77 protein-coding genes, 3 tRNA genes and 3 pseudogenes (1 of these 83 running past the window's edge) are annotated in these 87,922 nt (G+C 64.6%); 44 read left to right on the top strand and 39 right to left on the bottom strand.

The features are described 5' to 3' along the window. The first annotated feature begins 387 nt into the window (after window positions 1-387). The 6 genes from uvrY to C722_RS0107875 all read left to right on the top strand — a co-directional run bounded on the left by uvrY (window position 388) and on the right by C722_RS0107875 (window position 3,893). The gene (gene uvrY / locus C722_RS0107900; protein WP_017639983.1) at window positions 388-1,032 is read left to right on the top strand and encodes a UvrY/SirA/GacA family response regulator transcription factor; all 645 of its coding nucleotides are present in this window, start codon (window positions 388-390) and stop codon (window positions 1,030-1,032) included. A 1-nt stretch (window position 1,033) separates the two neighbouring features. After that, a complete protein-coding gene (gene uvrC / locus C722_RS0107895; protein WP_026083722.1) occupies window positions 1,034-2,860 on the top strand; it encodes an excinuclease ABC subunit UvrC in 1,827 nt (608 codons plus the stop codon). A gap of 31 nt (window positions 2,861-2,891) precedes the next feature. After that, on the top strand, window positions 2,892-3,452 hold the full coding sequence (gene pgsA / locus C722_RS0107890; protein WP_017639981.1) for a CDP-diacylglycerol--glycerol-3-phosphate 3-phosphatidyltransferase: 561 nt from the start codon (window positions 2,892-2,894) through the stop codon (window positions 3,450-3,452). Window positions 3,453-3,513: 61 nt separating this feature from the next. After that, window positions 3,514-3,589, top strand: a tRNA-Gly gene (locus C722_RS0107885). 36 nt (window positions 3,590-3,625) lie between these two features. Then, window positions 3,626-3,699, top strand: a tRNA-Cys gene (locus C722_RS0107880). 107 nt (window positions 3,700-3,806) lie between these two features. After that, window positions 3,807-3,893 (top strand) — tRNA-Leu (locus tag C722_RS0107875). 43 nt (window positions 3,894-3,936) lie between these two features. Here C722_RS0107875 and C722_RS0107870 read toward each other — a convergent pair. The 6 genes from C722_RS0107870 to sseA all read right to left on the bottom strand — a co-directional run bounded on the left by C722_RS0107870 (window position 3,937) and on the right by sseA (window position 8,643). Beyond that, window positions 3,937-4,197, bottom strand: a complete 261-nt coding sequence (locus C722_RS0107870; protein ID WP_007161858.1) for a hypothetical protein — start codon at window positions 4,195-4,197, stop codon at window positions 3,937-3,939. A 126-nt stretch (window positions 4,198-4,323) separates the two neighbouring features. Then, window positions 4,324-4,551, bottom strand: a complete 228-nt coding sequence (locus C722_RS0107865; RefSeq protein ID WP_017639980.1) for a TIGR02450 family Trp-rich protein — start codon at window positions 4,549-4,551, stop codon at window positions 4,324-4,326. Then, the gene (locus C722_RS0107860) at window positions 4,548-5,213 is read right to left on the bottom strand and encodes a gamma-glutamylcyclotransferase (protein ID WP_017639979.1); all 666 of its coding nucleotides are present in this window, start codon (window positions 5,211-5,213) and stop codon (window positions 4,548-4,550) included. The genes C722_RS0107865 and C722_RS0107860 overlap by 4 nt, the downstream gene beginning before the upstream one ends. Window positions 5,214-5,427: 214 nt before the next feature. Next, complete coding sequence (gene ahpF / locus C722_RS0107855; protein WP_017639978.1) at window positions 5,428-6,987, bottom strand: alkyl hydroperoxide reductase subunit F; 1,560 nt, start codon at window positions 6,985-6,987, stop codon at window positions 5,428-5,430. Between the two features lie 83 nt (window positions 6,988-7,070). Then, window positions 7,071-7,634 carry an alkyl hydroperoxide reductase subunit C gene (gene ahpC, locus C722_RS0107850; RefSeq protein ID WP_007161854.1) on the bottom strand — a complete coding sequence of 188 codons (564 nt, stop codon included), beginning with the start codon at window positions 7,632-7,634 and terminating at the stop codon, window positions 7,071-7,073. Window positions 7,635-7,791: 157 nt separating this feature from the next. After that, window positions 7,792-8,643 (bottom strand): 3-mercaptopyruvate sulfurtransferase, encoded by an 852-nt coding sequence (sseA, locus tag C722_RS0107845; protein WP_017639977.1) that lies wholly within the window; start codon window positions 8,641-8,643, stop codon window positions 7,792-7,794. Between the two features lie 116 nt (window positions 8,644-8,759). On the opposite strand from sseA, the gene epsC reads away from it, so the two are divergent. Then, a complete protein-coding gene (gene epsC / locus C722_RS0107840) occupies window positions 8,760-9,704 on the top strand; it encodes a serine O-acetyltransferase EpsC (protein WP_017639976.1) in 945 nt (314 codons plus the stop codon). Here epsC and tcyN read toward each other — a convergent pair. From tcyN to C722_RS24735, 5 genes are all read right to left on the bottom strand, one after another. Further along, window positions 9,695-10,459 carry an L-cystine ABC transporter ATP-binding protein TcyN gene (tcyN, locus tag C722_RS0107835; RefSeq protein ID WP_017639975.1) on the bottom strand — a complete coding sequence of 255 codons (765 nt, stop codon included), beginning with the start codon at window positions 10,457-10,459 and terminating at the stop codon, window positions 9,695-9,697. The two genes, epsC and tcyN, sit on opposite strands and share 10 nt — an antisense overlap. Next, a complete protein-coding gene (tcyL, locus tag C722_RS0107830; RefSeq protein WP_017639974.1) occupies window positions 10,456-11,130 on the bottom strand; it encodes a cystine ABC transporter permease in 675 nt (224 codons plus the stop codon). The genes tcyN and tcyL overlap by 4 nt, the downstream gene beginning before the upstream one ends. Next, a complete protein-coding gene (gene tcyJ / locus C722_RS0107825; protein ID WP_017639973.1) occupies window positions 11,127-11,924 on the bottom strand; it encodes a cystine ABC transporter substrate-binding protein in 798 nt (265 codons plus the stop codon). Before tcyJ ends, tcyL begins: the two co-directional genes overlap by 4 nt. A gap of 112 nt (window positions 11,925-12,036) precedes the next feature. Beyond that, window positions 12,037-13,029 (bottom strand): D-cysteine desulfhydrase, encoded by a 993-nt coding sequence (locus C722_RS0107820; protein ID WP_017639972.1) that lies wholly within the window; start codon window positions 13,027-13,029, stop codon window positions 12,037-12,039. A gap of 68 nt (window positions 13,030-13,097) precedes the next feature. Next, window positions 13,098-13,751 carry a 7-cyano-7-deazaguanine/7-aminomethyl-7-deazaguanine transporter gene (locus C722_RS24735; RefSeq protein WP_017639971.1) on the bottom strand — a complete coding sequence of 218 codons (654 nt, stop codon included), beginning with the start codon at window positions 13,749-13,751 and terminating at the stop codon, window positions 13,098-13,100. Between the two features lie 193 nt (window positions 13,752-13,944). Here C722_RS24735 and C722_RS0107810 point away from each other — a divergent pair, with 193 nt between their 5' ends. From C722_RS0107810 to C722_RS0107800, 3 genes are all read left to right on the top strand, one after another. Further along, on the top strand, window positions 13,945-14,982 hold the full coding sequence (locus C722_RS0107810; protein WP_017639970.1) for an NADP(H)-dependent aldo-keto reductase: 1,038 nt from the start codon (window positions 13,945-13,947) through the stop codon (window positions 14,980-14,982). Between the two features lie 176 nt (window positions 14,983-15,158). After that, the gene (locus tag C722_RS0107805) at window positions 15,159-15,863 is read left to right on the top strand and encodes a hypothetical protein (protein ID WP_017639969.1); all 705 of its coding nucleotides are present in this window, start codon (window positions 15,159-15,161) and stop codon (window positions 15,861-15,863) included. Then, complete coding sequence (locus tag C722_RS0107800) at window positions 15,860-16,216, top strand: antibiotic biosynthesis monooxygenase (RefSeq protein ID WP_017639968.1); 357 nt, start codon at window positions 15,860-15,862, stop codon at window positions 16,214-16,216. The genes C722_RS0107805 and C722_RS0107800 overlap by 4 nt, the downstream gene beginning before the upstream one ends. On the opposite strand, the gene C722_RS0107795 is transcribed toward C722_RS0107800, so the two are convergent. Continuing rightward, window positions 16,182-16,556: a hypothetical protein gene (locus C722_RS0107795; RefSeq protein WP_017639967.1), complete on the bottom strand. Its 375-nt coding sequence runs from the start codon at window positions 16,554-16,556 to the stop codon at window positions 16,182-16,184. The genes C722_RS0107800 and C722_RS0107795 overlap by 35 nt on opposite strands. A gap of 149 nt (window positions 16,557-16,705) precedes the next feature. Continuing rightward, window positions 16,706-17,188 carry a hypothetical protein gene (locus C722_RS0107790; RefSeq protein WP_231355378.1) on the bottom strand — a complete coding sequence of 161 codons (483 nt, stop codon included), beginning with the start codon at window positions 17,186-17,188 and terminating at the stop codon, window positions 16,706-16,708. Window positions 17,189-17,427: 239 nt separating this feature from the next. Between C722_RS0107790 and galU the strand changes: the two genes are divergently transcribed. Together galU and gorA are read left to right on the top strand one after the other, a co-directional pair. After that, complete coding sequence (galU, locus tag C722_RS0107785; RefSeq protein WP_007161840.1) at window positions 17,428-18,258, top strand: UTP--glucose-1-phosphate uridylyltransferase GalU; 831 nt, start codon at window positions 17,428-17,430, stop codon at window positions 18,256-18,258. 127 nt (window positions 18,259-18,385) lie between these two features. Continuing rightward, window positions 18,386-19,759 carry a glutathione-disulfide reductase gene (gene gorA, locus C722_RS0107780; protein ID WP_017639965.1) on the top strand — a complete coding sequence of 458 codons (1,374 nt, stop codon included), beginning with the start codon at window positions 18,386-18,388 and terminating at the stop codon, window positions 19,757-19,759. Window positions 19,760-19,783: 24 nt separating this feature from the next. Here gorA and C722_RS0107775 read toward each other — a convergent pair whose 3' ends face one another. After that, on the bottom strand, window positions 19,784-20,794 hold the full coding sequence (locus C722_RS0107775; protein WP_017639964.1) for a bile acid:sodium symporter family protein: 1,011 nt from the start codon (window positions 20,792-20,794) through the stop codon (window positions 19,784-19,786). 76 nt (window positions 20,795-20,870) lie between these two features. Between C722_RS0107775 and C722_RS0107770 the strand changes: the two genes are divergently transcribed. Continuing rightward, window positions 20,871-21,665, top strand: a complete 795-nt coding sequence (locus C722_RS0107770; RefSeq protein ID WP_017639963.1) for a helix-turn-helix domain-containing protein — start codon at window positions 20,871-20,873, stop codon at window positions 21,663-21,665. Window positions 21,666-21,668: 3 nt separating this feature from the next. Here the strand turns inward: C722_RS0107770 and C722_RS0107765 are convergent, their stop codons facing one another. From C722_RS0107765 to C722_RS0107740, 6 genes are all read right to left on the bottom strand, one after another. Further along, window positions 21,669-22,325 carry a glycosyltransferase family 2 protein gene (locus C722_RS0107765; RefSeq protein WP_017639962.1) on the bottom strand — a complete coding sequence of 219 codons (657 nt, stop codon included), beginning with the start codon at window positions 22,323-22,325 and terminating at the stop codon, window positions 21,669-21,671. Next, window positions 22,322-22,921 carry a trans-aconitate 2-methyltransferase gene (locus C722_RS0107760; RefSeq protein WP_017639961.1) on the bottom strand — a complete coding sequence of 200 codons (600 nt, stop codon included), beginning with the start codon at window positions 22,919-22,921 and terminating at the stop codon, window positions 22,322-22,324. Before C722_RS0107760 ends, C722_RS0107765 begins: the two co-directional genes overlap by 4 nt. Then, entirely contained in the window at window positions 22,918-23,679 is a 762-nt protein-coding gene (locus tag C722_RS0107755) for a PIG-L deacetylase family protein (RefSeq protein ID WP_256204528.1), read from the bottom strand. The genes C722_RS0107760 and C722_RS0107755 overlap by 4 nt, the downstream gene beginning before the upstream one ends. Beyond that, complete coding sequence (locus tag C722_RS0107750; protein WP_371099775.1) at window positions 23,667-24,680, bottom strand: acyl-CoA dehydrogenase; 1,014 nt, start codon at window positions 24,678-24,680, stop codon at window positions 23,667-23,669. The genes C722_RS0107755 and C722_RS0107750 overlap by 13 nt, the downstream gene beginning before the upstream one ends. Window positions 24,681-24,797: 117 nt before the next feature. Further along, window positions 24,798-27,356, bottom strand: coding sequence for a DNA ligase D (ligD, locus tag C722_RS0107745; protein ID WP_017639958.1), 2,559 nt, complete (start codon window positions 27,354-27,356; stop codon window positions 24,798-24,800). An 11-nt stretch (window positions 27,357-27,367) separates the two neighbouring features. Beyond that, the gene (locus tag C722_RS0107740) at window positions 27,368-28,237 is read right to left on the bottom strand and encodes a Ku protein (RefSeq protein ID WP_017639957.1); all 870 of its coding nucleotides are present in this window, start codon (window positions 28,235-28,237) and stop codon (window positions 27,368-27,370) included. 143 nt (window positions 28,238-28,380) lie between these two features. On the opposite strand from C722_RS0107740, the gene C722_RS0107735 reads away from it, so the two are divergent. From C722_RS0107735 to C722_RS0107705, 8 genes and pseudogenes are all read left to right on the top strand, one after another. Then, entirely contained in the window at window positions 28,381-29,370 is a 990-nt protein-coding gene (locus C722_RS0107735) for an XdhC family protein (protein WP_017639956.1), read from the top strand. A gap of 2 nt (window positions 29,371-29,372) precedes the next feature. Beyond that, window positions 29,373-29,858, top strand: a pseudogene (locus tag C722_RS26690) (NTP transferase domain-containing protein); the annotation flags it as partial. A 162-nt stretch (window positions 29,859-30,020) separates the two neighbouring features. Further along, entirely contained in the window at window positions 30,021-30,530 is a 510-nt protein-coding gene (locus tag C722_RS26685) for a CinA family protein (RefSeq protein ID WP_026083717.1), read from the top strand. After that, complete coding sequence (gene nadE, locus C722_RS0107725; protein ID WP_017639954.1) at window positions 30,527-31,354, top strand: ammonia-dependent NAD(+) synthetase; 828 nt, start codon at window positions 30,527-30,529, stop codon at window positions 31,352-31,354. Before C722_RS26685 ends, nadE begins: the two co-directional genes overlap by 4 nt. A 461-nt stretch (window positions 31,355-31,815) precedes the next feature. After that, window positions 31,816-33,819 (top strand): alpha-1,4-glucan--maltose-1-phosphate maltosyltransferase, encoded by a 2,004-nt coding sequence (locus C722_RS0107720; protein ID WP_017639953.1) that lies wholly within the window; start codon window positions 31,816-31,818, stop codon window positions 33,817-33,819. A gap of 133 nt (window positions 33,820-33,952) precedes the next feature. Then, complete coding sequence (treS, locus tag C722_RS0107715; RefSeq protein WP_017639952.1) at window positions 33,953-37,282, top strand: maltose alpha-D-glucosyltransferase; 3,330 nt, start codon at window positions 33,953-33,955, stop codon at window positions 37,280-37,282. Further along, entirely contained in the window at window positions 37,279-39,498 is a 2,220-nt protein-coding gene (gene glgB, locus C722_RS0107710) for a 1,4-alpha-glucan branching protein GlgB (protein ID WP_017639951.1), read from the top strand. The genes treS and glgB overlap by 4 nt, the downstream gene beginning before the upstream one ends. A gap of 89 nt (window positions 39,499-39,587) precedes the next feature. Continuing rightward, window positions 39,588-40,313 carry a polysaccharide lyase family 7 protein gene (locus tag C722_RS0107705; protein WP_017639950.1) on the top strand — a complete coding sequence of 242 codons (726 nt, stop codon included), beginning with the start codon at window positions 39,588-39,590 and terminating at the stop codon, window positions 40,311-40,313. A 7-nt stretch (window positions 40,314-40,320) separates the two neighbouring features. On the opposite strand, the gene C722_RS0107700 is transcribed toward C722_RS0107705, so the two are convergent. The 10 genes from C722_RS0107700 to C722_RS0107655 all read right to left on the bottom strand — a co-directional run bounded on the left by C722_RS0107700 (window position 40,321) and on the right by C722_RS0107655 (window position 56,188). Beyond that, entirely contained in the window at window positions 40,321-41,367 is a 1,047-nt protein-coding gene (locus C722_RS0107700; RefSeq protein ID WP_017639949.1) for a YbhN family protein, read from the bottom strand. Beyond that, window positions 41,364-42,611 (bottom strand): cardiolipin synthase ClsB, encoded by a 1,248-nt coding sequence (clsB, locus tag C722_RS0107695; RefSeq protein WP_017639948.1) that lies wholly within the window; start codon window positions 42,609-42,611, stop codon window positions 41,364-41,366. The genes C722_RS0107700 and clsB overlap by 4 nt, the downstream gene beginning before the upstream one ends. Beyond that, the gene (locus tag C722_RS0107690) at window positions 42,608-43,369 is read right to left on the bottom strand and encodes an endonuclease/exonuclease/phosphatase family protein (protein WP_017639947.1); all 762 of its coding nucleotides are present in this window, start codon (window positions 43,367-43,369) and stop codon (window positions 42,608-42,610) included. Before C722_RS0107690 ends, clsB begins: the two co-directional genes overlap by 4 nt. Then, a complete protein-coding gene (gene glgX / locus C722_RS0107685) occupies window positions 43,366-45,555 on the bottom strand; it encodes a glycogen debranching protein GlgX (protein WP_231893088.1) in 2,190 nt (729 codons plus the stop codon). Before glgX ends, C722_RS0107690 begins: the two co-directional genes overlap by 4 nt. A gap of 249 nt (window positions 45,556-45,804) precedes the next feature. After that, a complete protein-coding gene (locus C722_RS0107680) occupies window positions 45,805-46,308 on the bottom strand; it encodes a DUF2934 domain-containing protein (protein ID WP_017639945.1) in 504 nt (167 codons plus the stop codon). Then, window positions 46,305-49,112, bottom strand: coding sequence for a malto-oligosyltrehalose synthase (gene treY / locus C722_RS0107675; protein ID WP_017639944.1), 2,808 nt, complete (start codon window positions 49,110-49,112; stop codon window positions 46,305-46,307). The genes C722_RS0107680 and treY overlap by 4 nt, the downstream gene beginning before the upstream one ends. Beyond that, window positions 49,109-51,175 (bottom strand): 4-alpha-glucanotransferase, encoded by a 2,067-nt coding sequence (gene malQ, locus C722_RS0107670; protein ID WP_017639943.1) that lies wholly within the window; start codon window positions 51,173-51,175, stop codon window positions 49,109-49,111. The genes treY and malQ overlap by 4 nt, the downstream gene beginning before the upstream one ends. Beyond that, window positions 51,172-52,977: a malto-oligosyltrehalose trehalohydrolase gene (gene treZ, locus C722_RS0107665; protein ID WP_017639942.1), complete on the bottom strand. Its 1,806-nt coding sequence runs from the start codon at window positions 52,975-52,977 to the stop codon at window positions 51,172-51,174. Before treZ ends, malQ begins: the two co-directional genes overlap by 4 nt. Window positions 52,978-53,136: 159 nt before the next feature. Then, window positions 53,137-54,720 carry a glycogen synthase GlgA gene (gene glgA / locus C722_RS24730; protein WP_051226141.1) on the bottom strand — a complete coding sequence of 528 codons (1,584 nt, stop codon included), beginning with the start codon at window positions 54,718-54,720 and terminating at the stop codon, window positions 53,137-53,139. Window positions 54,721-55,066: 346 nt separating this feature from the next. Continuing rightward, window positions 55,067-56,188 carry a mechanosensitive ion channel family protein gene (locus C722_RS0107655; protein ID WP_017639940.1) on the bottom strand — a complete coding sequence of 374 codons (1,122 nt, stop codon included), beginning with the start codon at window positions 56,186-56,188 and terminating at the stop codon, window positions 55,067-55,069. A gap of 324 nt (window positions 56,189-56,512) precedes the next feature. Here C722_RS0107655 and C722_RS0107650 point away from each other — a divergent pair, with 324 nt between their 5' ends. From C722_RS0107650 to tauD, 5 genes are all read left to right on the top strand, one after another. Continuing rightward, window positions 56,513-56,884: a response regulator gene (locus C722_RS0107650; RefSeq protein ID WP_017639939.1), complete on the top strand. Its 372-nt coding sequence runs from the start codon at window positions 56,513-56,515 to the stop codon at window positions 56,882-56,884. Between the two features lie 166 nt (window positions 56,885-57,050). Further along, window positions 57,051-58,082: a taurine ABC transporter substrate-binding protein gene (tauA, locus tag C722_RS0107645; RefSeq protein WP_085984305.1), complete on the top strand. Its 1,032-nt coding sequence runs from the start codon at window positions 57,051-57,053 to the stop codon at window positions 58,080-58,082. Between the two features lie 70 nt (window positions 58,083-58,152). Then, entirely contained in the window at window positions 58,153-58,941 is a 789-nt protein-coding gene (locus tag C722_RS0107640; RefSeq protein ID WP_017639937.1) for a taurine ABC transporter ATP-binding protein, read from the top strand. Beyond that, window positions 58,931-59,746, top strand: a complete 816-nt coding sequence (gene tauC / locus C722_RS0107635) for a taurine ABC transporter permease TauC (RefSeq protein WP_026083713.1) — start codon at window positions 58,931-58,933, stop codon at window positions 59,744-59,746. Before C722_RS0107640 ends, tauC begins: the two co-directional genes overlap by 11 nt. Before the next feature lie 10 nt (window positions 59,747-59,756). Then, on the top strand, window positions 59,757-60,608 hold the full coding sequence (gene tauD / locus C722_RS0107630) for a taurine dioxygenase (RefSeq protein WP_017639935.1): 852 nt from the start codon (window positions 59,757-59,759) through the stop codon (window positions 60,606-60,608). A gap of 30 nt (window positions 60,609-60,638) precedes the next feature. Here tauD and C722_RS26680 read toward each other — a convergent pair whose 3' ends face one another. Together C722_RS26680 and C722_RS0107620 are read right to left on the bottom strand one after the other, a co-directional pair. Continuing rightward, window positions 60,639-60,773 (bottom strand): hypothetical protein, encoded by a 135-nt coding sequence (locus tag C722_RS26680; RefSeq protein WP_017639934.1) that lies wholly within the window; start codon window positions 60,771-60,773, stop codon window positions 60,639-60,641. Window positions 60,774-60,876: 103 nt separating this feature from the next. Next, complete coding sequence (locus C722_RS0107620) at window positions 60,877-62,100, bottom strand: acyl-CoA dehydrogenase family protein (protein WP_017639933.1); 1,224 nt, start codon at window positions 62,098-62,100, stop codon at window positions 60,877-60,879. Window positions 62,101-62,763: 663 nt separating this feature from the next. On the opposite strand from C722_RS0107620, the gene C722_RS0107615 reads away from it, so the two are divergent. Next, complete coding sequence (locus tag C722_RS0107615) at window positions 62,764-63,762, top strand: fatty acid desaturase (protein WP_017639932.1); 999 nt, start codon at window positions 62,764-62,766, stop codon at window positions 63,760-63,762. A 177-nt stretch (window positions 63,763-63,939) separates the two neighbouring features. Next, window positions 63,940-65,072 (top strand): annotated as a pseudogene (gene solA / locus C722_RS24725) (N-methyl-L-tryptophan oxidase). On the opposite strand, the gene C722_RS0107605 reads toward solA, so the two are convergent. Both C722_RS0107605 and C722_RS0107600 read right to left on the bottom strand, forming a co-directional pair. After that, complete coding sequence (locus C722_RS0107605; RefSeq protein ID WP_017639931.1) at window positions 65,069-65,725, bottom strand: ion channel; 657 nt, start codon at window positions 65,723-65,725, stop codon at window positions 65,069-65,071. The pseudogene solA and the gene C722_RS0107605 sit on opposite strands and share 4 nt — an antisense overlap. A gap of 89 nt (window positions 65,726-65,814) precedes the next feature. Next, on the bottom strand, window positions 65,815-67,047 hold the full coding sequence (locus tag C722_RS0107600) for an MFS transporter (RefSeq protein ID WP_026083712.1): 1,233 nt from the start codon (window positions 67,045-67,047) through the stop codon (window positions 65,815-65,817). A gap of 178 nt (window positions 67,048-67,225) precedes the next feature. Here C722_RS0107600 and C722_RS0107595 point away from each other — a divergent pair, with 178 nt between their 5' ends. Next, entirely contained in the window at window positions 67,226-67,678 is a 453-nt protein-coding gene (locus C722_RS0107595) for a MarR family winged helix-turn-helix transcriptional regulator (protein ID WP_017639929.1), read from the top strand. A 50-nt stretch (window positions 67,679-67,728) separates the two neighbouring features. After that, window positions 67,729-67,992 (top strand): hypothetical protein, encoded by a 264-nt coding sequence (locus C722_RS0107590; protein WP_017639928.1) that lies wholly within the window; start codon window positions 67,729-67,731, stop codon window positions 67,990-67,992. Here the strand turns inward: C722_RS0107590 and C722_RS0107585 are convergent. Further along, on the bottom strand, window positions 67,989-69,179 hold the full coding sequence (locus C722_RS0107585; RefSeq protein WP_017639927.1) for an MFS transporter: 1,191 nt from the start codon (window positions 69,177-69,179) through the stop codon (window positions 67,989-67,991). The two genes, C722_RS0107590 and C722_RS0107585, sit on opposite strands and share 4 nt — an antisense overlap. A gap of 159 nt (window positions 69,180-69,338) precedes the next feature. On the opposite strand from C722_RS0107585, the gene C722_RS0107580 reads away from it, so the two are divergent. Beyond that, a complete protein-coding gene (locus C722_RS0107580; protein WP_026083711.1) occupies window positions 69,339-71,009 on the top strand; it encodes a methyl-accepting chemotaxis protein in 1,671 nt (556 codons plus the stop codon). A gap of 63 nt (window positions 71,010-71,072) precedes the next feature. On the opposite strand, the gene C722_RS0107575 is transcribed toward C722_RS0107580, so the two are convergent. Together C722_RS0107575 and C722_RS0107570 are read right to left on the bottom strand one after the other, a co-directional pair. Then, on the bottom strand, window positions 71,073-72,104 hold the full coding sequence (locus C722_RS0107575; RefSeq protein WP_017639925.1) for a diguanylate cyclase: 1,032 nt from the start codon (window positions 72,102-72,104) through the stop codon (window positions 71,073-71,075). 174 nt (window positions 72,105-72,278) lie between these two features. Further along, on the bottom strand, window positions 72,279-73,052 hold the full coding sequence (locus tag C722_RS0107570) for an IclR family transcriptional regulator (RefSeq protein WP_017639924.1): 774 nt from the start codon (window positions 73,050-73,052) through the stop codon (window positions 72,279-72,281). Between the two features lie 122 nt (window positions 73,053-73,174). On the opposite strand from C722_RS0107570, the gene hmgA reads away from it, so the two are divergent. The 6 genes from hmgA (at window position 73,175) to C722_RS0107540 (ending at window position 80,176) form a co-directional block, all read left to right on the top strand. Beyond that, window positions 73,175-74,473, top strand: coding sequence for a homogentisate 1,2-dioxygenase (gene hmgA / locus C722_RS0107565; RefSeq protein ID WP_017639923.1), 1,299 nt, complete (start codon window positions 73,175-73,177; stop codon window positions 74,471-74,473). Further along, window positions 74,470-75,768, top strand: coding sequence for a fumarylacetoacetase (gene fahA, locus C722_RS0107560; RefSeq protein WP_017639922.1), 1,299 nt, complete (start codon window positions 74,470-74,472; stop codon window positions 75,766-75,768). The genes hmgA and fahA overlap by 4 nt, the downstream gene beginning before the upstream one ends. 144 nt (window positions 75,769-75,912) lie before the next feature. Beyond that, on the top strand, window positions 75,913-76,551 hold the full coding sequence (gene maiA / locus C722_RS0107555; RefSeq protein WP_017639921.1) for a maleylacetoacetate isomerase: 639 nt from the start codon (window positions 75,913-75,915) through the stop codon (window positions 76,549-76,551). Between the two features lie 136 nt (window positions 76,552-76,687). After that, on the top strand, window positions 76,688-77,767 hold the full coding sequence (gene hppD / locus C722_RS0107550) for a 4-hydroxyphenylpyruvate dioxygenase (protein WP_017639920.1): 1,080 nt from the start codon (window positions 76,688-76,690) through the stop codon (window positions 77,765-77,767). Window positions 77,768-77,861: 94 nt separating this feature from the next. After that, window positions 77,862-78,956, top strand: a complete 1,095-nt coding sequence (locus C722_RS0107545) for a sugar diacid recognition domain-containing protein (protein ID WP_017639919.1) — start codon at window positions 77,862-77,864, stop codon at window positions 78,954-78,956. Between the two features lie 83 nt (window positions 78,957-79,039). Beyond that, the gene (locus tag C722_RS0107540; RefSeq protein WP_017639918.1) at window positions 79,040-80,176 is read left to right on the top strand and encodes a glycerate kinase; all 1,137 of its coding nucleotides are present in this window, start codon (window positions 79,040-79,042) and stop codon (window positions 80,174-80,176) included. Between the two features lie 5 nt (window positions 80,177-80,181). Here the strand turns inward: C722_RS0107540 and C722_RS0107535 are convergent, their stop codons facing one another. Beyond that, window positions 80,182-81,105, bottom strand: coding sequence for a LysR family transcriptional regulator (locus tag C722_RS0107535; protein ID WP_017639917.1), 924 nt, complete (start codon window positions 81,103-81,105; stop codon window positions 80,182-80,184). A gap of 124 nt (window positions 81,106-81,229) precedes the next feature. Here C722_RS0107535 and C722_RS0107530 point away from each other — a divergent pair, with 124 nt between their 5' ends. The 7 genes and pseudogenes from C722_RS0107530 (at window position 81,230) to C722_RS0107495 (ending at window position 87,327) form a co-directional block, all read left to right on the top strand. Further along, window positions 81,230-82,288: a tartrate dehydrogenase gene (locus C722_RS0107530; protein ID WP_017639916.1), complete on the top strand. Its 1,059-nt coding sequence runs from the start codon at window positions 81,230-81,232 to the stop codon at window positions 82,286-82,288. Between the two features lie 109 nt (window positions 82,289-82,397). After that, on the top strand, window positions 82,398-83,732 hold the full coding sequence (locus C722_RS0107525) for a dicarboxylate/amino acid:cation symporter (RefSeq protein WP_017639915.1): 1,335 nt from the start codon (window positions 82,398-82,400) through the stop codon (window positions 83,730-83,732). A gap of 69 nt (window positions 83,733-83,801) precedes the next feature. Continuing rightward, window positions 83,802-84,206, top strand: a complete 405-nt coding sequence (locus C722_RS0107520) for a hypothetical protein (protein ID WP_017639914.1) — start codon at window positions 83,802-83,804, stop codon at window positions 84,204-84,206. Between the two features lie 58 nt (window positions 84,207-84,264). Beyond that, window positions 84,265-84,570 (top strand): annotated as a pseudogene (locus tag C722_RS24720) (ABC transporter permease); the annotation flags it as partial. 122 nt (window positions 84,571-84,692) lie between these two features. After that, window positions 84,693-85,730: an ABC transporter substrate-binding protein gene (locus C722_RS0107505; protein WP_017639913.1), complete on the top strand. Its 1,038-nt coding sequence runs from the start codon at window positions 84,693-84,695 to the stop codon at window positions 85,728-85,730. After that, complete coding sequence (locus C722_RS0107500) at window positions 85,730-86,551, top strand: ABC transporter ATP-binding protein (protein ID WP_017639912.1); 822 nt, start codon at window positions 85,730-85,732, stop codon at window positions 86,549-86,551. Before C722_RS0107505 ends, C722_RS0107500 begins: the two co-directional genes overlap by 1 nt. Continuing rightward, the gene (locus C722_RS0107495; RefSeq protein WP_017639911.1) at window positions 86,548-87,327 is read left to right on the top strand and encodes an ABC transporter permease; all 780 of its coding nucleotides are present in this window, start codon (window positions 86,548-86,550) and stop codon (window positions 87,325-87,327) included. Before C722_RS0107500 ends, C722_RS0107495 begins: the two co-directional genes overlap by 4 nt. A 21-nt stretch (window positions 87,328-87,348) precedes the next feature. Here the strand turns inward: C722_RS0107495 and C722_RS0107490 are convergent, their stop codons facing one another. Then, window positions 87,349-87,922: the 3' portion of a GNAT family N-acetyltransferase gene (locus C722_RS0107490; protein ID WP_017639910.1), read on the bottom strand. The gene runs 272 nt beyond the window's last position; 574 of the gene's 846 nt are visible here — the last part of the coding sequence; the start codon falls outside the window, past its right edge; the stop codon is at window positions 87,349-87,351.

The following is an 87,922-nucleotide window of genomic DNA, read 5'->3' as shown; positions in this document are numbered from 1 at the left end:
CTCAACAGGCCGCAGACCACCTAACTATGGCCGCGATCACGTTGCTGCTGCCAGGGCGCTGCCGAAGCAGATAGAGCGCATCGCCGTATGAAAGACATCGTAAGAGTGCTGCGATAGGCAGGCTTCGTCGTACCACTGGTAGGACTGTCGATACTCTAATCTGTAATGATTCTGGATCTGCTTCAATCTCATGCGTTTTTTCGGTATACAATGCCCAGTGGCCTAAGGCCGGTAGGCAAGGGGTGCGCAGCGTCGTACCCCTTTTTTCTTTGCCTGACCAATCAAATTTATAGCGTAGCCCAGGATCCTATCCCTTGAACGTTGGGATCCGCGGACTGTTGTTTAGGTGACGCAAGCGATGAAAGCGCAAGCGAAGGGGATTCGATTTTGATCAAGGTGCTGGTTGTCGACGATCATGATCTTGTTCGTACCGGCATCGTGAGGATGTTGGCGGATGTGGCAGGAATTCAGGTCGTCGGCCAGGCCGACAGTGGCGAAAATGCACTAAAGCTGGCTCGCGAGCTGGAGCCGGATGTCGTCTTGATGGATGTCCGGATGCCTGGTATGGGCGGGCTGGAAGCCACTCGCAAGCTGCTGCGCAGTCGCTCCGATCTGAAGGTGGTGGTCGTGACCGCCTGTGAAGAAGATCCCTTCCCGACCCGGCTGTTGCAGGCCGGCGCGGCAGGGTATCTGACCAAGGGGGCGGATATCGAAGAGATGATCACCGCCATCAAGCAAGCTTTCGCCGGGCGGCGTTACATCAGTGCGCAGATCGCTCAACAGCTCGCCCTGAAGCCTTTTCAGTCCAAGGCAGAGGCCTCCCCGTTCGATCAGCTGTCCGAGCGCGAGATCCAGATCGCCCTGATGATTGCCGGCTGCCAGAAGGTCCAGGTGATCTCTGACAAGCTCTGCCTGTCGCCCAAGACCGTCAACACCTACCGCTATCGGATCTTCGAGAAATTATCGATTACCAGCGATGTCGAATTGGCCATGTTGGCTGTTCGCCACGGCATGGTAGATGCAACGAGTTGATATGAGTCAATCTTTCGATGCTGCGGCCTTTCTATCCGGTTGCAGTGGACGTCCGGGTGTATACCGGATGTTCGATGGGGGCGGTAAGCTCCTCTATGTAGGCAAGGCCAAGAATCTCAAGAACCGCCTTTCGAGCTACTTCAGGAAGACTGGTTTAGCGCCGAAAACGGCGTCCATGGTGTCCAAGATCGCCCAGATCGAGATCACCATCACCGGCAACGAGACCGAAGCGCTCCTGCTGGAACAAAACCTCATCAAGCAGTGGCGCCCGCCCTACAACATCCTGTTGAGGGATGATAAGTCCTACCCCTATGTCTATCTCTCCACCGAGGATCAGTATCCTCGGCTGACCATTCATCGTGGCGAGAAGAGAGGGAAGGGGCGTTATTTCGGACCCTATCCCAGCGCCGGTGCCATTCGCGAAAGCCTCAATCTGCTGCAGAAAGCCTTCCAGGTACGGCAGTGCGACGACAACTACTTCCGCAATCGGACGCGTCCCTGCCTGCAGTACCAGATCAAGAGATGCAAGGGCCCCTGTGTCGCGCTGGTCAGCGAGCAGGAGTATGGCGAGGACGTTCGCCATTCGGCCATGTTTCTCGAAGGCCGCAGCAATGCCTTGGCAGAAGAGCTGCAAGCCAAGATGGAAACCGCCTCGATCAACTTGCAGTTCGAGCGAGCAGCGGAGTTGCGTGATCAGGTGGCCCTGGTCAGACGGGTGCAGGATCAGCAGAGCATCGAGGGTGGGACTGGGGATGTCGATGTCATAGCCGCCCTGGTCAACCCGGGTGGGGCCTGTGTGCATCTGGTCAGTGTTCGCGGCGGGCGGGTACTGGGCAGCAAGAATTTCTTTCCGGAGGTGGGGATCGAGGAAGACTCCAGCGAAGTGCTGGCCGCCTTCCTGGAACAGTACTACCTCGCCTACCTGGAGCGGGACCTGCCGGACGAGATCATCGTGAACTCCGTCCATGAGGACTTCGCCACCCTGATCGACGCCTTTGCCGAGGTTCACAAGCGCCAATTGGTCATTGCCCATCGCGTCCGGGGTACCCGGGCACGCTGGCAGCAGTTGGCGGTGACCAATGCGGAGCAGGCCTTGAATACGCGTCTCGCCAATCGTCAGCACATGGGGGTGCGTTTCGATGCCCTGGTGCAGGCGCTGGATCTGCCAGAACCTCCGCAACGGCTGGAGTGTTTCGACATCAGTCATTCCAGCGGCGAAGCGACGGTGGCGTCTTGCGTGGTCTTCGGGCCGGAAGGGCCGCTCAAGTCGGATTATCGTCGCTACAACATCGAAGGTGTGACAGCCGGTGACGACTATGCGGCCATGCACCAGGCGCTGACGCGGCGCTTCAGCCGGCTGAAGGCCGGCGAGGGCAAGTTGCCCGACATTCTGCTGGTGGATGGCGGCAAGGGCCAGTTGGCCATGGCCCGCGAGGTGCTCAGGGAGCTTGCCGTGCCGGACCTGGTCCTGCTGGGGGTCGCCAAGGGCGTTACTCGCAAGCCGGGGCTCGAAGTGCTGTATCTGGACGATCCTTCCAACGAATTCACCCTGCCGGCTCATTCCCCCGCGCTGCATCTCATTCAGCAGATTCGCGATGAGGCGCACCGTTTCGCCATCACCGGACACCGCGCACGTCGCGGCAAGGCACGCAGGACGTCCTCGTTGGAGGAGGTCGCCGGCATCGGACCCAAGCGCCGCCAGGAGCTCTTGAAGCACTTCGGCGGACTGCGTGAATTGCAGCGCGCCAGTATCGAGGAGATCGCCAAAGCGCCAAGCATTAGCAAAAAGCTGGCCGAGCAGATTTATGCGGCCTTGCACAGCGAGTAGAATCGCCTCACGTTCACCAATAGCCGCGCCAATGAATATTCCAAATCTGCTTACCGTACTGCGCGTCTTCCTCATTCCGCTCTTCGTCATCCTGTTCTACCTGCCAGTCCATTGGAGTTACTGGACCGCCAGTGCCGTCTTCGCCATCGCCTGTGCGACCGATTGGCTGGATGGCTACCTGGCCCGTCGCCTGGGGCAGAGCACGCCCTTTGGCGCCTTCCTGGATCCGGTGGCGGACAAGCTCATCGTCGCCGTGGCGCTCGTGCTGCTGGTGCAGGAGCATGCCAACGCCTGGCTGACGTTGCCTGCCGTCATCATCGTCGGTCGCGAGATCGTGGTGTCCGCACTGCGTGAGTGGATGGCCGAGCTGGGTGCGCGTGCCCAGGTGGCGGTATCCAATCTGGGTAAGTGGAAGACGGCGGCGCAGATGCTGGCCCTGGTCATTCTGCTGGCCAATCCGCCGCAGATGACTTTCTGGGTGATCAGTGGTTATGCCTTGCTCATCGTCGCGGCGGCCTTGACCCTGTGGTCCATGTGCACCTATCTGATGGCGGCCTGGCCGCACCTGATGAGCGCCGAGAAAAAGAAATAAGTTTTTTGAATCAATGGCTTGACATAAAGGGTAGCTCAGATAGAATGGCGCCCGTCACCAAGCGGGAATAGCTCAGTTGGTAGAGCACGACCTTGCCAAGGTCGGGGTCGCGAGTTCGAGTCTCGTTTCCCGCTCCATGTTTTACATGAGTGTCGCAAGACATTCAGGTTTGAGGCCGGGTGGCAGAGTGGTCATGCAGCGGATTGCAAATCCGTGTACGCCGGTTCGATTCCGACCTCGGCCTCCACTATTGAAAGCCCCGTAGATCTCAGGTCTACGGGGCTTTTCATCATCCAGGGATGTGTGAATACTGGATCAGGTTCTGCGGACTCGGAAATTGCTTGGTCCGGCTATGCCCGAGTGGTGAAACTGGTAGACACAAGGGACTTAAAATCCCTCGACTTAACGGTCGTGCCGGTTCGATTCCGGCCTCGGGCACCATCCAAAGAAAAAGGCCACTCACGCATGAGTGGCCTTTTTTCGTTTAGGAGGGAATCGTCCAGTAGGGTGTTTCATCCGCGTCGCGTTCGATGCGGGAGCGGCTGTCGAGAATGAAGGCCTCGAGCATGGCGGCGTCGAGCAATTCGGTGCGGGCGATAGGGCGGTTGAGCACCGACTGACCGCTGCGGGAAAAGACCTCGACATCGTAGGCACGCTGATCGCGCGTGGAGATCACGCAACGCAACGGCTCGAATCCGCCTTTCAGGGTGTTGAAGGCACTGGCGAGTTCGACATAGAGGGTCATCCGGAAGAGCTTCCTGTTCAAAGGTGGCACTGTGACAGCATTGGCTGCTACAGGGTTTCACCTTTGCAGAAAAGTGCCGTCATATCGCGATGCTAGTCGCAAAATCCCGGCGCTGCTTTCGGATTTTCATTGCCAGCCTTGCAGCCAGCATTCTGCATCCTGCAGCTCGTGCCAGTCCAGCGTCCAGGTGCGGCGAGTGAGAACGGCTTGTATATCTATCTGCGAGATGGGATCGGTCTCGACGTCCGGGGTGTGGACGCGGGTGACGATGAAGTGCTTTTGCCGTTCCCGCGGCTGGACGGCCGTCCATTTGCTGAGCAGCAGCTTGTTGGGGTTGATCTGACGCCGCCTCATCCCTGCATGGCCTCCAGCAGCGGGGCGCTGCGATAACGTTGCAGCAAGGCTTCGAGGTTGCGATCGGGCATGGCGTGGGCCCTGAGCGCCGTAATGGTGCGCTCGACGTACTCCAGGGTGGTGCCGAAATGGCCGCAGGCTTCGGTCAGGACGCGATTGAGGATGTCATCGGAGAGGCTGCCGGCATAGCAGGGGAGATTGCGTTTGAGCACGAAGCCGAGCGCCTGGACCTTGCTGCCGTCTTCGAGGTGACATTGCAGCCAGCGGGGGCGGTAGGAGCCATCTGGCATCTCCCGTTTCCAGAGCGCCAGCAGATGATCGTCCAGCTGATCATCGGGCAACTGGTAGGCGAAGCCCGAGCAGGAGCCGCCGCGATCCAGGCCCAGTACCAGGCCAGGTTGCTCGGGGGTGCCGCGGTGTAGCTGGGACCAGAGATAGAGGCCACGGTGATAGCCATGTACCCGAGCCCGGCGCACGGCGACGGCGGGGCACTCGGGGCGCCAGATCAGCGAGCCGTAGGCGAACAGCCACACCGGGCCGGGTTGGCGTTGGGCCAGGGTGGCCTCCAGAGAGGCTACGAGTTCAGGATGGGTGAGCGGGGTGGCGGGCGCCAGCTTGGGGGGATAGGAATCGTGGGTGCTGGAAGAAATCTGTCTATGCATATGTCGCCTGGTCCTCAACCGCTGGAGCTGCCAGGTCTAGGAACCCGGCACTAAGATCCTAACGAAAGTCCGGGAAGAACTCCTAGACCGTTCGTGCCCATCTTTATGACGCCTGGTTAGGTTGCAGCGAGAAACATGCCAGGGCGCACCGGAAAAGCGCCAGACGAAAAAAAAGCCCGGCGGTTGCCGGGCTGAGAAAAGAGCACGAGACCAATCAGACGCTGGTGCGGATCAGGTGATCGAAGGCGGCCAGGGACGCCTTGGCGCCTTCGCCCAGAGCAATGACGATCTGCTTGTAGGGCACGGTGGTGACGTCGCCTGCAGCGAAGACGCCGGGCAGGGAGGTCTGGCAACGGGCGTCGACTTCGATCTCGCCACGCGGCGACAGCTCGACGGTGCCCTTGAGCCAATCGGTGTTGGGCACCAGACCGATCTGCACGAAGACGCCTTCCAGCTCGATGTGATGGAACTCGCTGGAGTTGCGATCCTTGTAGACCAGGCCGTTGACCTTCTGGCCGTCACCCTTGACTTCACTGGTGAGGGCGCTGGTGATGACGGTCACGTTGGGCAGGCTGAACAGCTTGCGCTGCAGCACGGCGTCGGCACGCAGCTGGCCGTCGTACTCGATCAGAGTCACCTGGGCGACGATGCCGGCGAGGTCGATGGCGGCCTCGACACCCGAGTTGCCGCCACCGATCACGGCGACGCGCTTGCCCTTGAACAGGGGACCGTCGCAGTGCGGGCAGTAGGCCACGCCGCGGTTGCGGTATTCCTGCTCGCCCGGGACGTTCATTTCGCGCCAGCGGGCACCGGTGGCGAGGATCAGCGTCTTGGCCTTGAGCGAGCCGCCATCGGTGAAGCGAACCTCGTGCAGGCCGCCGGCTTCGTGGGCCGGGATCAGCTGCTCGGCGCGCTGCAGGTTCATGATGTCGACTTCGTACTGCTTGACGTGCTCTTCCAGCGCCATGGCCAGTTTCGGACCTTCGGTCTCCTTGATGGAGATGAAGTTCTCGATAGCCAGAGTGTCCAATACCTGACCGCCGAAACGCTCGGCGGCGACGCCGGTACGAATGCCCTTGCGTGCGGCATAGACGGCGGCTGCGGCACCGGCTGGGCCACCCCCGATGACCAGGACATCGAAGGCGGCCTTGGCATTGAGCTTGTCGGCGGAGCGGGCGGCGGCGCCGGTGTCGAGCTTGGCGACGATCTCTTCCAGGCCCATGCGGCCCTGGCCGAAGGGTTCGCCGTTCAGGTAGACGCTGGGCACGGCCATGATCTGGCGGCGCTCGACCTCGTCCTGGAACAGGGCACCGTCGACGGCGACGTGCTTGACCCGGGGATTGAGCACGGCCATGAGGTTCAGGGCCTGCACCACGTCCGGGCAGTTCTGGCAGGAGAGGGAGAAATAGGTTTCGAACTGGTAGTCGCCGTCGAGGGCCTTGACCTGCTCGATGACGTCCTGGCTTGCCTTGGAGGGATGACCGCCCACCTGTAGCAGGGCCAGGACCAGGGAAGTGAATTCGTGGCCCATGGGCAGGCCGGCGAAGCGCAGGTCGATGTTCTGACCAGGGGTCAGCAGGGCGAAGGAGGGACGACGCGCATCACTGCCGTCGGTGCTGAGGCTGACCTGATCGGACAGGCTGGCGATGTCCTGCAGCAGGCTGTGCATTTCACGGGACTTCGCGCCATCGTCGAGGGACGCGACGATCTCGATGGGGCGCGTGACGCGTTCGAGGTAGGTCTTGAGCTGGGCTTTCAGATTGGCGTCCAACATGGCGACGTGGCTTCCGTAAAAAATGGGCAAAAAAAGAGCGCGCGGGCAAGGCGCCCGGGCGCTCGGGCTGGATCAGGCGGGCGTTAGATCTTGCCTACCAGGTCCAGCGAGGGGGTCAGGGTAGCTTCGCCTTCTTTCCACTTGGCGGGGCAGACTTCGCCCGGATGGTTGGCGACGTACTGGGCAGCGCGGACCTTGCGCAGCAGTTCGCTGGCGTCACGGCCGATGCCGTTGTCGTGGATTTCGCACAGCTTGATCTGGCCTTCCGGGTTGATCAGGAAGGTGCCACGCAGGGCCAGGCCTTCTTCTTCGATCAGGACTTCGAAGTTGCGTGCCAGGCGAGCGGTGGGATCGCCTACCAGCGGGTAGTTGACCTTCTTGATGGCTTCCGAGGTGTCGTGCCAGGCCTTGTGCGCGAAATGGGTGTCGCAGGACACGCCGTAGATCTCGACGCCCAGCTTCTGGAACTCGGGGTACAGGTCAGCAAGGTCTTCCAGTTCGGTGGGGCACACGAAGGTGAAGTCGGCCGGGTAGAAGACGATGGCGGACCACTTGCCCTTCAGATCGGCCTCGGTCACCTGGACGAATTTGCCGTTGTGGTAGGCGGTCGCGGTGAAAGGCTTCACTTCGGTGTTGATCAGGGACATTGATGACTCCTTGATGGGTTTAAGTCAGGGTTGAAATCGATAGGACGCATACTAATCGCATTTTGACGATTCACCTCATTGTTAAAGGCGATGCCAACGATTGGGCGTCTCTATCGGATACTACAGGTATTGAGGCAAATCAGTGACTTAGCCTGCCTCAGGCCGGGCCCAGCGCCTTAGTCGTAGCAGGATGCTGACCCCATTCGCTCCAAGAGCCGTCGTAGAGTCGACCATCCGGCAGGCCGGCGACGCTGAGGGCGAGCAGCAGTACCGCGGCGGTGACGCCACTGCCGCAGCTGGTGATCACCGGATGCAGGCCATCTATACCCAGTGCCTGGAAGCGCTGGCGCAGCTCCTGGGGTGGCAGCAGGGTACCGGCCGCGGTCAGCAGGCTGTCGTAGGGCAGATTCTGGCTGCCGGGCATATGACCAGAGGCCACGCCTGGGCGTGGTTCGGGAGTTTCGCCAGTGAAGCGCTTGGCGCCGCGGGCATCGAGGACCTGGGTCTGGCCCAGGCTGAGCGCGGTCTGCACATCGCCCAGGCCACACAGCAGGCGATTGTTGAAGATGACCGGGTAGGGCGGCTGCGGGCTGGGCTGGTTTTCACCGGCCTCCAGCGGCAGGCCCTGTTCCCGCCAGAGTAGCAGGCCGCCATCGAGCACCATCACCTGGTCGTGGCCGAACAGGCGGAACAGCCACCAGGCCCGGGCAGCAGAGAAAAGGCCCTTCTGGTCGTAGACCACCAGGGTCGTCTCGGGGGTGACGCCCAATTCGCCCGCGAGGCGGGCGAAACGGCCCGCGCTGGGGACCATGTGCGGCAGCGGGGTGTCCGGATCGGAGAAGTGTTCGATATCGAAGCGCAGGGCACCCGGGATGTGCTGCTGTCGATAGGTCTCGTCGGCGATCTGGGGTTCGTTGGGCAGGTAGAGACTGGCATCGAGGATCAGCAGATCCGGGCGACCGAGTTGCTCCTGCAGCCAGGTGGCGGTGACCAGCGGGGAGGCGATCATGGGCGGCGTTCCTTGATGAACAAAGGGCGACAGCTTAGCGCGCCTGGCGCGACGTGGGCTGTCAGGGATCAGCGGATACTTTATCCTCGTCAGCCTGGCAACTGGATAGATGACTTATGAGCGAACTTAACGGGCAATCCACGGGCGGCAATGACTGGCAACTAGGACGGATCGTCGGTGAACTGCATGAGGCGCGCAGCCAATGGCGCGAGACCCATGGACGCTTCCGCGAATTCAGCGGCCGCGAATTGCCGTCGCGCAGCGTCATGGCCAGCGTGATCGAATCCCTGAGCGGTGCGCTCTTTCCGCTGCGCCTCGGTCCGGATCAGTTGCGCCAGGAAAGCGAGGACTTCTATGTCGGCTTCGAGCTGGAGCGCGCGCTCAATGCGTTGATGATCCAGGCAAAGCTGGAGCTGGACTATTTCGCCAAGCAACGTGGCGAGAATGGCGTCAATCGCGCCGACGAGGCGCGCCGGCTGGTGCAGGCCTTCGCCCTGGCGTTACCGGACCTGCGCCGTCTGCTGGATACCGACGTGATCGCCGCCTACCAGGGTGATCCCGCGGCGCGCAGCGTGGACGAGGTGCTGCTCTGCTATCCGGGCATCCATGCGATGATCCATCACCGCATCGCCCATCACTTCTATCGCAGCGGTTTGCCGTTGCTGGCGCGCATGGTCAGTGAGCGGGCGCATTCGGCGACCGGGATCGATATCCACCCGGGCGCCCAGATCGGCGAAGGCTTCTTCATCGACCATGGCACGGGCGTGGTGATTGGCGAGACTTGCATCATCGGTGACCGGGTACGCATCTATCAGGCCGTGACCCTGGGCGCCAAGCGCTTCCCGGCCGATGCCGAGGGCAACCTCAAGAAGGGGCACCCGCGCCACCCCATCGTCGAGGACGACGTGGTGATCTATGCCGGAGCGACCATCCTCGGGCGCATCACCATCGGCCAGGGCTCGACCATCGGCGGCAACGTCTGGCTGACCCATGGCGTGCCGGCCAACAGCAACGTCAGCCAGGCCAGCCTGCAGGGCTGCGCCGGTCTGGCTCAGGAGTAGTCGGCGGCGTTGTCACGAGCGAACTTGGCGAGAAAGCGCCGGGTTCGTTCCTCGCGTGGGTGATTGAACAACTCGGCCGCCGGGCCCTGCTCGACGATGCGTCCACCGTCCATGAACAGCACCCGGTGGGCGACGTCGCGGGCGAAGGCCATCTCGTGGGTGACGATGAGCAGGGTGCGACCCTCCTGGGCCAGCCCGCGGATGGTCTCCAGCACCTCGCCGACCCGTTCGGGATCCAGCGCCGAGGTGGGTTCGTCAAAGAGGATGGCCTGGGGGCGCATGGCCAGCGCCCGGGCGATGGCGACCCGCTGCTGCTGGCCACCCGATAGCTGCCCTGGATAGCTGTCGACCTTGTCGGCCAACCCGACCTTGGCCAGCAGCTCGCGACCGCGGACGAGGGCGGTGTCGCGCGGCTCGCCCTGGACGATGAGGGGACCCTCGATCACGTTCTCCAGCGCGGTGCGATGGGGAAACAGATTGAAGTTCTGGAAGACGAAGCCCATGCGCTGGCGCAACGTGCGAATGCTGCCCTGCTGGGCCTTCAGCGGCCGGTTGGCATCGATGCGCAGGTCCCCCAGGCGGATGCTCCCGGCCTCTGGTGTCTCCAGCAGATTCAGGCAACGCAGCAGGGTGGTCTTCCCCGAGCCGCTGGGACCGATGATGGCCACCACCTCGCCTTGAGCCACCTGGAGGTCGATGGCCTGGAGCACGGTCTGCTGTTGAAAGTACTTGGACAGCCCCTGCACCTCGATCATGACGGGCCTCGTTCGTTGATGTGGCGGCCGTAGTGCCGCTCCAGGCGGTTCTGCAGGGTCGACAGCAGGCTCGCCAGCACCCAGTAGAGCAGTGCTGCCGCCAGGTAGAGACTGAAGATCTCGAAGGTGCGGGCAGTGATCAGCTGGGCCTGGCGGAACAGCTCAGGCACCTGGATGGTGGCGGCCAGCGAGGTGTCCTTCACCAGCGAGATGAAGCTGTTGCCCAGTGGCGGCAGGGCGATGCGCAGGGCCTGGGGCAGGATGGCCCGCCTTAGGGTCTGCAAGGGCGTCATGCCGATGCTGGCGGCGGCTTCCCACTGGCCGCGGTCGATGGCGCCGATGGCCGAGCGGATGATTTCCGCGGTGTAGGCGGCCATGTTCAGCGAGAAGCCGATCAGCGCCGCCGGCAGCGGATCGAGCTGCAGACCCAGCTCAGGCAGGCCGTAGTAGATGACGAACAGCTGCACCAGCAGCGGCGTACCCCGGAAGAACGAGATGTACAGCCGCGCCAGGCTGCGCAGCGGCAGACTGTGCGAACGGCGCAGCAGGGCCAGGCCGAAGCCCAGCAACAGGCCGAAGAACATGCCGCCGAGGCTGAGGACCACGGTCCAGATCGCGCCCTTCAGGAGGAAGGGCAGCGAATCGAGCAGGAGCTGTAGCGTGTCGCTCATTGGGTGACGTCGGCCTTGAACCACTTCTCGGAGATCTTGGCCAGGGTGCCGTCGGCGCGCAACTTGGCGATGGCCTGGTCGACCGCGGCATGGAATTCCGGATCACCCTTGCGTTCGGCGATGCCCGACTCCTGGCGGCTGAAAGGTTCGCCGGCCAGGGCCAGACGATCCTTGGTCTTGGACAGCAATTCCAGGGCGGCCAGGCGGTCGACGAGGATGGCGTCGATGCGGCCGACGCGCAGGTCCTGGTACTTGGTGGGATCGTCTTCGTAGGTGCGCACGTCCGCCTTGGGTACGTTCTGGCGCAGCCATTGCTCGTAGTTGGTTCCCAGGCCGACACCGACCTTCTTCCCGGCGAGATCGGCGGCGGTCTTGATACTGTCGACGTCGTCCTTGCGCACCAGGGCCTGGATGCCGGAGACGGTGTAGGGGGTGGAGAAATCGTATTTCTTCTTGCGCTCGTCGCTGATGGTGACCTGGTTGATCACCACGTCCAGACGACGGGATTCCAGGGCGGCCAGCAGGCCATCCCACTTGCCGGGCTGAATCTTGGCATCGACGCCCAGTTCCTTGGCCAGGGCCTTGGCGAAGTCCACTTCGAACCCGGTCAGTTGGCCCTGTTCGTTCTGGAAGCTGAAGGGTGGGTAGGTGCCTTCCAGGCCGACGACGAGTTCGCCGCGCTGCTTGACGGTCTGCAGGAGGTCTTCCGCCTGGGCGGTGGCCTGGTGGGCCAGGCCCAGGGCCAACAGCAGGGCGGCGCTACGGAGCAGACGCTGGGGGAGAGGCTTGCGCATGAAGGAAATCCTTGAGGTTGTGAGGGTGCGCCACTATGGGGGTGTCTGATCTGACATCCCAAGTCCGAGAACTGCTGACGTTATGCCATCGTCCAGTTCGTTGGCTAGCCGATCACGCCAACCAGTCGCCATAGGCGAAGGTGCCCGGCGCGCCGCCGGTGTGCAGGAAGACCAGCGGGCCGGGTGGCAGGGCGCCGCTCGCCACCAGGTCCAGCAGGCCCGCCATGGCCTTGCCAGTGTAGACCGGGTCGAGCACCAGGCCTTCCAGCCGGCCCAGCCGGCGGATGGCCGCCAGGGTGCCGGCATTGGGTTCGCCATAGCGGGGGCCGAAGTAGCCGTCGCGCAGTTGCGGCGGATCCTGGGACAGCGCGACGCCCAGCAGCTCGGCCAATTGCTGGCGCAGCTGGGTGACCTTGGGCAACTGGTCGGCCTGGGTACGGGAGACGGTGACGCCGATCACCGGCAGGTCGGGGCGCAAATGGTGCAAGGCCAGATCCAGGCCGGCCTGGGTGCCGGCACTGCCGGAGGCCAGGATGATGGCCGCGGGTTGCAGGTCCAGGGCGTCCAACTGAGCGTCCAGTTCCAGACCCGCACGCACATAGCCGAGGGCGCCCAGGGCGCTGGAGCCGCCAATGGGGATCACCCAGGGCTTGCGTCCTTGCTGGCGCAGGCGCGCGGCTTCGGCCTCCAGCTGGCGGACCGGGTCGTCGAGTGCGGCGACCGACTTGATCTCGGCACCGAACAGTTCCAGCAGCAGGCGATTGCCGCCGTGCAGATAGCCGTGATCCGCGGTGGCGATGGGATTTTCCAGCAGGGCGACGCAGGCCAGGCCCTGTTGCGCGGCGACGGCGGCGGTCTGACGGACATGATTGGACTGGATGGCCCCGGCGGTCACCAGGGTGTCGGCGCCGGCGGCCAGCGCCTCGGCGACCAGGTATTCCAGCTTGCGCACCTTGTTGCCGCCCAGGGCCAGGCTAGTGGTGTCGTCGCGCTTGCAGTAGACCGGTCGGCCCAGCTCCGCCGAGAGCCGCGGCAGGACCTCCAGCGGGGTCGCCGAGGGTTGCAGCGTCAGGCGCGGAAAGCGGGCGAGGGCAGTGGCGAGCATGGCGGGACCCTGGGCAGTGAAGAGGGCATCACTCTAGGGCCAAGCCTCGCCCGCCAGCAATCCTGGCCTCAGGCGAGGTCCGGACGACGCGCCCAGGCCTGGGGCACCAACGAGCGCAGCAGCACGCCGTAGAGGGGGACGAAGAGCAGCAGGCTGACCGTCAGCTTGACGCCGTAGTCCACCAGAGCGATCTCCGGCCAGTGGCTGGCCATGAAGGGATTGTCGCTGTGCCAGAAGGCGATGGAAAAGAAGGCCAGGGTATCGAGGGCGTTGCCGAACAGGGTCGAGACCGTAGGCGCCAGCCACCAGTGGCGCGAACGCCGCAGCCGGTCGAACACCTGGATGTCGAGCAGCTGGCCGAGCACATAGGCGCAGAAGCTGGCCAGGGAGATGCGCAGGACGAAGACGTTGAGCGCGGCCAGCGCCGCCCAGCCCTGGAAGCTGCCGTCCTGGAACAGCACCGAGACCGCGTAGGAAACCACCAGGGCTGGGAGCATGACCCGGGCGATGACCTGGCGGGCCGGCGCCTTGCCCATCACCCGGACGGTGAGGTCGGTGGCGAGAAAGATGAAGGGAAAGCTGAAGGCGCCCCAGGTGGTGTGCCAGCCGAACAGCTGCAGCGGCAACTGCACCAGGTAGTTGCTGGCGATGATGATGAGGATATGGAAGGCGACGAGCGCGGCCACGAGGGCACGCTGCGGGGTGGCAAGCAAGGCACACATGGGCAGTCCTTTTTTGGTTACCTGGGGTGAGGGAACCCAGGGCGCTGAGGCGGGGCGACATTCTACGGATTCGCGGCTCGCCTGGCGAGGGTGCGGTGGTCGGCGCCCGATCGAAAGGCTCATCAGCGCGATGGGCAGAGCGGGCAGCCTCCTGCTAACTTGTACGACTTCCGCACCGACAGAGAGCTTCCTGATGCACTTTCGATCGCTGGGTCGTACCGATCTCAAGGTTAGCGCCATCGCGCTGGGCACCATGACCTGGGGTGAGCAGAACACCGAGGCCGAGGCCTTCGAACAACTGCGCGCCGCCAAGGCCGCTGGGGTCAATTTCATCGACACGGCGGAGATGTATCCGGTGCCGCCACGTGCCGAGACCTATACCCGCACCGAGACCATCATCGGCAACTACTTCCGTCGGCATGGCGATCGCGCCGACTGGGTGTTGGCCAGCAAAGCGGCCGGTCCGGGGCGCGACATGGACTATATCCGCGAGGGTGGTCTGGCCTTTACCAAGGCCAATCTCACCGCGGCGTTGGAGGCCAGTCTCCAGCGGCTCAACACCGACTATCTGGATCTCTACCAGCTGCACTGGCCGGATCGCCGCACCAACTACTTCGGTCAGCTGGGCTACGAGCACAGCGAGGCGGCCTTCACGCCCCTCGAAGAGACCCTGGAGGCCCTCGACGGCCTGGTGCGCGCGGGCAAGGTCCGCCATGTGGGGCTGTCCAACGAGACGCCCTGGGGCGTCCAGCAATTCCTGCACCTGAGCGAGACCCGGGGTTGGCCGCGGGTGGTCTCCATCCAGAATCCCTACAACCTGCTCAATCGCAGCTTCGAGGTGGGCCTGGCCGAGCAGGCCATCCGCGAGCAGGTGGGCCTGCTGGCCTATTCGCCGCTGGCCTTCGGCGTGCTGGCGGGCAAGTACCTGCAGGGCGCGCGCCCGGAAGGGGCGCGGCTGACCCTGTTCGAACGCTTCCAGCGCTACAGTAATCCCCAGGCGCAAAGGGCTGCCCAGGCCTATGTCGAGCTGGCACGGGAACGCGGTCTGGATCCGGCGCAGATGGCTCTGGCCTTCGTCACCAGCCGGCCCTTCGTGACCAGCAACATCATCGGCGCCACCTCGCTCGTTCAGCTGGAAAGCAACCTGGCGAGCAGCGAATTGGTACTGGACCAGGACACCCTGGCCGCCATCGAAGCCATCCACGTCGACCAGCCCAATCCGGCGCCCTGATCGCGTGGTATCCGGCGCCCGGTACATCAGCGGTACCGGGCGCTTTTTTTGGCTCGCCTGACTGGACGGTGACCAACAGGGCAGTGGCGCAAGGCCTGCTGTCCGCGACGCCTATTAAAACTGCGGCCTCGACGCCCTAGAGTCGGTCGGACCTCCTACGCCTGCAGGTATCCGTCATGACGTCGTACGAAATCGTGCTCCTGGGTGACCAGGACGCTTCCATCGTGGCTCATCAGGCCATCCCCCAGGCCCTGGCGCTGACCGCCAGGACATTGGGCATCACGTTGCGATCACGCTGGCTGCCGAGTGTGGCGGCCGATGGCGCCCTGGCTGAGTGCGATGGCCTCTGGTGCGTGCCGGGTAGTCCATACCGTAATCGAGACGGGGTGCTGGCGAGCATTCGCACCGCCCGTGAACGGCGGATTCCCTTTCTCGGTACCTGTGGCGGGCTGCAGTACGCCCTGCTGGAGTACGCTCATGCCGTGTTGGGCTGGACGGATGCGGCCCACGCCGAGGAGGATCCGCTGACGTCGCGAGCGCTGCTGGCGCCCCTGAGCTGTGCCCGCATCGAGTATCACAATGATCTCCGCCTGGAGCCTGGTTCGCGCCTGGCGGAGGGCGAGGGCGGTCTGCGGGCGCAGGCCAGCTATCACTGTCGCTTCGGCGTAAATCCCGAGTACCTGCCGGCCTTGCTCGCCGCCGGCTGGCGGGTACTGGCCTGGGATGAGGAAGAGGTGCCCGTGGCCTTCGAGCTGGCCACCCAGCCCTGCCACTTCGGCACCCTCTATCAGCCCGAGCGTGAAGCGCTGACCGGCCGGGTGCCCGCCGCGGTGCGCGCCTGGCTGGAGGCCGTGGTCGCAGCGCGGAGACTACAACCATGAGCCGGCCGGACCTGCCGCCCGATTGCGTGGTGATCGCCTTCGTCTCGCAACGGGCAGACGACGATCCGGCCTATGAGCGCATGGCGGCGCGCATGCTGGAGCTGGCGCAGGCGCAACCGGGTTTTCTCTGGGTGGAATCGGTACGCGGCGCCGATGGCCTGGGCATCACCCTGTCCTATTGGACCGACCAGGCCGCGGTCGCGGCCTGGGGTGCCCATCCGGAGCATCGCCAGGCGCAACGGTTGGGCCATGAACGCTGGTATCGCTGGCATGACACCCGGGTCCTGCGACTGCTGTCGTCGCGCACCGGGACGGGCGTCATTCCAGGCGGATCGCGCCCAGCGCCAGAGTGACGCGAATCCAGCCGATGCGACTGTCTTCGCCGATCAGCATGACCTTCTTCCAGGGGCGGAAGGGCGCGCTTTCGAGGACCAGGATGCGGTCCCCTGGTTCGAGCATGGCGAGCAGTTGGCGATTGGCGACCACGCTGCGCTCCGGCATCGAGGGATACTGCATCAGCGGAATCTGGCCGCCACGGATCTGCCAGGTCTCGCCACTGGCGGCGTTGATGAAGGTCGGCAGCCGCGTCAGCAGGATGGCCAGCGCGAAGAACCCGATCAGCAGCAGGACGAGCCGCTGCGTCACGGTGCGGGCGGCAACGATATCGGGTGACAGCTTGCCAAGCGAGGACATGGGAATGGCTCTGGGCGGCGGACGGTAGAGGCTCGATGCTACCGTCGTGCGGCCCATTGACATCATTCACATGAAGGAAAGGTCAACGGCTGCTCATTCGCCAGTGCCAGACTGTGAACGGCCGCAAAGCGGCCGGCTAGAGGGACGGCTCAGGGCGCCAGCTGGCGGGTGACTTCCACGGCCTTGTCGAAGGACGGATAGCCGCTCTTGGCCACCGCCAGCTCGCCATAGGCGCTCTTGTAGGTCTGCGCCTGGATGGGATCCGCTTCAGGAACCAGGAAGGGATCGGTGTACAGGCGATAGAGCAGGGCATAGGCCAGCGGATAACGATGATCGGCAGAGGCGTTCAGCAATTCCAGGACATCATCGGTCTGCGGGCCCTGCTTGATGGCGATCACCGCGCGATAGAACTCCACCTCGCCATCGGCACTGGTCCCGCCGTTGCGCAAGAGCAGGGCATCCGCGAGCTTGAGCTGTTCTTCGCTGCCACCCAATACCAGCAGCTTGGCCTGCAACAGGTCGTTCTGGCGCAGCAGGGTGGTCTGTTCCGCGCTGAGCGGCCGCGTTTCCGCTACCTCGTGGTGACCGCCCAGGGAGCAGCCGGCGAGGGAAACACACAGCAACGGGAGCATCCATTTCTTCATGTCGAGATCTATCCGCGGAGTCGTGACGCTGGTTCCAAACTTTGGACGATAGCAGTTCTTTGCAGCTTTGCGCAGAACCGGAAGGCAATCCTGGAGTCGTATCCGCACGTCCACAGAGCGCCCGTGCCTGGCTATTTCCAGCGTCGCGCGCTTCGGGCATTGTATGCGACAAGCGGCTGGATAGACCGCCGTTCGTTTTGCCTTCACGTACAGATCAAAGGACTCCCATGATCACCAAATGTCTGTTTCCGGCAGCCGGCTATGGCACTCGTTTTCTCCCTGCGACCAAAGCCATGCCCAAGGAAATGCTGCCCATTGTGAACAAGCCGCTGGTGCAGTACGCCGTGGAGGAAGCTCTGGAGGCGGGCCTGCATCAGATCGGGATCGTCACCGGTCGTGGCAAGCGCTCGCTGGAAGACCATTTCGACATCAGCTACGAGCTGGAAAGCCAGATCAAGAACACCGACAAGGAAAAGTACCTGGTCGGCATTCGCAAGCTGATCGACAACTGCACCTTCTCCTACACCCGTCAGGTGGAAATGAAGGGCCTGGGTCACGCCATCCTGACCGGCCGCCCGCTGATCGGTGACGAGCCTTTCGCCGTGGTCCTGGCGGACGACCTCTGCCTGAACCTGGAAGGCGACAGCGTCCTCAAGCAGATGGTCAAGCTGTACAACCAGTTCCGTTGCTCCATCGTGGCCATCCAGGAAGTCCCGGCCAACGAGACCAACAAGTACGGTGTGATCGCCGGCGAGATGATCCGTGACGACATCTACCGGGTGAACAACATGGTCGAGAAGCCCAAGCCGGAAGATGCGCCGTCCAACCTGGCGATCATCGGCCGCTACATCCTGACCCCGGACATATTCGACCTGATCGAACAGACCGAGCCGGGCAAGGGTGGCGAGATCCAGATCACCGATGCCCTGATGAAGCAGGCCCAGGACGGTTGCGTACTGGCCTACAAATTCAAGGGGCAGCGTTTCGATTGCGGTAGCGCGGAAGGCTTCGTGGAAGCCACCAACTTCTGCTTCGAGAATCTGTACAAGGCGCTGTAAGACGCCCTGTGCGATGGACGAGGCCACCTGCGGGTGGCCTCGTCGTTTCTGGCGGTTGGCCAGCCGCGCCGCTGCCCGGGGTGGCCTTGCGTTATGCTGGCGCCAGCAGCAGCAGAGAGAGAGCTCCATGACGACCTATGATTTCGACCTCTTCGTGATCGGCGCCGGTTCGGGCGGCGTGCGCGCGGCGCGTTTCGCCGCCGACTTCGGGGCCCGGGTGGCGGTAGCGGAAAGCCGTTACCTCGGCGGGACCTGTGTGAACGTGGGCTGCATGCCCAAGAAATACTTCATCTACGGCGCTTCCTTTCGCGATGAATTCCGTCAGGCCCGGGGCTATGGCTGGGACGCCGAGGTCCCGGCCTTCGACTGGAATACCCTGGTCGCCAGCAAGGATCACGAGATCCGCCGGTTGAACGGCATCTACCGCGCCCTGCTGGTCAACAGCGGAGTGACCCTGCTGGAGGCCCATGCCCGCATCCTCGATCCCCACACCGTCGAGGTGGAAGGCCAGCGCTATCGCTGCGAGCGCATCCTCATCGCCACCGGTGGCTGGCCGGACGTGCCGGATTTCCCCGGTCGCGACCATGCCATCACCTCCAACGAAGCCTTCTACCTGCCGGAGCTGCCCAAGCGGGTGGTGGTGGTGGGCGGTGGCTACATCGCCGTGGAATTCGCCTCGATCTTCCAGGGCCTGGGCGCCAAGACCACCCTGCTGTATCGCCGCGAACTGTTCCTGCGCGGCTTCGACCAGGGCGTGCGCGAGCACCTGCGCGACGAGATGCTCAAACGTGGCCATGATCTGCAGTTCAATGCCGACGTGGCGCGGATCGACAAGGCCGCCGATGGCAGCCTGCAGGTGACGCTCAAGGACGGGCGCGTCCTGGAAGCCGATTGCGTCTTCTACGCCACTGGCCGCCGGCCGATGCTGGATGACCTGGGCCTGGAAAACACCGGCGTCGCCCTGGACGAGCGCGGCTTCATCGAGGTCGGCGAGACCTTCCAGACCACGGAGCCATCGATCTACGCCATCGGCGACGTCATCGGTCGGGTGCAACTGACCCCGGTGGCGCTGGCCGAGGGCATGACCCTGGCGCGACACCTGTTCAGCCCCGACAGCTATCGCCCGCTGAACTACGACCTGATCGCCAGCGCGGTCTTCAGCCTGCCCAATCTAGCTAGCATCGGCCTGAGCGAGGAAGAGGCGCGCGAGCGTGGCCACCGGCTGAAGATCTTCCAGAGCAGCTTCCGGCCGACCAAGCTGAGCTTGACCGAGGTGCAGGAGCGCACCCTGATGAAGCTGGTGGTGGATGCCGACAGCGATCAGGTGCTGGGCTGTCACATGGTCGGACCGGACGCCGGCGAGCAGATCCAGTGCCTGGCCATCGCCCTCAAGGCGGGAGCGACCAAGGCCTGCTTCGACGACACCCTGGGCATCCATCCCACCGCCGCGGAAGAGTGGGTCACCATGCGCAAACCGGTTCGCGAGGACGAGGCGCGCTGATCGGGCGCCTCACCGCCGCGCGCATCACTTGGGTAGCGGCGCTACCGCGGGCGTGACAGGCGCTACCGCCTCACGCTTGGCGTAGCGCTGGGCCAGCACCGCGCAGACCATCAGCTGGATCTGGTGGAACAGCATGATCGGCAGCAGCACCGGCCCCATGGTGCTGCCGGCGAACAGCACCTTGGCCATGGGCACTCCCGTGGCCAGGCTCTTCTTGGAGCCGCAGAAGACCACGGTGATTTCGTCTTCCTTGCTCATGCCCAGCAGCCGCGCGCTGTAGCGGGTGGCGAGCAGCACCAGGGTCAGCAGGGTGGCGCAGATGAACACCAGGCCCACCAGCGACAGGATCGGCGTCTCCCGCCAGAGGCCTTCGATCACCGCTGCACTGAAGGCGGTATAGACCACCAGCAGGATGGAGCCCTGGTCGACGAACTTGAGCTTGCCCTTGTGGCGGTCCACCCAGTGGCCGATCACCGGGCGCAGCAGCTGGCCGGCGACGAAGGGCAGCAGCAGCTGGACGCAGATCTTGACGATGGCATCCAGGGTGCTCTGGCCATCCGAGCCGCCATGGGCGTCGAGCAGCAGCCGGACCAGCAGCGGCGTGAGGAAGATACCGAGCAGGCTGGACAACGACGCGCTGCAGACCGCCGCCGAGACATTGCCGCGGGCCATGGAAACGAAGGCGATGGAGGACTGCACCGTGGCGGGCAGGGCGCACATGAACAGCACGCCCAGATAGAGCTCGGGCGTCACCAGCGGCGCCAGCAGCGGCTGCAGCGCCCAGCCCAGCAGCGGAAAGCTGATGAAGGTGAAGGCGAACACCAGCAGGTGCAGCCGCCAATGGGTGATGCCGGCCACCAGTGCCTGGCGCGACAGCTTGGCGCCATGCAGGAAGAACAGCAGGCCGATGGCGATGTTGGTCACCACGTTGGCGATCTGGGCGGCGAGGCCCCGGCAGGGCAGCACGCTGGCAAGAATCACCGTGGCGACCAGCATTAGGGTGAAGTTATCGGGCATCAGGCGGGGACGAGCCATGGTCTCTCTCGGGTTGTCTGCGAATAGCCCCAAGGCTATCGTCTCCTGACCTAGCCGACTAACGCGAAAAGCCCCAATGATGTCGTCAAACGGACAGTCTGCGGTCGAACGTCCCGTTCCCGAACTCGCCAACCTGCCACGGCGCCTCTATGCCCGGGTCGAATCCCTGGCGCAACCGGCCTGGACGCCCTGGCACCGGCATCCCTGGGGGCAGCTGTCCTATGCCATCAAGGGCGTGCTCACGGTGACCACCGCCGAGGGCAGCTATGTGGCGCCACCGCAGCGGGCGGTGTGGATCGCCGCCGATGTCGAGCATCAGGTGCGTTCCTCGCCCAAGGCGGAGATGCGCAGTCTCTATGTCAGTGCCAAGGCGGCGCCCTATGTCGGTGAGCGCTGTCGGGTGGTGGCGGTGAGTCCCTTGATCCGTGAGCTGATCAAGACCTTCAGTGGCTTCGCCCGGGAGTATGACGAGGACGGTACCGAGGGCAGGCTGGTGTCGGTGATGCTGGATCAGTTGCAGGCGGCGCCCGAGGTGGGGCTATCGCTGCCGGCGCCCCAGGATGGCCGGCTGCGCCTGCTGTGCGAGGCCCTAGCGGCCAATCCGTCGGACGATCGTACCCTGGCGCAGTGGTCCGGGGTGCTGGGCGCCTCGGAAAAGACCCTGAGTCGGGCCTTTCTGCGGGATACCGAGCTGACCTTCAGAACCTGGCGGCAGCGGTTGCGGCTGATCAGTGCCCTGGAGCGCCTGGAGCAGGGCGCCGCGGTGACCGAGGTGGCGCTGGATTGCGGCTACAACTCGCCGTCGGCCTTTATCGCCGCCTTTCGCCGGCAGTTCGGCGCGACACCCGGGGCCTTCGCCCTGGGGGCCTAAGGGTCAGGCGGTAGCGCCAAGCAGATTCAGGTAGTCGCCGAAGCCGCCGCGCGCGCGGCAATCCAGCCGTGAGCTGGTACGGACGCGTACGCTGTTGCTCCAGGCGATGCGTGCGCCCTGGGTCTTGAGCGCGGTGACCAGGCTGACGTCTTCGTCCACGGTCATGGACGGAAAGCCGCCGGCTTGCAGATAGGCTGCGGTAGAAATGCCGAAGTTGGCGCCATGGATGTGCTGATGGCCTTCGCGGTCGTGATAGGCCGCCTCGTAGCGGGCTCTCAGACCAGGCGAATGTGGCGTCCAGTCATCCACCTCCACTACGCCACAGACGGCATCGGCGCCATAGGCGAGCTGGGCGGCGAACCAGTCCGGCGCCACCTCGGAGTCCGCATCGGTGCAGGCCAGCCAGCGAGCGCCACGCTGGATCAGGTGCGCCGCACCGGTCGCCCGGGTCAGGCCGACGTTGCAGGCCCAGACCTCCAGGGCGGTCACCGGCAAGCGGTGAACGATGTCGGCGGTGCCGTCGGTGCAGCTGTCCAGCACGATGACGATCTCGACGGCTTCACCCAGCAGCGCCGGATGTCGCGCGGCGCGCAGCACCGATTGCAGGCAGCGTTCGACGTGTTGCTCTTCGTTATGAGCGGGTATCACGGCACCTATCATAGAAGCTGCTCCCGGCGGGCGACGGAGGTGGGGTCGGAGGACCAGAGGGTGAGGAGAAAATCGGATTCTTCGAGGTGGCTCAGGCGATGCAGGCCGGGCAGGGCGGCCATGCGTTCGTGGACCTGGTCGCCGGTCAGGGCGCAGCCCTCGATGGGGTGGCGCCAGTGGCAACCGAGCAGGACGCCGCCGGGTAGCAGGGCGCTGTGAGCGCGATCCAGCAAGGCCGCCAGGCCGTTCTCGCCCAGGTAGTAGCCGATCTCGCTGATGACGATGAGATCGAAGGCGCCTGCCGGCCAGGCGTCCGGCAACAGCAGGTGGCGTACCTCGACATGGGCCTGATCGGCCAGGCGCTCGCGGGCCGTGGCGACCGCGGAGGCGTTGCCGTCGCTGACCAGCAGGCGTTCGCAACGCTCGGCCAGCCGCCTGGACAGCTCACCGGTGGAACAGCCCGGCTCGTAGCCCTGGGTGTAGCGGCGGTGGGGCAGCATGGCCAGGGTCAGGTCCCGCTTGCGCGCCTCGTACCAGCGATGACGATAGTCCCAGGGGTCTTCACTGCTGGCGTACAGGGAGTCGAAATAGCTCATGGAGACGGTCACGTCAGATAGACCTCCCAGGCACGGGTGAGACGGGCGACCACCGCAGGCGGCAGGATCGGCCCCTGTCCCGTGCTGGCATCCTCGGTCAACTGACTGCCGAAGGCATTCACCGCATGCTTCTTCAGCGCCAAAACGTCTTCTTCCAGATCCAGGCGGCGCGCTCTTTCCCAGGGCACCCGTGGGTCACCCGGAGCGGCCCAGTGCCAGGTCCAGACCGGTACTTCGATGCAGCGAGCGCCACGCAGCCGGCAGGCTTCCACCGCGGCGCGGCCGGTGGCTTCGTGATCGGGATGGCCATCCAGCCGCCAGGTGGCGAAGACCACGTCCTCGGGCGTGATGAATTCCAGCAGCCGCTGTTGCAGCACGGCTTCCTGCTCGCTCACCTGGCCATCCGGAATCGCCAGGCGCGTCACGGTGGCGCGCTCCAGGCGCAGGCGGCGCAGGGCCTCGCGGGTCTCCAGTGGACGGGTATTGCGCAGTCGGGTGGTGGGCCAGAGGGTGGATCGCGGGTGACTACCATCGCCATCGGTGACCGCTACCAGCGCCAGGCGGCGACCCAGTTCACCCAGCTGGCAGAGCAGGCCGCCGCAGCCCAGGATCTCGTCGTCCGGATGCGGCGCGACGACCACCGCGCGATGTCCGGGCGGGACCAGTTGCGACGCCTCGATGGCCGGCATCTCGCCAAAGCCGGACCACTGTAGCCAGGCCTCGGGCGTGGTGCCGGCTCCTTGAATCTGACGATCGCCTACAGTTGCCAAGGGGCACCCTCCAGCAGATTGAGGTCACCCAGTACCGCCAGATCACGCTCGGCATGACTCTGGCGCAGGTAGACCGGCAGGTCCGCCATATGGCGGGCGCAGTAGGCGTCGCGGCATAGCGGGGCGGCGCCAAAGGCCCGGCCGGTATGGCGGACGACGATTTCGGCGCACTGTTCGACCAGGGCCCGTAGCTGGCAGATGGGATAGCGGGCGTCCGCTACAGGCTCCTGATCTATCCAGTGGGCCGCCTGACGCAGCGCGGTCGCGGCGCCGAGCAACGCGGCATCCACGTGGCCCAGATGGGCCAGGGCATGGGGCTCGCGATGGCGTTTGCAGTAGGCGCGCAGGGTATCGGCCAGGGCGGTGGCCGAGCCATACCAGCAGGCGGCAATGCCCCCGCCGCCGTGCCAGAAGCCAGGGCGATGCAGATAACGGCCAGGGGCACCGACCAGTACGCCAGCTGCACCATCGAACAGCACGTCGACGCTGCCCGTATGCTGCATGCCGATCGCCCGCCAGCCGTCCTGAGTGACCTCGACGCCGGGTTGATTCATTTCCACCGCCACCAGCATCGGATGGTCGTCCATCCAGGCGGTGACCAGGGCGTGACTGACCAGAGCGGCACCGGAGCACCAGGACTTGCGGCCGTGCAGGGTGACCATGCTGTCGGCGCCATAGCGCACCAGCAGCCGGGCATCCGGCGGCTCGGCGGCCCAGACACCCCAGAGGCTGCCGGGAGGCGGCACGAAGCCATCCAGTTCGCTGAGGATGGCGAGGGCGTCGGTGTGGCCTTCGTACAGCTTGACCAGGCCCAGGTCGTGATTGGCTACCTTGGCCAGGGCGCGCCAGCGCTCCAGGGTCTGCCCCTGGCCTGGCAGCGGCAGGCGATCGAGGCCGCGCTGGTTGAGAATCTGGAGTCGGTGTTGCAGCAGTGCAGGAGTGACCTCGTCATAGGCCCACTCGTCCAGGGTGTCCTGAAGGTTATCCAGATCGATCGACATCGGCTCCATCCCGTGGCTGGCGACGGCGCTGTCCACGACAACGCTCGTTAGTGCAGACCACGGGCAACGCGGAGGGGTTTCGCTTAGGCGGTACGTTGGCCGACGGCAGGCGCGTCGCTACTCGACGCCCAGCCGTTTGCGCCGTGCCGCCGTGAGGCCCTGGCGCACCTTGGCATACCCGGCCCAGGGATCGTCCTTGAGCGCTTCGAGGCGTGGCAGCAGGGAGTCGAAGCGCCATTGATCGCTCGCCTCCAGGGTCGACAGCTCCTCGCGAGCGATGGGCACCGAAACGCCAAGGTGCGGACGGGCGCGCAGGGAAAAGGCGCTGACCGTGGTGGCGCCATGGCGATTGCGCAGGTAGTCGACGAAGATCCGCCCCTGGCGATTCTGCGCGCCCATCTTGGCGGCGAAGAGCTTGGGCAAGGTATTGGCCAGGTGCTGCGCTGCCGCCTGAGCGAAGGCCTTGACGATCTCCCAGTCCTGGCGCCGATCCAGGGGCACCACCAGGTGCAGGCCGCGACCGCCGCTGGTCTTGACGAAGGCCTGCAGCTCCAGCTCGTCGAGCAGGGTCAGTACCAGCTCCGTCGCCTCCACCATACGCGACCAGGGCAGGGCGGGATCAGGGTCGAGATCGAGGATGAAGCGGTCGGGGCGCTCGATACGGTCAGCGGCGGCATTCCAGGTATGGAGTTCCACCGTACCCATCTGGGCCGCGCCGATAAGGGCCTCGCGGCTGTCGATGACCATCAGTGGCGCGTGGCCGGGATCCAGCGCTGGATCCAGCTCGCGCATGTGAGGGATCGCGAGGGTCTGCTTGTGCTTCTGGAAGATCTGCTCACCGGCGATGCCCTCGGGCGTGCGGACCAGGGCAACGGGGCGGTCGGCCAGGTGCGGCAGGAGCCAGTCGGCGACGGCGGCGTAATAGCCGGCCACGTCGAGCTTGCGGGCACCACTGGCGTCGTCGATGACGCGCTCCGGATGGCTGATGCGCACCCCGGCCACGGTGGCATCCCTCTGCTTGCCTGCGGACGGGCGGCGTGAGGCAGAGGGGCGTGCCGCCTCGGCCTCCCGGGCCGGAGTCGCCTCCTCCAGCCCGATCTCCCGGGCTGGCTTGTCGTCGCGCAGGCCATGGAAGACGCCCTGGCGGACGATGCGATCCTGGGTCATCTCGGCGTAGGCGATTTCGCACAGCTGTTCGGGCTTCAGCCAGGTCACCTCGCGGTAGGCGGCGCCCTTGGGCGGATTCACTACGGGTGGCCGCTCTACGATCAGCGGCTGGAATCTGCCATGCAGCTGCTTGAGCATCGCTGCGGTGAATCCGGTGCCGACCTTGCCAGCATAGTGCAACTCCCCTTGCTCATCATGCAGCGCCACCAGCAGCGCACCCAGGTGCTGACGACCGCCCTTGGGCGGGGTGTAGCCGACGATGATGAATTCCTGGCGATGGGCACACTTGAGCTTGATCCAGTCCTTGTTGCGCCGAGAACGATAGGGGCTGCCCAGGCGCTTGCCGATCACCCCTTCGAGACCGAGTTCGCAAGCACTCGCCAGGATGCGATCGGCGGGCACCTCGAAGGCGGCGGAAAAGCGCAGCAGGTCGCTGCCGTTGCTGTCCTCCAGCAGTTTGCCCAGCAGCTCGCGGCGCTGCTCGACCGGGACCTCGCGCAGGTCCGCACCGTTCAGATAGGGCATATCGAACAGGTAATAGGCGATGCGGGTGGCCTTGCCGGTCTCGAAGGCATTCTGCAGCGCCTGGAAGCTGGAGACGCCCTGGCCGTCGTTGACCACGATCTCGCCGTCCAGCCAGGCGTTGTCGAGGCCCAGCGCGGCCAGCGCCCGGGCCTGTTCCGGCAGGCGCTCGGTCCAGTCGTTGCCGCTACGGGTGAAGAGGCGCACCTCGCCGCCTTCGATGTGGGCGAGCAGGCGGTAGCCGTCGTATTTCACCTCGTACAGCCAGTCGCCGGCGGGTGGACTGTCGACCAGGGTGGCCAGTTGCGCCTCCAGGGTCTCCGGTAATTCGGCCTTACGCGCCTTGGCCCTGCGTGCCGGCGGCTTGGGACTGGTCGAGCGGGTGCTGGCCTTGGTCTGCTTGCCCTGACCCAGGCGCGGCAGGGTCTTGTCGCTCAGCACGCTGTCGGGCTCGGCGGCGGTCACGTCGTAGTCGGCGATGTCACGGGCCTGGTCGTCGCGTTCCTTGATCAGCAACCACTGAGGTTTGTCGCTATGACCCTGCAACCGGGTGCGCACCAGGGTCCAGTGGCCGCGCAGCGTTTCGCCCCTGAGTTCGAACTTGAGCTTGCCGGCGGCATAGCCCTCGGCCGCATCGCCATCGGCCTGCCACTCGCCGCGATCCCAGACGATGACGTCGCCCGCGCCGTACTGGCCTTCGGGAATGCTGCCCTCGAAACTGCCATAGGCGAGGGGATGATCCTCGACCTGCACCGCCAGGCGCTTTTCACCCGGGTCCAGGCTGGGCCCCTTGGGCACCGCCCAGCTCTTGAGGGTGCCGTCCAGTTCCAGGCGGAAGTCATAGTGCAGACGGCGCGCGTCGTGCTTCTGGATGACGAAGCTCAGAGCGCCCTTGGCCTTGCGTCGACGTGGGCTGTCCTCGTCACGCGGCTCGGCGGTGATGTCGAAGTTGCGCTTGCGGTTGTATTCGCTGGTCGAAGGAGCCATGGCAGCGATCCTCACTTGGCCTTGCGACGGGCGGCAGGGCTACGCCGACTGGTCGAGCGGCCAGAACTCTTGGGCTTGGGTGCATCCTTGGCCTTGTCCTGCTTGCCACCCAGGCTGCGGCGCAGCAATTCGGTGAGGTCGATGACGTCGGCGCCACTGTCTTCGGGTTCGGGTTCTTCAGCAACGGCTTCGAGCTTGCCATCCTTGAGCTTGCGCTCGACCAGGGCCATGACGTTGTCCTTGAAGGTGTCGTGGTACTGGTCCGGATCCCATTGCTCGGTCATGTCGTCCACCAGGCGCTGGGCCATGTCCACTTCCTTCTTGCTCACCTTGGCGTTCAACCCTTCGAGTCCGACGTCTTCCGCGGACCGCACCTCGTCGGCCCAGCGCAGGGTATTGAGTACCAGCGCATCGCCCAGCGGCATGATCACCGCCAGGTGCTGCTTGGAGTGCATCACCAGGTTGGCCACCCCGACCTTGCCGGCGGCGCTCAGGGTGTCACGGAGCAGGGCATAGACCTTTTCGCCATTCTTGTCCGGCGCCAGGTAATAGGGCTTCTCGAAGTGCAGGATGGAGATCTCGCGCGCCTCGACGAAGGTCAGGATGTCGATGGTGCGGGTGGCCTCGGGCAGGGCGTTGTGGATCTCGTCCTCGCTGAGCACCACGTACTTGCCCTTACCATGTTCGATGCCCTTGACGATGTGTTCGCTGGGCACCTCCTTGCCGGTGGTCTTGTTGATGCGCTTGTAGCCCACCGGGTCGAGGCTGCGTTCGTCCAGCCAATCGAAGTCGATGCCCGACTGCCGGGTCGCCGAGACCACCGAGACGGGGATGTGCACCAGGCCGAAACTGACGGCGCCTTTCCAGATCGAGCGGGGCATGGACGTTCTCCTTGAGGGGTGTCCCTCTATGGATAGGCCGGCGATCCACCCGGTTCCGCCCCGGGGAACCCCGCTTCGTTGTTGGGTTCTACCCCCGAACGACGATTTTGCCGTTGCAGGTGCAGGGTAGAGAGGAGCAGGGCGTGGACAGTGTCGATCAGGAAGTTTTGCGCAAGACCCTGGCCTGGCGACGGGAGGGCCATGGCGTCAGTCTGTTCACCGTGGTCCAGACCTGGGGCAGCTCGCCGCGGCCGCCGGGCGCCATGCTGGCCCTGCGCGACGATGGCCAGGTCTGTGGCTCCGTGTCCGGTGGCTGCATCGAGGACGATCTGATCGCCCGACTGCACGCCGGCCAGTTCGCCGGGAAGTGCCCGGAGATCATCACCTACGGTGTCTCCGGCGACGAAGCGGCGCGTTTCGGGCTGCCCTGTGGCGGTACCCTGCGTCTGGTCCAGGAACAGGTCGGGGAATGGCGCTGGGTGGAGCAGCTGTTACAGCGCTGCGACGGCCATGAGCTGGCCTTGCGCGAGCTGGACCTGGCCACCGGCGAGGTACGGATCTCCAGCACCACGCGCGACGAGCCGGTCACCCTGGACGAACGACGCCTGCGCCTGGTGCATGGGCCACGCTGGCGCCTGCTGCTGATCGGTGCCGGTCAGCTGTCGCTCTATGTCGCCGACATGGCCACCATGCTCGATTTCGAAGTGCTGGTCTGCGATCCCCGTGAGGAATTCCGCCAGGGGTGGGAAACGCGCGAGGCGCGTTTTATCTCCGGCATGCCGGACGATGCGGTGCTGTCCATCCGCCCGGACGAACGCACCGCGGTGGTGGCCCTGACCCACGATCCGCGCCTGGACGACCTGGCGTTGCTGACGGCGCTGCAGTCCGATGCCTTCTATGTCGGCGCCCTGGGTTCGCTGCGCAACAATGACCGCCGTCGTGAGCGGCTGCTGCAGCTGGAGGTGCCAGTGGCGGCCATCAACCGCCTGCATGGCCCCATCGGCCTGCATATCGGCAGCCATACGCCGCCGGAGATCGCGCTGTCGCTGCTGGCGGAGGTGGTAGCGGTCAAGAACGGCATCGCCCTGACCCAGAAGAAGCGGGCCCTGGTGGCGGTGGAACAGGTCGCCTAGGGATGACAGGGGTACAGGTGCTCGTCCTGGCAGCCGGAGCCGGTAGCCGTTTCCGCGCAGCGGGCGGTGACGACAAGCTGCAGGCACCATTGCCCGGTCACCCCGAATCGACAGTATTGCAAGCCACCTTTCGCCTCTGGAAGAGCCTGGATCTGCCTTGCCTGGCAGTGGTCGCGAGCGGAGCCCCCTGGCGCGCCGAGCTGGCCCGAGAGGAAGGCCTGGAAGTGCTGACTCTGCCCACCACCGGCATGGGCGACAGCCTGGCCGCCGCGGTGCGAGCGACGCCGGACGCATCCGGTTGGCTGGTCGCCCTAGGCGACATGCCCTTCGTGCAGCCCGCCACGGCGCGACAGCTGCTGGCGCTGCATGACCCCGCGCGCGTCGTCGTACCCGTTTTTCAGGAGAAGCGCGGTCACCCCGTGCTCTTTGGTCGGAATTTTGCCGCTGCGCTGTGCGACCTCCAGGGCGACGAAGGAGCGAAACGGCTCTTGCGCCAGGCGTCGGTGCTAGAGCGGAAGGTGACGGACGTCGGTATCCACTTTGACATCGATACCCCCGCTGACCTTGAAAAAACACCCTCGGTGGCTCTCGAACTTCCTCATTTCGCTGTTCTTCCAACGCAGGAGAACGCTATTTGGGGCAAGACGATCATGAACACCATCGAGTCCATGCTGGACTATCTCAAGGATCACGAGCTGCAGCTCACCACGGCGGAATCCTGCACCGCGGGCAAGGTAGTAGGGTTGCTGTCGGAAATACCTGGCAGCGGCAGTTGTATCGAGTCCGGTTACGTCGTCTATTCGCCCGAAGCCAAGCAACGTCTGCTGGGCGTCAAGCCCGAGACCATCGAACGCTACAACCTCACCAGTGAAGAGGTCGCGCGGGAGATGGCCGAGGGCGCGCTGCGCGATAGCCCAGCCCACATAGCCATCGCCAATACCGGTCTGGCCGGGCCGGGCGGGGCGGATGGCATTCCCCAGGGAACCGTCTGTTTCGCCTGGGGCTACCGTGTCGGTGACGACATCGTGCTCTATTCCGAAACCCAGCATTTCGCCGGCGACCGTGAGGCCGTGCAGCTAGCTGCGGCCCGGCACAGCTTGAACGCCGTAGTGCCCTATCATCAACGTCTCGAACGCGAATCAGAGGAGAATGCCCGATGACCGAAGCCCTTCAGCGCGACATCATCCAGGCCCTGCAGGTACCCGAGCAATTCGATCCAGCCCAGGAGGCCGAGCGGCGCATCCAGTTTCTCAAGGATTATCTGCTCAACAGCGGCCAGGAGAGCTACGTGCTGGGCATCAGTGGCGGCGTGGATTCCTCCACCGCCGGCCGCCTGGCGCAGCTGGCCGTGGAGCGCGCGCGCGAGGAGAGTGGCAACGCACGCCTGAGATTCATCGCCATGCGCCTGCCCTATGGTGTCCAGCGCGATGAGGAAGATGCCCAGCGCGCGCTCAAATTCATCCAGCCGGACGAGACCCATACCGTCAACATCAAGCCGGCCAGCGACGCCATGCTCGCCTCGGTGCGCGAGGCGCAGGTGGCTTTCGATGACGAACTCCACGAAGACTTCACGCTGGGCAACATCAAGGCGCGTCAGCGCATGATCGCCCAATACGCCGTGGCCGGCGCCCGTCGGGGTCTGGTGATAGGCACCGACCATGCGGCGGAGGCTCTGATGGGCTTCTATACCAAATTCGGCGATGGCGCCTGCGATCTCACGCCCTTGCACGGCCTCAACAAACGGCGGGTCCGGGCCGTGGCCGAATGGCTGGGGGCGCCGGACGATTTGGTGCACAAGGTGCCCACCGCCGATCTGGAATCCCTCTCACCGGGCAAGGCCGACGAAGATGCCTTCGGCATCACCTACGCCGAAATCGACGACTTCCTCGAAGGCAAGCCGGTGAGCCCGGCAACCCTGGAGATCATCCTCAACACTTACCGGCGCAGTGCTCATAAGCGTGATCTTCCCTATACCCCTTTCTAATTAATTCAAGGGGTTAGGACGTTTTATCAAGGTTTTTTCTGACGTCCGTTCCTGAGTATTGCCCGCCTTTCAGCCTGCGTCCCGGTATGTCCCAGCGAATACCGGGACACAGGCTTATTCTTTTATAAATCACTTTATATTCCTGTCATAAGCAGATGATATTTAGGGATTTTATCCATTTTTCAGAAGCTATCGGTCATTGCCGTTTGGCTGAACTTTTGCGCGCCCTCGGTGCTCAGACTCTTTCAGACACACCCGCGTGAGTGCTTCCGGTTGCAGTAGAGCCGCGGCTGTCTGGAGTGGTGTCCTCCTGGGCATCGCTACGGGTTACCGATCCCTCTGCGAGGGGTTGGCCAGCCAGGCCTCTTTGGCGGCAAGCCAAGCAGTAGTGGGTTCATGACCTAGGTCGCAGCGCTTGAGCGCTGCGACCTTTCACGCGTCTCTAGATGGAGTCAGGCTCGATGTCGAACACCGATCTCCCCGGTTCTTTTTCCACGCTTTCCCTCGATCCCGCCACGGCTGCCCAGACCCCGCGCATCGCCATCGAATCGGTCACTCCGGCCGTGGACAATGGCCAGTTTGCCGCCAAAGGTATCGCCGGTCGGGTCGTCGAGGTGACCGCCAAGATCTTCGCCGATGGCCACGACAAGCTGGCTGCCAGCGTGCTCTGGCGTCAGGAGGGCGAGGAGAACTGGCAACAGGCTCCGCTGACCCTGGAAACCAACGATCTCTGGCGCGGTCGCTTCACACCGCCGGCCGTGGGTCGTTACGAATTCGTGGTCCAGGCCTGGTGGGACGTCTGGGGCACCTATCGCTACGAGATCGAGAAGAAGTACGCCGCGGGTGTCGGCCTGAACCTGGAGTTGCAGGAAGGCCGCATCCATGTGGAACAGGCGCTGTCTCGCGCTGAAGGCGAGCAGCGCGGTCCGCTGGAGGCGCTACTGCAGCGCCTCGATCAGGCGGGCAGTGAGGGCGACAAGGTCGCCGTGCTGCTGGCGGGTGAGGCCAGCCAGGCCATGGCACCTGTGGATGCCTATGTGCATCTGACCCACAGCATCGAATACCCGCTGGACATCGAGCGCCTACGCGCCGAATTCGCCAGCTGGTACGAACTCTTCCCACGCTCGATCACCGATGACCCCCAGCGCCACGGCACCTTCCGTAACGTGATCGGCGAATTGCCGCGTGTTCGCGACATGGGTTTCGATGTCCTGTACTTCCCGCCGATCCATCCGATCGGCCTGGCCCACCGCAAGGGCAAGAACAATACCCTGGGGGCGGGCGCGGATCAGCCGGGCAGTCCCTATGCCATCGGCAGCCCCGATGGCGGCCACGATGCCGTGCATCCCGAGCTGGGTACCCTGGAGGACTTTCGCGCCCTGGTGGCCGCGGCCGCCGACCACGGCCTGGAGATCGCCCTGGACTTCGCCATCCAGTGTTCGCCCGACCATCCATGGCTCAAGGAACATCCGGGCTGGTTCTCCTGGCGGCCGGATGGGTCCATGCGCTATGCGGAGAACCCGCCGAAGAAGTACCAGGACATCGTCAACGTCGACTTCTATGCCAAGGATGCCGTGCCGGATTTGTGGCTGGCGCTGCGTGACGTGGTCTGGCACTGGGTGGAGCAGGGCGTGAAGATCTTCCGCGTCGACAACCCCCACACCAAGCCGCTGCCGTTCTGGGAATGGCTGATCGCGGACATCCGTGGGCGCGACGCCGATGTCATGTTCCTCGCCGAAGCCTTCACCAAGCCAGCGATGATGGCGCGCCTGGGCAAGGTGGGTTATAGCCAGAGCTACACCTATTTCACCTGGCGCAACACCAAGGCTGAGCTGACCGAGTATTTCACCCAGCTCAACGAAGCGCCGCTGCGCGATTGCTACCGGCCGAATTTCTTCGTCAACACGCCGGACATCAACCCGGGCTTCCTGCAGACCAGTGGCCGTCCCGGCTTCCTGATCCGCGCGGCCCTGGCCACCATGGGTTCCGGTCTGTGGGGCATGTACGCCGGCTTCGAGCTCTGCGAGGGCGCGCCCCTCACGGCCGGCAAGGAGGAATACCTGGATTCGGAGAAGTACGAGCTGCGCCCGCGCGACTTCTATGCGCCGGGCAACATCATGGGCGAGATCGCCCAGCTCAACCGTATCCGCCGGCAGAACCCCGCCTTGCAAACCCATCTGGGGCTCAAGGTCTACACCTGCTGGAACGACCAGATCCTCTATTTCGGCAAACGCACCGACGACCTGGGCAACTTCATCCTGGTGGCGATCAACCTGGATCCCTTCAACGCCCAGGAAGGCCATTTCGAACTGCCATTGTGGGAGCTGGGCCTCGATGATCACGCCACTACCTATGGCGAAGACCTGATGACCGGGCACCGCTGGGCCTGGCACGGCAAGACCCAATGGACACGGCTGGAGCCGTCGATGCCCTTCGGCATCTGGCGCATCCAGGCGGGCCACTAGCGACCTCTCAGACGGGTCGACCAGGCAGCGGGAGATATCCCAGCGTGCCTGGTCCGATCCATCTCCATCGCCGGGCGGCATGGACGACCGGCGCACGTATCTGATTCAGACGCCCTGTTAAGGACCTGACGACATGGCAAAACCCAATAAAGCTCGTTCCCGCAAACCTGCCGCCTTCATCGACGATCCGCTGTGGTACAAGGACGCGATCATTTACCAGGTGCACGTGAAGTCGTTCTTCGACTCCAACAACGATGGCATCGGCGACTTCCCCGGCCTGATCGAGAAGTTGGACTACATCGCCAGCCTGGGCGTCAACACCATCTGGCTGCTACCGTTCTATCCCTCGCCGCGCCGCGATGACGGCTACGACATCGCCGAGTACCGTGGCATCCATCCCGACTACGGCACCATGGCCGATGCCAAGCGATTCATCGCCGAGGCCCATGCCCGTGGCCTGCGGGTGATCACCGAGCTTGTCATCAACCACACGTCCGACCAGCACCCTTGGTTCCAGCGCGCCCGCCGCGCCAAGAAGGGCTCAGCGGCGCGCAATTTCTACGTCTGGTCCGACGATGACCAGAAGTACGATGGCACCCGCATCATCTTCCTCGACACCGAGAAGTCCAACTGGACCTGGGACCCGGTCGCCGGCCAGTACTTCTGGCACCGCTTCTATTCCCACCAGCCGGACCTCAACTTCGACAATCCCCAGGTCATGAAGGCCGTCATCTCGATCATGAGATACTGGCTGGATCTGGGTGTCGACGGTCTGCGTCTGGATGCCATTCCCTATCTGGTGGAGCGCGACGGTACCAACAACGAGAACCTGCCCGAGACCCACGTGGTGCTCAAGGAGATCCGGGCCGAGATCGACGCCAACTATCCGGACCGCATGCTGCTGGCCGAGGCCAACCAGTGGCCGGAAGACACCCAGCTGTACTTCGGCGATGGCGACGAATGCCACATGGCCTTCCACTTCCCGCTGATGCCGCGCATGTACATGGCCATCGCCCAGGAAGACCGCTTCCCCATCACCGATATCCTGCGCCAGACCCCGGAGATCCCGGCCAATTGCCAGTGGTCGATCTTCCTGCGCAACCACGATGAACTGACCCTGGAGATGGTGACCGACCGCGAGCGGGATTATCTCTGGAACTACTACGCCTCGGATCGCCGCGCGCGTATCAACCTCGGCATCCGTCGTCGTCTGGCGCCTCTGCTGGAGCGCGACCGTCGCCGTATCGAGCTGCTCAACAGCCTGTTGCTGTCGATGCCCGGTACCCCGACGATGTACTACGGCGACGAAATCGGCATGGGTGACAACATTCACCTGGGCGACCGCGATGGCGTACGGACCCCGATGCAGTGGTCGGTCGACCGCAACGGCGGCTTCTCCCGCGCCGATCCAGCCAGCCTGGTGCTACCGTCGATCATGGATCCGCTCTACGGCTACCAGGCAATCAACGTCGAGGCCCAGTCCCGCGATCCCCATTCGCTGCTCAACTGGACGCGGCGCATGCTGGCCGTGCGCAAGCAGCAGAAGGCGTTCGGTCGCGGCACTCTGAAGATGCTGTCGCCCACCAACAGACGCATCCTGGCCTACCTGCGCGATTTCACCAATGCCCAGGGTGAGCACGAGACCATCCTCTGCGTGGCCAACGTTTCCCGTGCCGCCCAGGCGGTGGAGCTGGACCTGTCCAGCTTCGCCGGTCAGGTGCCGGTGGAAATGATCGGCGGCAGCGCCTTCCCGCCCATCGGCCAGCTGCCCTACATGCTGACCCTGCCGCCCTATGGCTTCTACTGGTTCTACCTGGCTGGCAACGAGCAGATGCCCGCCTGGCACACCGAGCCGCCGGCGCCGATGCCCGACTACCAGACGGTAGTGATCAAGCGCAATCTGCAGGAGCTGCTCGACGGCGAGCCGCGCCGCATCTTCGAAGAGGTACTGCCGGTCTATCTGCCCAAGCGCCGCTGGTTCGGTTCCAAGGACGAGGCCATCACCGGCGTGCGGCTGGACTACGCCGCCCAGATCAATACCCCCAAGCTGCCGGTGATGTTCAGCGAAGTGGTGGTGACCAACGCCAAGGGCGAGGAGCGTTATGCGCTGCCCCTGGGTTTCCTTGCCGAGGAAGACCAGCACTGCAGCCCGCTGGCGACCCAACTGGCCATTTCCCGCATCCGTCATGTGCGCCGCGTGGGCCTGGTGACCGACGCCTTCGCCCTGACCAGCTTCGTGCATGGCGTGTTCGACGCCTTCCACAAGGGCGCCAAGCTTGCCGTGCCCGCGGGTGAACTGCGCTTCGAGGTCTACGATCAGGCCGAGGACTTCGCGCTGGATCCGGACATCGAGATCAAGCACCTGGGCGTGGAGCAATCCAACAGTTCGCTGATCGTCGGCGATCACCTGATGCTCAAGCTGATCCGCAAGGTGGCGCCGGGCATCCATCCGGAAGTGGAGATGGGCCGTTATCTGGCCCAGGCCGGATTCGCCAACATCGCGGCGACCCACGCCGTGGCCCAGCGCGTCGCCGCGGATGGCACGCCGCACGTACTGATGCTGGTCCAGCAGCACATCCACAACCAGGGCGATGCCTGGACCTGGAGCCTGGACGGGCTGGATCGCGTCACCCGCGACCTGCTCAGTGGCGGCATCTCCGATGTGGAGAACGAATTCACCGCCATGGGCGATCTGACGGCCTTCGCTGGCGTACTGGGCAAGCGCCTGGGTGAGATGCATCTGGTGCTGGCGCAGCCCACCGAGGATGCAGCCTTCGCCCCCGAGACCGTGGACGCCCAGGCGGCCAAGGAACTGGCGCATCGCGTGCGCGTCCAGGTCGACGGCGCTCTGGATACCCTGCAGGGCATGGGCGACCAGCTCGATGCTACCGGCAAGGAGCTGCTGCAGCGCCTGGTCGGCAAGCGCGAAGCCCTGGCCAAGCGGATCGAGGCCCTGGCCGCCGACGTCGAGGGTGGTCTGCGTATCCGTGTCCACGGCGATCTGCACCTGGGTCAGGTGTTGGTGGCCCAGGACGATGCCATCCTCATCGACTTCGAAGGCGAGCCGGCGCGGTCGCTGGAAGAACGCCGCGGCAAGTACGGTCCGCACAAGGACGTCGCCGGGGTGCTGCGCTCCTTCGACTACGCGGCGGCCATGGTCACCCAGTCGAGCAACGCCGGCGCGGATACCTCGGAAGAGCACCTGCAACTGCGTGCCAAGGCAGCAGAGACCTACCGCAATGCGTCCTACGCGGCCTTCCTGGAAGGCTATCGCGCTGCGGCGGCCGACATCAGCCACCAGTGGAGCGAGCGGGGCGAGCAGGCGGCGCTGGATCTCTACAGCCTGGAGAAGGCGGTCTATGAGATAGGCTACGAGGCTGCCAACCGACCCACCTGGATCAACATCCCGCTACGTGGCGTCGCCGCCATCGTCGAGACCCTTTTGTCCGGAGCCCGCGCATGACCGATCACAATACCGCCTCCGTCGCTCCCTTGGACGACGCCCGGCTCTCGGCTGCCGAAGCCGAGTCGCTGGCCCGCGGCGAGCACGGCAATCCTTTTGCCGTGCTCGGTCCCCATCCCGATGGCGAGGGCGTGATCGTCCGCGCCTTCCTGCCCAGTGCCCTGGGTGTCGAGCTGGTCGATCGCGTCAGCGGTCGGCCACTGGCCCAGATGCAGCCCGGGCGGGTGCCTGGCCTGTTCGTCGCGCGGCTGGAGTACGCCGCGCCCTACAAGCTGATCATCCGCTGGCCCAGCGGCGTGCAGGAAACCGAGGATCCCTATTCCTTCGATCTGCTGTTGGGGGAGACCGATCTCTACCTGTTCAACGAAGGCCGCCACCGCAATCTCGGCGAGACCTTTGGCGCCCAACGCTGCCAGGTCGACGGCATCGAGGGCGTGCGCTTCGCGGTCTGGGCCCCCAATGCCCGGCGCGTCTCGGTGGTGGGCGACTTCAACAGCTGGGATGGCCGCCGCCTGCCCATGCGTCTGCGTGCCAACAGTGGCGTCTGGGAGCTGTTCGTCCCGCGCCTGCCGGTCGGCACGGCCTACAAGTACGAGATCCTCGGCCAGCACGGCGTGTTGCCGCTCAAGGCCGACCCCATCGCTCTGGCGGCGGAGTTGCCACCGCGCACTGCCTCGGTGGTGGCCGACAACAAGCCTTTCACCTGGCACGATCAGGACTGGATGGCTCGCCGTCGCGAGTTGCAAGGCGTGGAAGCGCCTATCTCGGTCTACGAATTGCACGCCGGTTCCTGGCGCCGCGAAGGGGGTGACGAGGGGCGCCAGTACAATTGGCGCGAGCTGGCGGAGCGCTTGATTCCCTACGTCCGCGAGATGGGCTTCACCCATATCGAGCTGCTGCCGATCATGGAGCATCCCTTCAGCGGTTCCTGGGGCTACCAGCCGCTGGGCCAGTTCGCGCCCACCTCGCGCTTCGGCACCCCGGCGGATTTCGCTGCCTTCGTCGATGCCTGCCACCAGGCGGACATCGGTGTCATCCTCGACTGGGTCCCGGCGCATTTCCCCACCGACGAACACGGCCTGGCCCGTTTCGACGGTACCGCCCTGTACGAATACGAGCACCCCTTCGAAGGCTTCCACCAGGATTGGAACACCTACATCTACAACCTGGGGCGCCACGAGGTGCATGGCTTCATGCTGGCCTCGGCCATGCATTGGCTCAAGCACTTCCACATCGACGGCCTGCGGGTGGATGCCGTGGCCTCCATGCTCTACCGTGATTATTCGCGCAAGCACGGTGAGTGGATCCCCAACATCCACGGCGGTCGCGAGAACCTGGAAACCATCGCCTTCCTGCGTCACCTCAACGAGGTGGTCCACGAAGAGGCACCAGGTGCCCTGGTGATCGCCGAGGAATCCACCTCCTGGCCGGGCGTCAGCGCACCAGTCAGCGAAGGGGGGTTGGGTTTCGACTTCAAGTGGAACATGGGCTGGATGAACGACACCCTCCACTATGTGGAAGAGGATCCGGTCTATCGCCAGTACCATCACCACCAGATGACCTTTGGCCTGGTGTACGCCTGGTCCGAACGCTTCATGCTGCCCATTTCCCACGATGAGGTGGTGCACGGCAAGGGCTCGATGATCGAGAAGATGCCGGGCGACGTCTGGCAGAAGTTCGCCAACCTGCGTACCTACCTGAGCTTCATGTGGACCCACCCGGGTAAGAAGCTGCTGTTCATGGGCTGCGAATTCGGTCAGTGGCGCGAGTGGAGTCATGACCGCGAGCTGGACTGGTTCCTGCTGGAGCACGGCACCCACCGGGGCGTGCAGCAGCTGCTGGCCGATCTCAACCACCTTTATCGTCATGAGCCGGCCCTGCACGAGCGTGATCATCTGCCTGAGGGCTTCGATTGGGTGGTAGGGGACGACAATGGCAACAGTGTCTTCGCCTGGCTGCGCAAGGACGCCCAGCAGCGACCGCTGCTGGTCATCGCCAACTTCACCCCGGTGCCGCGTCACGACTACCGGGTGGGCGTGCCTGCACTGGGCCATTGGCAGGAGATCTTCAACAGCGATGCCGAGCGCTACGGCGGCTCCAACTTGGGCAATGGCGGCGGCGTGACGGCCGAGAAAATCGGTGCCCACGGCCAGCCGGCCTCGCTCAATCTGCAAGTGCCGCCGCTGGGTCTGCTGGTGTTCAAGCCGCAGGGCTGATCCGGGAGCGCCCCATACGGGGCGCGTTCCGCTGACAGGCATCCCCGTTCTGGGCGATGCTTGTCAGGCATCTGGCCACCGAGAAACCCATGATCGATCTCGCCGAATGGAATCTGACGGTTCCCGTACCCATGCCCGTGGCCCAGGTACAGACCGCCGAACTCAACAGCAGCGCCTTTCGCAGCCCCTACCTCACGCGCGGCGAGGGGGGATCGCTGGTGTTCTGGGTCCCGGTGACCGGCACCCCGCAGCTCTTCAGCAGCTATCCCGCCACCGAGCTACGCGAGACGCGTCCGGACGGCAGTGCCTATGCCTGGAAGTACCGCGAGGCGGATGCCCTGCTGCAGGCCGAGGCGGCGGTGCAGCAGGTGCCGTCACGCCCTGAGGTCATCATCAGCCAGATCGAGGACCAGACCGCGATACCGGCCGCGCCTCAAGCGCTGTTGCAACTGGTCTATCGGGTGGAGAGTCCGGCCACGGGCAATGGGCAGGTCGCCCAGGGTCAACTGATCGCCCGGTTGCGAGAGAGCCCCAGCGACAGCCCCAAGGACGTCATTCTGTTGGAGCACCTGCCGCTCAACAGTCGCTTCAGCTACGACATCAAGCTGGCGCGCAGTGGCGTGCTCACCATACGTGCCCATGGTGCCGGTTCACGAAATGGGGATCTGGGTCTGCAGTTGGACAAGGCCTGGAGCAACCATCACCTGTATTTCAAGGTGGGCGCCCGCTTACGCGACGGGGAAGGGCCCGCCACCGAGGGCGGACGGGTACTGTTCTATCGGCTGATTTCCATGCACCAGCCCAATAATCGGTAGGCCCGTCTCAGGTGGCGTGCTTTTCCTGCTGCTTGCGCTCTTCGCGCCGATCATTGCTCACCTTGAGCTTCTTGGCACGACCTTCCAAGGCGAAATAGAGCACCGCAGCGATCAGCAGCGGGATGATGAAATACAGTGTCCGGTAACCAAGCAGGGCGGCGATGATCTTGCCCTGGCTGAGCCCGTCATTGGCCAGCAGGGCGATGAAGACCGTCTCCAGTACGCCGACACCAGCCGGGATATGCACGATGACCATGGCGATGCTGGAGAGCAGCAGTACGCCGAGCACATGCAGATAGTCCACCTGGCGGCCGAGGAAGAGATAGACGATGGCGGCCATGGCCATCCAATTGATCGAAGACACCAGCAGTTGCAGGCAAGCCATGCGTAGCGAGGGCAGGGCGAGCCGCTGCTTGCGCACCGTCCATTCGCGCTGTTTGGCGAAGGCGCAGACACCCAGGTAAAAGACGATGAAGGCCAGCAAGCCGAAGCCGATCAGCCGCAGCGTGGTGTCGCCGACAAACCAGTTGGGTGGCATGTCCACCACACCGCTGACGAAGATGCCACCAGCGAGCAGCACGTACCCCAGCCAGTTGGTGGCGATGCTCAGAGAGAAGATGCGGGTGATGGTGCCACTGGAAAGACCCAATCGCGAGTAGAGGCGATACCTCATGCCGATGCCGCCGACCCAGGTGCTCAGGGTGAGGGTAAAGGCGTAGCAGATGAAGGACACCAGGAACACCTGGCGCTTGACCAGCTTGTGCCCGCAATAGGCCCGACCGATAAGGTCGTAGCAGCCGTACATGATGTAGGACAGCACCACCAGGCCACCGGCCATGGCCAGCGTCGTCCACTTGTAGCCGGTAAAGACCTTCCAGACCTCGCCCCAGTCGACCTTGCGGGCGTAGATCACCAGCAGCACCACGACCGCGATCAGGAATACCCAGGTCAGGATCTTCTTGGCCAGGACCCAGCGGCCGTTCTGCGGCTTGGCGGCAGTCTGCCCGTCTTCCTGATCGTCGGCGTGATCCAGGGTGTCGCTGTGGCTGCTCATCGTTGGGGATACCTTGAAATCGGGGAATCGACCCGGTCCTGGGTTTCCAGCTCTGGCTGCACCGGTGGACTCACCAGTTCGATCTTGGGGGTATGACCGGGCAGCCAGCCGACCCAGGCGGGGAAGTGGCGCAAAAAGTGGAAGACCAGCATCGTCTTGGCCAGGTGCCAATAGGTGCGCTTGGGCACCTTGCTGCTGTCGACGTGCTCGCAGTGATGCTGGATCAGGGTCTCCAGGCGACCGCGCAATTCACGGTTGAAGGCGTGGTCATGGAAGATCAGGTTGCATTCGAGATTGAGCGAAAGACTCAAGGGGTCCAGGTTGCTCGAACCCACGGTGGACCAGTGCTCGTCCATGGTCGCCACCTTGCCGTGCAAGGGGCGCAGGCAGTATTCGTAGATCTCCACCCCGGCCTTGACCAGGTAGTTGTAGAGCATCTGGGCGCCGACCTTGACGATGGCCATGTCCGGCTCGCCTTGTACGATCAGCACCACCCGGACGCCGCGCTGCGCCGCGTTACGCATCTCCCGCAGCAGACGATAGCCCGGGAAGAAGTAGGCGTTGGCGATCACCACCTCGCGTTTGGCGTTGCGCAGCATTTCCAGGTAGTGCTTTTCGATGTCAGCGCGATGTTCGTCGTTGTCGCGGTACACCAGCAGGGCCTGGGCATTGCCCGGGTTGCGGTTGTTGGCCGGCTTCTGCGAACGCTTGCCCCACCAGCGGTGGGTTTCTTCAGGCGAGTTGATGGCGTCGCGAGCGAAGCGATGGATATCGTCGACGATGGGGCCTTCCACCTCGACGGCGTAGTCCTGCTTGGCTTCCGGCCCGAAGTCACCCAGGTGCTCGGCGGAATAGTTGATGCCACCGATGAAGCCCAGGCGGGCATCCACCACCACGATCTTGCGATGCAGGCGGCGGAAGAGGTTGGTCCTCATGCCCATGACCAGCGGGCGCGGATCGTAGTAGCGGAAGCGCACCCCGGCATGAACCATCTCATCAATGAAATCACGCGGCAGATCGGGCGAGCCATAGGCGTCCACGGTGATGTCCACCTGGACACCACGCTTGGCCGCCGCCACCAGTTCTTGCTGCAGGCCCTGACCCACCTTGTCGTAGAACAGGATGAAGGTCTCGATGATGACCTCGCGCTCCGCCTCGCGGATCGCCTCGAAGACCCGGGGAAAGAAGTCCTCGCCGTTTTCCAGCAAGGCAATGCGGTTTCCGTCCCGCCACTCGAAGTTCATAGGTGAAAGTCCGCAGCCAGGGGTGCGTGGTCGGAGAGGTGCGACCACGGCTGATTGCCCAGCACCTGTGGGCGACCGACGCTGACGTTACGGGTATAGATGCGATCCAGGCAGAGCAGGGGACGCTTCGCCGGGAAAGTCTTGGGCAGCCGCCCTGCGGTCTTCATGAACACCTCTTCGAGTCCCGCGCCCTGGCCAAGGATGTCGTTGGCCTTCTGGCGCCAGTCGTTGAAGTCCCCTGCCACCACGACGGGCGCGTCGCTGGGCAGGGAATTGATGTGTTCGCAGATCAGCTTCATCTGCATCTGGCGATGCTTTTCCCGCAACCCCAGATGGACGCAGATGACATGCAGATCCACCCCTTGATCCGGTACGCGCAGGACGCAATGCAGCATCCCGCGCTTTTCCGGACCGGCGATGGAAATGTCGAAGTTGTCGTAACTGACGATGGGAAACTTCGACAGCACCGCATTACCGTGATGGCCGTCCGGGTAGACCGCATTGCGCCCGTAGGCGAAGTCGGTCCACATCGAATCGGCCAGGAACTCGTACTGCGGCGCCGCCGGCCAGTTCTCGAAGCGCAACGGGTGCTTTTCGTGGGTACCCAACACCTCCTGCAAGAAGACAATGTCCGCTGACACCGTCCGCACCGCCTCGCGCAACTCCGGCAAGATGAACTTGCGGTTGAAGGACGTGAAGCCCTTGTGCGTGTTGATGGTCAGGACCTTGAACGAAAAACCCTGTTGCGCGTTCGTCATGCCTGGCGCTTCCTCCGCTTGGTCTGGGTCAGCTCGAACAGCAATACCGAGCGTCCGGTGACCTGATAGGTGTCTCCGAAATTGAAGACGTCGCCGGCATCCAGGTCAGGCTGATTGGTATCCAGCTGCAGGGACCAATGCTCGCCCATGGGGACTTCCGGCAGGGTGAAATCCACCACGTCATAATGAGCATTGACCAGAATCAGCAGCGAGGTATCCGCGCCCTTGCGACGAATGCCGGTCGGCTGGGCACGGCCATCGAGCAGGATGCCCATGCACTTGTTGCTGCCGTCCTGCCACTGCTCGTCGCCCATCTCGGTGCCGCCGGGCTGCAGCCAGGTGACATCCTTGACGCCCAGTTCCTCGTTGTAGGCACCGGTGAAGAAGCGGCTACGACGCAGCAGCGGATAGCGACGGCGCAGGTCGATCAGGTTGCGCACGTATTCCTGCAGTTCGGCGCTCTTTTCGCTGATCTCCCAGTTGACCCAGCCGATCTCGCTGTCCTGGCAGTAACCGTTGTTGTTGCCGCCTTGGGTACGGGCGAATTCGTCACCGGCCAGTAGCATCGGCGTGCCCTGGGACAGGAAGAGGGTGGCCAGCAGGTTGCGCATCTGGCGATAGCGCAGTTCGATGATTTCCGGATCGTCGGTCTCGCCTTCGACACCACAGTTCCACGACAGATTGTGGGAATGGCCGTCGTTGTTGCCTTCGCCGTTAGCCTCGTTGTGCTTGTCGTTATACGACACGGTGTCGGCCAGGGTGAAGCCGTCATGGGCGGTCACGAAGTTCACCGACGAATAGGGCTTGCGACCGCGACGGTTGAACTTGTCGCCGGAGCCCAGGAAGATCTTCGCGAAATCGCCGATCTTGTCTTCGTCACCCTTCCAGAAGGCCCGCGCGGTATCACGGAAGGTATCGTTCCACTCCATCCAGCCGGGTGGGAAGTTGCCAACCTGGTAGCCGCCGGGACCGCAGTCCCAGGGTTCGGCGATGAGCTTGGTCTCGGCCAGGATCGGATCCTGACGGCAGGCGTGCAGGAAGCCGCCGCCTTCGTCGAAGCCATCCGGCTCGCGGCCCAGGATGGTGGCCAGGTCGAAGCGGAAGCCGTCCACGCCCATCTCGGTGGCCCAGTAGCGCAGCGAGTCGGTCACCATCTGCAGCACGCAGGGATGGCTCATGTTCAGGGTGTTGCCGGTGCCGGTATCGTTGATGTAGTAGCGCGCATCATCGGGCATCAGGCGGTAGTAGTTGGCGTTGTCGATGCCCTTGAGCGAGAGGGTCGGGCCCATCTCGTTGCCTTCCGCGGTGTGGTTGTAGACCACGTCGAGAATGACCTCGAGGCCGGCATTGTGCATGCGCGCGACCATCACCTTGAATTCGCCGATGGACTGGCTGGCCATGTAGCGCGAATGCGGCGCGAAGAAAGCCAGGGTGTTGTAGCCCCAGAAGTTCTTCAGGCCCTTTTCCAGCAGATGGTTGTCGTCCAGAAAGTAGTGGATCGGCATCAGCTCGACGGAGGTTATGCCGAGGGACTTAATGTAGTCGATGACCTCGCTTTCCTGCAGGCCGGAGAAGGTACCGCGGGCACTTTCTGGGACGGCCGGGTGCTGCATCGTGTAACCCCGGACGTGGGTCTCGTAGAACACGGTGCGATCACGCGGGACCCGCGGGTGGGTGGTGTTGCCCCAGGTGAAGGCGGGATCGATGACCCGGCAGCGCGGCATGAAGGGCGCGCTGTCACGCTCGTCAAAGGACAGGTCGCCATCGGCGTGGCCGATGGTGTAGCCGAACAGGGCGTCGTTCCACTCCAGCTCGCCGACGATCTGCTTGGCATAGGGGTCGATCAGCAGCTTGTTGTGATTGAAACGGTGGCCGTTCTGCGGCTCGTACGGGCCGTGTACCCGGTAGCCGTAGAGGGTGCCGGGACGGGCATCGGGCAGGTAGCCGTGCCAGATCTCGTTGGTGAATTCCGGCAGTTCGATACGCTCGATTTCTTCCTTGCCTTCATCGTCGAAAAGGCAGAGTTCGACCTTGGTGGCGTTGGCGGAAAAGATGGCGAAGTTCACGCCGGAGCCGTCCCAGGTAGCGCCCAGGGGATAGGGCAGGCCTTCACGAACACGAGACTTGGACTTACTGATGAAAGTTGTTGCTTCGGTTAACGGCTTGTTGGACTCAGTTGAAGTCATTTCGACGCTCTCGGGATAGCTAGGAAGGAAGTAGCTCTGACTCGGCTCTCAATACCTGCCGGTGGCTGAATCGATACAGATCCGGCTACCTGCATATGAAAGGCCCGGCGCAGCGCAGTTCCGAGCTCTCATGGCGAGCCGACAAAGCGTTGTTTTTGCAGGAAAAATCAGAAAACCAGGGATAACGCAGACGCCGCAGCGAGGCGGCAGAGAGAAGGCCTGGCCGAGTGGCCAGGCCGGAACATCACATCACTCGCTGGCGGCGGGCTTGGCCGTCGTCGCCTTGGCCCGGGAAGCACGCGGCTTCTTCGGCGTAGCCGGTGCCACACCTACGCCGGTAGCCTCGACGTTGGCATCGGCATTGGCCTTGCTGGCCGTGGTCTTGCTCGCGGTGGTCTTGCTGGCACTGGGCTTGACCGCCTGCTTGACTTTGGAGGCGACCTTCTTGGCAGCCGACTCGACCTTCTCGGTCACGGACTCACCGGTAGCTTCCGCCTCGGTGGCCGCCTTTTCGCTGCCACTCTTGGTCTTGCCAGCGGTGCGGGCCTTGCTCGCCACGGGCGTGTCCGCGCCCGTAGTGGTCTTGGTTGCACGAGGCTTCTTGGTCGCGGTCTTCTTGGCCACGCCTTCCTGTTCGGCTTCGTACAGGCGGGTCGCCATTTCCCAATGGCGATCGTGTTCGTGGGCCGGCCGTCCTTCGGACTCCCAGATCTGATAGGCGAGCTGCTGGATGCGTTCGTCTTTTTGGGTCATTGCGGTGCGGCTCCTTGAGTGATGTCTTGTGTGCTGAGCAATCCAAGCGGAAAACGTGCCAGAACCTCGCCGACAGAAAGCTCTTTCTTCTGGTCATGGACAGACGAAGGGGCGAAAGTTTCCCCAAAACGGTACATGGACAAGGTTTCCGGGAGTTTTATCCGGGTATCACCCCAGGCCGCTGCAGAAAAGCGCAACGTTTCGCTGTTCTCCAGCAGGTCGGAGGCATGCACCGGCACGATGACGATCACCGCCTGCTGCTCCCAGGTACGGGCGAAGGCCAGTACCTGATCGGCATGGGCGCCCGCAACGGACAGCGGGAGGTAGCTACCTTCAGTGAACAGCTGTGGCTGCAGCTTGCGCAGTTGCAGCACGCTGGCCAGCACCTGTTGTTTGATCTCGCCGTTCTGCCAGGTATCCAGAGCCGCGTCGGCAGTAGTGTGCTTGGCCAGGGCCTGCTGCCGCGGGGCGTAATCCACGGCGCGGCGATTGTCGGGCTCCACCAGGCTGAAATCCCAGAATTCACCACCCTGGTAGAGGTCGGGCACGCCGGACGCGGTATTGCGCAGCAACATCTGCACCAGGCCATTCAGGGCGCCGGCCGGGGCCAGTTCACGGACGGCGGCAACGATCTCGCGGCGCAGGGCAAGATACTTGTCGTCGGTGAGGAGGCCTTCCAGGAAGGCCTTGCAGGCCGCTTCGTAGTCGCCATTCGGCGCCCACCAGTCGGACTCCAGCTTCTCTTCGCGCAGGGCCTTTTCCTGCCACTGCAGCAGGCGCTCCAGATAGGCCTGCAGGCCTTGCTGGTCATCGGCCTGCAGCTCTAGCGGCCAGCTGGCGAGCAGGGTCTGGTAGAGCATCAGCTCATCACCTGGGGTCGGTGCGGGTGCATCGTTCCACTGGCCGCGCAGAGGAGCAGCCTGATCCATCCAGCCACTGACCTGGGCGATATAGGCTTCCGGACGTTCCGAGACCACCGCCAGGCGGGCACGGGTGTCTTCGCCACGCTTGTGGTCGTGGGTCGCGGTGGTCAGCATGTTGCGCGGGAAGTGCTCGGCACGCCAGCCGCTGGCCTGGTGGAAGGCGCTGACCGGCTGGGCAAAATGCTGCGGATCGAAGCCCACGTCGTTACGCGACAGCAGCGGTGCGGAGCGATAGCAGGCGGTGTCTTCCACGGCCTTGGCGGCGATGGGCGAGGTGAGTTGCTGGAATTTGGTGATGGCGCGGCGCTGTTCGCGTCGGGCCACGCTGCCCACCGGCTTGTGGCGCGGCGCATCGCCACCCAGCCAGGCGCGTAGTTGCTCCAGCAGCGGCTGCTCCGCTTCGCTGACATGGGGGCGGGCGGCCTCCAGCGCGGTATCGAACCACTGGGCATCGGCGCCGACGAAACCGGCCGCGCCGGCATAGGTGCGATAGACCTTGAATTGCACGATCAGCTCCAGCAACACCCGGCGGATGGCGCCCTGGCTGGTGTCGCGGGTACGCCAGTCCTGTTGGGCCAGCAGGTGCAGGGTGTGCACGGCCGATTCGAACTCGCTGGACAGTGCGCCGGTGAGCACCAGGCGCCGTGCTTCCCGTACCTCTTCGAGGAAGTCCTCGGTACGACCGGTCTGCTCGGCCCAGAACCGGCGCAGCGGCGCTTCACCGCTGGCCGCATGCTGCACCGCCGAGACCTCGTTCATGAACTCGTAGCCGGTGGTGCCATCGATGCCCCAGCCTTCGCGCAGTTGCTCGCCTTCGGCCAGGATCTTCTCGATGTAGATGGGGAAGCCATCTTCCGGCGCACCGCCGGTACGACTGGCACAGAGATCGTCCACCCGGCGGCGCAACTTGCGGCAATAGGCACGGGGATTGGCCAGGCCGTCGATGTGATCCAGGCGCAGGCCGTCGAGCAGGCCTTCGCTGATGAGGCGGAAGATCAGCGAATGGGTTTCCTCGAACACCTCGTGGCGCTCCATGCGCAGGCCGCCCAGTTCGGTGATGTCGAAGAAGCGTCGCCAGTTGATGTCGTCCGAGGCGGTACGCCAGCTGGCCAGGCGGTAGTGCTGGCTTTCCAGCAAGGCGTGCAGGCGTTCCTGGTTGGCGGGCTGGCTACCGTCGAAGGCGGCGACCGCCTTGTCGATGGCGGCTGCCACGGCCGGGTCCTTGGCGGCGTCCGCCAGCTGGCGCTGGGCGCCGCGGGCTTCTTCCAGGTCCTTGGCACGCGCCGAGAAGGCGTCGGCGAACAGGCTCAGCTGGGGCAGGTCGCTCTCGCGCAGGATCTGGCCATAGGTGCCCGGGTTGATGGGGAAGTGGTGGGCGTAGTACTCCACGCGGAAGGCGCCTTGCTCGGCGTCGAACACCAGCTTGAGGTCGCCGGCCTGCAGCACGTTGCCATAGGCATCTCCCAGGAAGGGCAGCAGCACCTGGCCCTGCAGATCCGGGTCCGGTCCGTACCAGTTGATGTCGTAGAAGCTGGCATAGCGGCTCTGGCGTCCCCATTCGAGGATGTCCAGCCACCAGGCGTTTTCCGAGCCACCCACATTGGTGTGGTTGGGCACGAAGTCGGCGATCAGGCCCATGCCATGCTCGCGCAGGCGGGCCACTAGGCGACGCAACGCCTCTTCACCGCCCAGCTCCGGGTTGACCCGGGTGGGGTCGACCACGTCGTAGCCGTGCACGGATCCGGCGCGGGCCGTGGTGATGGGGGATGCATAGACATGGCTGATGCCCAGCTTGGCGTAATAATCGACCAGGGGCAGGGCATCGTCGAAGGTGAAATCCTTGTGGAACTGCAGGCGTACGGTAGCGCGCAAGCGACTCATCGAGTGTTCTCCGGATTGTTACGGGCAGTGCTCAGCACGCTTAGGCGTCGTTCAGGGGTGGTTGCGTCCAGCAGGCGCTCCGCAGGAGCGTCCCAGCGGCGCAGCCAGTTGGGATGTTCGTTGGTGGTGCCAGGCAGGTTGGCCTGTTCCAGCTGACCCAGGGCGTCTTCAACCGGCAGGATGATCAGTGGCGCAGGGGTGCGGCCGATGAACTCGATGGCGGCGTCGACGGCCTGTTCGACATTACTTTCGCGGGTGTCGTCCAGCTTCAGCACCTTGGCCAGGTATTGGCGATCCTCGGCGCGCTCGTCGAGCCGGTCCTGGCGCGTGGTGCCGTCGGGCAGCAGGCCGAGCTTTTCCTGCCAGTCGGCATCACGCCCCTGCCACCAGCCGGTAAGGGTTGGCAGATCGTGGGTGGTGGGCATCCCCATGGCGGTGTCCGACCAGGCCGACGCGGGCTTGAAGGCCTTGTCGTCGCGTTCGAACAGCAGTATCTGCATACCCATGACGGCGCGCTCGGCCAGGCGTTCGCGGAACCCCTCGGGCACCGTGCCCAGGTCCTCGCCCATGACCACGCACCGATGGCGCCAGGACTCCAGGGCGACCAGCCGCAGCAGGTCGTCGATGGGGTAGGAGAGATAGGCACCGTCGGCCGGGGAAGCGCCCTCGGGTACCAGCCAGAGGCGTTGCAGGCCCATTACGTGATCGATGCGCACACCGCCGGCGTGCGCGAAGTTGGCCCTGAGCATCTCGATGAAGGCGCGGAAGCCGTGCTTGACCATCCCGGTGGGCGAGAAGGCGGAAATGCCCCAGCCCTGGCCCTTCTGGTTGAGCAGGTCCGGCGGACAACCCACGGTGACCGAAGCCAGCAGCTCTTCCTGACGACTCCAGGCCTGGCTGCCACCCCCATCCGCGCCCACGGCGATGTCGGCGATCAGACCGATCTTCATGCCGGCTTCGCGGCACTGCTTCTGGGCGGCGGACAGCCCTTCGCTGGCCAGCCACTGGGTGAAGGCATAGAACTCCACGTCCTGGGCGTGGCGTTCGGCGAACTCAGCCACGGCAGGATTCTTGGGGTCGCGATACTGCTGCGGCCAATGCTGCCAGCTCGGCGAGGCATTACCCTGGGTGAAGGAGGCATGCAGGGCTTCGAAGCGGCAGTGATTCTCCAGGGCTTCGCCACCGTCGCGGCGGAAGGCCTCGAAGCGCTCGCGCAGTGTGCCGGCGGCGGTGCGAAACTCCAGATGCAGGGTGCGCAGCAGGCGCAGCCGCAGCTTGGCCAGCGCCGGCCAGTCGATCAGCTCAAGCTGTTCGAGGCGCTCGGCTTCCGCCTGCAGGCCGGCACGCTGCATGGCCTGACGCACGGGCTCGGCGCCCAGCACCAGCTCTGGCGCGGCATAGAGCACATTGAAGAACACCCGACTCGACGGCGAATAGGGGCTGTAGCGACTGCCATCGGCGCTGAACATGGCGTGCAGCGGGCTGATGGCCAGGGCATCGGCGCCCTTGCCGGCAGCTGCCTTGGCGAGCTGCACCAGACCCTGCAAATCGCCCGCACCGCTGCCACCGTCGCGTCTGAGGCTATAGAGCTGCACGGCCAGGCCCCAGAGCCGGGCCTGTTCGTCGCCTGTGGCGTCGGCGATGGTAAAGCAGCGCTCCGGCGCAACGGCCAGGGTCAGGGCTTCACCACCTATTTCCGCCTGGTGATAACCGACGGCACTGATGGGCGCGAGCTGGCCCTGGTCATCTACCTGACCTTCCAGGCGCTCGCCGTCTTCCAACTGCACCTCATAGCGGACGCCACGCTTGAACTGGTCAGGTGTCCCGACGGGTTTACCGACCACGGCCGTGAGGAGGGGTGGCAGGTGATCCTTGTCGCCGACCTCGGCCAGCTTGCGCAGGCTGGCGTCGATGTCAGCATCACTGTCCGCGGGCAGCTCGATGGCCTTGAGCAGATTGCGCAGCGCCTCGGGACTCACCCGTTGGCGCTTACCGTCGTAGGCAGTCCATTCGATGGCGATACCGGCGGCCTTGGCCAATTGTTCCAGACGATCACCACTCATGCCTGTTTCTCCAGCCAGACCAGTGCGCAGTGGGCAGCCAGCTGACCGTCCTGCCGGGCTGGCGTTGCTGCAGCGTCGCTGCTGTGCAGCAATTCACCCTGGGGCGCCTCGTCCACCTGCACGGCGTTCTCGCTCAGGTTGAGTTCGATGGTCAGGCGGCTGCCATCGGCCAGGCTCCAGCGTGCCCGCACGGCGCGGTCGGCCAGGGCTTCGGCGCCTACGGCACGAGCGCCTTCCAGGCGCGGGAAGAGTTCCCGGCGACGGATCTCCAGCAGCTCGCGATACAGGCCCAGCCAGGCGCCATGGTCGGGCTGATCGGCCTCGCCGAAATTGGGCTTGGAATCTTCGAAGGTCTTGGGCGCGTTCGGATCGGGGATCTGCTGGCGATGCTCTTCGCTGGTGAAGAAATCGAAGTCCTTGAATTCGTTGCGGCGACCGTCGCGGACCAGTTCGGCCAGCTCGTCGTTGTGGCTGGTGAAGAACAGGAAGGGTTGGCGGCTGCCCCATTCCTCGCCGATGAACAGCAGCGGAATCATCGGGCTGAGCAGCAGCAGGGCGGTAGCGGCCTTCAGCGCGGGCTCCGGCGCCAATCGGGTCAGGCGTTCACCGAAGGCACGGTTGCCGACCTGGTCATGGTTCTGCAGGAAGATGACGAAGGCCGAAGCCGGCAGGTCCTTGCTGGGTTCACCGCGGGCCTTGCCATGGCGGGTCTGCTCGCCCTGGTAGATGAAACCCTCGCCCAGGCAGCGCACCAGCTTGGCCGTGGCGTCTTCGGTGAAGTCCTGGTAGTAGCCTTCGTTCTCGTCGGTGAGCATGGGGTGGATGACGTTGTGCCAGTCGTCCGCCCACTGCGCGTTGTAGTGCTTGCCGCCGAGCAGGGTCGCGGTGTTGTCTTCGTTTTCCAGCATCAGGTGGATGTGGCGACCCGGTTCGACGGTGCTGCGGATCTCCTCGGCCATCTCTTCGAGGAAACCCTTGTCGTTGATGGCATGGACCGCGTCGAAGCGCAGGCCGTCGAAGCGATACTCCATCAGCCACAGCAGGGCGTTGTCGATGAAGTAGCGGCGCACGGCGTCCTGGCGGAAATCGATGGCGGCGCCCCAGGGGGTATGGATGTCTTCGCGGAAGAAGCGCTCGGCGTAGGCGTGCAGGTAATTGCCGTCAGGGCCGAAGTGGTTGTAGACCACGTCCAGGTAGACCATGACGCCATGGGTGTGGGCGGTATCGATCAGCGACTTGAGATCGTCCGGGGTGCCGTAGGAGGCCTCCACCGCATAGGGCAGCACGCCGTCATAGCCCCAGTTGCGGCCACCGGGGAATTCCGACAGCGGCATCAGCTCGATGGCGGTGACGCCCAGCGCGGCCAGACGTGGCACCAGCTTCTCGACGCCGGAGAACCCACCCAGGGTGCCGACGTGCAATTCATAGATGACGCTTTCGTGCCAAGGACGGCCTTGCCACTCGACGCTGCGCCAGTGGTAGGTGGTCGGGTCGATGACGATGCTCGGCTCGTGCACGTCGCCAGCCTGGGCCCGGGAGGCCGGATCCGGGACCAGCAGGTCCTCGATCTGGTAGCGATAGCGGGTACCGGCGCCGCATTGGGCTTCTACCGCGAACCAGCCGTCTTGCTCGGCTTCCATGGGAAGGGTCATGCCACCTTCCAGGACCACCGACACGGCGTCGGCGCTGGGCGCCCAGAAGTGAAAGAGGGTGCGGTCCTTGCTCACCAGGGTGGCACCGGCACGGGTCTGCCAGGCATAGCCCCCGGTCACCGCGGCTGCATCGCGCGAAATATCAGTCATGGATAGAGAACTCCCGAAACCGGACGGCAGAAAAGACACTGCGGCCCAGTTGGCCGCAGTTGCTGTTATGACCGGTGAGAGCTGCTCAAAGTTGGGCGGGGGAAGCGCTTTTCGTCGGCCTTTTGCCGAAGGAAAAGCGCTTGGTAGCCACATCGAGCCTCAGGCGCCGACGTGACGCTCCTGGTGAGCGGTGGTCTGGAGCAGATCGAGGTACAGCGAGGCATAGGGCTTGGCGCATTCGGACCAGAAAAATGGTCCCTGCATCGCCCGGTGACGCATGGCCAGCAGTAGGCCCTGACGTTCGAACACACCCAGGGCGCGGTCGATGGCGCCAAGGTAGTTTTCCAGCGACAGCGGGGCGAACAGGAAGCCGGTGGTACCGTCCTCGATGCTGTCGGCCAGGCCGCCAGTGCGGGTGGCGATCGGTAGGGAAGCGAAGCGCTGGGCGTACATCTGGCTCAGGCCGCAAGGCTCGAAACGCGAAGGCATCAACAGGAAGTCGCTGCCGGCGTACATCCGCCGGGCTTCGGTTTCGCAGAAGCCGATGTGGGCACTGACGCGACCCGGATAGCGCAGGGCCAGGGCACGCACCTGGCGCTCGATATGGGGCTCGCCGCAACCGATGATCATCAACTGGCCACCGCGGGCGACGATGTGATCGGCGGCCTGGATGGTCAGATCGATGCCTTTCTGCTGGACCAGCCGCGAGACCACGGCGAACAGTGGGCCATTGGACGGCTCGAGGCCGAATTCCTCGCGGATGCGGGCGGCGTTGACCGCCTTGCCGTCCCAGTCGGATTCGTGGAACTGCTGGCAAAGGTGCGGATCGCTGCAAGCGCTCCAGCCATCGTCGATGCCGTTGAGCAGGCCGGTCAGCTTGCCGTCCCGCGCCTTGACCTGCAGCAGGCCTTCCAGGCCACAGCCGAATTCCGGCGTGGTGATTTCCTGGGCGTAGGTGTGGCTGACCGTGGCGATATGGTCGGCATAGACCAGACCGGCCTTGAGAAAGGAGACCTTGCCCCAGAACTCCAGACCTTCCATCTGGAAGGCGTGGGCCGGAATGTCCAGGTCGGCCATGACCGAGGCCGGGAACAGGCCCTGATAGGCCAGGTTATGGATGGTGGTCAGACAGGGAGTGGTGGCACCCTTCCAGCGCAGGTAGCCGGCGGCGAGGCCAGTCTGCCAGTCGTTGAGGTGCAGCAGATCCGGTACCCAGCGAATCGAGGCATCGCCTAGAGCGAAGTCAGCGGCAGCGCTGGCCAGACGACCGAAGCGGATGTGGTTGTCAGCCCAGTCGGCGCCGTTCAGGTCGCCGTAGGGGTTGCCCGAGCGCTCGTACAGCTCGGGACAGATCAATACATAGACGACCAGCCCGTCGTCCAGATTGACGCGACCAATGTCACAGGCGGGCATGGCGGCACGGGCAGCGATGCGGCCGACCATCTGCACACGGTCCTTGATCGCAGCCATCACCTGACGGTAACCGGGGATCAACACCCGGACGTCATGGGAGGCCGCGAGGGCGCGCGGCAGGGCGCCCGAAACCTCGCCCAGGCCACCAGCCTTGACGAAGTCGGAAATCTCCGGGGTCACGAAAAGAATGCGCTTGCGGCTTTCGACAACGGAGCTCAGCGTCAGCTGAGGCTCTTCGACACGCTTGCGAGGAGAGCTGGATGTGGTGGTGCGAGTGGCAGTTTCTACGGGCTCCAGAGCCCCAAATTTCCCCACGACGGCATTTGCCATGGTGCGCTCCCAATGCAGCAAGTTCGAGACTGAGGTTTACCTGATTGCTTCTTCCTGAAGCTCGATGCTCCTGGTTCAAAAACGCCTACAGCCGAGCTGCTACAGCCTTTTTGCCGGTCACCTCTTCTGAGATGTCTGGATTTGGGCGAGAACTGCTTCGCGGATTTCCAGATTGCTCTCGCACTGACTCACGGACGACGTCACAAGTTTCCCGCGCGAATGTTGCGGTCTTGCTTCGCGTTGCCAAATACATGCCCAAAAGGTGACGCTCATTCTTGGTGCGCTAAGAAATAAGGGCCAGGTGAACCGCTTTATGGGCGCCTGATCGCTGCAATTGGCCGAAAAATCAGACTTCTGGCTGGCGTACGACTGGCTCCTGCCTTTCGTCGGATCGCGGCGTGGGAAGGGCATCGCGGCGCCCCAGTTCAGTCCGTAGCTTGGGCAGACAGAGGGGGAATTCGCGATTGATGTAGGTGATCAGCCGTTCCCGCACAAAGCAGCGCAGGTCCCAGTTCTTCGAGGAATCACCCGAGCTCACCAGCACCCGGATCTGGATGGAATCATGGGACGCATCGGTCACCTGCAGCACGCAGACACGCTCGTCCCATAAATGGGGCACTTCGGCACAGGCGCGTTCCAATTCGGTGCGGATCGGCGCCAACGGCAGGGAATAGTCAACCCATATGAAGACCGAGCCAATGAGACTGGACGACGAGCGTGTCCAGTTCTGGAAGGGGGTTTCGATGAAATATTGCAGGGGTACCACCAGGCGGCGGTCGTCCCAGATGCGTACCACCACATAGGTACCGGTGATCTCTTCCACGCGCCCCCATTCACCCTCGACGATGACCACGTCATCCAGCCGGATCGGTTGGGTCACGGCGATCTGCAGGCCGGCGATGAGATTGCCCAGGACCGGGCGCGCGGCGATGCCCGCCACCAGGCCGGCGACACCGGCGGAGGCGAGCAGGCTCGCACCTACTTGGCGCACCGCCGGAAAGGTCATCAGCATCAAGGCGATACCCACCAGCAGCACGATAAAACTGAGGCTGCGTACCAGCACCCGGTTCTGCGTCTGAATCCGGCGGGCCCGCAGGTTGTCCACCACATCCACCGGATTGCGCAGGGCGATTGTGGCCCCGACGGCCTTGACCGCCCGGAGACCCAGCCAGGTAAAGGCAGCGATGCTCAGTAGACCGGTGACGTGCTGTACGGCGCGCAACAGTGGCAGGGCATCGGGTGCGGAATTCCAGACACCTTGGAGCACAACCAAGGGTACGGCGAGGCGTGCGGGTTTTTCTGCGTACTTGACCAGGTTGCGAGCGAGCAGGAAGGGACTGGCCAGGCGGCGGATGGCGGCGAATGCCAGCGTCAGGGCGATGATACTGATCAACAGGGCGACCGCCGCCGCAATCAGCGTGGTGACCCAGGGGGCATTGAGCCAACCCGTCCAATCGATGGCCGTCATGCGCATTTTCCTCCGGCAGACGGCTCCCCGTGATCCTGAAAAGCTGACACGCCGGAATCGCGAGGGAGCCTTTCGAGATACCTGTTTTCCGACTGAGGGGCTCCGGTACGGTTCCCTGGAGGAACCAAGCTTTATAATAATACCACCCCTTAAATAGAAGGCTTTGGTTACCGGACAATTTTTTTGTAATCAGTGAGGCAGGATGTCGCACCACACGACTAAGCTCAGGGGAGACTGCGCAGCTGACGCCAGATAGGAGTAGAATTCGCGCCCCAACGAGATACGTCCAGTCAGATGGCGGACCTGCGGAGATCGAGCGGATTTATGAAACCAGTGGTAGTGGTCGTCGAAGACGAGAACATGTTGCTCGGGCTGATGGAAGAGGTGCTCGAAGGAGAAGGCTTTCAGGTGCGCACCTTCGGTACCGCGGATCAAGCCTGGGAGTACCTGTCGAGTGCGCGTCCGACGCCGGATCTGCTGATCACCGATGTCCGCATGCCAGGTGCCATCGATGGTCTGGAGCTGGCGCGCCGCGTCAAGCAGCAGCTGCCGGGTCTACCCATCATCGTCTCTTCGGGTTATTTCGAAGAACTCCAGCCCGAACGCGCCCCCGATATCTACTATCTGCCCAAGCCCTGGCGCTTCGACGATCTGCTGGCTGGCTGCTTCCGCTTCCTCAATCAGCGCAAAGGCTGATCCCTGTCTCTTGCGGCCTGGTTCCAGGCCGCGGCTCGCTGTTCGGGACGGTTACCTTGCCAGCCGGTAGATGACCTTCCGGCTCTCTGCCTAAGCTGATTCCATATAGTTATTTATCAAGCGATCTTTAGATCGTTTAGCTTGGCCTCCAACAGGCATCGCGTTGATGCCGAGGACGCGCTTTGGCGCGTCTGCCGACAAGGAGGCCTTTGTGAATTCGCTGATCAAATCCCTGGTTCTGGCTGTAGGCATGGCAGCACTCGCGGGGCAGGCGTCCGCGGTCGATCTGGTGGTGGGCTATCAGACCGGTGTCGATCCATCCAAGGTCGCCCAGGCCGATGGCCTCTACGACAAGGCGGTCGGTCACAAGATCGACTGGCGCCGTTTCAACAGTGGTCCCGAGGTCGTCGCCGCGCTGGCTTCGGGGGATGTGCAGATCGGCAATCTAGGTTCCAGCCCCCTGGCAGCGGCCACCTCGCGCAAGCTGCCGCTGGTGACCTTCCTCGTGGCCGCACAGATCGATTCCGCCGAAGCCCTGGTGGTGCGCAATGGCAGCGGTATCGACCAACCCGAGCAACTGGTTGGCAAGACCATCGCCACCCCCTTCGTCTCCACCTCGCACTACAGCCTGCTCGGCGCGCTCAAGCACTGGGGCGTGGACCCGACCAAGGTCAAGATCGTCAATCTCAATCCCACCGAGATCGCCGCGGCCTGGCGCCGGGGCGACATCGATGGCGCCTTTGTCTGGTCACCGGCGTTGGGCGAGATCAAGAAGAACGGCAAGGTCCTCGCCGATGCGGCCCAGGTAGGCAGCTGGGGGGCACCGACCTTCGAGGTCTGGGTGGCGCGCAAGGACTTCGCTGAAAAGCATCCCGAGATCCTCGCCCAGTACGCCAAGGTCACCTTGCAGGCCTTCGCCGACTATCAGGCCCACGGCAAGGACTGGAACGCCGGGTCCGAGCAGGCCAAGAAGATCGCTCGCCTGACCGGCGCGGACGCCGCTGATGTGCCTGAGCTCCTCGCCGGGTCCCGTTATCCGGATGCCGAGGCCCAGCTGGGCCCTGAGCTGCTCGGTGGTGGCACGGCCAAGGCCATCGCTCGTACCGCCGAATTCCTCAAGGAACAGAAGCGCATTCCCACGGTGCTCGACGACTACTCGCCCTATGTCAGCGCCGAATACGTCCGCGCGGCCCAGTAACGACCCTTCTTCACGCCACGACTCGCCCCTCTTTGGAGGGGCTTTTTTTCCCTGCCGACAGGAGCCGGTCATGAGTCGACTCACCCTGGAACAGGCCAGTCTCGGATTCGTCCGCGGTGGTCGCCGTCAACCGATCTTGCAGCAGCTCGACCTCGCGGTGGAGAAGGGCGCTTCCCTGGTGGTACTGGGGCCGTCCGGCTGCGGTAAATCCAGCCTGCTCAACGTCCTCGCCGGGTTCCAATCGCTGGACGCGGGGCGTGTGCAGCTCGATGGTCGTACCTTGGCGGGACCGGGCGGCGAGCGCGGCGTGGTGTTCCAGGACGATGCCCTGATGCCTTGGCTCAATGCCCTCGACAATGTCGCGCTCGGCTTGCGCCTGCGGGGGCTGAGCCGGCGTGAACGAGAGGACAAGGCCCGCGAGATGCTCGACCTGGTCGGGCTGGCGCACCATGCCGGCCATGGCATCGGCGAATTGTCCGGGGGCCAGCGCCAGCGCCTGGGGCTCGCCCGCGCCCTGGCGGTGGATCCGGATTTCCTGCTGCTGGACGAACCCTTCGGCGCCCTTGACGCCCTGACCCGGGAACGGATGCAGGTGCTGCTGCTGGAGGTATGGAAGCGCACCGGCAAGGGCCTGTTCCTCATCACCCACAGCGTCGATGAGGCGCTGTTTCTGGCCACCGAACTGCTGGTGCTGGACGGGCCGCCAGCGCGCATCTTGCGGCGCCTGGACGTGCCTTTCGCCCGCCGTTATCTGGCAGGGGAGCCCGTTCGCCAGATCAAGGCCGATCCCCGTTTCGCCGAGCTGCGCCAGGAGTTGCTCGACCTCTTTCTGCAGGAGTCGCCCGATCATGTCCTCTGACACCCTCGTTTCCACTCTGCAAGACTCCCGAGAGCGCCGTCGATTGCGCCTGGATCGCCGTCGCGTGGCGGCGCTGGGCACCTTGGCCGGCGTGGCGACGCTCTGGTGGAGCGCGACCCATCTGGGCTGGGTGGACACCCTGTTCCTGCCGTCGCCCGAGCAACTGCTGGTCGCCCTGCAGGGGCTGCTCGCCGAGGGCTACCTGGATGCCAGCCTTTGGCAACACCTGGGCACCAGCCTCCTGCGAGTCCTGGCTGCGCTACTGGCAGCCGTGTTGACCGCGGTGCCCCTGGGTATCGCCATGGGCCTCAATCCCACGCTGAATGCCGCACTGGATCCGCTGGTGGAGTTCTATCGACCGATCCCGCCGCTGGCCTATCTGCCGCTGATGGTGATCTGGTTCGGTATCGGCGAGTTGTCCAAGGTGCTGCTGATCTATCTGGCGCTGTTCGCACCGTTGCTGATCGCCACCGTGGGCGGGGTGCGGCGGGTCGATCGAGCGCGTCTCCAGGCAGTGCGCTGCCTGGGCGCGTCGCGAGGGCAGGTGGTGCGTCACGTAATCCTTCCCAGCGCCTTGCCGGACATTCTCACCGGTCTGCGTATCGCCCTGGGTGTGGGCTGGTCGACCCTGGTGGCGGCCGAGCTGATCGCCGCCAATCGCGGCCTGGGCTTCATGGTGCAATCGGCGGCGCAATTCATGGCCACCGATGTGGTGGTGGTGGGCATCCTGCTGATCGCCAGCATCGCGCTGTCCATCGAGCTCGGCTTACGCGCCCTGCAGCGACGCTATGCCGGTTGGCGCTGAGGAGCTCGTGATGGCCATCACCTTCGAACGTCTCGGCTCTGCCTTGGGTGCGCGCGTCCATGGCCTGGATTTGCGCGAGGCCCTGGATCCCGCCAGCCATGTCGCACTGCATCGGGGATTGCTGGAGCACCAGGTGCTGTTCCTCCGTGACCAGTTGCTCACGCCTCGCCAGCAACGGGACGTAGCCGCCCATTTCGGTGATCTGCACATCCATCCGATCTATCCCAAGCATCCCGAGCAGCAGGAAATCCTGGTGCTGGATACCGAGTTGAACGATCTGCGGGACAATGCGCTCTGGCATACCGACGTCACCTTCATCCAGACGCCACCCCTGGGATCGCTGCTGAGCGCACGCCAGGTGCCGGCGTACGGCGGCGACACCCTCTGGGCGAGCAATTCGGCGGCCTATGCGGCCTTGTCCGCGCCGCTGCGCGAATTGCTCGACGGCCTGAGCGCCTGGCACGACCTGAGCAAGTCCTTTCCACTGGAACGCTTCGGCCATACCGCGGAAGGCCTGCAGAGCTTCAACGCGGCACGCGCCGCCAATCCGCCGGTACGCCATCCGGTGGTACGGGTACATCCGGAAAGCGGGGTCAAGGGATTGTTCGTCAGCGCCGGCTTCACCACCCGGATCCACGAGCTGGAAGAGGCCGAAAGCGATGCGCTGCTGCAGCTGCTGTTCGCCCACGCCGCCCGACCGGAGTTCCAGGTGCGCTGGCAATGGCGGGTGGGCGACCTGGCCTTCTGGGACAATCGCATCACCCAGCACTATGCCTGTGACGACTATCGTCCCCAGCGTCGCGTGATGCACCGGGCGACCATTCTGGGTGACCGTCCGCGTGGCCCCGGCGAGGCGCGGTGATGGCGCGTGCCGCGACCGGGAGCGGCGGGATCAGTTGCCCAGGACGTCGACCAGCCCCAGGACGAAGAACAGCACGATGCACACCGCCGCCACGACGACAGGGATGAAGCGCGGATCCTTGATAGCCTTCCACATGGCCTGACGATTGCTGCGCGACCTTTCCATGACACCGCTCCTGGGAGAAAGCCGGCGAGCTTAAAGCATCGCCGGGGGCGGCGAACAGCGGGGCAGGGCCGCTCTCGTCGGCGTTTCCGGCTGCTTCGGCAGCCTAGGCGACGCCGATCTTCCATTGCGGCGGTGGCGGAGTGCCGTTGACCGCGAAGTCACCGACGATACGATCCTTGTAGATGCGCGGATTGTGGGAGGCGAGGGTGCGGGCATTGCGCCAGAAGCGATCCAGTCCCAAGGGTCGCAGCGTGGCCGAGGCGCCCAAGGCATCGAACAGGCGGCCGGAGGCGTCGATGATCAGATCCGTGACCACATTGAGCGATTGGCAGACCTCCAGTTCGGCCAGTGCCACGGCGCTGTCTTCAGCAGCCTGGTCGTCCGCCTGCCAGAGGTCATGCACGCGCTGCAATGCCTCGGCATTCTTCAGCGCGATCACCCCGGCGCAATAGGCGGCGCTGCGTACCTGGCCTACCACGGCCAGCACCTGCGGATCCTGGCTGACACGGTCGGCGTTGCCGATGGTGAAGGTGCGGGTACGGGCCGCGACCGCGGCGGCCACCTCGCTGCTCATGGCCCGGCCCAGGCCCGCCAGATTGGCGAGATGAAAGACCTGGAAGAAGCCGGGCGAATAGCGGAAGCGCTCGCCCACGGTGACCACATCGGTGGGTTCCACCCGCACATTGGTGAAGGTCGCCGTGCCACTGGCGGTCAGGGTCTGGCCGAAACCGTTCCAGTCGTCCACCACCTCGACGCCGGGCGTCTCGCGGCGGACAGTGGCCATTACGCGGTCGCCAGCGTCGTCGGTGGCACCCACGTCGATCCAGTCGGCATAGAGCGAACCGGTGGTGTAGAACTTGGTGCCGGAGAGCAGCAGGACGTCTCCCTCCCGGCGCAAGCGGGTGCTGAATTCGGCCCGCCGGGCATCGCCGACTTCGCTGGACGCCGGACCCAGGGTTTCGCCGGCGGCAATACGGGCGAACCAGCGTGTGCGGCGTGCCTGGTCATCGCTGTTGAGCAACCCTTCGACAAAGCCCATGTGACCGCGCAGCGCCTGGACCAGATTGGAATCCGCCTCGCCGAGCTCGATGAGCAGGGCGAACAACTCTGGCAGCGTGACACCGGCGCCACCGTGCTCGATCGGTACTCGCAACGCGGTGAAGCCGGCCGCCTTCAGCCAGTCCAGTTCTTCGACCGGCAGCCGCCGCTGCACCTCGCGCTCGATGGCGCCTGCGCGAATGCGCTGGAACAGCGGCTGGAAGCGCGCTGAGAGTTCGGCATGGCGTTCGGAAGGGCCGGCGCCCCAGCCTGCGGAGAGGGTGCTCATGGGATAGGAGATCCTTGTGGTCGTGTCGGGCGGGATTCAGGGCAAGCGAGGCCAAGACGGGCCATTTCGGTGTGGGCGGCGTTGGTGCGACCGATCAGCAGGATCGTCGCGACCAGGCGATGAACCAGGTCGTTCAGCGCCGGTAGCCTCGTTACCGGGCGACAGCCAGGGGATTTGGCCTGTCCGTGAGCGGCTGCCCGCCGCACCTTGACCCGGCGCGGGTGGAAGGCCCGCTGGCTCGCAGGGCCTTTCGCCGCGAAAAAGCGCGCGGTCTTAGTGCTAGGGAAAATATCGATAAAGAAGCGCATGGCCACTTCTGGCAGAACGAAAGTCCAACGAGTCTAGAAGACTCGCGGAGAGCGCTGCCAATCTTCAAAGCTGCTAAGGATATGCCCTTAGTTGTCTCGCCAGATAACTGTCTTTCCGGCAACACCTGAACTCGGTTAATGGGTTTTTTGCTTCTAAGCTTAGGCTTTTAAAGCCAGGGGTATAAAGTAGTGAGTGATGGAAAGTTGGTGTCGGAACCCGTTTGGAATAGCGCTGGAGTTGTCTAGACCGAATGCCCGAGAGCAACTTCTTCATGAGGTAATGCTTTAACGATATTTGGCTTCTCGACTGTTTGTCCCTAGGGTCACCACTGTTATCCGCTATCAGGACCCCGTGGTGACTGTCTATCTGGATGCGCGGCATCGCCGCCTGGTCAAATTACTTCTGAGTACCTTTGCCGCCCGCAGCGAGTGGCCTACCTGGGGGCTGGTGGTTGGCGTTTACGCCAGCTGGCTGACGCTCATCTGGGCCTGGCCATTGCTCGGCTACTGGACACTGCCGCCGCTGATACTGGTCGTGGTGCTGCACCAGTCCCTGCAACACGAGCTGATCCATGGTCACCCCACGCGCTGGTCCCGCGTGAATGCGCTGTTGGCCTATCCGCCGTTTGGCCTCTGGTTTCCCTTTCCGCTCTACCGCGATAGCCACCTGGCCCACCATCGCCGCGAGACCCTTACCGACCCCGCGCTGGATCCCGAGAGCCGCTATGTCGATGGGGAGCTATGGGAGCGGCGAGGACAGACCGGGCGTGCCTTGCTCTGGCTGGACAAGACCCTGATCGGGCGAATCCTGGTGGGACCGGTCCTGTCGCTGCACGGCATGCTGGATCACGAACGGGGTCGCTGGCGGCGTGGCGAGCAGGGCGTACTGCGCGTCTGGCTGGAGCATCTGGCGCTGTGCGCGGGACTGCTTCTGACGATCCACGGGCTGTCTGGAATGCCCATCGCCGTCTATGTGCTAGGGGTCGCCTGGTCGGCGCTGGCGTTGGCACTGGTCAGATCCTTCTACGAGCATCGCCCGGCCGTGGATCCTGCCCAGCGCTGCGTACTCAACGAAAGCGGCGGGGCCATGCGCTGGCTGTTTCTCAACAATACCCTGCATCTGGTTCACCACGATCTTCCGGGCTTGCCCTGGTATCTCATCCCGCGAGTCTACCGCGCCCGGCGTGGTGCCTACCGGATGCGCAGCGGTGATTTCGTGTTCTCCGGTTATCGCGAACTGGGTCGGCGTTTCGGCTGGCGCGCCGTGGATGCACCGTTACACCCTACGGCGCACCTTTCAGCGCGCCCGCTAGGGACAGAGGATCGCCCTTGCGTTTCCAGTCTTCCCTGGTAATACCACCCCTTCGTAAAAGATCCCTGCGTGTCTCGCACCGTGCCAAATGGAAAACAGGATGGTGCAGTGCCCCTTACGACCTTGGCAGCTCTGCTAGAGTGCCCACTCCGCCAGGATGCCCAGGAGATAGGCGTGCAAGACTCGACCTTTGACGTGATCGTGCTGGGGCTGGGCGCCATGGGTTCGGCCACGCTTTACCACTTGGCCAAGCGTGGCGTGAAGGTCGCGGGCATCGATCGCCATTCGCCACCCCACGACCTGGGTTCCAGTCACGGCGCAACGCGCATTACCCGCCAGGCGGTGGGCGAGGGCGCAGCCTACGTGCCCCTGGCGCTCCGCTCGCAGCAGCTCTGGCGCGAGCTGGAAGCGGAGCGGGGCGTCAGCCTCTTCGAGCAATGTGGCGTGCTGATCATGACCGCCACGGCGACGGCCACCTCCCATCACGGTCGCCCGGATTTCACCCGGGCGACGCTGGAACTGGCTCGCCAATACGGCATCCCCCACGAAGCCTGGGAGGGCGCCGCCATTCGCCAGCGTTTCCCGCAATTTCGCGTGGCAGACGATGCCCTCGGCTATTTCGAGCCGGGAGGCGGCTATCTGTATCCGGAAGCCTGTATCCAGGCGCAGCTGGACGGGGCTCGGGAGCGGGGTGCGCGGATCCAAACCGATACGGTCATCGAACGCCTGGAAGCGGACGGGCAGGGCGTGCGACTGCATTCTGCCCAAGGCAGCTGGCGCGCGAAGCGGGTCATCGTCGCCGCCGGCATGTGGAGCGCTGAACTGCTGGGAGCGCCTTTCGATCGGTTGCTGCGCGTTTGCCGCCAGAGCCTGCATTGGTTCGAGGTGGCCGACCCCACGCTGTTTCCGAGCGATTCGCCCAGCTTCATCCTGGCCCACGACAGTGGCGACGCCGATCTCTTCTACGGCTTTCCACCGTTGCCCGGCGAGAACGCCGTAAAGGTCGCCACCGAACAATATACGGATAATACCACCCCTATATGCATTGATCGAAATCTACACCCGGAAGAATCGCACCAGCTGTTCAGTGATCAAGTGGGGAGGTGGGTCGGCGGGTCGGCGGTCTTTCGGCGCGCACGGTGCGCAGCGCCGTCTGCGCCTACACCGTCACACCCGATTTCGGTTTCATCGTCGACGAGCATCCCGCGCTGCCGGGCGTGACCGTGGTCAGCGCCTGTTCGGGACATGGCTTCAAGCATTCGGCCGCGCTGGGCGAGGCGCTTGCCCAGCGCGTGACCACCGGGCACAGCGACATCGATCTGGACAGCTTCAGCCTGGCGAGATTCGGCTAGCGGTTGCGCACCGTCAGGGTGACCAACCGGGTCACTACCAGGGCGATATACATGACCCCGGAGAACTGACCGAGCATGACCAGCGAGCGCGCCATCGGCTTGATCGGGTAGATGTCGCTCAGGCCGACACCCGACAGGATGGCGAAGCTGACGTAGAGCAGCTCCGTCCAGGTGCGGGCGGCGAGAGGATCGTTGGCGGCGGTGAAACTGTTGGGCTGCAGGATCTGACAGGCCGAATAGGCGTGAGCGAAGGCCCAGGCCAGCAGTGTGAAAGTCGCGCCCACTGCGAAAAGTTCGTCGGTGGTGGCTCGCTGATCCTCCATCATGTAGGCGATGAGGCTGCCAGCGGCATAGAAATAGAAGATCGCATCGAGGATGGCCAGGGACACCACCAGGTGCCGATTGCCATGCCATTCCACCAGTACCGTGAGCACCAGGATGCAGCCGGCGAGGATGAAGCCCAGCCATTGGATGGTCGGGCTGCGTCGGACCATGCGCAGGGCGGTGGCCAGGACGATGATGCCAAAGGCACCGATGATGGCGCGACCATGCTCTTCCTGTTCCACGAAGGGATAGAGCAGCAGGCCGAGCAACTGGATGAACAGCAGGTTGGCGGAAGGATAACGGACCAGGTAGTGCAGCGGACTCTTCATCGCGACTCGGCGAAAGCTCAAGGGGCGGCCAGCGTAGCGGGTGGCGCAGCGCTTCGCCACGGGAGCCTTGCGCCCCCGTGGCTTGGGCCTCAGACCGCCTTGCGGCGGGTGGACGGCAGCAGGATGGTGAGGATGCCCAGCAGCGGCATGTAGGAGCACAGCTGGTAAACGTACTCGATGCCGCGATGGTCTGCCAGATTGCCCAGGCCGGCGGCGGCGATGGCGCTGAAGCCGAACATCAGGCCAAAGAATATTCCGGCGATCATGCCGACGTTGCCCGGGACCAGTTCCTGGGCGTAGACCACGATGGCCGAAAAGGCCGAAGCCAGAATGAAGCCGATGACGACGCTGAGCACGCTGGTCCAGAACAGATCGACGTAGGGTAGCGCGAGGGTGAAGGGCGCCGCACCCAGGATCGAGAACCAGATGACGGCCTTGCGACCGATGCGATCGCCGATGGGGCCACCGAAGAAGGTGCCCGCCGCGACTGCACCCAGGAAGAGAAAGAGGTGCAGCTGGGAGCTGGCCACCGAGAGACCGAATCTTTCGATCAGGTAGAAGGTGAAGTAGCTGGTGATGCTGGCCATGTAGATGTACTTGGAGAACACCAGCAAGGCCAGCACGATCAAGGCGAAGGTCACTCGCCCGCGCGACAGGCCGTGGCTGACCGCGGCCGCTTTGCGACCCTTGGCGCTGCGCAGGTGATTGCGATACCAGCGCGATAGCCCGTATTGCACGCCGATGGCGAACAGCGCGAAGAGCGCGAACCAGGCGACGTGGGTCTGGCCGTAGGGGATGACGATGGCTGCGGCCAGCAGCGGGCCGATGGCCGTGCCGGCGTTGCCGCCGACCTGGAAGGTGGATTGCGCCAGACCGAAGCGACCGCCCGACGCCAGGCGCGCCACCCGCGAAGTTTCGGGATGGAAGGTCGAGGAGCCGACACCGATCAGCGCCGACGCAGCCAGGATTGCCGGAAAGCTGCCGACAAAGGCGAGCAGCAGTACGCCAATCAGGGTGCAGACCATGCCAGCCGGCAGCAGATAGGGTTTAGGATGGCGGTCGGTGTGGAAACCGATCCAGGGTTGCAGCAGGGAGGCAGTGATCTGGAAGGCCAGGGTGATCAGACCGATCTGGGTAAACGTCAGACCATAGCTGTCCTTGAGCATCGGATAGATCGATGGCAGTACGGACTGGATCAGGTCGTTGATCAGATGGGCAAGCGCACAGGAGGCCAAGATTCCTGCTACCAGCGGCGAAGCGCCTGCGGCAACGGCGGTTGGAGTTTCGCCAGCGGTGGCTGGCGTGGCAGGGGAAACGGCCATGCAGGTATTACCCTTATTATTTATGTCCAGCCGCTCACTGTGGCATCCTGTGGCATCGGAATCCAGTGCCAGTTACCGGATGTTTCCGGCAACCGACCCCTTATCATCTGGGCTATTGACCTGGATTGGGATCGATCGCACCTTCCACTCTTTCACGCTTTTTGTAATGGCAAATCCCATGACAGCCAAAGATCCACTGCTCCTCGATCAGCAATTGTGCTTCTCCCTGTATTCGGCTTCGCTGGCGATGACGCAGCTCTACAAGCCCCTGCTGGAGAGCATGGGCCTGACCTTTCCACAATATCTGATCATGCTGGTGCTCTGGGAGCACGACGGCCTCACCCTCAAGGAGCTGTCCAACCGTCTGCGACAGGATTCCGGCGCCCTGACCCCGGTGGTCAAGCGTCTCGAAGCGGGCGGACTGGTCACGCGCCGCCGCAGCGCGGAAGACGAGCGCAATCTGTCGATCGAACTGACGCCGGCAGGTCGCACGCTGCGGGAGCAGGCCAATGGCGTGAACGGCCGGGTTCGGGAAGTGTGCGCGCTGGGCGACGCCGGATTGGATGACTTGCGCGAGACGCTGGTGATGCTGCGCAATCGACTGGACGAGGAAGGCAATCCGACTTCCTGAACCAACCGGGGACACACGGTTCCCATGGCTACAGCCGCCGGGGAATTCGCATGACCTTCACCTACCAGCCCGATCAAGATTACCTGCTCGTGGACCTCACCAGCGGTCGCACTGCGGGCAAGTTGCTGCAGGGTGAGCTGCACATCGCCAAAAGCTGCCAGGAAGAGGATCCCCGGACCTATGCGCAGCTGCTCGACGAAACGCTGCGCAGCACCCTGGGCGACGAGGTCGGCCAACGCGAGGGGGATATCCTTACCCTGCGTCGTACCGGTATCAAACTGCGCCTGGTCCCTTTGGAAATCGCCTGTGACTAGGCGGCGCCACGGCCAAGGAGCGTTCTGAACAACCAGGCGACCAGCGCCACGTTGATCAGCGCCAGCAGGCAGAGCAATCCCAGCACTGCCTGCGGACCCTGGTGCTCCAGCACATAACCGCAAAGCAGGGGCGTGGCCGCCTGGCCCAAGAGCGCCGGGCGCGCCATGCGTCCCAGGACCGTGGCGTATTCGGCTGGACTCCAGAGCGCCAGGGGCAGGGCGCCACGAATGATCGCCCTGAGGCCATTGCCCGCGCCAAAGATCACCAGACCCACCACCGTCACCCAGACGAGGCTCGGCCCCAGGGTCACCAGCAGCAGACCGACTGCCGTGCAGATCACCGAGGCGAGGGCCGTCCACAGGGGGTGGCCATTGCGATTGAGCAGGTCGATGATCCGCGAGGCCACCTGGCTCGGCCCCAGGCAGGCGCTCAGGGCCACCGCGCTCGCCAGGCTGTAGCCAAGGCCCTGCAGCAGGGTGATCAGCTGGATGGAAATGGCCGTCATCAGCACGGCGCCCAGGGTGAAGAGCGCCGTGAGCACGGTATAGAGCAGACGGTTTACTGCTACCTCCGGCGCCACCTGACTTGGCCGTGGTGCCTGGGCGGCGAGGGCTGGCGCGGGCAGGGCGCGCCGGTACAGCGGCCAGATCGTCAGCAAGAGAACGGCCGCATAGGCCAGGCAGGCACCGCGCCAGCGGAGGTGACTGACCATGAAGGCCGCGATGGGCCAGGTGATGGCGGTACAGAAGCCGGATACCAGGGTGATGCCGCTGATCGCCGAGCGAGCCTGGGCGCCGTAGCAGGTACCCAGGGTGGCGAACAGTGCATCGTAGAGACCGGCGGCCATGCCGATGCCCATCACCACCCAGGCCAGCAGGAACACCGGCAGATGTTGGGCGCAGGCCATCAGCGTCAGGCCGGCGGCAACGCCCAGTCCGCTCAGCGACAGCAGCGTGCGGCCACCCTGGCGGGCGATCAGGCGTCCGCAAGCGGGTGCCAGCAACCCGGACACCAGGACCCCGAGCGAGAGCCCCCCATAGACCCATTGGCGAGACCAGCCGGTCTCCTGAACCACCGGATCGGCGAGCACGGCCAGAATGAAGAAGGAACCACCCCAGACGAGGATCTGAGCGACGCCGAGCAGCAGGATGTGGGACGTGGAGGCCTTGGCGGAAACGACGGACATGGCGGACTGCACCGACCGGAAAGGAAGAGGCGGACCTTAGCGGCGACCCTTCTTCACCGCAATCGTCTGATTTGTTTTTTGGCGCCAGTATTTTGCAATCAATCCGACATCTCCCTTGCCTAGACTGCTGACTCGAACGTCTTTTTGCAGTGACCTTCCATGCGCCGTATCCTCGCTCCATTTCGTCGTCTGTCGCGTCGTTCCTGGCTGAGAGCCTTAAAGACCGGTCCGCGGATGCTGTGTTCCTTTACCTTCGCCGCCGTCCTGCTTGCCGGGCTGGGCAGCTTTTCGCTATGGGAAATGCAGCAGTTGCGTCGTCAGGCCCTGAGCATGGAACAGGACTGGTTGCCAAGCATCGCCATCGCCGACTCCCTGGCGATCAACCTCGGCAAGTTGCGCAACCAGGCCTCGGTGGTCCTGCTCAACGCCGAAGACCCGGGCGCCGTGGCCATGAGCCGTGTGACCCTGGAGCAGCTGGTCAACGAGACCGACCAACTGTTCCGCGACTATGAGCCGGTCATCACCGATGCGACCGAGCGGGATTCGGTCAAGGCCCTGCACGAGGCCTACCTGCCTTTCGTGGAAGGACTGCGCGAGGAGGTGCGTTTGATCGAGCAGCAGCAGCTTCCGGCCGCGCGGATGCAGCTGGATACCGTGGTTGGCCTCAAGGGCGACCTGATGGACATGCAGGTGCAGCTCCTGCGCGAATTGAACAAGCAGGGCGCCGCCCAGGCCAAGGAGGTGGCCAATGCCCAGTTCCTCCAGGCCCGCGCCATCGTCTGGTCGGTCATTGGCGGCGCCATTCTCCTCTTGCTGCTGCTGGCCTGGCGGCTGACCCGGAGCGTGGTGCAGCCGCTGCGGCAGGCACTGGACATCTCCGCCGGCATCGCCGCGGGTGACCTGCGGCAGACCATCCAGCCTCAAGGACGCGACGAGGCGGCCATGCTGCTGCTGGCACTGGAGCGCATGCAAGGCAATCTGCGCGAGGTGCTGGCCCATACCGGCAATGCCTCCGAGCAGTTGGCCTCGGCCTCGACCCAGATGAGCGCGGTAATGGATGAGAGCAGCCGAAACCTGGAGCAGCAGACGACCGATATCCAGCACGCGGCGGATGCGGTCAATCTGCTCAATCAGGCGGTGCAGTCGGTGTGCGAGCACGCCACATCCACCTCCGCCGAATCGCGTCGCTGCGTCGATCAGGCCAAGCAGGGGCAGGCGCAGGTGCAGCAGACGCTGGTCGCCATCACTCAATTGGTGGGTAACGTGGATGAAGCCGCTACCCAGGCCGATCACCTGGCCGAGCAGTCCAAGGGCATCAGCAAGATGCTCGACGTCATCCGCAACGTGGCGGAGCAGACCAACCTGCTGGCGCTCAATGCCGCCATCGAGGCCGCCCGTGCGGGTGATGCCGGGCGGGGCTTCGCCGTGGTGGCCGACGAGGTGCGTGGCTTGGCGCGGCGTACCGGCGAGTCCACCCGGGAGATCGAGGGCCTGATCGACGGTGTGCAGCAGGTCAGCGAGAAGACCGTGGTCGCCCTCGACCAGAGCCGGATCCAGGCCAGCCACACCCGCGAGCAGGCGCAGGCGACCTGGCAGGTGCTGGAGGGCATCACCCAGGCCATCACCGCCATTGGCCAGCGCAACGACGCCATCGCCGCGGCCACCGAAGAGCAGACCGCCACCACCGCGGCGGTCGATCGCAATCTGACGCTGATCCGCGACGCGGCGACCCAGACGTCCGCCGGCGCTCAGCAGACCAGCGCCAGCAGCCAGCAACTTTCCGCCCTGGCTGCCGATCTGCACAATGCCTTGCAGCGCTTCGTGGTCTAGGTTCTGTACGAAACGTCGCCGAGCGCAGGCACTTCTCGTACTGAGCCTAGGGCGAGCCCGAATTCAGGCCGCCAGCATCACCCGGTCGCGGCCTTCCTGCTTGCCACGGTAGAGCGCCTGGTCGGCGCGCTCCAGGGCGCTGGCGAAGGCTTCGCAGTCGCGGATCTCGCACACGGCCAGGGTCGCCGTGACGCGCGCGGGACCGCGCTCCAGAGACTGGGTCACCTCGCTCAGTCGCTGGCGGATCCGCTCCGCCACGCCCCAGGCCACCTCGCTCTGGGCCTTGGGCAGCAGTACCAGGAATTCCTCGCCACCCCAGCGCGCGGCCAGATCCGACTGGCGAACCTCACGGCGGATGACGTCGGCGATGCGTTGCAGCACCAGGTCGCCACAGTCGTGGCCGAAGCGATCGTTGATGTGCTTGAAGTGATCGACGTCGAAGAGGATGAGGCTGCCACTCACGCCGCTGCGCTTCTCGGCCTGGTCGAGAATGCGCCGCCGGTTGTAGAGGTTGGTGAGGCTGTCGTGGCTGGCGGAATGCAGCAGGTCCAATTGCATCTTGGTGCTGTGATGAAAGGAGGCACCGGTGCCGTAGAGCAGCAACAACAGGGCACTGATGATGTTGAGGGTGCCGAACAGCTTCATCGTCAGCGGGGCGAGGGTCGCCGGTGTGTGCAGCAGATAGCCACCCGCCAGGGTCACCAGAATGCCGATGACCAGCAGCAGATGCCGCAGAGGGGCGGTGCGGTAGTTGTAGATGACGATGGGCAGGATGCACAGCACGTAGTAATGAAAATTGCTGTCCCAGCCGAGTTGCCAGGTGGCGATCCAGGCGTGGGCGACGATCTCGCAGCTCATCGTCAGGCTGGCGATGCGATAGCGACGCTGTCGCAGGGCGATCAGGCAGCCCACATAGGCCGCTACGCTGATCACGTTGGTCCAGGCCATCAGCATCTGGTCGAGCAGGACGAAAATGACCAGTAACGCTACATGAATCACCATGGCCGCCTGGACCACGGGTTTGGCGACTTGCCAGAATTTGTCCAGGGAGTCGTTGAGAGCCTGGTTGCGATCGCGGTAGGAAAGAGCACTCATGAAGGGGTCACCATAAAGCAGTGCGCCAATAATAAACGCGCTAACAGTAAGCTTAATGGCAAACGGCCATTCTGGGTCATCCTTTAGCCGAATGGAGTATAGAAAGGATCAGGCGGAGCGTCGCGCCCGCTGGCGGCGCTCAAGGCAGGGTCCGGTTGGTTGAGATTGTCTGTCTTATCCGCCCAGACGCCTGCTGATGGCCTGGGCAGCGGCGTGGAGGCGGAGCGCGGCAGGACCTTCCGCCTCGGCCTTGAAGCCTGGTGCGGCCCCGACCACGGTCAGCACCCCAGCCAGCCGGCCACCGGCACCCAGCAAGGGCGCGGAGAGCGCGTTGACGCCGGCCATCAGCAGGCCGTGTACCGGTTGGATTAGGGTTTCCCGCAGCTGGCGTGCGGTTTCTTCCAGCGTCGCTGCAGCGGGCGCATCCGGTTGGCGCAACTCCTCTTCACGCAACGCCACGGTCTCGGCATCTGGCAGAAAGGTGTTGAACACCAGGCCGGTGGAGGAGCCCAGCAACGGCAGCACCGAACCGACCTGGGTCACCAGGGTGACGGCGCGCACCGCCTGCTCCACCAGCACCACGGTCGGCCCCTTGTTACCCCAGACCGCCAGAAAGCAGGTTTCGCCCACCTCATCGCGCAGCTCGGCCAGTACCGGCGCCGCCAGCTTCACCACATCCAGGCGACCCAAGGCCGCCAGACCGACGAAAAGCGCCGCCTGGCCAAGGCCGTAATGGTTGGTGCGCGGATCCTGTTCGGCGAAACCGCTGGCGATCAGGGCCTGCAGATAGCGGTGCACCTTGCTGGCGGGCATGTCCAGGTGGCTGGCCAAGCGCGACAAGGAGGTAGCGGGTGCCAGCTCGGCGAGGGCCTTGAGGATGTCGGTACCGACCTCGGCCGCCTGCACCTTCTGCCGCCGTGGGGGGGCTTCTTCCGGGATGTTCGTCATCTGCTCGATCGCATGGGGAAAGGCAGCGTTATAGCTTGACGCTCCCTTGGGTTCAATTTACTTTTTGCGTAAACCTATTACGCATAATGGGTGCTCAGGTGAACAGACAAGAACAAGCAGCCATGCCCGTGACCTATCAGTCCGGCTTCGGCAATCACTTCAGTACCGAAGCGCTGCCGGGCGCGTTGCCGATCGGGCAGAATTCGCCGCAAAGGGCGCCCTTCGGGCTCTATGCCGAGCAACTGTCCGGGACGGCCTTCACCGTGCCGCGCCACGAGGCGCGGCGCTCCTGGCTATATCGACTCAGGCCATCGGCCGCTCACGGCCGTTTTCAGCGCAGCGTCGTCCAGTTGACCGGCGCCGAGCTGGGTGGCCCAACGCCCAATCGCCTGCGCTGGAATCCCTTGCCGCTCCCGGAAGCCCCCACCGATTTCCTCGCCGGGCTGGAGCGGATCGTCGCCACTGCCGAGGGCGACCAGGCCGAGGGCGTCAGCCTCTATCGCTATGCCGCCAACGCCAGCATGACCGGAGTGTTCTACGACGCCGATGGCGAATTGCTGATCGTGCCCGAGTGGGGCCGTCTCGATCTGCTCACCGAGCTGGGGTTGCTGCGTATCGAACCCTTGGAGATCGCGGTGATCCCGCGCGGAATGAAATTCCGGGTGGAGCTGGTGGAGGGCGAAGCGGTCCGCGGTTATGTCTGCGAGAACCACGGTCGCTCCCTGCGCCTGCCGGAGTTGGGCCCCATCGGCAGCAACGGCCTGGCCAATCCGCGGGACTTCCAGGCGCCCGTGGCCCGCTTTGAGGAGGTCACGGCGCCGACCCGGTTGGTGCAGAAATTTCTCGGCGAGCTCTGGGAAACCGAGTTGGATCACTCGCCTTTGGACGTGGTCGCCTGGCATGGCAACCACGTGCCCTACAAATACGACCTACGCCGCTTCAATACCCTGGGCACGGTCAGTTTCGATCATCCGGATCCGTCCATCTTTACCGTGCTGACCGCGCCCGGCGCCATCGAGGGCATGGCCAACATCGATTTCGTGATCTTTCCGCCACGCTGGATGGTGGCGGAAAACACCTTCCGCCCGCCCTGGTTCCACCGCAACTTGATGAACGAATTCATGGGGCTGATCCAGGGCGCCTACGACGCCAAGGCCGATGGCTTCGCGCCGGGTGGCGCCTCCCTGCATGGCTGCATGAGCGCCCATGGGCCGGACCACGTCTCCACCCAGAACGCCATCGCCGCCGACCTGCGGCCGCACAAGATCGAGAACACCATGGCCTTCATGTTCGAGACCGCTCGCGTTCTGCGGCCGACCCGTCACGCGCTGGCTTCGCCGCTGCTGCAGCCTGACTACGACGCCTGCTGGGCAGGCCTCGCCAAGACCTTTGTCGCGCCCAACGCGGGAGAACCGGCATGACCCACGAATTGCACAGCTGGGTGGCCTCGGCCAACGGCCATCTGGATTTTTCCCTGCACAACCTGCCCCTGGGCGTATTCAGTCGTGGCGAGGAGACGCCCCGTGGGGGCGTGGCCGTGGGTGATTTCATCCTCGATCTCGGTTTCGCCCTCGAAGCCGGCCTGTTCCAGGGCGAGGCCCAGCGCGCCGCCGAGCTGGCCGGCCAGACGACACTGAATGCCTTCTTCGCCGCCGGCACGCAAGCGCGGGTCGCCCTACGCCAGGCCGTGCAGGCGCTGCTGCGCGCCGATCATCCGCAACGCGAGCACCTGCAGGAATTGGGCGAATACCTGCTGGTGCCCCAGGGTGCCTGCCGGATGTACCTGCCCGCGCGGGTCGGCGACTACACCGATTTCTATGTGGGTATTCACCACGCCACCCAGATCGGCCGACTGTTCCGCCCGGACAATCCGCTGCTGCCCAACTACAAGCACGTGCCCATCGCCTATCACGGTCGCGCCTCGACGCTCGGGGTTTCCGGCGAGGCCTTCGAGCGGCCCAAGGGCCAGACGCTGCCACCCGGGCAGGACGTACCGGTCTTCGGACCCTGCCGCCGGCTGGACTACGAACTGGAGCTGGGCATCTGGATCGGGCCGGGCAATGCCCAGGGCGAGCCCATCGCCATTGGCGACGCGGCAGCGCATATCGCTGGCTTCTGCCTGCTCAACGACTGGTCGGCGCGGGATATCCAGGCCTGGGAATACCAGCCGCTGGGGCCCTTTCTGTCGAAGAGCTTCGCCAGCACCCTATCGCCCTGGGTGGTCACGGTGGAAGCCCTGGCACCCTATCGCCGGGCGCAACCGGCGCGGCCCGAGGGCGATCCCCAGCCGTTGCCCTATCTGTTCGACGAGCACGACCAGGCCCAGGGCGCCCTGGATATCGAGTTGGAGGTGCTGCTGCGTACGCCGCGCATGGAGGCGCAGGGGCTGCCTGCCCAGCGAATCGCCCTGAGCAACACCTTGAACATGTACTGGACGGTGGCGCAGATGGTGACCCATCACACGGTCAACGGCTGCGCCCTCAAACCGGGCGACTTCTTTGGGTCGGGCACCCTGTCCGGTCCGGATGCCGACAGCTGCGGCAGCCTGCTGGAACTCACCCAGGGCGGCAAGCAGCCGCTACAGCTGCCCGGTGGTGAGACCCGTACCTTTCTCGAGGACGGCGACGAGGTCATCTTCAGGGCCCGCTGCCAGACGCCTGGATTGCCCGGCATCGGCTTCGGCGAGTGCCGCGGACGGGTGCTGCCGGCAGGCTAGGGAAGGGCGGGCTTGGACGCGTTCAGCAGGGATGGCTCCTGACCTGAGCGCCGTTGACAACCCCGCCGGACACGCGCAGATTCCTTTCAACGTAACTGACTTACGCATAATAAGAAGCCGACCGGCGACCACAGGACAGCCCTGATGGACCTCTATACCTACTACCGCTCGACTTCGTCCTACCGAGTGCGCCTTGCCCTGGCGCTGAAGGGACTGGACTGGTGCGCCGTACTGGTCAATCTGCTGGACGGCGAGCAGCGCCAGCCGGCCTACCGGGCGCTCAACCCACAGGGCCGGGTGCCCAGCCTGCGCCTCGACAGCGGTGAGGTACTGATCCAGTCACCCGCCATCCTCGAATACCTGGAAGAACGCTATCCGGCAGTGCCGCTGTTGCCAGCCGAGCCACTGCTGCGTGCTCGTCATCGCGGCATCGCCGCGCTGATCGGCTGCGATATCCATCCGCTGCACAATGCCGCGGTGCTCAACCGCCTGCGCGGTCTGGGCCTGGACGAGCCGGCCATCCTCGACTGGATTTCGCACTGGATAGGTGAAGGTCTGGCCGCGGTGGAGGCGCAGGTCGGTGATAGCGGATTCTGTTTCGGCGAACGGGGGCTGGCGGACGTCTATCTGCTGCCTCAGCTCTATGCCGCGCGGCGTTTCCAGGTGGACCTGTCGGTCTACCCGCGCCTGCTGCGCGTGGAGGGCCTGGCCGCAGCTGACCCCGCCTTTCAACAAGCCCACCCCGCGCTGCAAGCGGATAGCCCGGAGCGGGTGACCTCGTGAAGTTCCTCGGTTGCCAGCTCCTGCTCGGTGACTTCCTGGCCCGCAGCGTACGCGGAATCTCCTGCGCGCCACCCTTGACGACACGCTGACCCGCGTCATCGACAACGTCCGCACGTCACCCGTCAAGGAGCCAATCATGGCCGATCTGTTTGAAAATCCCATGGGCCTCATGGGTTTCGAGTTCATCGAATTCGCCTCGCCCACTCCCAATGTCATCGAGCCGGTGCTGGAGAGTCTCGGCTTCAGCCACGTCGCCAACCACCGATCCAAGGACGTGGTGCTGTTCCGCCAGGGCGACATCAATGCCATCGTCAATCGCGAGAAGACCGGCCATGCGGCCTATTTCGCCGTGGAGCACGGCCCGTCCGTGTGCGGCATGGCCTTTCGCTGCCGCGATTCCCACCACGCCTATGCCAAGGCGTTGGAGCTGGGCGCCCAGGCGGTGGACATGCCCACCGGGCCGATGGAATTGCGCCTGCCGGCGATCAAGGGTATCGGCGGCGCGCCCCTGTACCTCATCGATCGCTTCGAGGAGGGCAGCTCCATCTACGACATCGACTTCGTCTTTCTGGAGGGGGTGGAGCGCAAGCCCTTCGGCGCCGGGCTCAAGGTGATCGACCACCTGACCCATAACGTCTATCGCGGACGCATGGCCTACTGGGCCGACTTCTACGAGCGACTGTTCAACTTCCGCGAGTTGCGCTACTTCGACATCAAGGGCGAATACACCGGCCTCACCTCCAAGGCCATGACCGCGCCGGATGGTCTGGTGCGTATCCCGCTCAACGAGGAATCCTCCCGCGGCGCCGGGCAGATCGAGGAATTCCTCATGCAGTTCAACGGCGAGGGCATCCAGCACGTGGCCTTTCTCACCGATGACCTGATCGCCACCTGGGATCGCCTCAAGGCCTATGGCACCCGCTTCATGACCGCGCCGCCGGAGACCTACTATGAGATGCTCGAAGGTCGCTTGCCGAATCATGGCGAGCCGGTGGACGCGCTGAAATCCCGCGGCATCCTGCTCGATGGCAGTGCCGAGGGCGGCGAGCGCCGGCTGTTGCTGCAGATCTTCTCCCAGACCCTGCTGGGTCCGGTGTTCTTCGAATTCATCCAGCGCAAGGGCGACACCGGTTTCGGCGAGGGCAACTTCAAGGCGCTGTTCGAATCCATCGAGCGCGACCAGGTGCGCCGCGGTGTGCTGAGCACCTCGGAGTAACGGCGCCCGGTCGCCTGGCGGCTTGCCCGGCGGCAGGCGACGCCTCTAAGGTGACGGCGCGTCGCGAGGGCGCGCCCCAACTTCAGAGGTGGCCATGGAGCTGAGCCAGACCCTGGCGCAGGAAATCGTCGAACGCGCCATGCGTATCCTGCCCGGTAACGTCAATGTCATGGATGCATCCGGACTGATCATCGGCTCGGGTGATCCGGCGCGGCTGTTCACCCGCCATGCCGGGGCGCGCCAGGTCATCGCCGAAGGCCGCGCGGTGGCGCTGGATGCCACTGACGCCGCCCGGCTGGCGGGTGCCCAGCCCGGTATCAACCTGCCGCTGTATCGCCAGGGCGAGCTGGTCGGCGTTCTCGGCGTGACCGGGGCTGACGCCGAGCAGCTGCGCCTGCCCGCCGAACTCCTGCGCCTGACCGCGGAAATGCTGATCGAACAGGGGGCCGGACAGCCGCCGGCTACTACCCCCATGACCACACCCTTGTTGCGTCAGTTGCTCGCCCCGGGCGCGGCAGCCGAACTGGGCCGCCACGCCAATCTGCTCGGCCTGCAGCCGGCGTTGCCACGAGACGTGCTACTGCTGGAGTTCACCGCGCCAGCACCGGGTTTTGGCGACTGGGCGCAGCAGCGGGTAACCCACAGTTGGTGCCTGCCACGGGAGGAGGGGCAATGGCTCTGGTATCGACCCGGAGCGGAGGCGCCAGAGGCGCTGCTGGAGGAACTGCCGGGGCAGGGCTGGTCATTAGGGCGCAGCGCCTGGATCCCTGCGCCGCGACCCTGGACCGGCCTGGCCGAGACGACCCAGCGGGCCGTGGATCTACTGGCGGTGGCCAGGCGACTGCGACCTGACCTTGTGCGGGTAGCGCTGGACGACCTGGCCTTGCCCACCTGGCTACAGGGGCAGGCTGAGTGCTTGCCCGCTACCTGGCTGCTGGAGCCGCTGCAGCGCTTGCGCCATGCCGACCGGGATGGCCAGTTGCTGGCGACCCTGCGCAACTGGTTCGCCCAGGACGCCAGCCCTCAGGCCTGTGCCGAGGCGCTGGGGCTGCATCGCAACGGCCTGCGCCATCGACTCGACCGGATCCAGAGGCTGACCGGGCGGGATCCGCGGCGCTTCACCGAGGCTGCCGAACTCTATTGCGCCCTGCTGATGCTGGATCAGCACTGGGCAAATTCACGATTTTGACCTGTCGATGGTGGGCAATTGTCCTATTGTTGTGCTGAGCGATCCGCGAAACACTCGGCACATAACAACGGAGAATCGGCCCCATGAAGATCGTCATCGCCCCTGATTCCTTCAAGGAAAGCCTGTCCGCCGCCGGGGTCGCCCGTGCCCTGGTCCGCGGCCTGCGCCACGCGCTACCGGAGGCCGAACTCATCGAATGCCCGCTGGGCGATGGCGGTGAGGGCACCCTGGATGCCGTGCTGGCCGCGACCGGTGGCGAGGTGCGCCAGACGCAGGTGACCGGCCCCCTCGGCGAGCCCGTGACCGCCCGCTGGGGTTGGCTGGCCGAGCAGCGCACCGCCTTCGTCGAGATGGCCAGCGCCAGCGGTCTGGAACTGGTGCCCAAGGCACGTCGCGATGTGCGGGTGGCCACTTCGCGGGGCACGGGCGAACTCCTGCACGCCGCGCTGGACGCCGGCGCCGAGCGCCTGGTGCTGGCCATCGGCGGCAGCGCCACCAACGACGGCGGCGCGGGCCTGCTCCAGGCTCTGGGGGTACGGCTGCTGGATCAGCGGGACCAGGCGCTGGCGCCGGGCGGTGCGGCCCTGGCCAACCTGGCTCGCCTCGACGTGAGCCAGCTGCATCCACGCCTGGCCGAGGTGGAGGTGGTCATCGCCGCCGACGTCGACAATCCCCTCTGCGGTCCCCAGGGCGCCAGCCACATCTTCGGACCGCAAAAGGGCGCCTCGCCCGATCAGGTGCTGCAGCTCGATGGCGCACTGGCGCATTTCGCCACGGTCACCGCCGCGACCCTGGGCCGCGATGTCCGCGAGCAGCCCGGTGCCGGCGCTGCCGGAGGGGTGGGTTTCGCGGCGCTGGCCTTTCTCCGGGCGACCTTCCGCCCCGGCATCGAGGTGGTGGCGGAATTGGTGGGTCTGGAGCACGCGCTGATGGGCGCCGACCTGGCGCTGACCGGGGAAGGGCGGCTGGACGGCCAGACCTTGAGAGGCAAGACCCCAGCGGGCGTGCTGCGCCTGGCCAGGCGTCATGGCGTGCCGGTGGTGGCGGTGGCCGGCTCCCTGGGCGAAGGGTACGACGCCCTCTATGAACAGGGCCTCGCCGCCGCCTTCAGCCTGGTGCCGGGACCGCTCAGCCTGGAAGAAGCCTTGGCCCAGGCCGAGGTGCTGCTGGAACGCACCGCGCGCGACATTGGCCGGCTCTGGCGGACGGCGAAAGGCTGAAGCCGTCAATCCGCGTCGCCGGCTAAGTCTTCGAGGTGGTCTATCCGCTGGAAACGCTCGACCAGGAAGTCGATGAAATGCCGCACCTTAGCGGACAAGTGATGGTGTTCCAAGTAGACCGCATAGACGTCCGCCGAGGGCGGTCGGGCCTCTTCCAGCACTCGGCGCAGGCGTCCACTGCGCACGTAGCGGGCGATGTCCCATTCCGCCCGGAGCAGGATGCCGCGGCCTTCCAGGGCCCAGTTCAGCGCCACCTCGCCATCATTGCAGCTCAGGTTGCTGCGTACCTTGACGCTACGGGTACGCGACCCTTCGAGAAACTCCCAGACGCCATGGATGCTGTCGTTCTGACGCAGGAAGATGCAGTTGTGCGTGGCCAGGTCCTGCAGCCGCTGCGGCGTACCATAGCGCTCCAGGTAAAGCGGCGAGGCGCACAGGAGTCGGCGATTGCTAGCGATCCGCCGAGCGTGGTAGCCGGCATCGGGTGCCACGCCGAAGCGGATGCCAAGGTCCAGGCCGTGGGCGGCCAGCTCCATGGGATGGTCGCTGAGCAGCAACTGGGTTTCCACCTCGGGATAGCGGTCGATAAAGGCCGCCAGCGCCGGGCCTAGGTAGCGTCGTCCGAAGCCCAGGGAAGCATTCACCCGCAGCAGGCCCTTGGGCTGACCACGGCGGCTGGCGACCATGTCTTCCACCGCTTCGATGTCACCCAGTATGCGGCCGGCATGACGGAAGTACAGTTCGCCCTCGGGCGTAAGCCCTAACGAGCGGGTGGTGCGATTGACCAGCCGTACCCCCAGGCGCTTCTCTAGGGCGGCCAATCGTTTGCTCACCGCTGGAGGCGTGATGCCTAGCTCGCGGGCCGTGGAGGCAAGGTTGCCTTGTTGGGCCAGCAGGTGGAAGAAGCTGAGGTCCTGGGGGCGACTCATTAGTAACCTAAATTCACTTAAGTGGTGATTTGAGGTGAATCTTAGCCTGTATTTCACTACCTATACTCGGCCCAACGCTGCCAGTCAGCGTCTTAATCAACGACCAAGAGCACAGGGCCCAGCCATGAAGAACTACAAGATCGCAGCCATTCCCGGAGACGGTATCGGGGTCGAAGTCATAGCCGCCGGCCTCGAGATCCTCGAAGGCCTAGCCAAGCGTCTGGGCGGTTTCACCTTTGCCGTCAGCCACTACCCCTGGGACTCGGAGTACTACCTTGCGCATGGCCACTACATCCCTGAGGGAGGGCTGGAGGAGATCAAGCAAGCCGACGCCATCTTCTTCGGCGCTGTGGGCAGCCAGAAGGTACCCGACCATATCTCCCTCTGGGGCTTGCGGTTGCCGATCTGCCAGGGCTTCGACCAGTACGCCAACGTTCGCCCGGCGCGGGTGCTGCCGGGGGTGAAGAGTCCGCTGACCAATGGCCAGGCCATCGACTGGGTGATCGTGCGGGAGAACTCCGAAGGCGAATACTCCGGCAGCGGCGGGCGAGTCCATCAAGGTCTGCCTATCGAGGTGGCCACCGAGGTCTCAACTTTTACCCGCGTCGGCGTAGAGCGTATCCATAGATTCGCCTTCGAACTGGCCCGTAGTCGCCCGGCCAGGCACCTGACCCTGGTGACCAAGTCCAATGCTCAGCGCCATGGCATGGTGCTGTGGGACGAGGTCTTTGCCGAGGTGGCCAAGGATTATCCGGACGTGCGCACCACTCGGGAACTGGTGGACGCCGTGACCACTACCATGGTGCTCAAGCCGGGCAACCTGGACGTGATCGTCGCCACCAACCTACACGCGGACATCCTGTCGGATCTCGCCGCAGCACTCTCCGGCAGCCTGGGCATCGCGCCCACCGCCAACCTCAATCCCGATCGTAGCTTCCCCTCCATGTTCGAACCCATCCACGGCTCGGCCTTCGATATCACCGGCAAGGGGGTCGCCAATCCTATCGCCACCTTCTGGACCGCCGCGCTGATGCTCGATCACCTCGGCGAGCGGGAGGCCAGCGCCCACCTGATGCGAGCCATCGAAGAGGTCACCGCCAGCGGTCTGCACACCCCGGACTTGGGCGGCACCGCCACCACGCGCCAGGTCACTGATGCCGTGCTCGAATTGATCGCTCGCTAGTCCGGCTGCACCGCCCGCAGCCAGGCGGGGCGGGCGATGCAGCGCCCGCATCTCCACCGGCGTCCGCTTGCGCGGTCGCCTCCATTACAAGAACAAGAGTGGACATCCCATGAAGCGCCTACTCGGAAAACTCTACGTCCAGGTCGTGATCGCCGTCATCGCCGGCGCCTTGCTCGGCGTCTTCCATCCCGATTTCGCCACCTCGCTCAAACCCATCGGCGATGCTTTCATCAAGCTGATCAAGATGCTGTTGGCGCCGGTGATCTTCCTCACCGTGGTCACCGGCATCGCCAAGATGAACGACATGAAGGAGCTGGGCCGGGTCGGCATCCGCGCCTTCATCTATTTCGAGGTGGTCTCGACCCTGGCGCTGATCGTCGGCCTGCTGGTGGTCGATACCTTCAAGCCGGGCGCTGGCATGAACATCGATCCCGCCACCCTGGACAGCTCCGCCATCGCCAGCTACACCGAGGCCGCCAAGCACGAGTCCTTCATCGCCTTCATGATGCAGATCATCCCCAATACCCTCGGGGACGCCTTCGCCAAGGGCAACATCCTGCAGATCCTGCTGTTCTCCATCCTGCTCGGGGTGGCGCTGGCGCGCTGTGGTGACAAGGGCAAGCCGATCATCCGCACCCTCGACAGCCTGATGCACGGCATGTTCGGCATCGTCAACATCGTGATGCGCCTGGCGCCGCTGGGAGCCTTCGGCGCCATCGCCTTCACCATCGGCAAATACGGCTTTGGCTCGCTGTTCTCCCTGGGCAAGCTAATGGCCTGCTTCTATCTCACCTGTATCCTCTTCGTTGCCCTAGTGCTGGGGCCGATCTGCCGCGTCGCCGGTTTCAGTCTGTGGAAGCTGCTTAAATACCTCAAGGAAGAGTTGTTCACCGTACTTGGCACCAGTTCGTCCGAGTCGGTGCTGCCGCAGATGATCCGCAAGATGGAGAACGCCGGTTGCTCCAAGCCGGTGGCCGGTATGGTCATTCCCTCAGGATTGACATTCAATCCGGACGGCCAGGCCATCTACTACACCGCCGCCGCCACTTTCATCGCCCAGGCCACCAACACGCCGTTGAGCCTGACCGACCAGCTCATCATCATGGCCGTGCTGATGCTCACCTCCAAGGGCTCGGCTGGCGTCACGGGGTCGGGCTTCATCACCCTGGCGGCGACACTGGCCAGCCTCGGCACCATCCCGGTAGCGGGCATGGTATTGCTGCTGGGAGTGGATCGCTTCATGTCGGAGGCCCGGGCGATCACCAACACCATCGGCAATGGCGTAGCAACCCTGGCCATTGCCCGCTGGGTCGGCGCACTGGACATGCACCGACTGAAGGTCGCGTTGGATGGTAAGCCGCTTCCCACACCGGAGGCTGAGGTCGAGGAACGCGTGACGGTGGCCGAGCCGGGGCTACCCACCTTGACCGGCAAGACGCTCTAAAACGGTCGGGCTGGTAGGGTTGCGGGTTTTACCTCATGCTGGGCGTCCCGCTCTCGACCGACTGCCGCGATGACCCCGACTGCGATCCTGCGTACCGGCCTGCTGTCTCTGGCGCTGTTGCTACCGTTGTCCTGCGCCCAAGCGGCCATTCCCAGTCTCAAACCCGCCAACACCTGCGTGCGCAGCGCCTTCGTGCTGCGCTGCCAGGACGGGCAGGGCGGCTGGTACGGGGTGGCGGTGCAGGGCAACGATACCCTGATGCGCGGCTACGATCCGGTCTCGGGCCTCTCCTGGTCCCAGACCAGCACCCGACTGGGGCGGCTGCAGTTCTTCAGCGGCCTGACCAGCGACGGCAACCTTTGGCTGGGTCGTACCCGCCAGCTGGGCTGGAACGTCATCAGCCGCTTCTCCACCTCCCAGGGCGACCGCGCCCGCACCAGCTGCAATCGCGTGGCGGGGTGCGAGTGGCGCTAGCAGGAGGGCTGCGCTTGAGGGGCGCCCGTCACTCGCATGTGTCCCGCTTGCGGCGTCATTGGCCCACAGCCTGAGCGCTACCCGCTGGGAAATCCTGCGGCGGGTAATCCTGCCCGGCGTGCTGGGCCAGGTGCTGACCGGCGTGCGCCTGGCCATCGGCATCCTCTAGATCGTGCTGGTGCCCTGCGAGATGCTCGGCGTCAGCACCGGTCTGGGCTACTACATCCTCGACACCCGCGACCGCCTGGCCTATGGCGAGCTGATGGCCCTGGTGCTGCTGATCGGCCTGCCTGAACGTGCTGGCGCGGCAGCTGCACCAGCGCTTCCTACCTGGGCGATAGCGGAAAGAATATGGTTAGAGTGAAAGATTATGGGGTCTAACCATTCGATCTATTCATAAAGAATCTGGGTCTTTGGAGTCGTCCGCCACCCTGGGGCAGCATGCCTAGCCGTTCGTACGAGCTGACAACCAGGACAGGAGCCCCAATGGATCTCGAGCCACTCAACCGACGCCGCTTCATTCGACAGCTAACCACCGTAACCGCCCTGGGTGCCCTGGGTACCAGCCTGTTCGGCTGCGACGACAAACCCGGTACCCAGGCCGGCGCACCGGCAGTGATCGGCCAGCGCTCGGATCAGGTGGTCCCTTTCCGCTACCCCGACAACCCTACCTTCGATCTGGTCTACGTCGCCGACTCCCTGGGCTACTTCGAGGGTACCCGGGTGCGTCCCCAATACGTCGGCAAGGTCGCCGCGCCGCAGATCATCCCGCTGGTCGGCACCGGCGAGCTGGACCTGGGCACGCGCATGGTGCCGCTGGTGATCTCCGCCATCGCCAGCGGCCTCGACCTCAAGGTGGTGGCCGCCGGGGGCAAGACGTTGCAGGAAGCGCCGCACATGAAGTACTTCGTGCGCGACGACTCGGGTATTCGCACGCCCAAGGACCTCGAGGGCAAGACGGTGGGCTTCAACAGCTTCGGCGCCTGCGCCGAGTTCGTCACCAAGAAATACCTGCGCCAGCAAGGCGTGGACGTCGATCGCATCAAATGGGTGGTGGTCCCGGACGTCCAGGCCGAACAGACGCTCGCCACCGGCAACATCGATCTGGCGATCATCCATCCGCCCACCTCCGGCAGCGCCGAGCACAATCCCGCCCTGCGCAAGCTGTGGAGCGATTTCGACCTGGACGAGGGGTTGGGCGGCATGGCGCCCTACAGCGCCCATGGCCGCTTTCTGCGCGACCATCCCGAGGCTGCGCGGGACGTGGTCCAGGCGCTGGCCAAGGCGGCCAACTGGGTCAACGGGCATCCCGACGACGCCCGCAAGATCACCGCCGAGCGCCTGGGCATGAAGCTGGAACTGGTCGAGCGCTTCGCCTACGTCGACGATCTGGTTATCACCGAGCCGCCGATCCAGTACTACATCGACATCCTCGAACACGAAGGCAAGCTCAAGCCCGGCGCGGTGCAGGTCAAGGACGTCTACACCAATGCCTTCAATCCCTTTGTCCGGGGTACCGTCTGATGAGCGCCAAGATCGTCGCCCGGGGCCTGGCGCTGGCCTATGACGGCCTTAGCGAAAGCGGCGCCCAGGAGCGGGTACCGGTGTTGCAGGACTTCGACCTGGAGGTGCGCCAGGGCGAATTCCTGGCGGTGCTGGGGCCTTCCGGCTGCGGCAAGTCCACCTTCCTCAACATTCTCGCCGGTCTGGCGCAGAAGAGCGCGGGTGAGCTGACCATCGACGGCCGACCGTTGCAAGGCATCAATCCGCATCAGGGCGTGGTATTCCAGGGCTATGCGCTGCTGCCGTGGCGCTCGGTGCTGGACAACATCGCCATCGGTCTGGAGATTCGCGGGGTGGGGCGTCGCGAGCGGCTCGCGACGGCGCGGGAGTATCTGGCGCTGGTAGGGCTGGAGGGGCAGGGCGCTCGCTATCCCCACGAACTCTCCGGCGGCATGCGCCAGCGGGTGGCCATCGCCCGCGCCCTGGCCTATGCGCCGGACGTGCTGTTGATGGACGAGCCCTTCGCCGCGCTGGACGCCCAGACCCGCGAGCATCTGCAGGACGAGTTGCTGCGCATCTGGGACGGGCAACGCAAGACCATCGTCTTCATCACCCACAGTCTCGACGAGGCGATCTTCCTCGCCGACCGGGTCGCGGTGATGACGCCCCGCCCGGGGCGGGTCCACCGCTTGCTCGACATCGACCTGCCGCGTCCGCGGGCGGCCGAGGTGCGCAACACCCCGGCCTTCGCGGCCTTGCGCCAACAGGCCTGGGAAGCCCTGCGCGGGGCGCCTGCACCCGTGCCGTCAGCGGCACCGCGACGCCAGGAGGTAGGCGCATGAAGCTGATACGCCATTCCCATCGGCTGCTCGACGGCAGCCTCGGCATCCTGCTGTTCCTGGCGCTCTGGGAAGCCTTGCCGCGGCTGGGCCTGGTCAACCCCGGCTACCTGAGTCCGCCCTCGGTGGTGCTGCAGAGCATCCTCGACCTGGCGCGCGATGGCAGCCTGGCGCGGCACCTCGGCGCCAGCCTGCAACGCTCGCTGGCCGGCCTGCTGCTGGCCATAGGCGCAGGGGTGCTCCTGGGCCTGCTGATGGGCTGGTTCATCCGCCTTGAACGGCTGCTCGATCCACTGCTGCAACTGTTCCGCCAGACCAGCGCCCTGGCGCTGTTCCCGGTGTTCATCCTGTTCCTGGGCATCGGCGAGGCCTCGAAGATCGCCATCATCTTCTGGGCGTCCTTTTGGCCGATCCTGCTGAGCACCATCAGCGGCGTGAAGCAGGTGGATGCGCTGCTGGTGAATTCGACGCTGTCCATGGGGGCCAACCGACGCTTCCTCTTTCTCAAGGTGGTGCTGCCGGCGGCGGCGCCGTCGATCTTCACCGGCATCCGCCTGGCCGGTGCCTATTCCATCACCGCGCTGGTGGCCGCCGAGATGATCGGCGCCCACTCGGGGCTGGGCTTTCTCACCCTCAACTCCCAGGAGGTGTTCCAGATCCCCAGCATGTACGCCGGCATCCTGCTGCTGGCAGTGGTGGGCCTGGCGCTCAATGCGGTGCTGGCCCTGCTGGAAGCACGGCTGCTGCGCTGGCGGCGTGGCTTGTCGGCGCGTGCTTGAGCCCGGCTCGATTTGCGCGGATCAACCCAGCGCCTGGGTCAGCAGCGCGAACTGATCCAGGTCATCGCGGGATACCGGCGCCTCGCCCCTGGCCATCTGCTCGACCTCGTCGACCTGGGGGATGCCCAGCTCGCTGAGCCAGGGATTGAGGCCGCTACGAGCCGTCACGTCGAAGCGCACATAGCGCCCTTCGGCGTGGCGCAGCAGGGCGAGGATCAGCGCCCTGGCCTGGTCGGCGGATTCGGCGATCACCGGACCGACCGACAACCCGCGACCGTAAGGACGCAACAAGGCGAAGCCGCGCAGCTCGCCGCCGCGTTCCAGGCCGACGATGCGTTCGGCCTGTGGCAGCAGTTCCTGAAGCAAGGTGGTGCGGTCCAGGCCGGTAGCGGCCTGGGCGAGGACCTGCAGCTGGGGAGCTGCGGCCAGCGTCAGCTCCTGAACCTGGCTTTCCAGCGGGTGGCGCTGGTCTTCCATGGTCGGCAGCGTCGCGACCTGGTGCTGATAGATACGCTCGTAGGAGACGAAGCCCTGGCTGCGATAGAGCGGGGCGCCGCGCAGGGTGGCGACCAGCAACGGCGTGCGGGTGCCGGCC

This window comes from Pseudomonas sp. 313, from assembly GCF_000316965.1.
GTDB lineage: Bacteria > Pseudomonadota > Gammaproteobacteria > Pseudomonadales > Pseudomonadaceae > Chryseomonas > Chryseomonas benzopyrenica.
This window is presented reverse-complemented; position numbering and strand designations above follow the sequence as displayed.

Bases quoted from the DNA above. Each gene is read 5' to 3' on its own strand.
- uvrC (WP_026083722.1), top strand. From the start codon at position 1,034: ATGAGTCAATCTTTCGATGCTGCGGCCTTTCTATCCGGTTGCAGTGGA.
- pgsA (WP_017639981.1), top strand. From the start codon at position 2,892: ATGAATATTCCAAATCTGCTTACCGTACTGCGCGTCTTCCTCATTCCG.
- C722_RS0107870 (WP_007161858.1), bottom strand. From the start codon at position 4,197: ATGACCCTCTATGTCGAACTCGCCAGTGCCTTCAACACCCTGAAAGGC.
- C722_RS0107865 (WP_017639980.1), bottom strand. From the start codon at position 4,551: ATGAGGCGGCGTCAGATCAACCCCAACAAGCTGCTGCTCAGCAAATGG.
- C722_RS0107860 (WP_017639979.1), bottom strand. From the start codon at position 5,213: ATGCATAGACAGATTTCTTCCAGCACCCACGATTCCTATCCCCCCAAG.
- ahpF (WP_017639978.1), bottom strand. From the start codon at position 6,987: ATGTTGGACGCCAATCTGAAAGCCCAGCTCAAGACCTACCTCGAACGC.
- ahpC (WP_007161854.1), bottom strand. From the start codon at position 7,634: ATGTCCCTGATCAACACCGAAGTGAAGCCTTTCACCGCGACCGCCTAC.
- sseA (WP_017639977.1), bottom strand. From the start codon at position 8,643: ATGATCGCCTCCCCGCTGGTCACCGCCACCTGGCTGCAGGAGCAACTC.
- epsC (WP_017639976.1), top strand. From the start codon at position 8,760: ATGAGCGAACTTAACGGGCAATCCACGGGCGGCAATGACTGGCAACTA.
- tcyN (WP_017639975.1), bottom strand. From the start codon at position 10,459: ATGATCGAGGTGCAGGGGCTGTCCAAGTACTTTCAACAGCAGACCGTG.
- tcyL (WP_017639974.1), bottom strand. From the start codon at position 11,130: ATGAGCGACACGCTACAGCTCCTGCTCGATTCGCTGCCCTTCCTCCTG.
- tcyJ (WP_017639973.1), bottom strand. From the start codon at position 11,924: ATGCGCAAGCCTCTCCCCCAGCGTCTGCTCCGTAGCGCCGCCCTGCTG.
- C722_RS0107820 (WP_017639972.1), bottom strand. From the start codon at position 13,029: ATGCTCGCCACTGCCCTCGCCCGCTTTCCGCGCCTGACGCTGCAACCC.
- C722_RS24735 (WP_017639971.1), bottom strand. From the start codon at position 13,751: ATGTGTGCCTTGCTTGCCACCCCGCAGCGTGCCCTCGTGGCCGCGCTC.
- C722_RS0107810 (WP_017639970.1), top strand. From the start codon at position 13,945: ATGCACTTTCGATCGCTGGGTCGTACCGATCTCAAGGTTAGCGCCATC.
- C722_RS0107805 (WP_017639969.1), top strand. From the start codon at position 15,159: ATGACGTCGTACGAAATCGTGCTCCTGGGTGACCAGGACGCTTCCATC.
- C722_RS0107800 (WP_017639968.1), top strand. From the start codon at position 15,860: ATGAGCCGGCCGGACCTGCCGCCCGATTGCGTGGTGATCGCCTTCGTC.
- C722_RS0107795 (WP_017639967.1), bottom strand. From the start codon at position 16,556: ATGTCCTCGCTTGGCAAGCTGTCACCCGATATCGTTGCCGCCCGCACC.
- C722_RS0107790 (WP_231355378.1), bottom strand. From the start codon at position 17,188: ATGCTCCCGTTGCTGTGTGTTTCCCTCGCCGGCTGCTCCCTGGGCGGT.
- galU (WP_007161840.1), top strand. From the start codon at position 17,428: ATGATCACCAAATGTCTGTTTCCGGCAGCCGGCTATGGCACTCGTTTT.
- gorA (WP_017639965.1), top strand. From the start codon at position 18,386: ATGACGACCTATGATTTCGACCTCTTCGTGATCGGCGCCGGTTCGGGC.
- C722_RS0107775 (WP_017639964.1), bottom strand. From the start codon at position 20,794: ATGGCTCGTCCCCGCCTGATGCCCGATAACTTCACCCTAATGCTGGTC.
- C722_RS0107770 (WP_017639963.1), top strand. From the start codon at position 20,871: ATGATGTCGTCAAACGGACAGTCTGCGGTCGAACGTCCCGTTCCCGAA.
- C722_RS0107765 (WP_017639962.1), bottom strand. From the start codon at position 22,325: ATGATAGGTGCCGTGATACCCGCTCATAACGAAGAGCAACACGTCGAA.
- C722_RS0107750 (WP_371099775.1), bottom strand. From the start codon at position 24,680: ATGTCGATCGATCTGGATAACCTTCAGGACACCCTGGACGAGTGGGCC.
- ligD (WP_017639958.1), bottom strand. From the start codon at position 27,356: ATGGCTCCTTCGACCAGCGAATACAACCGCAAGCGCAACTTCGACATC.
- C722_RS0107740 (WP_017639957.1), bottom strand. From the start codon at position 28,237: ATGCCCCGCTCGATCTGGAAAGGCGCCGTCAGTTTCGGCCTGGTGCAC.
- C722_RS26685 (WP_026083717.1), top strand. From the start codon at position 30,021: ATGAACACCATCGAGTCCATGCTGGACTATCTCAAGGATCACGAGCTG.
- nadE (WP_017639954.1), top strand. From the start codon at position 30,527: ATGACCGAAGCCCTTCAGCGCGACATCATCCAGGCCCTGCAGGTACCC.
- C722_RS0107720 (WP_017639953.1), top strand. From the start codon at position 31,816: ATGTCGAACACCGATCTCCCCGGTTCTTTTTCCACGCTTTCCCTCGAT.
- treS (WP_017639952.1), top strand. From the start codon at position 33,953: ATGGCAAAACCCAATAAAGCTCGTTCCCGCAAACCTGCCGCCTTCATC.
- glgB (WP_017639951.1), top strand. From the start codon at position 37,279: ATGACCGATCACAATACCGCCTCCGTCGCTCCCTTGGACGACGCCCGG.
- C722_RS0107705 (WP_017639950.1), top strand. From the start codon at position 39,588: ATGATCGATCTCGCCGAATGGAATCTGACGGTTCCCGTACCCATGCCC.
- C722_RS0107700 (WP_017639949.1), bottom strand. From the start codon at position 41,367: ATGAGCAGCCACAGCGACACCCTGGATCACGCCGACGATCAGGAAGAC.
- clsB (WP_017639948.1), bottom strand. From the start codon at position 42,611: ATGAACTTCGAGTGGCGGGACGGAAACCGCATTGCCTTGCTGGAAAAC.
- C722_RS0107690 (WP_017639947.1), bottom strand. From the start codon at position 43,369: ATGACGAACGCGCAACAGGGTTTTTCGTTCAAGGTCCTGACCATCAAC.
- glgX (WP_231893088.1), bottom strand. From the start codon at position 45,555: ATGACTTCAACTGAGTCCAACAAGCCGTTAACCGAAGCAACAACTTTC.
- C722_RS0107680 (WP_017639945.1), bottom strand. From the start codon at position 46,308: ATGACCCAAAAAGACGAACGCATCCAGCAGCTCGCCTATCAGATCTGG.
- treY (WP_017639944.1), bottom strand. From the start codon at position 49,112: ATGAGTCGCTTGCGCGCTACCGTACGCCTGCAGTTCCACAAGGATTTC.
- malQ (WP_017639943.1), bottom strand. From the start codon at position 51,175: ATGAGTGGTGATCGTCTGGAACAATTGGCCAAGGCCGCCGGTATCGCC.
- treZ (WP_017639942.1), bottom strand. From the start codon at position 52,977: ATGACTGATATTTCGCGCGATGCAGCCGCGGTGACCGGGGGCTATGCC.
- glgA (WP_051226141.1), bottom strand. From the start codon at position 54,720: ATGGCAAATGCCGTCGTGGGGAAATTTGGGGCTCTGGAGCCCGTAGAA.
- C722_RS0107655 (WP_017639940.1), bottom strand. From the start codon at position 56,188: ATGACGGCCATCGATTGGACGGGTTGGCTCAATGCCCCCTGGGTCACC.
- C722_RS0107650 (WP_017639939.1), top strand. From the start codon at position 56,513: ATGAAACCAGTGGTAGTGGTCGTCGAAGACGAGAACATGTTGCTCGGG.
- tauA (WP_085984305.1), top strand. From the start codon at position 57,051: ATGCCGAGGACGCGCTTTGGCGCGTCTGCCGACAAGGAGGCCTTTGTG.
- C722_RS0107640 (WP_017639937.1), top strand. From the start codon at position 58,153: ATGAGTCGACTCACCCTGGAACAGGCCAGTCTCGGATTCGTCCGCGGT.
- tauC (WP_026083713.1), top strand. From the start codon at position 58,931: ATGTCCTCTGACACCCTCGTTTCCACTCTGCAAGACTCCCGAGAGCGC.
- tauD (WP_017639935.1), top strand. From the start codon at position 59,757: ATGGCCATCACCTTCGAACGTCTCGGCTCTGCCTTGGGTGCGCGCGTC.
- C722_RS26680 (WP_017639934.1), bottom strand. From the start codon at position 60,773: ATGGAAAGGTCGCGCAGCAATCGTCAGGCCATGTGGAAGGCTATCAAG.
- C722_RS0107620 (WP_017639933.1), bottom strand. From the start codon at position 62,100: ATGAGCACCCTCTCCGCAGGCTGGGGCGCCGGCCCTTCCGAACGCCAT.
- C722_RS0107605 (WP_017639931.1), bottom strand. From the start codon at position 65,725: ATGAAGAGTCCGCTGCACTACCTGGTCCGTTATCCTTCCGCCAACCTG.
- C722_RS0107600 (WP_026083712.1), bottom strand. From the start codon at position 67,047: ATGGCCGTTTCCCCTGCCACGCCAGCCACCGCTGGCGAAACTCCAACC.
- C722_RS0107595 (WP_017639929.1), top strand. From the start codon at position 67,226: ATGACAGCCAAAGATCCACTGCTCCTCGATCAGCAATTGTGCTTCTCC.
- C722_RS0107590 (WP_017639928.1), top strand. From the start codon at position 67,729: ATGACCTTCACCTACCAGCCCGATCAAGATTACCTGCTCGTGGACCTC.
- C722_RS0107585 (WP_017639927.1), bottom strand. From the start codon at position 69,179: ATGTCCGTCGTTTCCGCCAAGGCCTCCACGTCCCACATCCTGCTGCTC.
- C722_RS0107580 (WP_026083711.1), top strand. From the start codon at position 69,339: ATGCGCCGTATCCTCGCTCCATTTCGTCGTCTGTCGCGTCGTTCCTGG.
- C722_RS0107575 (WP_017639925.1), bottom strand. From the start codon at position 72,104: ATGAGTGCTCTTTCCTACCGCGATCGCAACCAGGCTCTCAACGACTCC.
- C722_RS0107570 (WP_017639924.1), bottom strand. From the start codon at position 73,052: ATGACGAACATCCCGGAAGAAGCCCCCCCACGGCGGCAGAAGGTGCAG.
- hmgA (WP_017639923.1), top strand. From the start codon at position 73,175: ATGCCCGTGACCTATCAGTCCGGCTTCGGCAATCACTTCAGTACCGAA.
- fahA (WP_017639922.1), top strand. From the start codon at position 74,470: ATGACCCACGAATTGCACAGCTGGGTGGCCTCGGCCAACGGCCATCTG.
- maiA (WP_017639921.1), top strand. From the start codon at position 75,913: ATGGACCTCTATACCTACTACCGCTCGACTTCGTCCTACCGAGTGCGC.
- hppD (WP_017639920.1), top strand. From the start codon at position 76,688: ATGGCCGATCTGTTTGAAAATCCCATGGGCCTCATGGGTTTCGAGTTC.
- C722_RS0107545 (WP_017639919.1), top strand. From the start codon at position 77,862: ATGGAGCTGAGCCAGACCCTGGCGCAGGAAATCGTCGAACGCGCCATG.
- C722_RS0107540 (WP_017639918.1), top strand. From the start codon at position 79,040: ATGAAGATCGTCATCGCCCCTGATTCCTTCAAGGAAAGCCTGTCCGCC.
- C722_RS0107535 (WP_017639917.1), bottom strand. From the start codon at position 81,105: ATGAGTCGCCCCCAGGACCTCAGCTTCTTCCACCTGCTGGCCCAACAA.
- C722_RS0107530 (WP_017639916.1), top strand. From the start codon at position 81,230: ATGAAGAACTACAAGATCGCAGCCATTCCCGGAGACGGTATCGGGGTC.
- C722_RS0107525 (WP_017639915.1), top strand. From the start codon at position 82,398: ATGAAGCGCCTACTCGGAAAACTCTACGTCCAGGTCGTGATCGCCGTC.
- C722_RS0107520 (WP_017639914.1), top strand. From the start codon at position 83,802: ATGACCCCGACTGCGATCCTGCGTACCGGCCTGCTGTCTCTGGCGCTG.
- C722_RS0107505 (WP_017639913.1), top strand. From the start codon at position 84,693: ATGGATCTCGAGCCACTCAACCGACGCCGCTTCATTCGACAGCTAACC.
- C722_RS0107500 (WP_017639912.1), top strand. From the start codon at position 85,730: ATGAGCGCCAAGATCGTCGCCCGGGGCCTGGCGCTGGCCTATGACGGC.
- C722_RS0107495 (WP_017639911.1), top strand. From the start codon at position 86,548: ATGAAGCTGATACGCCATTCCCATCGGCTGCTCGACGGCAGCCTCGGC.